The sequence below is a fragment of the Pseudomonas sp. AK-TSAG1-1 genome, from assembly GCF_056821665.1.
In genome coordinates, this window is record NZ_CM165965.1 from 113,361 (window position 1) to 228,703 (window position 115,343).

At 61.1% G+C, this 115,343-nt stretch carries 82 protein-coding genes, 2 tRNA genes and 4 rRNA genes (2 of these 88 cut by a window edge); 46 read left to right on the forward strand and 42 right to left on the reverse strand.

Features of this window, described 5'->3' with window-relative positions; translation table 11 throughout:
* On the reverse strand, window positions 1–1,663 hold the 5' portion of the coding sequence (locus AC1UK9_RS00540; RefSeq protein ID WP_482578975.1) for a GMC family oxidoreductase. 122 nt of this gene lie to the left of the window's left edge; the window shows 1,663 of its 1,785 coding nt (coding positions 1–1,663); its start codon is at window positions 1,661–1,663; its stop codon lies off the left edge, out of view.
* 2 nt (window positions 1,664–1,665) lie between these two features.
* Window positions 1,666–2,412: a gluconate 2-dehydrogenase subunit 3 family protein gene (locus AC1UK9_RS00545; RefSeq protein ID WP_482578977.1), complete on the reverse strand. Its 747-nt coding sequence runs from the start codon at window positions 2,410–2,412 to the stop codon at window positions 1,666–1,668.
* Between the two features lie 305 nt (window positions 2,413–2,717).
* On the opposite strand from AC1UK9_RS00545, the gene AC1UK9_RS00550 reads away from it, so the two are divergent.
* A complete protein-coding gene (locus AC1UK9_RS00550; protein ID WP_025112333.1) occupies window positions 2,718–3,362 on the forward strand; it encodes a dual specificity protein phosphatase family protein in 645 nt (214 codons plus the stop codon).
* Window positions 3,363–3,407: 45 nt separating this feature from the next.
* Here the strand turns inward: AC1UK9_RS00550 and AC1UK9_RS00555 are convergent, their stop codons facing one another.
* The gene (locus tag AC1UK9_RS00555; RefSeq protein WP_166222224.1) at window positions 3,408–3,692 is read right to left on the reverse strand and encodes a YheV family putative zinc ribbon protein; all 285 of its coding nucleotides are present in this window, start codon (window positions 3,690–3,692) and stop codon (window positions 3,408–3,410) included.
* On the reverse strand, window positions 3,689–5,767 hold the full coding sequence (gene prlC, locus AC1UK9_RS00560) for an oligopeptidase A (RefSeq protein WP_482578980.1): 2,079 nt from the start codon (window positions 5,765–5,767) through the stop codon (window positions 3,689–3,691). The genes AC1UK9_RS00555 and prlC overlap by 4 nt, the downstream gene beginning before the upstream one ends.
* A 62-nt stretch (window positions 5,768–5,829) precedes the next feature.
* Here prlC and AC1UK9_RS00565 point away from each other — a divergent pair, with 62 nt between their 5' ends.
* Both AC1UK9_RS00565 and AC1UK9_RS00570 read left to right on the forward strand, forming a co-directional pair.
* On the forward strand, window positions 5,830–6,375 hold the full coding sequence (locus AC1UK9_RS00565) for a gamma carbonic anhydrase family protein (RefSeq protein ID WP_025112336.1): 546 nt from the start codon (window positions 5,830–5,832) through the stop codon (window positions 6,373–6,375).
* A 28-nt stretch (window positions 6,376–6,403) separates the two neighbouring features.
* Entirely contained in the window at window positions 6,404–7,054 is a 651-nt protein-coding gene (locus AC1UK9_RS00570) for an HAD family hydrolase (RefSeq protein ID WP_025112337.1), read from the forward strand.
* Between the two features lie 93 nt (window positions 7,055–7,147).
* Here AC1UK9_RS00570 and AC1UK9_RS00575 read toward each other — a convergent pair whose 3' ends face one another.
* Window positions 7,148–8,230: an aminopeptidase gene (locus tag AC1UK9_RS00575; protein ID WP_473014073.1), complete on the reverse strand. Its 1,083-nt coding sequence runs from the start codon at window positions 8,228–8,230 to the stop codon at window positions 7,148–7,150.
* Between the two features lie 58 nt (window positions 8,231–8,288).
* On the opposite strand from AC1UK9_RS00575, the gene AC1UK9_RS00580 reads away from it, so the two are divergent.
* The gene (locus AC1UK9_RS00580) at window positions 8,289–8,711 is read left to right on the forward strand and encodes a PA0061/PA0062 family lipoprotein (RefSeq protein ID WP_025112339.1); all 423 of its coding nucleotides are present in this window, start codon (window positions 8,289–8,291) and stop codon (window positions 8,709–8,711) included.
* Between the two features lie 40 nt (window positions 8,712–8,751).
* Window positions 8,752–9,171, forward strand: a complete 420-nt coding sequence (locus AC1UK9_RS00585; protein WP_025112340.1) for a PA0061/PA0062 family lipoprotein — start codon at window positions 8,752–8,754, stop codon at window positions 9,169–9,171.
* Between the two features lie 6 nt (window positions 9,172–9,177).
* Here the strand turns inward: AC1UK9_RS00585 and AC1UK9_RS00590 are convergent, their stop codons facing one another.
* Both AC1UK9_RS00590 and AC1UK9_RS00595 read right to left on the reverse strand, forming a co-directional pair.
* The gene (locus AC1UK9_RS00590) at window positions 9,178–9,417 is read right to left on the reverse strand and encodes a DUF1161 domain-containing protein (RefSeq protein ID WP_025112341.1); all 240 of its coding nucleotides are present in this window, start codon (window positions 9,415–9,417) and stop codon (window positions 9,178–9,180) included.
* Window positions 9,418–9,642: 225 nt separating this feature from the next.
* The gene (locus AC1UK9_RS00595; RefSeq protein ID WP_473014075.1) at window positions 9,643–10,074 is read right to left on the reverse strand and encodes an OsmC family protein; all 432 of its coding nucleotides are present in this window, start codon (window positions 10,072–10,074) and stop codon (window positions 9,643–9,645) included.
* A gap of 240 nt (window positions 10,075–10,314) precedes the next feature.
* Between AC1UK9_RS00595 and AC1UK9_RS00600 the strand changes: the two genes are divergently transcribed.
* Window positions 10,315–11,316 (forward strand): LLM class flavin-dependent oxidoreductase, encoded by a 1,002-nt coding sequence (locus AC1UK9_RS00600; RefSeq protein WP_025112343.1) that lies wholly within the window; start codon window positions 10,315–10,317, stop codon window positions 11,314–11,316.
* 171 nt (window positions 11,317–11,487) lie between these two features.
* Here AC1UK9_RS00600 and AC1UK9_RS00605 read toward each other — a convergent pair whose 3' ends face one another.
* Window positions 11,488–11,712 carry a DUF1161 domain-containing protein gene (locus tag AC1UK9_RS00605; protein ID WP_482578984.1) on the reverse strand — a complete coding sequence of 75 codons (225 nt, stop codon included), beginning with the start codon at window positions 11,710–11,712 and terminating at the stop codon, window positions 11,488–11,490.
* Between the two features lie 124 nt (window positions 11,713–11,836).
* On the reverse strand, window positions 11,837–12,052 hold the full coding sequence (locus tag AC1UK9_RS00610) for a dodecin (RefSeq protein ID WP_007911688.1): 216 nt from the start codon (window positions 12,050–12,052) through the stop codon (window positions 11,837–11,839).
* A 170-nt stretch (window positions 12,053–12,222) separates the two neighbouring features.
* On the opposite strand from AC1UK9_RS00610, the gene AC1UK9_RS00615 reads away from it, so the two are divergent.
* The gene (locus AC1UK9_RS00615; protein WP_007953918.1) at window positions 12,223–12,549 is read left to right on the forward strand and encodes an ElaB/YgaM/YqjD family protein; all 327 of its coding nucleotides are present in this window, start codon (window positions 12,223–12,225) and stop codon (window positions 12,547–12,549) included.
* Here the strand turns inward: AC1UK9_RS00615 and AC1UK9_RS00620 are convergent.
* Window positions 12,522–13,439: a LysR family transcriptional regulator gene (locus AC1UK9_RS00620; protein ID WP_482578987.1), complete on the reverse strand. Its 918-nt coding sequence runs from the start codon at window positions 13,437–13,439 to the stop codon at window positions 12,522–12,524. The genes AC1UK9_RS00615 and AC1UK9_RS00620 overlap by 28 nt on opposite strands.
* Window positions 13,440–13,553: 114 nt before the next feature.
* Between AC1UK9_RS00620 and trpB the strand changes: the two genes are divergently transcribed.
* The 3 genes from trpB (at window position 13,554) to AC1UK9_RS00635 (ending at window position 16,176) form a co-directional block, all read left to right on the forward strand.
* Window positions 13,554–14,786, forward strand: coding sequence for a tryptophan synthase subunit beta (gene trpB / locus AC1UK9_RS00625; RefSeq protein ID WP_025112346.1), 1,233 nt, complete (start codon window positions 13,554–13,556; stop codon window positions 14,784–14,786).
* Window positions 14,786–15,598 carry a tryptophan synthase subunit alpha gene (trpA, locus tag AC1UK9_RS00630; RefSeq protein WP_025112347.1) on the forward strand — a complete coding sequence of 271 codons (813 nt, stop codon included), beginning with the start codon at window positions 14,786–14,788 and terminating at the stop codon, window positions 15,596–15,598. The genes trpB and trpA overlap by 1 nt, the downstream gene beginning before the upstream one ends.
* A gap of 122 nt (window positions 15,599–15,720) precedes the next feature.
* Complete coding sequence (locus AC1UK9_RS00635; protein WP_473014078.1) at window positions 15,721–16,176, forward strand: anti-virulence regulator CigR family protein; 456 nt, start codon at window positions 15,721–15,723, stop codon at window positions 16,174–16,176.
* Between the two features lie 48 nt (window positions 16,177–16,224).
* Here AC1UK9_RS00635 and AC1UK9_RS00640 read toward each other — a convergent pair whose 3' ends face one another.
* The 11 genes from AC1UK9_RS00640 to AC1UK9_RS00690 all read right to left on the reverse strand — a co-directional run bounded on the left by AC1UK9_RS00640 (window position 16,225) and on the right by AC1UK9_RS00690 (window position 26,349).
* On the reverse strand, window positions 16,225–18,186 hold the full coding sequence (locus AC1UK9_RS00640; protein WP_482578990.1) for a DUF7844 domain-containing protein: 1,962 nt from the start codon (window positions 18,184–18,186) through the stop codon (window positions 16,225–16,227).
* A complete protein-coding gene (locus tag AC1UK9_RS00645; RefSeq protein WP_007911662.1) occupies window positions 18,183–18,503 on the reverse strand; it encodes a DUF2388 domain-containing protein in 321 nt (106 codons plus the stop codon). Before AC1UK9_RS00645 ends, AC1UK9_RS00640 begins: the two co-directional genes overlap by 4 nt.
* Window positions 18,504–18,546: 43 nt before the next feature.
* Window positions 18,547–18,855: a DUF2388 domain-containing protein gene (locus AC1UK9_RS00650; protein ID WP_025112350.1), complete on the reverse strand. Its 309-nt coding sequence runs from the start codon at window positions 18,853–18,855 to the stop codon at window positions 18,547–18,549.
* A gap of 107 nt (window positions 18,856–18,962) precedes the next feature.
* The gene (locus AC1UK9_RS00655) at window positions 18,963–19,280 is read right to left on the reverse strand and encodes a DUF2388 domain-containing protein (protein WP_025112351.1); all 318 of its coding nucleotides are present in this window, start codon (window positions 19,278–19,280) and stop codon (window positions 18,963–18,965) included.
* A 134-nt stretch (window positions 19,281–19,414) separates the two neighbouring features.
* A complete protein-coding gene (locus tag AC1UK9_RS00660; protein WP_025112352.1) occupies window positions 19,415–19,624 on the reverse strand; it encodes a DUF1127 domain-containing protein in 210 nt (69 codons plus the stop codon).
* A 255-nt stretch (window positions 19,625–19,879) separates the two neighbouring features.
* Complete coding sequence (locus AC1UK9_RS00665) at window positions 19,880–20,095, reverse strand: DUF1127 domain-containing protein (protein WP_007962833.1); 216 nt, start codon at window positions 20,093–20,095, stop codon at window positions 19,880–19,882.
* A 321-nt stretch (window positions 20,096–20,416) separates the two neighbouring features.
* Entirely contained in the window at window positions 20,417–21,910 is a 1,494-nt protein-coding gene (locus AC1UK9_RS00670; protein WP_025112353.1) for an acetyl-CoA hydrolase/transferase family protein, read from the reverse strand.
* Between the two features lie 214 nt (window positions 21,911–22,124).
* Window positions 22,125–23,558 (reverse strand): NAD(P)(+) transhydrogenase (Re/Si-specific) subunit beta, encoded by a 1,434-nt coding sequence (locus tag AC1UK9_RS00675; RefSeq protein ID WP_025112354.1) that lies wholly within the window; start codon window positions 23,556–23,558, stop codon window positions 22,125–22,127.
* Entirely contained in the window at window positions 23,558–23,878 is a 321-nt protein-coding gene (locus AC1UK9_RS00680; RefSeq protein ID WP_003187417.1) for an NAD(P) transhydrogenase subunit alpha part 2, read from the reverse strand. The genes AC1UK9_RS00675 and AC1UK9_RS00680 overlap by 1 nt, the downstream gene beginning before the upstream one ends.
* Window positions 23,879–23,893: 15 nt before the next feature.
* Window positions 23,894–25,015 carry a Re/Si-specific NAD(P)(+) transhydrogenase subunit alpha gene (locus tag AC1UK9_RS00685; RefSeq protein ID WP_025112356.1) on the reverse strand — a complete coding sequence of 374 codons (1,122 nt, stop codon included), beginning with the start codon at window positions 25,013–25,015 and terminating at the stop codon, window positions 23,894–23,896.
* Window positions 25,016–25,449: 434 nt separating this feature from the next.
* Window positions 25,450–26,349, reverse strand: coding sequence for a LysR family transcriptional regulator (locus AC1UK9_RS00690; RefSeq protein WP_482578995.1), 900 nt, complete (start codon window positions 26,347–26,349; stop codon window positions 25,450–25,452).
* 157 nt (window positions 26,350–26,506) lie between these two features.
* Here AC1UK9_RS00690 and AC1UK9_RS00695 point away from each other — a divergent pair, with 157 nt between their 5' ends.
* The 8 genes from AC1UK9_RS00695 to rrf (AC1UK9_RS00730) all read left to right on the forward strand — a co-directional run bounded on the left by AC1UK9_RS00695 (window position 26,507) and on the right by rrf (AC1UK9_RS00730) (window position 34,988).
* Window positions 26,507–27,688 (forward strand): acyl-CoA dehydrogenase, encoded by a 1,182-nt coding sequence (locus AC1UK9_RS00695; RefSeq protein WP_003220420.1) that lies wholly within the window; start codon window positions 26,507–26,509, stop codon window positions 27,686–27,688.
* Between the two features lie 13 nt (window positions 27,689–27,701).
* Window positions 27,702–28,922, forward strand: a complete 1,221-nt coding sequence (locus tag AC1UK9_RS00700; RefSeq protein WP_473014083.1) for a CaiB/BaiF CoA transferase family protein — start codon at window positions 27,702–27,704, stop codon at window positions 28,920–28,922.
* 643 nt (window positions 28,923–29,565) lie between these two features.
* Window positions 29,566–31,102: ribosomal RNA gene (locus AC1UK9_RS00705) — 16S ribosomal RNA — on the forward strand.
* 81 nt (window positions 31,103–31,183) lie between these two features.
* Window positions 31,184–31,260: transfer RNA gene (locus AC1UK9_RS00710), tRNA-Ile, on the forward strand.
* 28 nt (window positions 31,261–31,288) lie between these two features.
* Window positions 31,289–31,364: transfer RNA gene (locus AC1UK9_RS00715), tRNA-Ala, on the forward strand.
* Window positions 31,365–31,600: 236 nt separating this feature from the next.
* Window positions 31,601–34,492, forward strand: a 23S ribosomal RNA gene (locus tag AC1UK9_RS00720).
* A 159-nt stretch (window positions 34,493–34,651) separates the two neighbouring features.
* Window positions 34,652–34,767 (forward strand): 5S ribosomal RNA (rrf, locus tag AC1UK9_RS00725).
* A gap of 105 nt (window positions 34,768–34,872) precedes the next feature.
* Window positions 34,873–34,988 (forward strand): 5S ribosomal RNA (gene rrf, locus AC1UK9_RS00730).
* Together the 16S, 23S and 5S rRNA genes with 2 tRNA genes alongside form the textbook arrangement of a ribosomal RNA operon.
* A 73-nt stretch (window positions 34,989–35,061) precedes the next feature.
* Here the strand turns inward: rrf (AC1UK9_RS00730) and AC1UK9_RS00735 are convergent.
* The 4 genes from AC1UK9_RS00735 to AC1UK9_RS00750 all read right to left on the reverse strand — a co-directional run bounded on the left by AC1UK9_RS00735 (window position 35,062) and on the right by AC1UK9_RS00750 (window position 40,409).
* On the reverse strand, window positions 35,062–36,240 hold the full coding sequence (locus AC1UK9_RS00735; RefSeq protein WP_482578998.1) for a PepSY-associated TM helix domain-containing protein: 1,179 nt from the start codon (window positions 36,238–36,240) through the stop codon (window positions 35,062–35,064).
* Between the two features lie 78 nt (window positions 36,241–36,318).
* Window positions 36,319–38,820, reverse strand: coding sequence for a TonB-dependent siderophore receptor (locus tag AC1UK9_RS00740; RefSeq protein WP_482579000.1), 2,502 nt, complete (start codon window positions 38,818–38,820; stop codon window positions 36,319–36,321).
* Window positions 38,821–38,907: 87 nt separating this feature from the next.
* A complete protein-coding gene (locus AC1UK9_RS00745; protein WP_482579002.1) occupies window positions 38,908–39,909 on the reverse strand; it encodes a FecR domain-containing protein in 1,002 nt (333 codons plus the stop codon).
* Window positions 39,909–40,409: a sigma-70 family RNA polymerase sigma factor gene (locus AC1UK9_RS00750; RefSeq protein ID WP_025113515.1), complete on the reverse strand. Its 501-nt coding sequence runs from the start codon at window positions 40,407–40,409 to the stop codon at window positions 39,909–39,911. The genes AC1UK9_RS00745 and AC1UK9_RS00750 overlap by 1 nt, the downstream gene beginning before the upstream one ends.
* 329 nt (window positions 40,410–40,738) lie before the next feature.
* On the opposite strand from AC1UK9_RS00750, the gene AC1UK9_RS00755 reads away from it, so the two are divergent.
* Window positions 40,739–42,619 carry a methyl-accepting chemotaxis protein gene (locus tag AC1UK9_RS00755; protein WP_025113514.1) on the forward strand — a complete coding sequence of 627 codons (1,881 nt, stop codon included), beginning with the start codon at window positions 40,739–40,741 and terminating at the stop codon, window positions 42,617–42,619.
* A 146-nt stretch (window positions 42,620–42,765) separates the two neighbouring features.
* On the opposite strand, the gene AC1UK9_RS00760 is transcribed toward AC1UK9_RS00755, so the two are convergent.
* The 5 genes from AC1UK9_RS00760 to AC1UK9_RS00780 all read right to left on the reverse strand — a co-directional run bounded on the left by AC1UK9_RS00760 (window position 42,766) and on the right by AC1UK9_RS00780 (window position 49,843).
* On the reverse strand, window positions 42,766–43,233 hold the full coding sequence (locus tag AC1UK9_RS00760) for an SRPBCC family protein (RefSeq protein WP_025113513.1): 468 nt from the start codon (window positions 43,231–43,233) through the stop codon (window positions 42,766–42,768).
* A 22-nt stretch (window positions 43,234–43,255) separates the two neighbouring features.
* The gene (locus AC1UK9_RS00765; RefSeq protein ID WP_482579005.1) at window positions 43,256–46,648 is read right to left on the reverse strand and encodes a non-ribosomal peptide synthetase; all 3,393 of its coding nucleotides are present in this window, start codon (window positions 46,646–46,648) and stop codon (window positions 43,256–43,258) included.
* 13 nt (window positions 46,649–46,661) lie between these two features.
* Window positions 46,662–47,591: a diiron oxygenase gene (locus tag AC1UK9_RS00770; RefSeq protein ID WP_025113511.1), complete on the reverse strand. Its 930-nt coding sequence runs from the start codon at window positions 47,589–47,591 to the stop codon at window positions 46,662–46,664.
* Window positions 47,588–48,364, reverse strand: a complete 777-nt coding sequence (locus AC1UK9_RS00775) for a DUF3050 domain-containing protein (RefSeq protein WP_025113510.1) — start codon at window positions 48,362–48,364, stop codon at window positions 47,588–47,590. The genes AC1UK9_RS00770 and AC1UK9_RS00775 overlap by 4 nt, the downstream gene beginning before the upstream one ends.
* Window positions 48,365–49,132: 768 nt before the next feature.
* Window positions 49,133–49,843 carry a GntR family transcriptional regulator gene (locus AC1UK9_RS00780; protein ID WP_473014089.1) on the reverse strand — a complete coding sequence of 237 codons (711 nt, stop codon included), beginning with the start codon at window positions 49,841–49,843 and terminating at the stop codon, window positions 49,133–49,135.
* A gap of 196 nt (window positions 49,844–50,039) precedes the next feature.
* Here AC1UK9_RS00780 and lapG point away from each other — a divergent pair, with 196 nt between their 5' ends.
* On the forward strand, window positions 50,040–50,732 hold the full coding sequence (gene lapG / locus AC1UK9_RS00785) for a cysteine protease LapG (protein ID WP_025113508.1): 693 nt from the start codon (window positions 50,040–50,042) through the stop codon (window positions 50,730–50,732).
* A 14-nt stretch (window positions 50,733–50,746) separates the two neighbouring features.
* Entirely contained in the window at window positions 50,747–52,693 is a 1,947-nt protein-coding gene (gene lapD, locus AC1UK9_RS00790; protein ID WP_025113507.1) for a cyclic di-GMP receptor LapD, read from the forward strand.
* A 125-nt stretch (window positions 52,694–52,818) separates the two neighbouring features.
* On the opposite strand, the gene AC1UK9_RS00795 is transcribed toward lapD, so the two are convergent.
* Window positions 52,819–53,157, reverse strand: a complete 339-nt coding sequence (locus tag AC1UK9_RS00795) for a hypothetical protein (RefSeq protein ID WP_025113506.1) — start codon at window positions 53,155–53,157, stop codon at window positions 52,819–52,821.
* 148 nt (window positions 53,158–53,305) lie between these two features.
* On the reverse strand, window positions 53,306–69,841 hold the full coding sequence (locus tag AC1UK9_RS00800; protein ID WP_482579009.1) for a LapA family giant adhesin: 16,536 nt from the start codon (window positions 69,839–69,841) through the stop codon (window positions 53,306–53,308).
* 358 nt (window positions 69,842–70,199) lie between these two features.
* Here AC1UK9_RS00800 and AC1UK9_RS00805 point away from each other — a divergent pair, with 358 nt between their 5' ends.
* The 15 genes from AC1UK9_RS00805 to AC1UK9_RS00875 all read left to right on the forward strand — a co-directional run bounded on the left by AC1UK9_RS00805 (window position 70,200) and on the right by AC1UK9_RS00875 (window position 89,774).
* Window positions 70,200–71,552, forward strand: coding sequence for a TolC family outer membrane protein (locus AC1UK9_RS00805; RefSeq protein WP_025113451.1), 1,353 nt, complete (start codon window positions 70,200–70,202; stop codon window positions 71,550–71,552).
* 42 nt (window positions 71,553–71,594) lie between these two features.
* Window positions 71,595–73,751: a type I secretion system permease/ATPase gene (locus AC1UK9_RS00810; RefSeq protein ID WP_025113450.1), complete on the forward strand. Its 2,157-nt coding sequence runs from the start codon at window positions 71,595–71,597 to the stop codon at window positions 73,749–73,751.
* Window positions 73,741–75,108, forward strand: a complete 1,368-nt coding sequence (locus AC1UK9_RS00815; RefSeq protein WP_025113449.1) for an HlyD family type I secretion periplasmic adaptor subunit — start codon at window positions 73,741–73,743, stop codon at window positions 75,106–75,108. The genes AC1UK9_RS00810 and AC1UK9_RS00815 overlap by 11 nt, the downstream gene beginning before the upstream one ends.
* A gap of 373 nt (window positions 75,109–75,481) precedes the next feature.
* Window positions 75,482–76,378: a TauD/TfdA dioxygenase family protein gene (locus AC1UK9_RS00820; protein WP_482579011.1), complete on the forward strand. Its 897-nt coding sequence runs from the start codon at window positions 75,482–75,484 to the stop codon at window positions 76,376–76,378.
* An 18-nt stretch (window positions 76,379–76,396) separates the two neighbouring features.
* Entirely contained in the window at window positions 76,397–77,422 is a 1,026-nt protein-coding gene (locus AC1UK9_RS00825) for an ABC transporter substrate-binding protein (protein WP_025113447.1), read from the forward strand.
* A gap of 5 nt (window positions 77,423–77,427) precedes the next feature.
* Window positions 77,428–78,288, forward strand: a complete 861-nt coding sequence (locus AC1UK9_RS00830; RefSeq protein WP_473014096.1) for an ABC transporter ATP-binding protein — start codon at window positions 77,428–77,430, stop codon at window positions 78,286–78,288.
* Window positions 78,289–78,308: 20 nt separating this feature from the next.
* Entirely contained in the window at window positions 78,309–79,175 is an 867-nt protein-coding gene (locus AC1UK9_RS00835; RefSeq protein WP_473014097.1) for an ABC transporter permease, read from the forward strand.
* 425 nt (window positions 79,176–79,600) lie between these two features.
* Entirely contained in the window at window positions 79,601–80,518 is a 918-nt protein-coding gene (locus AC1UK9_RS00840; RefSeq protein WP_025113444.1) for a LysR family transcriptional regulator, read from the forward strand.
* Window positions 80,519–80,739: 221 nt separating this feature from the next.
* Entirely contained in the window at window positions 80,740–82,278 is a 1,539-nt protein-coding gene (locus AC1UK9_RS00845; RefSeq protein WP_482579012.1) for an MFS transporter, read from the forward strand.
* Between the two features lie 26 nt (window positions 82,279–82,304).
* A complete protein-coding gene (locus AC1UK9_RS00850) occupies window positions 82,305–83,375 on the forward strand; it encodes an HlyD family secretion protein (protein WP_482579014.1) in 1,071 nt (356 codons plus the stop codon).
* Window positions 83,372–84,919, forward strand: a complete 1,548-nt coding sequence (locus AC1UK9_RS00855) for an efflux transporter outer membrane subunit (RefSeq protein ID WP_482579015.1) — start codon at window positions 83,372–83,374, stop codon at window positions 84,917–84,919. The genes AC1UK9_RS00850 and AC1UK9_RS00855 overlap by 4 nt, the downstream gene beginning before the upstream one ends.
* Before the next feature lie 153 nt (window positions 84,920–85,072).
* Window positions 85,073–85,852 carry an efflux RND transporter periplasmic adaptor subunit gene (locus AC1UK9_RS00860; protein ID WP_025113440.1) on the forward strand — a complete coding sequence of 260 codons (780 nt, stop codon included), beginning with the start codon at window positions 85,073–85,075 and terminating at the stop codon, window positions 85,850–85,852.
* On the forward strand, window positions 85,849–87,168 hold the full coding sequence (locus AC1UK9_RS00865) for an efflux RND transporter periplasmic adaptor subunit (protein ID WP_025113439.1): 1,320 nt from the start codon (window positions 85,849–85,851) through the stop codon (window positions 87,166–87,168). The genes AC1UK9_RS00860 and AC1UK9_RS00865 overlap by 4 nt, the downstream gene beginning before the upstream one ends.
* Entirely contained in the window at window positions 87,169–89,265 is a 2,097-nt protein-coding gene (locus tag AC1UK9_RS00870; RefSeq protein ID WP_482579016.1) for a site-2 protease family protein, read from the forward strand. It begins immediately after the preceding gene.
* An 11-nt stretch (window positions 89,266–89,276) separates the two neighbouring features.
* Window positions 89,277–89,774, forward strand: coding sequence for a GNAT family N-acetyltransferase (locus AC1UK9_RS00875; protein ID WP_025113437.1), 498 nt, complete (start codon window positions 89,277–89,279; stop codon window positions 89,772–89,774).
* Window positions 89,775–89,914: 140 nt separating this feature from the next.
* Here the strand turns inward: AC1UK9_RS00875 and AC1UK9_RS00880 are convergent, their stop codons facing one another.
* The 8 genes from AC1UK9_RS00880 to AC1UK9_RS00915 form a co-directional block, all read right to left on the reverse strand.
* Window positions 89,915–92,098, reverse strand: a complete 2,184-nt coding sequence (locus AC1UK9_RS00880) for a lipase family protein (RefSeq protein WP_482579018.1) — start codon at window positions 92,096–92,098, stop codon at window positions 89,915–89,917.
* A 12-nt stretch (window positions 92,099–92,110) separates the two neighbouring features.
* Window positions 92,111–92,836 carry a hypothetical protein gene (locus AC1UK9_RS00885; protein WP_482580440.1) on the reverse strand — a complete coding sequence of 242 codons (726 nt, stop codon included), beginning with the start codon at window positions 92,834–92,836 and terminating at the stop codon, window positions 92,111–92,113.
* A gap of 99 nt (window positions 92,837–92,935) precedes the next feature.
* A complete protein-coding gene (locus AC1UK9_RS00890; protein ID WP_482579020.1) occupies window positions 92,936–93,748 on the reverse strand; it encodes a hypothetical protein in 813 nt (270 codons plus the stop codon).
* 12 nt (window positions 93,749–93,760) lie between these two features.
* Window positions 93,761–94,495, reverse strand: coding sequence for a hypothetical protein (locus AC1UK9_RS00895; protein WP_482579022.1), 735 nt, complete (start codon window positions 94,493–94,495; stop codon window positions 93,761–93,763).
* A gap of 35 nt (window positions 94,496–94,530) precedes the next feature.
* Window positions 94,531–95,382 carry a DUF4123 domain-containing protein gene (locus AC1UK9_RS00900; protein WP_482579024.1) on the reverse strand — a complete coding sequence of 284 codons (852 nt, stop codon included), beginning with the start codon at window positions 95,380–95,382 and terminating at the stop codon, window positions 94,531–94,533.
* Window positions 95,379–97,445, reverse strand: a complete 2,067-nt coding sequence (locus AC1UK9_RS00905) for a type VI secretion system Vgr family protein (protein WP_482579026.1) — start codon at window positions 97,443–97,445, stop codon at window positions 95,379–95,381. The genes AC1UK9_RS00900 and AC1UK9_RS00905 overlap by 4 nt, the downstream gene beginning before the upstream one ends.
* 202 nt (window positions 97,446–97,647) lie before the next feature.
* Window positions 97,648–97,959: a hypothetical protein gene (locus AC1UK9_RS00910; RefSeq protein WP_025113432.1), complete on the reverse strand. Its 312-nt coding sequence runs from the start codon at window positions 97,957–97,959 to the stop codon at window positions 97,648–97,650.
* Window positions 97,960–98,012: 53 nt separating this feature from the next.
* A complete protein-coding gene (locus tag AC1UK9_RS00915; RefSeq protein ID WP_025113431.1) occupies window positions 98,013–98,600 on the reverse strand; it encodes a phage tail protein in 588 nt (195 codons plus the stop codon).
* Between the two features lie 226 nt (window positions 98,601–98,826).
* Between AC1UK9_RS00915 and AC1UK9_RS00920 the strand changes: the two genes are divergently transcribed.
* The 7 genes from AC1UK9_RS00920 to AC1UK9_RS00950 all read left to right on the forward strand — a co-directional run bounded on the left by AC1UK9_RS00920 (window position 98,827) and on the right by AC1UK9_RS00950 (window position 112,663).
* Window positions 98,827–100,422 (forward strand): glycosyltransferase family 39 protein, encoded by a 1,596-nt coding sequence (locus AC1UK9_RS00920; RefSeq protein ID WP_482579028.1) that lies wholly within the window; start codon window positions 98,827–98,829, stop codon window positions 100,420–100,422.
* A gap of 141 nt (window positions 100,423–100,563) precedes the next feature.
* On the forward strand, window positions 100,564–101,409 hold the full coding sequence (locus tag AC1UK9_RS00925) for a sulfotransferase family protein (RefSeq protein ID WP_025113429.1): 846 nt from the start codon (window positions 100,564–100,566) through the stop codon (window positions 101,407–101,409).
* Window positions 101,410–101,524: 115 nt separating this feature from the next.
* A complete protein-coding gene (locus AC1UK9_RS00930; protein WP_482580442.1) occupies window positions 101,525–108,766 on the forward strand; it encodes an Ig-like domain-containing protein in 7,242 nt (2,413 codons plus the stop codon).
* A 46-nt stretch (window positions 108,767–108,812) separates the two neighbouring features.
* A complete protein-coding gene (locus AC1UK9_RS00935) occupies window positions 108,813–110,330 on the forward strand; it encodes a TolC family protein (protein ID WP_482579030.1) in 1,518 nt (505 codons plus the stop codon).
* Window positions 110,314–110,919 carry an adenylyl-sulfate kinase gene (cysC, locus tag AC1UK9_RS00940; protein ID WP_482579032.1) on the forward strand — a complete coding sequence of 202 codons (606 nt, stop codon included), beginning with the start codon at window positions 110,314–110,316 and terminating at the stop codon, window positions 110,917–110,919. Before AC1UK9_RS00935 ends, cysC begins: the two co-directional genes overlap by 17 nt.
* Window positions 110,916–111,701, forward strand: coding sequence for an aspartyl/asparaginyl beta-hydroxylase domain-containing protein (locus tag AC1UK9_RS00945; protein ID WP_482579034.1), 786 nt, complete (start codon window positions 110,916–110,918; stop codon window positions 111,699–111,701). Before cysC ends, AC1UK9_RS00945 begins: the two co-directional genes overlap by 4 nt.
* Window positions 111,689–112,663: a sulfotransferase family protein gene (locus tag AC1UK9_RS00950; RefSeq protein WP_482579036.1), complete on the forward strand. Its 975-nt coding sequence runs from the start codon at window positions 111,689–111,691 to the stop codon at window positions 112,661–112,663. Before AC1UK9_RS00945 ends, AC1UK9_RS00950 begins: the two co-directional genes overlap by 13 nt.
* On the opposite strand, the gene AC1UK9_RS00955 is transcribed toward AC1UK9_RS00950, so the two are convergent.
* Both AC1UK9_RS00955 and AC1UK9_RS00960 read right to left on the reverse strand, forming a co-directional pair.
* Entirely contained in the window at window positions 112,629–113,387 is a 759-nt protein-coding gene (locus AC1UK9_RS00955) for a slipin family protein (RefSeq protein ID WP_003220464.1), read from the reverse strand. The two genes, AC1UK9_RS00950 and AC1UK9_RS00955, sit on opposite strands and share 35 nt — an antisense overlap.
* Window positions 113,388–113,389: 2 nt before the next feature.
* Window positions 113,390–113,920, reverse strand: coding sequence for an NfeD family protein (locus AC1UK9_RS00960; RefSeq protein WP_482579038.1), 531 nt, complete (start codon window positions 113,918–113,920; stop codon window positions 113,390–113,392).
* A 174-nt stretch (window positions 113,921–114,094) separates the two neighbouring features.
* Between AC1UK9_RS00960 and AC1UK9_RS00965 the strand changes: the two genes are divergently transcribed.
* The 3 genes from AC1UK9_RS00965 to AC1UK9_RS00975 all read left to right on the forward strand — a co-directional run.
* Window positions 114,095–114,556, forward strand: a complete 462-nt coding sequence (locus tag AC1UK9_RS00965; protein ID WP_025113422.1) for an aminoacyl-tRNA deacylase — start codon at window positions 114,095–114,097, stop codon at window positions 114,554–114,556.
* Between the two features lie 124 nt (window positions 114,557–114,680).
* Window positions 114,681–114,926, forward strand: coding sequence for a DUF2789 domain-containing protein (locus AC1UK9_RS00970; RefSeq protein ID WP_025113421.1), 246 nt, complete (start codon window positions 114,681–114,683; stop codon window positions 114,924–114,926).
* A gap of 130 nt (window positions 114,927–115,056) precedes the next feature.
* Window positions 115,057–115,343: the 5' portion of a MarR family winged helix-turn-helix transcriptional regulator gene (locus tag AC1UK9_RS00975; RefSeq protein WP_007961473.1), read on the forward strand. Its footprint extends 142 nt past the window's final position; 287 of the gene's 429 nt are visible here — the first part of the coding sequence; the start codon lies at window positions 115,057–115,059; its stop codon lies beyond the right edge, outside the window.

Genomic DNA, 115,343 nt, shown 5'->3' on the forward strand with positions numbered 1-115,343 from the left:
ACGCACCCGGTACGAACACGTTGTGCACGTCCCAGCTCTGCAGGTAGCGGTTCAGCGCGCTCTTCTTCGGGTCGGTGCCCATGATTGCGCCACCATTGAGGTGGGTGGTCTGGTAGGCCGCGGTGTTGAAGTGATCACCGACCTGCTTGCCGATCACCGCGATGGCTTTGGGGCCCATGGCTTGGGCGACCTTGCCCATTTTCTCGACCATGAAGCGGTTCATTTTGATGTCGTTTTCCTGCCAGTCGAAGGTCATCCGCAGCAGCGGCAAGCCGTAGGCGTCGCGGTACACCGGATCGAGATCGAGGTAGTTGCCACGGTAGGACTGATGTGCGCCGTGGGCGTCCATCGACACCTGGTGGGTGTAGTAATCGGCGGTCGCGCGTTTCCACGCGCTGCCCCAGGCCGGGGTGCCCGGCGGGTTCGAAGTGCCGGCAATCGGTCGGCTGCCGGCCTGGTTGACCCACATCGGCGAGCCACCGACGAAGCCGTGCGGGCCGTGGTCGAAGTTGTCGGCGTTGAAATCGTCCAGCGCCACGCCGTTGCCGCCGGCACCGATGAAGTTGTTGGTGTGGGTCTCCTTGTCGAAGAACGCCTTGATGGTCGCCATGTTCTGGTAGGCGAAGTTGCGCCCGACCACGCCTTCGCCGCTGATCGGGTCGTACGGCTTGCCGATTCCGGACAGCAGCATCAGGCGCACATTGTGCAGCTGGAAGGCGCCGAGAATTACCAGATCCGCCGGTTGCTCGATCTCGCGGCCCTGAGCATCGATGTAGGTGACGCCGGTGGCTTTGCTTTTCGTGCTGTCGAGGTTGATCCGCAGCACATGGGCGTTGGCGCGCAGCTCGAAATTCGGCAGCGGTTTGAGCGCCGGCAGGATGTTCACGTTCGGCGAAGCCTTGGAATACATGTAGCACACGTAGCCACTGCAGAATCCGCAGAAGTTGCACGGGCCCATCTGTGCGCCGTAGGGGTTGGTGTACGGGCCTGAAGTATTCGCGGAGGGCAGGTTGTAGGGTTTGTAACCGACCTCTGTCGCCGCTTTGCCGAACAACTGTGCGGAAACGGTGTTCTTCTGCGCCTCCAGCGGGAACGGATTCGAGCGATCCGGCGCGTACGGGTTGCCGCCCTTGCCCTGACCAACCAGTTGGCCTTTCACGGTCCAGGCCTGGCCGGAGGTGCCGAAGACTTTCTCGGCGAAATCGAAGAACGGCTCCAGTTCTTCATAGCTGACGCCGAAGTCCTGGATGGTCATGTCCTTGGGGATAAAGCTTTTGCCGTAGCGCTCTTCGTAATGGCTGCGCATGCGCAGCTCGATCGGATCGACACGAAAGTGCACGCCCGACCAGTGCAGTCCCGCACCGCCGACGCCATTGCCCGGCAGGAACGCACCTAACTGGCGGTTCGGCAGGGCGATGTCGTTGACGCTGTGGCGGATGGTGACGGTTTCTTTCGAGATGTCCTGGAAGAGTTTTTTGCGCACGCTGTAGGTGAGTTCGTCGATCACCTGCGGATAGTTGCCGTCGGGGTAGGTGTCCTGCATCGGCCCGCGCTCCAGCGCCAGCACGTTGAGCCCGGCTTCGGTCAGCTCTTTGGCCATGATCGCGCCGGTCCAGCCAAAACCGACGATCACGGCGTCGACCTTCTTCATTACCGTTGCCATGCTCAAGCCCTCTCGCCGCGAATCGACACTGCCGGGAAGGGGTATTGCTCGTTGCGTTCCACCCAATCCATGAAATCGGCGCGAGCGCCGGGGAAGCCGATCATGGTCCAGCCGACCATGCCTTTATTGCCGCCGTGGATCGGGTCGCAGAAGAACCCTTCCTTGGTGTTTTGCAGCAGCAGACTGAAGAAAATCTTTGCCGGAACAGCATCGAATTGCGGTTTTCCGGCTTCGAGTTGCTTGAGCAAATCGTCTCGGGTAGCGCTGTCTTGCTCAGCAAATACTTTACCGTTGAGCGATTTTGCCCACTGATCCGTGGCGGCGATGCCCAGGCGATAGATCTCTTTGGGCACCAGTTTGCTCTGCCAGCCCATCTCCGGTGCAGCGTCGGCGTTGAACGGACCCTGCATGTACCAAAGGGCACCGGCGGCATATGGGGTGTTCATCTGACGGTCGATGTATTCCGGCACGCCGGCTTCGAGGGCGCCCGGGCCTTGGGCGTCGTTGGGGATCAACTGCGCCACGGCGGCGTTGATGAAGGCCCATTCCTCGGCGGTGAAATAGCTCGGCTGGTAGGCGCCGGTATCGGACTTCGCCGGGGTTGCGGCTGGCGCCGCCGGGGTGGCTTCAGGCGCCGCTTGCAAGACGCTGCTGCCCAGACCGGTGCCGGCCAGGGTGACCACGGGAATCAGGGTCAGGGATTTGCGCAAGAACTCACGCCGCGGGTTGTCTCGATCTGCATCAGACATGGGGGTGCACCTCATCAGGCATTGATGGTTGTCCGTTTCTGCGAACGGCTTGAGCATTTTTTCGTCGCGGCGCGAGGCCCGTTTGACCGGGAAAAGGGGGACGCCTGCAACATCGTGTGACAAATGGTAGCAGGCTACACATCGGGGTGAACCGATTCAGCTGAAAAAGCCGCAGTTTTTTTACCCCGCGCTCAATGAAATCGTGCGGATTCACGATTCTTTGACAAGTGGCTCACAGGGCTTTGACTGGCAGACGTGGAAGCTGCGAGGCCTTTCATTGATGAATCCCGATACGGTCGACCAGCATGTCCCGAGTGCGCCTGTTTCCTGCTTTGTGTTTGTCGCTTGTTGCCCTGCTGCACTTGATGCCGGCCCAGGCTGACGCCGCTGTGCCATCGCGTCCCCCTGAGTGGGCGCAACCGGTGGAAGTGCAGTACAACCTGTTCCAGATGTCGCCAACGCTCTACCGCAGTGCCCTGCCGAACAGCGGCGCGGTGCCATTGCTGAAGAATCTCAAAGTGGCGACGGTGATCAACTTCCTGCCGGAAGCTGACAGCAGCTGGCTGTCCGAGCCGGGCATCAATCAAGTGCAACTGCCTTATCGCACCAACCACGTCGATGACGCCGATGTGCTCAAGACCTTGCGCGCAATTCAGAGCGCCGAAGCCAATGGTCCGGTGTTGATGCATTGCAAGCATGGTTCCGACCGCACTGGCCTGATGGCGGCGATGTACCGGATTGTGGTGCAGGGCTGGAGCAAGGAAGACGCGCTGAATGAAATGACTCAGGGTGGTTTTGGTGAGAGCGGCCATTTCAAGGATGGTGTGCGCTATGTGATGCAGGCTGACGTCGACAAACTGCGCACCGCCCTGGCCAATGGCGATTGCAGCACCAGTGCCTTTGCCACCTGCTCGATGAAGAGCTGGTTCCAGTCGGTCAACCTCAAATAAGCCATACCCTCCACGGCATTGCGCCGTGGAGGGTTATTCGCCGGCTCAGTCTTCGGACTTTTTCTTCAGTTTCGGATTCGGGAAGAACTGTACGGCCTGGACGGTCTTGTCCGGCGCCGGCTTGAGCGCGCTGGTATTGACCCGCGTGCCCAGTTCCTTGGGAACCGATAACCCCTGCTCGTTGAGCGTATCCGAGTAACCGCAGGCCACACATTCTCGGTGCGGCACGCTGTCCTCGTTCCACATCATCAGTTTGTCCGGCTCGCTGCACGCCGGGCAGACGGCCCCGGCGATAAAGCGTTTCTTGGTAATCACAGGCCCCTCACTCATGCTGCCGCGTCCTCACTCAGGCCGCTGTGGCGCAAGAGTGCGTCAATCGATGGCTCGCGGCCACGGAAGTCGACGAACAGCACCATCGGCGCCTGCGAACCGCCACGCGCCAGAATCGCTTCGCGGAAGGCGCGACCGGTCTCGGCGTTGAGCACGCCGTCTTCTTCGAACTTCGAGAAGGCATCGGCCGACAGCACTTCCGCCCACTTGTAGCTGTAGTAACCCGCTGCGTAACCGCCGGCAAAGATGTGCGCAAAGCTGTTGGGGAAGCGGTTGTACGCCGGTGGACGCATCACCGACACCTCGTCCCGCACGCCTTCCAGCACTTGGGCAACGCTGCGACCGTCGCCGTGGGTGGCGTGCAGCTCGAAGTCGAACAACGAGAATTCCAGCTGGCGGACCATCATCAGCCCGGACTGGAAGTTCTTCGCCGCGAGCATTTTTTCCAGCAGGTCCTGCGGCAGTGGCTCGCCGGTTTCGTAGTGACCGGAAATCAGCGCGAGGCCTTCCGGCTCCCAGCACCAGTTTTCCATGAACTGGCTTGGCAACTCGACCGCATCCCAGGCCACGCCATTGATCCCCGACACACCCGCGTGATCAACGCGGGTCAGCAGGTGATGCAGGCCATGACCGAATTCGTGGAACAGGGTGGTCACTTCATCGTGGGTCAGCAGCGCAGGCTTGCCGCTGTCGGCCGGGCTGAAGTTGCACACCAGGTTGGCCACCGGGCTTTGCAGCACGCCGTCGACGGTGCGACGACGGTCGCGGGCGCCGTCCATCCAGGCACCGCCACGCTTGTTGGCGCGGGCGTAGAGGTCGAAGAAGAAGCGGCCGACGTGCTGGCCGTTTTCCTTGATCTCGAACAGGCGCACGTCCGGGTGCCAGGTGTCGAAGCCTTTCAGTTCGGCGATTTCGATGCCGTAAAGACGCTGGACGATGGCGAACAGACCGCCGAGGACTTTATCAATCGGGAAGTAGGCGCGCAGGGTTTCCTGAGCGACGCTGTAACGCTGCTCGCGGAGTTTTTCCCCGTAGAAACCGCTGTCCCAGCTTTGCAGATCAGCGCAACCCTGCTCGGCGGCGTAGGCACGCAGCTGTTGCAGGTCCTGCGCGGCGAACGGCTTGCTGCGCTTGGCGAGGTCGCGCAGGAAACTCAGTACCTGATCGCTGGACTCGGCCATTTTGGTCGCCAGGCTCAGTTCGGAGAAGCTGGCGAAGCCCAGCAGTTTTGCCAGTTCCTGGCGCAGGTCGAGGATCTCTTCCATCACCGGGCCGTTGTCGTTCTGGCCGGCGTTCGGGCCCTGGTCCGAGGCGCGGGTGCAGTAGGCCGCGTAGACTTCTTCGCGCAGCGCGCGGTCCTGGGCGTAGGTCATCACCGCGTAGTAGCTCGGGAATTCCAGGGTGATCAGCCAGCCGTCGAGGCCTTTGGCCTGTGCGGCGGCGGCCATTTGCGCCTTGGCCGAATCGGTCAGGCCGGCGAGGGCGGCTTCGTCGCTGACGTGCTTGGTCCAGGCTTGGGTGGCGTCGAGCAATTGATTGGAGAAGCGGCTGCCCAGTTCGGACAGTTTGCTCTGCACTTCGGCGTAGCGCTTTTGTTCGGCTTCAGGCAGGTCGATACCCGACAGACGGAAGTCACGCAGAGCGTGTTCCAGAATAGTCTTTTGCGCCACGTCGAAGCCGGCGGCTTGCGGGCTATTGGCCAGGGCTTCATAGGCCTGGAACAGTTCGCGGTTCTGGCCCATTTCGGTGGAGTAGGCGCTCAGGGCCGGCAGGCACGACTCGTAGGCTTCGCGCAGCTCGGCGCTGTTGCACACGGCGTTGAGGTGGCTGACCGGGCTCCAGGCGGCGCCGAGGCGATCATTGAGCTCGTCCATGGCCAACACCAGGCCAGCCCAGGTCGGGTTCTGAACTTGGGTCTTGAGGATTTCGGCGATGGCGGCGCGGTTGTCGGCCAGGATCGTTTCAATGGCTGGCAGGACGTGTTCGGCACGGATCGTGGAGAACGGCGGCAGGTCGTAGGACTGCAGAAGAGGGTTGTTCACGCTCACGGTTGGCACCTTGGCTGGAAGAAACATGCGCCCATCTTAATTACAATCGACACTCACCGCAGCTATCGGCGACAGAGAGAGAAATTATCGTGCCCCTTCGCAAGTACCAGAATCACACCCCTCGCTTGAGCAAAGGCGCGTTTGTCGACGCCTCGGCGGTGGTGATCGGCGACGTCGAAATCGGCGATGACAGCTCCGTCTGGCCGCTGACCGTGATCCGCGGCGACATGCACCGCATCCGCATCGGCGCGCGCACCAGCGTGCAGGATGGCTGCGTGTTGCACATCACCCACGCCGGTCCGTTCAACCCGGACGGCTTCCCGTTGCTGATCGGCGATGACGTGACCATCGCCCACAAAGTCATGCTGCATGGCTGCACCGTCGGCAGCCGCGTGCTGATCGGCATGGGCAGCATCGTCATGGACGGCGCGGTGGTCGAGGATGACGTGATCATCGGCGCCGGCAGCCTGGTGCCGCCGGGCAAACGCCTGGAAAGCGGCTTCCTGTACGTGGGCAGCCCGGTGAAACAGATCCGCGCGCTGACCGACAAGGAGCGCGCCTTTTTCACCTACAGCGCGGCGAACTACGTGAAGCTCAAGGACCTGCATCTGGCCGAAGGCTACGACACACTCTGAATCGATTTGCGACTGCCCAGGAATTCCCATGCATTACCAGACCGTACTGTTCGACCTCGATGGCACCCTGACCGACCCGCGTGAGGGCATCACCCGTTCCATCCAGTTCGCCCTCGGCAAGCTTGGCATCGATGAGCCGGACCTGACGAAACTCGAGCATTTCATCGGCCCGCCGCTGCTGCAGGCGTTCATGCAGTTCTATGGCTTCGACGAGGCCAAGGCCTGGGACGCGGTGAACTTCTATCGCGAGCGCTTCAAGGTCACCGGCCTGTACGAGAACCGCGTGTTCGATGGCGTCACGCCATTGCTCGAGACGCTTGGCGGTCAGGGGCGGCAGCTGTATATCGCCACCTCGAAGCCATGGGAGTTTGCCCGCGAAATTGCCCGGCACTTCGACTTTGCCAAACACTTCAAGGTGATTTACGGCAGTGAGCTGGACGGTACGCGGACCAACAAGGTCGAGCTGATTGCGCACCTGATCGCCGAAGAAGGCCTGGACCCGGCCAACACCCTTATGATCGGTGACCGCAAGCATGACCTGATCGGTGCGCGCAGCAACGGGCTGGATGCGGCGGCGGTGGGTTATGGGTTTGGCAGTTTTGAAGAATTGAATGCCGAAGCGCCGGCTTATCACTTTGAAACGCTGGCCGAGTTGCATCAGGCGTTTTTGCAGCGCTGATCAGATGGCTATCGCGAGCAGGCTCACTCCTACATTTGGAACGCCTCCCCCTGCAGGAGTGAGCCTGCTCGCGATGACGTCCTCCCAATCAACTCAACTGTTTGTATCTGCCAATATTTTCAAAGCCGCCTTACGCTCGGCCGTCGGCAGTTCACCCAGCTTCTCGACCTGCGCATAAAACCGCACCCAATCCCCTCCAACCTGCCTGAACAACGCCGCAAACGCCGGCACCCACTGGTCATACAGCCCAAACGGCAACAACCGTGCATTGTTCAGCGGCATATTCACCCAGGCGTCATAACGCTTGTCCCCGGCCCATTGGCTGTCGCGCATCAATCGATATTCGCGACGAAACTGCTCGAACGCCGCCGCTTTGCGCTCGCGCATCTGTTCGGTCGGCAGTGGCTGGGCGTAAAGCTTTTCCAGCCGTGAGCGCGTTTCCAGCACCAGCTCGATGAATTGGTCGCGCTGCTTGAGCCGCGAGTCAGCGTCCGGCGGCAGACCACGAAACGCCCGCCACTGTCGGGTGCCTTCCTGTTCGACAAACGTGGCGAAGGACTCGTTGAACTCGGTGTCGTCCTTTACATAGAAGCGCTGATGCGCCAGTTCATGAAAGATCAGCGTGGCAAGGCGCTCGTCGCCCCAGCCCATCATCGTGTTGATGATCGGGTCATTGAACCAGCCGAGGGTCGAATAGGCCTCGACGCCGCCAATCGACACATCCATGCCTTGCAGACGCTGGATTGCCGCTTCGCCCCGGGCGGCGCTCTGGCTGTAGTAGCCGCGATAGGCCACGCAGCCGGCAATCGGGAAGCAATGGTTCTGCGGGGTCAGGGAAAACTCCGGGGTGGCGAATACGTTCCACACCACGTACGGCCGGCCGATGTCGGCGTACAGGCGATAGCTCTGGTTGTCCGGCAGATGCAGTTGTTCGCTGGCGAACGCGCGGGCCTTCTGCGACTGGATCAGGTGCGTGCGTAATGTTGCATCGCGGCCGGGGTCGGCGATCACCTTGGCCACCGGCTCGCGCGCCCGCAGCAGTTGCAGCTGACCGCTGGCCAGCTGGCTGTAATAGCTGACGCTGGAGCAACCGTTGAGCAACAAAAACATCGCACCCGGAAACAAAATCCGAAAAACGCGATCAAGTAACCCATGGCTTGGAAGCGGCCTGATCAAAATAAAAATCCTTTGGAAAGTCTGCCCGCAAGACTATCCCGCCATTTGGAGCTTCGCTATGCGCATGTTGTTGCTGACAGGAGGCCTGCTGACGCTGGCCGGTTGTGCCGGATTCGGAATGCCCGACCCTGACCCCTCGCAAGCCTGGATCGATCTCGATGCCCGGCAGCAGGACACGGCGCTGCAAGCGCTGCAGGTCGATAGCCGGACCACGGCCGACAAACGTTATTTCGAGGTGCAGCCCGGCAGCCATGAGCTGAAGGTGCGTTATCAGTTTGCGGTCGAAGCCACCAACATCGGCCCGGATGCCGAGCCGCTGTGGCGTGACTGCCAGTTGAATGTGAAATTCAACGACTTCAATGCCGGTCAGCGTTATCAGCTGCAGGCCGGCAGCATCGGTTTCCGGCCATGGGCGAAGCTCTACGACGAGCAACGCAAGGTGGTTGGCCAGGGCACACCGGCAGGCTGTCAGCGCACTTGATCGGCGCTATGCTTCAGGTCTGAATCCTTGGACGTCCATCATGCGCAAGTTGATGCTGTTGCTCGCGGTCGGCGCTATCGCCGGCTGCCAGACCCCGCTGCCCCCGGTCGATCCACAAATGGCCTGGGTCGATTTCTCGACCCCGACCCCCGGCGGCAAACTGCTCATGGCCGAGCGCCTGGATAACGTACGCCTGACGGATGGCAGGTTTTTCCAGGTCACGCCCGGCAGCCATGAGTTGCGGGTGCGTTTCGACTTCGAAGTGTTCGGCGGCGGTGGCAGTCTGATGACCGGCCCGGTCGAGCGTCTGTGTTACCTGTACATCCGCTACGACCATTTCGAAGCCGGCCAGCGTTATCTGCTGGAAGGGCGTTCGCTGGGGTTCACGCCGAGCGCGCGGCTGTACAACGCCAAACACGAAATCGTCGCCGAGGATCGTGACATGGACTGCCTTAGCTGAGGTGACTCAGTTGCTGTTCTTCTGATAGATGATCGCTTTGGTGCCGTTGTCGCAAGTGCCGACGACCATCGCCACGTCGTGTTTATCGGCCTCTTCCTTGCTGACGATTTCCAGCGTGTAGGAGGGCACGGCGTTGGCCTGGATCTTGACCTCGATCTCGTTCTTCAATTCTTCACAGTCTTTCGGTGCGGCAAGAACCGTTGTGGCCAATGCACTGCAAAGAATCGCCAAGCCAATACGTTTCATAGTTGAAGCTCCCTGGTGCAGCGCGCACGGGCGTGCGCTGAAGCTGCTGTCACTTATTCGACCATATTTTTGCAGAGTGGGTTCTGACTTCGCTCACATCTTCAGGTAGTGCGGTGCTTTTTTGGATCGCTTTCGCGAGCAGGCTCGCTCCCACCTTGGACGTGTTCACAACACACACACCCTGTGGGAGCGAGCCTGCTCGCGAATGGTTCAGTCAGCGCCGACTTAGCTGACCAGCGAAGCCTCGAGCGTAATCTTCGCATTCAACACCTTGGACACCGGGCAACCTTCCTTGGCCTTTTTGCTCAACTCGTCAAACTGCGCCTGGGTCGCCCCCGGGATTTTCGCCTTGAGAATCAGCTTCACCGCAGTGATGGCAAAGCCGCCGTCCACCTGGTCCAGGGTGACTTCGGCCTGAGTGTCGATGCTCTCGGCCTTAAGGCCTGCATCGCCGAGAATCATCGAAAACGCCATGGAAAAACAGCCGGCATGGGCGGCGCCGATCAGTTCTTCCGGGTTGGTGCCCTTGCCGCCTTCGAAGCGCGCCTTGAAACCGTAAGGGGCTTCTCTGAGGACGCCGGTTTCGGTAGAGATCGAGCCGATGCCGGTTTTCAGATCGCCTGCCCAATGCGCGGATGCTTTCTTCACGATAGCCATGTCTGCCTCCTCAAGATCTGGCGCGGAACGCCGCGCCGTCGTGGTTTTTGCTTGCAAGGCTTCTGAGGATAGACGCCGGGTCAAAGTTCAGCTCAGGTGAATCGTTGACTTTTTTAGTAGGATTTTTCCCTCAGCTATTGAAACTCGGGTATATGCCCTTATTGCACAGAACACGCTTATGAATTCGGCAGGTTTTCGTTCGCAAGAAAAAACCTGCAGACCACTCGGAGACGCAGGTTTATGAAGCAACTGTCCGACGTAAAGTTTTCCACCCTCGACCTGGTGCCGGTGCGCGAGAACGGCAGCCCGGCGCAATCGCTGCGCAACTCGCTGGACCTGGCGCAGCATGTCGAGAAATTCGGCTACACCCGCTTCTGGGTCGCCGAGCACCACAACATGGACGGTATCGCCAGCTCTGCCACCTCGGTGCTGCTGGGCTATCTGGCCGGTGGCACCTCGACGATTCGTGTCGGCTCAGGCGGGGTGATGTTGCCCAACCACGCGCCGCTGGTGATCGCCGAGCAGTTCGGCACCCTTGAGAGCCTGTATCCGGGGCGCATCGACCTTGGGCTGGGCCGTGCACCGGGCTCCGACCAGATGACCGCCCGCGCCCTGCGTCGCGAACGCTCCGGCAGTGCCGATGATTTCCCGGAAGACGTCGCCGAACTGGTACGCTTCCTCGGCCCGCGTACCCCGGATCAACGGGTGATCGCCATGCCCGGCACCGGCACCAATGTGCCGATCTGGTTGCTCGGCTCCAGTCTGTTCAGTGCGCAACTGGCCGGTGAGCGCGGTTTGCCTTACGCCTTCGCCTCGCACTTCGCCCCGCGCTTCATGCATGAGGCGATTCGCGTCTATCGCAACCACTTCAAGCCGTCAGCGGTGCTCGACAAGCCGTACGTGATGCTCGGTGTGCCGCTGGTTGCAGCGGACACCGATGAGCAGGCGGATTACCTGGCGACTTCGGTGTATCAGCGCATTCTCGCGCTGATGCGTGGACAGAGTCTGGTGCAGCGTCCACCGGTGAAAAGCATGGACGGCCTGTGGCTGCCCCATGAGCGTGAGGCGGTGGGGGACTTCCTCGGCCTGGCGATGGTCGGCAGCCCGCAGAAGATCCGCGCGAAGCTGGAGGTACTGGTTGAGCAGACCCAGGCTGATGAGCTGATCTTCACCTGTGATCTGTATGAGCATGCCGATCGTCTGCACTCCTATGAGCTGCTGGCGCAGGTGATGAAGGGCTGAGACCGTGCATAAACTCCTGTGGGAGCGGGCTTGCTCGCGAAGGCGGACTTTCAGGCGCGAGTGATGTTGGCTGATACGCCGCCATCGCGAGCAGGCTCACTCCTGCAGGGGGAATGTATCGTCCACAAAAAAGCCGACGCCTTCGCGTCGGCTTTTGCGTTTCAGTCGCGATCAACCGCGCTTGTAGACGATTTCCCTGGAGCCGCCTTCACATTTGCCGACGACCTTGCCGCCAGCGGCTGCACCCTTGTCGACAATCTCCAGCGAATACCCGGAAACGCCCTTGGCATCCAGCTTCGCGGCAATTTCGCTTTTCAACTCTTCACAAGGCTTGCCAGCAGCAAACGCGCCACCCGCAAGGCTCAACAAACCTACTGCCAATATGAACTTCTTCATCGGTCGCACTCCCTGGTCGGATTAAAAGAGGCGGGCATCGGGTATCCCGATGCGCTCACCTTGTAGCGCTTTGCCATTCCTATGGCACTCGGCCAGCGCGCAAGTTCAGAAGCGTAGCCCAAACTCAGCTGCTGGCAATCCGGAAGCCGACTTTGAGCGTTACCTGGAAATGCGCAGCCTTGCCGTCCTTGATGTGGCCACGGGTGTCGACCACTTCAAACCATTCCAGATGCTTGATGCTCTTGTTCGCTTCAGCCAGCGCGTTGTTGATGGCGTCCTCGATGCTGCTGGCAGACGAGCCGACCAGCTCGACTTTCTTGTAGGTGTGATGGTCACTCATGGCGATCTCCTTGGCGTTTGGATTTGACGTATGGAATTGAGACTAGCAGTGAATCTGCACTGTTGATTTCGGTGGCCCGGCGCAAGTGAAGTTCAGATTTTCTGCACTTTCTCAAACCGCTGAAGTCCCAAACAACACACGCCACTCATCACCAATGCAGGAGAGCCACCATGGCCAACACCTCTTTACGTAAAGCCTCGTTGCAAAGCATGGAAGCCGAGATCGAGAGTCTGCTCAAGTCGTTGGAAAGCCTGAAGGACGACGCTTCGGACGAGTCGCGCAAGACCCTCAAGGCGCTCAAGGGCAACGCTGAAAGTGCGCTGAAACATTCGCGCAGCCTGCTCAGCGATGCTTATGAAGAAGTCAAAGTGAAAACCCGCGAGACCGGGATCGCCACCCGTGATTACGCTCAGGAACACCCTTGGACCACCGCCGGTGTGGCGGTGGGTGCGCTGGGTTTGCTGGCCGCTTACTTGCTGTTCAAGCGCGGCGAGTGATCCGCCTGGCGCAGCTCGTTCTTGAGCCACTGCGCCAGTTGCCGGGCGCGCCCGTCTGCGGCGCGCTTGGGTAGCCACAACGCCAGTTGCGCAGGGGTTTCGCAGAAGCCCCATGGCGCAACCAGGCGACCGGCCTTCAAATCCTCCACTACCAGCGGCTGTGGCGCGATCGCCACGCCAAGTCCGGCGACTGCGGCTTCCAGCAAATAATACAAATGCTCAAAACCTTGCCCGAGCTTCAACGCCTTGGCGTCGAGGTGGTTTTGCTGTGCCCAGCTTGGCCAGGCTTGCGGGCGGGACGTGGTGTGCAGCAACGGTTCACTGAACAATGCTGAGGCCGGCGCGGTTTGCAGGCGCTGGAAACCGCTGAACAGCGGGCTCATCACTGGCCCGATGCGTTCTGCCGCCAGCTCGTAAACCTGCATGTCTGCCGGCCATGGCGGTTCGGCGAACAATAACAGGGCATCGAGTCCGGGGCGCCGTGGGTCGAGATCGCCTTCACCGGCGGACAAGTGCAGGCGCAAGTCTGGCAGGTCGGCATTCAAACGGCCCAAGCGTGGAATGAACCAGCGCGCCAGCAGACTGCCGGAGCAGCCGAGCACGAACGGTGCATCGGCGGTGTTTTGCGTCAGCTCGGCACACACACTGCGCAGCCGATCGAATGCCTCGCCGCTGGCGTCTCGCAGGCGAATCCCGGCATCTGTGAGTTTCAGGCCGCGCCCATCCTTGACGAACAGGCTCACGCCCAGATGCTCTTCGAGCACTTTGAGCTGACGACTGACCGCGCCGTGGGTGACGTGCAGCTGTTCGGCTGCCTGACTGACGCTGTCCAGTCGGGCGGTGGCTTCAAAGGCACGCAAGGCGTTCAGCGGGGGAAGGTCATGGCTCATGGTATCTGTGAGTTTTCCTGACAGGTTGTGGCGATCTTATCGGTTTTCAGCCTGGATCGTCAGGGGTAGAGTGGTCGTCATTGTCTTTTGACCCGAATTCACCTGGAGCGACTCATGACCCAGACTTCGAACACTTCCAATCTGCGCAACGGCCCGGACGATAACGGCCTGTTCGGTGCGTTCGGTGGCCGCTACGTAGCGGAAACCCTGATGCCGTTGATCCTCGATCTGGCCCGCGAATACGAAGCGGCCAAGGAAGATCCTGCATTCAAGGAAGAACTGGCCTACTTCCAGCGTGACTATGTCGGACGTCCGAGCCCGCTGTATTTTGCCGAGCGTCTGACCGAGTTCTGTGGTGGCGCCAAGATCTACCTCAAGCGCGAAGAGCTGAACCACACCGGCGCGCACAAGATTAATAACTGCATCGGCCAGATCCTGCTGGCGCGACGCATGGGCAAGAAACGCATCATCGCCGAGACCGGCGCCGGCATGCACGGCGTGGCCACCGCCACCGTTGCCGCGCGTTTCGGTCTGGACTGCGTGATCTACATGGGCACCACTGACATTGAGCGTCAGCAGGCCAACGTGTTCCGCATGAAGCTGCTGGGCGCTGAAGTGATTCCGGTGGTTGCCGGCACCGGCACTTTGAAAGATGCGATGAACGAAGCGCTGCGTGACTGGGTGACCAACGTCGACAGCACCTTCTACCTGATCGGCACCGTGGCCGGTCCGCACCCGTACCCGGCAATGGTTCGCGACTTCCAGGCCGTGATCGGCAAGGAAACCCGCGATCAGTTGCAGGCTCAGGAAGGTCGTCTGCCGGACAGCCTGGTGGCGTGCATCGGTGGCGGTTCCAACGCCATGGGCCTGTTCCACCCGTTCCTCGACGACAAGAGCGTCGAAATCATCGGGGTCGAAGCGGCCGGTTACGGCATCGAAACCGGCAAGCACGCGGCCAGCCTGAACGGCGGTGTACCGGGTGTGTTGCACGGCAACCGTACCTTCCTGCTGCAGGACGACGATGGTCAGATCATCGACGCCCACTCGATCTCCGCCGGCCTCGATTATCCAGGCATTGGTCCGGAACACGCCTGGTTGCATGACATCGGCCGCGTTCAATACACCTCGGTGACCGACGACGAAGCCCTCGACGCATTCCACAAATGCTGCCGCCTGGAAGGGATCATTCCAGCCCTGGAAAGCGCCCACGCGTTGGCTGAAGTATTCAAACGCGCGCCGAACCTGCCGAAGGAGCACCTGATGGTGGTCAACCTGTCGGGCCGTGGCGACAAAGACATGCAGACCGTCATGCACCATATGGAACAATCCAAGCAGGAGAAACACTGATGAGCCGCCTGCAAACCCGCTTTGCCGACCTCAAAGAACAGAACCGCGCCGCGCTGGTGACCTTCGTCACCGCCGGTGATCCGGATTACGCCACTTCGCTGGCGATCCTCAAAGGTTTGCCGGGCGCTGGCGCCGATGTGATCGAATTGGGCATGCCGTTCACCGACCCGATGGCCGACGGCCCGGCGATTCAACTGGCGAACATCCGTGCGTTGGGTGCCAAGCAGAACCTGGTGAAAACCCTGCAGATGGTCCGCGAGTTCCGCGAAGGCAACAGCGACACGCCGCTGGTGCTGATGGGCTACTTCAACCCGATCCACATGTATGGCGTGCCGCGCTTCATTGCCGATGCCAAGCAAGCCGGTGTCGATGGGCTGATCGTGGTCGACATGCCCCCGGAGCACAACGCCGAACTCTGCGATCCGGCGCAGGCTGCCGGCCTGGACTTCATCCGCCTGACCACCCCGACCACTGACGATGCGCGTCTGCCGAAAGTGCTCAATGGCAGCTCGGGTTTCGTGTACTACGTGTCGGTGGCCGGTGTGACCGGTGCTGGCGCGGCAACACTGGAGCACGTCGAAGAGGCGGTAACGCGTCTGCGTCGGCATACCGACCTGCCGATCAGCATCGGTTTCGGCATCCGCACCCCGGAGCAGGCGGCTTCAATTGCGCGTCTGGCGGACGGTGTGGTGGTGGGCTCGGCACTGATCGACCACATCGCCAATGCGACCACGCCGGAGCAGGCCATCGACGGCGTGCTGAGCCTGTGCTCGGCACTGTCCGAAGGCGTGCGTCAGGCCCGCGTCAGCTAAAGGTAAAGTTCCTGATACAGAGGAATTAGCGCCTCACAACGCAGCCTAATTGAGCAAGACCGAGGGATTCAGAACCACGTTCTGAATCCCTTTTTGCTGTTGGTGCAGTGAGGAAAGACCCGATGAAAATGCCGAAACGTCTGATTGCCGGATTGGGCGTACTGATGATCAGTGCGACACCGCTGCTGGCCAGCGCCGATCAGCGCGATGATCATGACCACGGTGGCCCGCAGCAGGGCCAGTACGACAACCATGGCAATGACCATCGCGACGATCATCGTGGCCCGCCAAACGATCATCGTGGCGGCCCGCCACCGCACGACTTCGGCCCGGTGCGCCAGACCATTCGCGATAACCACGGCTACTTCGTGCGCGGTGCACCACCGCCACCGGGTATCCATCTGGAGCGCGGCCGGCCGTTGCCGCACGGTTATTACGGCGAGCGGCTGGACGGTCGAGCGTTGAGCCGTTTGCCGGTGTATCCCGGTTATGAATGGCGCCGCACCGGGGGCGATATCGTGCTGATCGCGGTGGGCACCGGAATTGTTTACGAAATTCTGGATGGCGTTCTGAACTGATCAGCAGGCAATAAAAAAGATCGCAGCCCCAGGGCTGCGATCTTTTTTTCAGGGCAACTCAAGCCCGCCGGATGCCTTGTGCAGTTTGCGCAGATGTTCACCAATCTGCTTCACATTGGCTTCGCTGGCGGCAATCTCGGCCGCACGCTTGGGTTCCAGCAACTTGCGCACCTCCTTGTCCAGATCGCCGCTCAGCGCCAGCAGTTGTTTCTGGCGTTGGCTGCTTTCGTCTTGCAGGCGCTTGAACTCGCTCGGCTGCGGCAGGCCGTAGCCACGGCTGTCGAGCAGTTCTGCCGGACGGCTGAGGAAGCCGCTGTTGGCGAGAATTTCCTGCAGGGTCGCGTTGGCCTTGTCCATGCCACCGTTTTCCAGCTCCCGGGCGCCGAGGTAGCGCTGCTTGACCTCATCCTGGGCCAGCAGCAACTGGCGGCGATAGCTCGCCTGTTCCAGCAGCAGCAACGCGGCACTGGTGCGCAGGTCCGCACGCTCGAACCATTGTCGGCGTTCTTCGGCAGACAATGACAGCCAGTCCTCGACGGTGGTTTGTTTGATCGGCAACTGCTTCTTCAACACATCGAACATCGCCTGATAGCGATCGCGGAACGAGTCGAAGCGATAGCCCAGGCGCAGGGCTTCCTTGGGGTTGTCCAGTACGCTGGTGTCGGCCAGTCCGCGGCCTTTCATCACTTCCAGCAGGCCGTTGGGCATGATGCTGTCCAGGCCGATAAGCTGCTTGTTGTTGCTGCCGCTGCGCAACAGCTTGAGGCTTTCCACGGCACAGTTGTTGGACAGGAAGAAGTAGTTGCCGTCGTAGCTCCAGTGCATCTCGGCGGCGTGTTCGACCACCTCTTCAATCTCGGTGCGCGACAGGTTCAGCGGCACTGACGCGAGGCTGCGCAGTTCAGTCTTGGTGTACTCGTCGATCACCTGGGCCAGCGGTAGCACGAACAGCCGTGACGGGTATTTGCCCACCAGCCCGTCCCAGCTCGACAGCTGCACGTCACCGACAAAGGCGCGATAGGACAGCACCAGGTGCTGATCCAGGTCGAGCCGGCAATCCGGGCCGCGTGGTCGACCCGGAGCACAGATCACCAGGCGCAACATGCTGTGGCCCCAGCGGCTGACCCAGTTCTGGTTGGCCTCGGCCAGCAAGTAGTCGACGGCATACACCCGCTCCGGATCGACCTGCCCCAGTGGCTGTTTGGCGAAGTCGTTGCCGGCATTGAGAAAGGCGAAGGTGTTGCTGCAGGTGTCCTTGACCGGAGGAGCCCAGCCGAAGCGTTCCTTGTAGTAGCGATAGAGCGCCGGACGGCGGCAGGCGTAGCTCGAGTCGAGGAGGAAATACTCCATGTTGACCGCGACAAACTCTTTCGGGCTGGAGATTTCGTACAGGTCGGGGCTGCGGGCCACTTGGCGGTTGTGCTGTTCACGTTCGCCCCGGCGCCCGACGTATTGTTGCCAACCGGCGAGGTCGAGCAGGCGCGGGTCATCGCTGAGGGTGAAGCGCCGTTCGGTCTGTCCGCGACATTCATCGGGAATGCCGACCAGGCCGGCGCTGTTGCTGCGACGGGTGCAGCGCTGGATCATCGTGCGTTCGGCCGCGGGCCACAGACGTGCGCGGTCATAAATGTGGGTGAGTTCGTGTAGCACCGTTGCCAGCAGTTCCTGGCGGACCGTGCCGTGGGGGCGATTGGTTTGCTCTTTGGCCGCGCTGCCGTCGGTGAGGCTGGCGAGCAGTTTGCGGTTCAGGTCGAGTTCGGCGACCAGGGTCGCCTGGCCGTAAGCATTGCCGGGCATGTCGTCGGTCCAGCCGACATCGATGCGCCGGTCCAGCTGTTCGACAAAGCTGGGAGGCAGCTTCTGCATCGCTTCATCGAGCAACGCCTGGCTGGCTTGCTGTTGAGCGGGGCTCAGGCCGTCGGTCTTGAGCCGCAATTGCAAGCTGGCGTGGGCGCTGTTGCCAAGCAGCAACAATGCCCCGGCCAGCAGCCAGGCGCCGATTGACTTCACAGTGCGAGGATGGCTTCGGCGAGCACCTGATCACTCGCATCGCGGGCTTCGGGTACACGCGTGCGCAAGGTATTGAGGGCGGCTTCCAGGTGCGCACCACGGATATCGCCGTTGGTGGCAACGAAGCTGGCCGCATCGTCGTGAGCTTCGCGGATGATTTTCGAATCGCGAATCGACGTGGTGGTATCGGAGGTGAAATCGATGGTGCGCTGGGAGGCACGAACGATGATGTTACTGGTGGCTACCAGGGTGTGCGCCTGGGCCACGTCGGCCAACAAAAACAGGCCAAGGGCGGCAGCAATCAGCGGGCTACGCATGGAACGACTCCGGAGGGGCAATGATAACGAAGGACTGGGATAACTATTGGACGAGAATTGCCTGTGCCAGTTCAAGGTCGCTGACATGAAGTTTTGGTCGGGATTTGCGCAGGTAATGCAGTGCGGATTCGAGCTGCGCGCCGCGCAATTGACCGTCACTGGCAACAAACGCCGCCGCATCATCGTGAGCGGCGAGGATCAGTTTACGGTCGAATGGTGCGGAAGACACCATGCCGGTGGCCCAAAGGCTGACGACGGTGTTTTGTGTGGTGACATCAAAGGCATCGACCGACGTCGCCCAGCAGGCGCTGATCAAGGCGGAAGGAATAAGCAGATTGGTCAGAAAACGCATGGGACTCGATAACGGTTAACGAGTCCCAAGGCTAGCGTAATGCCCGGGCCAGAGCCAGTGGCGAAACATCGGGACACGACTGGCGTGCCCCTTCCAGCAGCGTTGGATCAGATCGCCAGGATGGCTTGCGCCAGCTGTGTGTCGGTTGCTTTCAGCTGCGGTGCCTGATGGCGGATGAGGTCTAGGGCACTTTCCAGTTTCACGCCACGGATCTGGCCTTCGCTGGCAACGAAGCTGGCAGCATCGTCACGGGCAGCGAGCACGACTTTGTTGTCACGCAGCGAAGAGCTGACGTCGGAAGTGGCGTCCGAAGAGGACTTCAGCGCGCCAACTACGGCGTCGGTGGTCACGATGAAACTGGAGGCACTGGCGTTGGCTGCCACGGCCAGCAAGGCGGCAGCGCTGAGCAGGCGAAGACGGGACATGGTGTATCTCCTGAAGGTAAACCGTATTGAGAGGTGGCTTGTGTCTGATGAATCAGACGCGGGTTACAGAAGATTCGCCACGTTCTGCCGTGGATATTAGGCCGGCGCGCGGTGTTCGGACAGTGGGCAGAGTGCTAGCGCCAGAAGGGTTTCTCCAGTTCGTTGAGCCGATCGGCATGGCTGAGGCCCAGATCCGCGAGGTCGCGCTGATCAAGCTGAGCCAGCAGGCGTCGTGTCCTGGCGCGCTCCAGTGCGTGCCACACGCCACGCAGCAGGCGCCGCAGCGGGTGCTGGCGAACGAGTGGCTGAATCGAAATTGCTGAAACATCCTGTAAGTCTTTCATGGCGTATTCCTTGAGCCGAGAGGGGTCAAGGACATGCTGCGCCGAATGCAATTTTGGAAGCAGATACACCGAGGGGAAATTGTACTGGTTCAGATTTGGTTATTCTAAAACTGTACCTGTTGTTCTGGCGAGTGGCTGTACGGGCCGTTTAGAACCCTGAAACGACAAGACCCGTCGCGGTTTCCCGCGACGGGTCTTGTGTGTTCAATTCGGGTTGCTGGCGGTGGGTCTGACGACCAGAGCCAGCGACGCTGCTTAGCGCCAGAACGGCTTGCTCAGCTCTTCGTAGCGTTGTGCTTCGCTGATACCAGCGTCAGCCAGCAGACGCGAATCCAGACGAGCCAGTTGGTGGCGGCTGGAGATGCGGCGCTGCCACAACATCAGGTTGGCGATAACGCGCAGAGGCAGGGAAGCCTGGTTTTTTGCAGCTTTGTCTTCGAAGAACAGTTCGGAACTGAGTGTACGTTCCATGGTTGACATCCTTCCGCTTGTGGCGGGATCAGGTAGTGGTTTAACTGGTGCCCATGATCCTCTCGTTTGCCTAGTCTCTCTAGATACAGTTCAACTGTATTGTGAGTGACCAGTTAACTGTTTATAGGGGGTGTACGGGTCAAAATTGAGCAAACTGTACCTGTCTGCACTTAACTGGTGCAGTTTTACTCAATCCGAGGGCAGGAGTAGGTAAATGCTGTAGGAAATGACCAGTACAGCAGTACAGTTTTTTCCAGGTGAGGCGTGTGAAAAAAACCGCTGACACAAACTGTGTTTGCATCAGCGGTTCGACTGTGCGAATTACACCGCGAGCATGCGCCCGGTTTCTTCCAGGTTCATGTGCCAGCTCAGGGCTTCCCGCAAGATGTGCGGGGTATGACCACCGATGGCGCAGGCGGCAGCGAAGTAGTCATTCAGCGCCTGGCGGTAGTCGGGATGCACGCAGTTGTCGATGATCACCCGGGCGCGCTCGCGCGGTGCCAGGCCGCGCAGGTCAGCCAGACCGACTTCGGTCACCAGAATGTCGACATCATGTTCGGTGTGGTCGACGTGGCTGACCATCGGCACCACGCTGGAAATCGCCCCGCCCTTGGCGATCGACTTGGTCACGAACACCGCCAGGTGCGCGTTGCGCGCGAAGTCGCCGGAACCACCAATGCCATTCATCATCCGCGTGCCACAGACGTGGGTGGAGTTGACGTTGCCGTAGATATCGAACTCCAGCGCGGTATTGATGCCGATGATGCCGAGACGGCGCACCACTTCCGGATGGTTGGAGATCTCCTGCGGACGCAGCACCAATTTGTCCTTGTACTTTTCCAGGTTGCCGAACACGTCGCTGTTGCGCCGCTCCGACAGGGTGATCGAACTGCCCGAGGCAAAGCTCAGCTTGCCCGCATCGATCAGGTCGAAGGTCGAGTCCTGCAGCACTTCGGAGTACATGGTCAGGTCTTCGAACGGCGAATCGATCAGACCGCACATCACCGCGTTGGCGATGTTGCCGATCCCGGCCTGCAACGGGCCGAGCTTGTTGGTCATGCGTCCGGCATCGACCTCCTGCTTGAAGAACGTGATCAGGTGCTCGGCAATGGCGTTGGTGTCGACATCCGGAGTCGACACCGTGGACGGCGAATCTGCCTGTTGCGTGATGACGATGGCCACGATCTTTTCAGGTGGAATCGGAATCGCGGTGCTGCCGATGCGGTCGTCGACCTTTACCAACGGGATCGGCGTGCGGGTCGGGCGGTAGGTCGGGATATAGATGTCATGCAGGCCTTCGAGGTTGGCGTTGTGCGCCAGATTGATCTCGACGATCACTTGCTTGGCGAAAATCGCGAAGCTTGCCGAGTTGCCCACCGAAGTGGTCGGCACGATATGGCCCTGTTCGGTGATGGCCACGGCTTCGATTACCGCGATGTCCGGCAGTTTCAATTGCTGGTTGCGCAATTGTTCGACGGTTTCCGACAGGTGCTGGTCGATAAACATCACTTCGCCGGCGTTGATCGCCTTGCGCAAGGTGCTGTCGACCTGGAACGGCATGCGGCGCGACAGCACGCCGGCCTCGGTCAGTTGCTTGTCGAGATCGTTGCCCAGGCTGGCGCCGGTCATCAGGCTGATTTTCAGCGGCGTGACCTTCGCTCGCTCGGCCAGTGCGTGAGGGACGGCCTTGGCTTCGCCGGCGCGGGTGAAGCCGCTCATGCCGACGGTCATGCCGTCTTCAATCAGCGCAGCAGCGTCGGCGGCGCTCATCACTTTATCCAACAACGAAGGCAGGCGAATACGGTCACGGTACATGGATTATTTTCTCGGGAAGCGAGTAGCAGGATGCGCAGTCTAGTGAATTTCGCGGGCGCCTGTCCCGCTACCAAGGTCGCAAACGAGGCGTCTATTTAGCGGGTTTCAAGTAAAACACCGTTACCGGTTCTGCAACAACGCGGCAAATTGTCCGACGCTCTGCACAAACAAAAACGCCCCGACAAGTCGGGGCGTCTGGTCCGGCTGCGATGGATTACTCGACAGCTTTGACCATGTCTTCGATGACTTTCTTCGCGTCGCCGAACACCATCATGGTCTTGTCCAGGTAGAACAGTTCGTTGTCCAGACCGGCATAGCCGCTGGCCATCGAGCGCTTGTTGACGATGATGGTCTTGGCCTTGAACGCTTCGAGAATTGGCATGCCGGCAATCGGCGATTTCGGATCGTTCTTCGCGGCCGGGTTGACCACGTCGTTCGCGCCGAGCACCAGCACCACGTCGGCCTGGCCGAACTCGGAGTTGATGTCTTCCATCTCGAACACCTGGTCGTAAGGCACTTCGGCCTCGGCGAGCAGGACGTTCATGTGCCCGGGCATACGACCGGCTACCGGGTGAATCGCGTACTTAACGGTCACGCCGCGGTGGGTCAGCTTCTCGGTCAGCTCTTTCAATGCATGCTGCGCGCGGGCCACTGCCAGGCCGTAACCCGGGACGATGATCACGGTGTCGGCGTTGGTCAGCAGGAAGGTCGCGTCGTCGGCCGAACCGGATTTCACCGGACGGGCTTCTTTCGCACCGGCCGGGCCAGCGTCGGCTGTGTTGCCGAAACCGCCGAGCAGTACATTAAAGAAGGAACGGTTCATCGCCTTGCACATGATGTACGAGAGGATTGCACCGCTCGAACCCACCAGCGAACCGGCAATGATGAGCATCGAGTTGTTCAGCGAGAAACCGATACCTGCTGCTGCCCAACCCGAATAGCTGTTGAGCATCGACACCACTACCGGCATGTCCGCACCGCCGATCGGGATGATGATCAGCACGCCCATCACGAACGCCAGCGCCAGCATCAGCGCGAAAGCGCTGAGGTTGCCGGTGAACATGAAGGTCAGGCCGAGAGCCAGCGTTGCCAGGCCCAGTACGGCGTTCAGCTTGTGCTGACCGGCGAACTGTACCGGCGCGCCCTGGAACAGACGGAACTTGTACTTGCCCGACAACTTGCCGAAGGCGATCACCGAACCGGAGAAGGTGATTGCACCGATAGCTGCACCGAGGAACAGCTCCAGACGGTTGCCCGTCGGGATCGAGTCGCCCAGTTGCTTGACGATACCCAGCGACTGCGGTTCAACCACGGCAGCGATGGCAATGAACACTGCCGCGAGGCCGATCATGCTGTGCATGAAGGCGACCAGTTCCGGCATCTTGGTCATTTCAACGCGCTTGGCCATGATCGAACCGGCGGTGCCGCCGACCAGCAGGCCGACGATCACGTAACCGATACCGGCAGTGGCAAGCTCAGCACCCAACTTATAGATGAGACCGACAGTGGTCAGGATGGCCAAGGCCATACCGAGCATGCCGAACAGGTTGCCGCGCCGCGATGTGGTCGGGTGCGACAGGCCTTTGAGGGCCTGGATGAAGCAGATCGACGCGATCAGGTAGAGCGTCGTGACGAGATTCATGCTCATTACTTCGGCGCCTCTTCTTTTACTTTCGGGGCTTTCTTCTTGAACATCTCAAGCATGCGGCGGGTGACCAGGAAGCCACCGAACACGTTGACCGCCGCAAGCGCCACCGCGAGGGTGCCCATGGTTTTGCCCAGCGGCGTGACGGTCAGTGCGGCCGCGAGCATGGCGCCGACGATCACGATCGCCGAGATGGCGTTGGTCACGGCCATCAATGGCGTGTGCAGCGCAGGTGTAACGTTCCAGACCACGTGATAACCGACATAAATCGCCAGCACGAAGATGATCAGGTTGTAGATACCGGGGGAGATAAGCTCTTCCATCGTCTGAATCCCTGCTTAGGCGTTTTTACGGATGACTTGGCCGTCACGGCACATCAGGCACGCGGCGACGATGTCGTCTTCGAGGTTGACGTCGAACTGGCCTTCTTTGGTGAACACCAGCTTGAGGAAGTCCAGCAGGTTGCGTGCGTACAGCGCCGAGGCGTCTGCAGCGACTTCACCGGCCAGGTTAGTCGGACCGACGATGGTCACGCCGTTCTCGACCACGACTTGATCGGCCACGGTCAGCGGGCAGTTGCCGCCCTGGGCCGCCGCGAGGTCAATGACCACCGAGCCTGGCTTCATCTGCGCCACGGTGTCCGCGCTCAGCAGCGTCGGTGCCTTGCGGCCCGGTATCAGCGCGGTGGTGATAACGATGTCGGCCTGCTTGGCGCGTTCGTGCACGGCCTGGGCCTGACGCTGCATCCAGCTTGCCGGCATTGGCCGCGCGTAACCGCCGACACCGACTGCGCATTCGCGTTCTTCGTCGGTCTCGTAAGGGACGTCGACGAACTTGGCGCCGAGGGACTCGATCTGCTCCTTCACCGCCGGGCGTACGTCAGACGCTTCGATCACCGCACCCAGACGTTTCGCCGTGGCAATCGCCTGCAACCCGGCCACACCTGCGCCGAGAATCAGCACGCGCGCCGCTTTCACGGTGCCCGCAGCGGTCATCAACATTGGCATGAAGCGCGGATAGTAGTGAGCGGCCAGCAACACAGCCTTGTAGCCGGCAATGTTCGCCTGTGACGACAACACATCGAGACTCTGCGCGCGCGAGGTGCGCGGCGCCGCTTCAAGGGCGAACGCGGTAATGCCGCACTCGGCCATCTTCGCGATGGTTTCGTTGTTGAACGGATTGAGCATGCCCACCAGCACCGTGCCGCGCTTGATCAGCGCCAGTTCGGCGTCGCTGGGGGCGACCACTTTGAGAATCAGCTCGGCGCCGAACGCATCGTTGGCACTGCCAATGGTTGCGCCCGCCGCTTCATAGGCACTGTCGACAACACTGGCTTTTACGCCGGCGCCGGTTTGCACAGTGACCTTATGGCCTTGGCTGATCAGCTTCTTAATGGTTTCCGGGGTTGCAGCAACCCGTGTTTCACCGGTCTGGGTTTCGAGAGGAACACCAATGTGCACGTCAAATCTCCTGCGTGATCTTATTGAGTAAACCCAGGCACTGCGGATGGTGCGACTGGGGCGGCCGATCAGCACGATCCCGCCAAATCAGGGCGGGGCGCGGCATTTTGCAGGCGAACTTTATGCCCTTCAAGGGATTATGACGGGTGACGGAAAATTAACTACAAGTCATCCCGTGACCGAATGTCGCAGATGGCCGGCTGAATCCCTTGCAGGCCGTGCCTTGTAAGGATTCTGGCCGAATTTGAAAAAAATTCTCATCGGTGACGTGAATAGGCAGTAATGAGTCGTTGATAGAGGCTCAAAGCCACGTCCGCAGGCGCTTGTGGGACGTCTGTACGACTTTCGGATACAGTCTGCGATTTTGCGACAAATACTTATATCTGTAGGGCTTTGGTTTTCCTGACTACCGGGTTAGTAATCTCTGAAAGCCTTTACCCTTCTAGGCTGTAGCTGTTTGCCTGATTGACCAGCCAATCGCGAAATGCCTTGAGTGATGCCGATTCGACCTTGCGCTCCGGAATCATCAGGTAATACGCCTTGATGCTGGAGAGCGCATTCGGGTTGGCGATCACCAGGCGTTTCTCGGCCAGTTCGCGCTGGATCAGGAACGGTGGAATCAGCGCAATGCCCATGTCGTGCATGGCCGCTTGGGCCAACATGGAGAATAGCTCGTAGCGCGGGCCTGTCATGTCGCGGGGGATGTTCAGATGCTGCGAGTTGAACCATTGGCGCCAGGCATAGGGGCGGGTGGTCTGTTGCAGCAGCGGCAGCTCGGCGATCTCGTTGGGTGTCAGATGCGTCCTGCTGCCGAGTAGGGCGGGGCTGCACACCGGCATCGGATTCTCGCCCATCAACCTGTGGGATTCGGTACCCGACCAATCGGCGTCGCCGAAGTAGATCGCCGCGTCGAAATCGGTGTCGGCAAACAGGAATGGGCGCGTGCGGTTGGTCAGGTTGACCGTGACCTCGGGGTGCTTGAACTGGAAATCCTTGAGTCTTGGCAGCAGCCATTGCGTGCCGAAGGTCGGCACCACCGCCAGTTCGATCACGTTGGTGCCCTGTTGGCCCATGACCGAGAGCGTGTCGCGCTCGACAGCATCCAGTTGCGTGGCGACCCGACGGCTGTAGGAAAGACCGGCCTCGGTCAGCTTCACCCCGCGTCGCGAGCGTCGGAACAGTTCCACACTGAGGAAGTCCTCAAGGCTGGCGATCTGTCGGCAAATCGCGCCTTGGGTGAGGGAAAGTTCTTCGGCGGCTCTGGTAAAGCTCTCGTGGCGAGCGGCGGCCTCGAAGCTGATCAGGGCGGTGGTGCTGGGGATTTTCCTGCGCATGTACGTCAACCTCACTAATGCGCCGCATAAAAGGCATTCGGCGACGTTTCGGAGTGAGAAATTAGCACAACAGGATGCGAAATCCTCGTTTGCCGCGATGGCGAACGCGGCCTAGGATCAATGCCACGTTAATTCACCGATTTGCGAGGACACACTCATGGGCGGTAAAGCTAGCTTCAACTGGATCGATCCCCTCCTGCTGGATCAGCAGCTCACCGAAGAGGAGCGCATGATCCGCGACACCGCCGCCCAGTTCGCCCAACAGAGCCTGGCGCCACGTGTCCTCGAAGCTTTCCGCCATGAGAAAACCGACCCGGCGATCTTCCGCGAAATGGGCGAAGTCGGCCTGCTGGGCGCGACCATCCCTGAGCAATACGGTGGCAGCGGCCTGAACTACGTCAGCTACGGTCTGATCGCCCGCGAGGTGGAGCGTGTCGACTCCGGCTACCGTTCGATGATGAGCGTGCAGTCCTCCCTGGTGATGGTGCCGATCAATGAATTTGGCACTGAAGCGCAGAAACAGAAATACCTGCCGAAACTCGCATCCGGCGAATGGATCGGTTGCTTCGGTCTGACCGAGCCGAACCATGGCTCTGATCCGGGTGCGATGATCACCCGTGCGCGCAAGGTCGATGGCGGCTACAGCCTGACCGGCGCCAAGATGTGGATCACCAACAGCCCGATCGCCGACGTGTTCGTGGTCTGGGCCAAGGACGATGCCGGCGACATCCGTGGTTTCGTTCTGGAGAAGGGCTGGAAGGGGCTGAGCGCTCCGGCGATTCACGGCAAGGTTGGCCTGCGGGCGTCGATCACCGGCGAAATCGTCATGGACAACGTATTCGTGCCGGAAGAAAACATCTTCCCTGACGTGCGTGGCCTGAAAGGTCCGTTCACCTGCCTTAATTCCGCACGTTATGGCATCTCTTGGGGCGCATTGGGCGCTGCCGAGTTCTGCTGGCACACCGCGCGCCAGTACACGCTGGATCGTCAACAGTTCGGCCGCCCATTGGCTGCCACGCAACTGATCCAGAAGAAGCTGGCCGACATGCAGACCGAGATCACTCTGGCCCTGCAAGGCTGCCTGCGCCTGGGGCGCATGAAGGATGAAGGTACCGCTGCAGTCGAGATCACCTCGATCATGAAGCGCAATTCCTGCGGCAAGTCGCTGGATATCGCCCGTATGGCCCGTGACATGCTGGGCGGCAACGGTATCTCCGATGAGTTCGGCGTGGCCCGTCATCTGGTTAACCTGGAGGTGGTGAATACCTATGAAGGTACCCATGACGTCCACGCGCTGATCCTGGGTCGCGCACAAACCGGTCTGCAGGCGTTCTATTAACAGGAGAGCGACCATGGGCGCGCTGTCGCATCTGCGGGTACTGGATTTATCGCGAGTATTGGCCGGGCCGTGGGCCGGGCAGATACTCGCCGACCTTGGCGCCGAGGTGATCAAGGTCGAGCGCCCGGGCAACGGTGACGACACTCGCGCCTGGGGGCCGCCGTTCCTTAAGGACGCTTATGGGGAGAACACCAGCGAGGCGGCTTACTACTTGTCGGCCAACCGCAACAAGCAATCGGTGACCATCGACTTCACGCGTCCCGAAGGGCAGAAACTTGTGCGGGAATTGGCGGCGAAGTCGGACATCCTCATCGAGAACTTCAAGGTCGGTGGCCTGGCGGCGTACGGGCTGGACTACGGGTCGCTGAAGGCGATCAATCCGGACCTGATCTACTGCTCGATTACCGGATTCGGCCAGACCGGGCCGTACGCCAAGCGTGCGGGTTATGACTTCATGATCCAGGGGCTGGGTGGGCTGATGAGCCTGACTGGGCGTCCCGAGGGTGATGAAGGCGCTGGCCCGGTAAAGGTGGGGGTGGCGCTGACGGATATCCTGACCGGTCTGTATTCGACGGTGGCGATCCTGGCGGCTCTGGCGCATCGGGATCACGATGGCGGCGGCCAGCACATCGATATGGCGCTGCTGGATGTACAGGTTGCATGCCTGGCGAACCAGGCGATGAACTACCTGACCACTGGCAATGCTCCCAAACGGCTGGGCAATGCCCACCCGAACATTGTGCCTTATCAGGACTTTCCTACGGCCGACGGCGACTTCATCCTCACCGTGGGTAATGACGGGCAGTTCCGCAAGTTCGCCGAGGTGGCGGGTCAGCCGCAGTGGGCAGATGATCCGCGCTTTGCCACGAACAAGCTGCGGGTGGCGAACCGTGCCGAGCTGATTCCGCTGATTCGCCAGGCAACGGTGTTCAAGACTACCGCACAATGGGTCGCTCAGTTGGAGCAGGCGGGCGTGCCGTGTGGGCCGATCAATGATCTGGCGCAGGTATTTGAGGATCCGCAAGTGAAAGCACGCGGGCTGGCGATTGAGCTGCCCCATGCGTTGGCGGGCATGGTGCCGCAAGTGGCCAGTCCGATACGCCTCTCGCAAACCCCAGTTGAGTATCGTCGTGCACCGCCGTTGCTGGGTGAGCATACGCTGGAGGTTTTGCAGCGAGTACTGGGTTTGGGTGCTGGGGCGGTGGCTGCGCTGAAAGACGATGGAGTGCTCTGATCGTTCCTTCTATATAGAAGCGCGCTGATTCCCTCTTCTATATAGAGGGAGTCGAGTGTTAATTAGCCTGTCCGCAAGTTATTGAAAGAAAACTGAAATTAACAGTTGACGGCAGATTCTGGAGGTCTATAATTCGCCCCACTTCCGGCGCAGTCGAAACGGAAAACTCCTTGAGATTCAAAGAGTTACGCAGTTTTCGACAGCGGCTTGCTTCAGTTCATCGAAGCCTGGAAGGAGTTGAAAATGTCGGCATGTCTGGCGCTTTTAACGGTTCGATCTTCTCGGTCGAAAGCGGTGAAAAAAGGGTGTTGACAACAGCGAGTAACGCTGTAGAATTCGCCTCCCGCTAACGAGAGATCGGAAGCGCAAGTGGTTGAAGTTGTTGAAGAAATCTTCGAAAACTTCTGAAAATAATCACTTGACAGCAAATGAGGCTGCTGTAGAATGCGCGCCTCGGTTGAGACGAAAGATCTTAACCAACCGCTCTTTAACAACTGAATCAAGCAATTCGTGTGGGTGCTTGTGGAGTCAGACTGATAGTCAACAAGATTATCAGCATCACAAGTTACTCCGCGAGAAATCAAAGATGTAACCAACGATTGCTGAGCCAAGTTTAGGGTTTCTTAAAAACCCAAAGATGTTTGAACTGAAGAGTTTGATCATGGCTCAGATTGAACGCTGGCGGCAGGCCTAACACATGCAAGTCGAGCGGATGACAGGAGCTTGCTCCTGAATTCAGCGGCGGACGGGTGAGTAATGCCTAGGAATCTGCCTGGTAGTGGGGGACAACGTTTCGAAAGGAACGCTAATACCGCATACGTCCTACGGGAGAAAGCAGGGGACCTTCGGGCCTTGCGCTATCAGATGAGCCTAGGTCGGATTAGCTAGTTGGTGAGGTAATGGCTCACCAAGGCGACGATCCGTAACTGGTCTGAGAGGATGATCAGTCACACTGGAACTGAGACACGGTCCAGACTCCTACGGGAGGCAGCAGTGGGGAATATTGGACAATGGGCGAAAGCCTGATCCAGCCATGCCGCGTGTGTGAAGAAGGTCTTCGGATTGTAAAGCACTTTAAGTTGGGAGGAAGGGCATTAACCTAATACGTTAGTGTTTTGACGTTACCGACAGAATAAGCACCGGCTAACTCTGTGCCAGCAGCCGCGGTAATACAGAGGGTGCAAGCGTTAATCGGAATTACTGGGCGTAAAGCGCGCGTAGGTGGTTCGTTAAGTTGAATGTGAAATCCCCGGGCTCAACCTGGGAACTGCATCCAAAACTGGCGAGCTAGAGTATGGTAGAGGGTGGTGGAATTTCCTGTGTAGCGGTGAAATGCGTAGATATAGGAAGGAACACCAGTGGCGAAGGCGACCACCTGGACTGATACTGACACTGAGGTGCGAAAGCGTGGGGAGCAAACAGGATTAGATACCCTGGTAGTCCACGCCGTAAACGATGTCAACTAGCCGTTGGGAGCCTTGAGCTCTTAGTGGCGCAGCTAACGCATTAAGTTGACCGCCTGGGGAGTACGGCCGCAAGGTTAAAACTCAAATGAATTGACGGGGGCCCGCACAAGCGGTGGAGCATGTGGTTTAATTCGAAGCAACGCGAAGAACCTTACCAGGCCTTGACATCCAATGAACTTTCCAGAGATGGATTGGTGCCTTCGGGAGCATTGAGACAGGTGCTGCATGGCTGTCGTCAGCTCGTGTCGTGAGATGTTGGGTTAAGTCCCGTAACGAGCGCAACCCTTGTCCTTAGTTACCAGCACGTGATGGTGGGCACTCTAAGGAGACTGCCGGTGACAAACCGGAGGAAGGTGGGGATGACGTCAAGTCATCATGGCCCTTACGGCCTGGGCTACACACGTGCTACAATGGTCGGTACAGAGGGTTGCCAAGCCGCGAGGTGGAGCTAATCCCACAAAACCGATCGTAGTCCGGATCGCAGTCTGCAACTCGACTGCGTGAAGTCGGAATCGCTAGTAATCGCGAATCAGAATGTCGCGGTGAATACGTTCCCGGGCCTTGTACACACCGCCCGTCACACCATGGGAGTGGGTTGCACCAGAAGTAGCTAGTCTAACCTTCGGGAGGACGGTTACCACGGTGTGATTCATGACTGGGGTGAAGTCGTAACAAGGTAGCCGTAGGGGAACCTGCGGCTGGATCACCTCCTTAATCGACGACATCAGCTGCTCCATAAGTTCCCACACGAATTGCTTGATTCATTGAAGAAGACGATAGAAGCAGCCCGAAATTGGGTCTGTAGCTCAGTTGGTTAGAGCGCACCCCTGATAAGGGTGAGGTCGGCAGTTCGAATCTGCCCAGACCCACCAATTTTGTGTGGGAAACCTGTAGAGATACGGGGCCATAGCTCAGCTGGGAGAGCGCCTGCCTTGCACGCAGGAGGTCAGCGGTTCGATCCCGCTTGGCTCCACCACCACTGCTTCTGAAGTTTGAAAGCTTAGAAATGAGCATTCCATTGTGATGATGGTGAATGTTGATTTCTAGTCTTTGACTGGATCGTTCTTTAAAAATTTGGGTATGTGATAGAAAGATAGACTGGATAGCACTTTCACTGGTGTTTATTCAGGCTAAGGTAAAATTTGTGAGTTTAATCGCGAATTTTCGGCGAATGTCGTCTTCACAGTATAACCAGATTGCTTGGGGTTATATGGTCAAGTGAAGAAGCGCATACGGTGGATGCCTTGGCAGTCAGAGGCGATGAAAGACGTGGTAGCCTGCGAAAAGCTTCGGGGAGTCGGCAAACAGACTTTGATCCGGAGATGTCTGAATGGGGGAACCCAACCATCATAAGATGGTTATCTTGTACTGAATACATAGGTGCAAGAAGCGAACCAGGGGAACTGAAACATCTAAGTACCCTGAGGAAAAGAAATCAACCGAGATTCCCTTAGTAGTGGCGAGCGAACGGGGACTAGCCCTTAAGTGGCTTTGAGATTAGCGGAACGCTCTGGAAAGTGCGGCCATAGTGGGTGATAGCCCTGTACGCGAAAATCTCTTGGTCATGAAATCGAGTAGGACGGAGCACGAGAAACTTTGTCTGAATATGGGGGGACCATCCTCCAAGGCTAAATACTACTGACTGACCGATAGTGAACTAGTACCGTGAGGGAAAGGCGAAAAGAACCCCGGAGAGGGGAGTGAAATAGATCCTGAAACCGTATGCGTACAAGCAGTGGGAGCAGACTTTGTTCTGTGACTGCGTACCTTTTGTATAATGGGTCAGCGACTTATTTTCAGTGGCGAGCTTAACCGAATAGGGGAGGCGTAGCGAAAGCGAGTCTTAATAGGGCGTCTAGTCGCTGGGAATAGACCCGAAACCGGGCGATCTATCCATGGGCAGGTTGAAGGTTAGGTAACACTGACTGGAGGACCGAACCGACTACCGTTGAAAAGTTAGCGGATGACCTGTGGATCGGAGTGAAAGGCTAATCAAGCTCGGAGATAGCTGGTTCTCCTCGAAAGCTATTTAGGTAGCGCCTCATGTATCACTGTAGGGGGTAGAGCACTGTTTCGGCTAGGGGGTCATCCCGACTTACCAAACCGATGCAAACTCCGAATACCTACAAGTGCCGAGCATGGGAGACACACGGCGGGTGCTAACGTCCGTCGTGAAAAGGGAAACAACCCAGACCGTCAGCTAAGGTCCCAAAGTTATGGTTAAGTGGGAAACGATGTGGGAAGGCTTAGACAGCTAGGAGGTTGGCTTAGAAGCAGCCACCCTTTAAAGAAAGCGTAATAGCTCACTAGTCGAGTCGGCCTGCGCGGAAGATGTAACGGGGCTCAAACCATACACCGAAGCTACGGGTATCACGCAAGTGATGCGGTAGAGGAGCGTTCTGTAAGCCTGTGAAGGTGAGTTGAGAAGCTTGCTGGAGGTATCAGAAGTGCGAATGCTGACATGAGTAACGACAATGGGTGTGAAAAACACCCACGCCGAAAGACCAAGGTTTCCTGCGCAACGTTAATCGACGCAGGGTTAGTCGGTCCCTAAGGCGAGGCTGAAAAGCGTAGTCGATGGAAAACAGGTTAATATTCCTGTACTTCTGGTTATTGCGATGGAGGGACGGAGAAGGCTAGGCCAGCTTGGCGTTGGTTGTCCAAGTTTAAGGTGGTAGGCTGAGATCTTAGGTAAATCCGGGATCTTAAGGCCGAGAGCTGATGACGAGTTACCCTTTGGGTGACGAAGTGGTTGATGCCATGCTTCCAAGAAAAGCTTCTAAGCTTCAGGTAACCAGGAACCGTACCCCAAACCGACACAGGTGGTTGGGTAGAGAATACCAAGGCGCTTGAGAGAACTCGGGTGAAGGAACTAGGCAAAATGGCACCGTAACTTCGGGAGAAGGTGCGCCGGTGAGGGTGAAGGACTTGCTCCGTAAGCTCATGCCGGTCGAAGATACCAGGCCGCTGCGACTGTTTATTAAAAACACAGCACTCTGCAAACACGAAAGTGGACGTATAGGGTGTGACGCCTGCCCGGTGCCGGAAGGTTAATTGATGGGGTTAGCTAACGCGAAGCTCTTGATCGAAGCCCCGGTAAACGGCGGCCGTAACTATAACGGTCCTAAGGTAGCGAAATTCCTTGTCGGGTAAGTTCCGACCTGCACGAATGGCGTAACGATGGCGGCGCTGTCTCCACCCGAGACTCAGTGAAATTGAAATCGCTGTGAAGATGCAGTGTATCCGCGGCTAGACGGAAAGACCCCGTGAACCTTTACTATAGCTTTGCACTGGACTTTGAATTTGCTTGTGTAGGATAGGTGGGAGGCTTTGAAGCGTGGACGCCAGTTCGCGTGGAGCCATCCTTGAAATACCACCCTGGCAACTTTGAGGTTCTAACTCAGGTCCGTTATCCGGATCGAGGACAGTGTATGGTGGGTAGTTTGACTGGGGCGGTCTCCTCCTAAAGAGTAACGGAGGAGTACGAAGGTGCGCTCAGACCGGTCGGAAATCGGTCGTAGAGTATAAAGGCAAAAGCGCGCTTGACTGCGAGACAGACACGTCGAGCAGGTACGAAAGTAGGTCTTAGTGATCCGGTGGTTCTGTATGGAAGGGCCATCGCTCAACGGATAAAAGGTACTCCGGGGATAACAGGCTGATACCGCCCAAGAGTTCATATCGACGGCGGTGTTTGGCACCTCGATGTCGGCTCATCACATCCTGGGGCTGAAGCCGGTCCCAAGGGTATGGCTGTTCGCCATTTAAAGTGGTACGCGAGCTGGGTTTAGAACGTCGTGAGACAGTTCGGTCCCTATCTGCCGTGGACGTTTGAGATTTGAGAGGGGCTGCTCCTAGTACGAGAGGACCGGAGTGGACGAACCTCTGGTGTTCCGGTTGTCACGCCAGTGGCATTGCCGGGTAGCTATGTTCGGGAAAGATAACCGCTGAAAGCATCTAAGCGGGAAACTTGCCTCAAGATGAGATCTCACTGGAACCTTGAGTTCCCTGAAGGGCCGTCGAAGACTACGACGTTGATAGGTTGGGTGTGTAAGCGCTGTGAGGCGTTGAGCTAACCAATACTAATTGCCCGTGAGGCTTGACCATATAACACCCAAGCAATTTGCAGGCTTTGAGCTGAAAAGCGAAAGGTCACCAGATTGCGGTGTGTGAAGACGAAACGAACCGAAAGTTCGAGAGAAACACACAAACTATCGCATACCCAATTTGCTGAAGCGTCGAAAGACGAGTCGGCACACCGAATTTCTTGACGACCATAGAGCGTTGGAACCACCTGATCCCATCCCGAACTCAGAAGTGAAACGATGCATCGCCGATGGTAGTGTGGGGTTTCCCCATGTGAGAGTAGGTCATCGTCAAGATTAAATTCCGAAACCCCAATTGCGAAAGCAGTTGGGGTTTTGTTTTAGTAGAAGTTCCCATTTTTGCTGGCACGTTACCGTGTTGACGGGCCAGATACAGAATTTCTTGACGACCATAGAGCGTTGGAACCACCTGATCCCATCCCGAACTCAGAAGTGAAACGATGCATCGCCGATGGTAGTGTGGGGTTTCCCCATGTGAGAGTAGGTCATCGTCAAGATTAAATTCCAAAACCCCTGTTTGCTAACGCAGACAGGGGTTTTGTCGTTTCGGGCGTCCCGGAAATCCAGATTTCAGACTGCTTTGCGAGCCTTGCTGATGCGCCGAGCCCGCCACTTGCGCCACCAGATATAGACGCCAGTCCCTGACAGTCCCGCAATCAGAACACCCAACACCGCGATCATCACCTGCCCGCTAAAGCCAATGATCCGGCCGCCATGTATCGGCAGCTGCAATCGATAAAAGCGCTCTCCAAACGTCCCTTTTCCAGCGATTTCCTGCCCTATTAATCGCCCGTCGGTACCGTGAAGGAACAACCAGGATTTGCCATGGGCTTGAGTGTCGTGTTGCCCAAATCCTGCACCGTAGAAGTTGTACTCAAAGCTGTAATACAACTCGCCGATGGCGGCGGTCAGCCCTAGTCTTTTCCCCTCCTGCAATGCTCTCTCGTACGCCTGTTGATAACTTAACTGCGTACCTCCCAACTCGGAAGGAGGCATTCGTCCGCGAGCCTCATACACGCTCGGTTCAATGGGCGAAAACAACGACACTGCCGGTTTGAATACCTGACTCGGCAGGTTCATCGCGACACTGCTGATTGCAATCGGCAGGAGCAACAACCACAGCCACAGTCCCCCTGCCCGATGCAGGTCGAAATTGAGCCGATAAGCGTGGCCACCCTTGATCTTCCAGGCTGTCGACCACTTCTGCCAGAACGGCTTGCCCCGTGGAAGCGTCAGCCACAGCGCGATGAAGCAATCGATCACCCAAGCGATGGCCACCAGGCCCATCAGCCACAATCCCCAGTTCCCAGGCAACGTCAGGTTGTAGTGAAACTCAAGAATGAACGGGATGAAGTTCTCCCGCGAAAAACAGCACTCGCCCCAGTAACGTTGGCCTTTCTGCTCGGCACTTACCGGATCCAGATAGAACACCTGATTGCGTTCATCAAACGGTTTGCCTGTCGCCGGATTATTGCGCGGGACAGCCGCCAATAACGCGGTATGCCCCGATTCGTCCGGATATTCCATGTACCAGACCTGCAGCCTCGGATGCGCCGTTTGCACAGCATCTACCAACGCCCCGGGAGGCAGTCGCTGACCCTCGGCAGAGGCTGCATAAAATTGCGGATTCAGCCACTCATCCAGCTCATGATTGAACGCCAGAATGCTTCCGGTGATTGCGGCCAGCAGCAAAAACACCGCTGTCGCCAGGCCGATATAGCGGTGCAATAAGACCAAAAGTGCGCGCATGAAAACTTCCCCACAGAGACGACAAAGCCAGCCCCCTGAACAATCAGGGGCTGGCTTTTTTATGCACAAGGCAAAGGCTTAGAACTGGTAGCTGACCGTGGCGGCGACGTTGCGCTCTTCACCCATGTAGCAGAAGTTCAGACTGGCGCAGGAGGCCACGTAAGACTCGTTGGTCAAGTTGTTCGCATTCAGGCGCACGTCGACGCCTTTCAAGCCGACCTTGCCCAGGTCATAGCCGATCGATGCGTCGAACAAAGTGTAGGACGGCACCTTCAGCGTGTTTTCCGCATCCGCCCAGCTGTAGCCGACATAGCGCACACCACCGCCCAGACGCAGGCCATCGAGTGCCGCGCTATCGAACTTGTAGTCCGCCCACAACGACGCCATGTGACGCGGCGCCTGAGTGGGCGAATTGCCTTTGTTCTGGATCACGTCGGTCGGTGTGCTCAGGGTGCTGACCATCGACTTCGAGTACTCGATATCGGTGAAGGTATAGCTGCCGAGTACTTTCAGGTTGTCGGTCAACTGCATGTGCGCTTCCAGCTCCAGACCCTGCGAACGGACAGCGCCTACAGCTCGGTAGAAGTTTTCCTGCGGCAGTTTGGTCGCCAGGTTCTCCTGATCGATGTGAAACAGCGAAGCGGTGAACAGGTTGTCGGTGCCCGGTGGCTGATACTTCAGGCCGACTTCCCACTGCGTACCATCGGTCGGCGGCAGCGGATTGCCGGCGCTGTCGGCATACGAGTTCGGGTTAAACGACTCGGAGTAGCTGATGTACGGTGCCAGGCCGTTATCGAACAGGTACAGCGCGCCCGCGCGGCCGGTCAGCTTGGTGCGTCGGTCATTGATTTGCGTGCCCAGCGGGCGGCCTGCTTCGGCGATGCGGTTTTCATCGGAGGTCTCGACCCAGTCCTGACGCAGGCCCAGCGAGAAGCGCCATTGGTCCATCTCGATCAGGTCTTGCAGGTACACCCCGGTTTGTTCCAGACGCCGCAGGTAGCTGGTCTCGCCGTACATGTTGATCGCCGAGTTGCCATAGATCGGATTGAACGCATTGATCGGCGCCAGGCCGCCACTGGTCCAGTCGACCACCGTCTTGCGCCGCTGATAGTCCGCGCCCATCAACACGGTGTGCTTGGTGGCACCGGTGAAAAATTCGGCCTGCAGCATGTTATCGATGATGAACGCATGCAGGCGTTCATCACCGCCTGTGTAGTAGCGGTTCAGTTCGTTGCTGGTCGGCGTCGTCCAGCCGTAGGCGTAGACCTGATCCATGTTCACTTTGGAGTCCAGGTAACGGAAGTTCTGTCTTGCGGTGAAGACATCATTGAAGCGATGTTCGAACTGATAGCCGAACGACTGCTGATCCCGCGAATAGCCGTCAATCCCCGGCTCGCCCTCGAAGAAGTGCGGTGAGATACGGTTGCCATTGCGCTGATGAATCGTGCCATCCGCCGGCACGCCACCGTGGTAGCCGCCATCCGGATCGTGCTGCAGATAAGCCTGCAGCGTCAGCGAAGTGTCTTCAGAGAAATCGATGCTCAAGGTGGGTGCGAGGGCGAAGCGTTTTTCCTTGTTGTGGTCGAACTGTGTGTCGGACTGGTCCGTCAAACCGGTCAGACGATAGGCAATGCGCTTGTCGTCATCGACCGGGCCGCTGAAGTCAAAACCAACCCCGCGCTGACCTTGGGTGCCGACCGTGGCCTGGACCTGATGATAGGCTTCGTACAATGGCTTCTTGCTGGTCAGCGCCACCAGGCCACCGGGCGAGCTACGGCCGTACAACACCGACGATGGACCTTTGAGAATGTCCACGCGCTCGAGGAAATACGGATCGACCTGCATGGTGCTGTAGGTGCCGCTGTCGCCCATCGACTTGAGGCCGTCGAGGTAGATGTTGTCCACCGACCCGTCGTTGAAGCCGCGCATTGCCACGTAGTCGTAGCGGTGGGTTGCGCCGTAAGGGTTGGTCAGCACCCCGGGGGTATAGCGCATCGCCTGGGAGACGGTCTGTGAGCCTTGGTCGTCCATTTGCTGGCGAGTGACCACGGATACGCTTTGCGAGGTTTCCAGCAACGCAGTACTGGTCTTGGTGGCGATCTGGCTGTGGGTGGCGTTGTAGCCTTCCATGCTGCCCAGTGCGTTGCCGAGGGCGAAGCCTTTGATATCAGTGGTCGGCAGCGCCAGTGCGGCGCTGTCGCTGACGGAGTGCAGGATGTAGGTGCTGCCGTCCTGGCTGACCGCTTCCAGACCCGAGCCCCCCAGCAAATGGCTCAGCGCCTGATCCGTTGAGTATTCACCCTGCACGCCCGGAGACTGCCGCCCCTGCGTTTGCTGTGGGGTCATCGACAAGGTGATGCCGGCCTGGCGCGCAAACTGGTTCAACGCTTCACCCAGCGGGCCAGCGGCGATGGTGTAGCGATGGCTGCTAGTCTCACTGGCATTGGCGGTGAGGCTCAGGCAGGGCAACACACCGGCGCCCAGAACAGTGGAGAGCAGGGCGGCGCGAATGGCGTGGCGCAGCAGGCCCGATTCGGCAGTGAAATTCAGAGGGTTCTTACAGGTGATGCGGACAGTCATTGTAGGTTTCCGTGGGAAGTCGCAAAGGCTGAGTTGAAGTGCTTACTGACCAAGCCGGACTTGTCGCGAAAACCCGCCAAAATAATTTCAGGCCACTGCTTCCAGCGTGACCCACCATCGGGTGCGATAACGCAATTGCACCGGCAGGGTCTGCGGCAGGATGGCCAGCAGCTTGTCGGTGTCCTCCAGGCGAAACACGCCGGACAGGCGCAAATCCGCCACGGCCGACGCACACGTCACGAAGCCCGGCCGATAACGTGCGACCTCGTTGAGAAAATCGCCCAGGCGCATATTGCGAGTCACGATCAATCCGTCGACCCACGCACCCGCGTCCATATCCGGTGGCGGCGCCAGGCGTACCCGGTGGTGATCGATCAGGTAAGTCTGGCCGGCGAGCGCCTCAACCGAGGTGCCACCGCTGTGGATGGCCACGCGCCCGGTGGTGACGCTCAGCCGCGTGCAATCGCTTTCCTGGCGGAGGATGAAGCGGGCATCAGTCGGTTCATAGGTACCGTGACGACTTTGTACGCGAAGCGTTCGGTTGAAGGCCGCGCCTTGATCGTTGCCGCCGCAAGTGACGATGATTTCGCCGCGAGTGAGTTTGATCAGCCGTTGCTGCGCGGTGTAATCCAGATCCACCGCGCTCGCGGTATTGAGCTCGATCCGCGTGCCGTCCGGCAACTGGAAGCCGCGGCGTTCGCCGGTCGCCGTGGCGTAGTCGGCGCTCCATTGCTGCCAGGCCGAGGTGTCCTTGGCTACCCAGGCGGCGGAGCCTGTCAGCAAGGCGCCGGACAACAGTTTCAAAGCCTGTCGCCGTCCGAGCCCCTGTGCACTGTTTTCCAGTGTATTGAATGCCACCTGAGTGCCAGGCACTGCGCGCAGGTTATGGCTCAACTCGGCCTGCAGCGACTGCACGCGCTGCCAGGCCAGTTCATGTTCATGATGTTCGGCGCGCCACGCTTCGCACTGGCTACTCAGGCGAGCATTGCCATGATTGTTGCGCAGCCGTAGCAGCCAGTGAATGGCTTGTTTGACCACCTGTTGCGGCGGTTCGGCGCGGCGCCCTGCCGAGAGGTTATCCACAGGCATCAGCTTGCGTACCGCAACACGTAGCAGTGATACAACGCATCGGCGACGTAACGTTCCACCGAGCGTAGCGACAAGCCCATTTGTTCGGCGATCTGCTTGTGGGTCAAACCTTCGCACTGCGCCAGCAGAAACGCCTGACGCACCTTCGGACGCAAGCCTTCAAGCATGCGCGCGATGCTTTCGAGCAATTCGATCACCAGGGCGCGGGCCTCGGCGCTCGGGATTTGCGCTTCGGGCAAATGGGCGATGGATTCGAGATAGGCACGTTCGATTTCTTCACGGCGCCAATGGTCGATCACCAGACCACGGGCGATGGTGCGCAAAAAAGCGCGCGGGGCCTTGAGCTCCAGGCGTTCGGTGCGTTGCAACAGGCGCACGAAAGTATCCTGCGCCAGATCCGCCGCATCCGCGGCATTGCCCAGCCGCGTCCGCAGCCACGCGTTGAGCCAGCCGTGATGACTACTGTAAAGCGCCTGCACTGCAAACTCAGGTGAGGACATGAACGCGACAGCCCGAACGTCACAAATGATAATTAGTCGCATTTTTATCAAGGGCTGTGAATTTTGCAACCTCCTCTCGCATAACGTTCTTCAAAAACCTGACAGCGAGCGCTCTGGGACGCCGTTCGGCGGGAATCTGCCAGAAATGCCGTGCATTTCCCACACAGCCCTAAGATTTCTGCAAATGGTGCCGACAGACTGGTGAGACATGCGTGCACCAAAGTAGAGCGGCCATCAGAACGCTGCCTGCCAGCTATTGGACATTTGGAGCTACATGGAATGTTGCATCCCGGAACGCATCCCCACTTTTGCATAAGAAGTCCCATGAAATGAATCTCAAGTTCAGCCATAAAATCCTGTTGGCCGCCTCGGGCGTCGTGGTCCTGGCTTTCGCTTTGTTCACCCTCTACAACGACTATCTGCAGCGAAACACCATTCGCCAGAACCTCCAGTCCTCCGTGCAGCAGGCCGGTGATCTGACCGCCAGCAGCGTGCAGAACTGGATGAGCGGGCGGATCCTGGTACTGGAAAACCTCGCGCAGAACGTTGCTCACCAGGGCAAGGACGCCGACTTCCCGGGGCTGGTCGATCAACCGGCCTTCACCTCGAACTTCCAGTTCACCTACGTCGGCCAGGCCAACGGTGTGTTCACCCAGCGCCCGGACGCGAAGATGCCGGACGGTTACGACCCACGTCAGCGCCCTTGGTACAAGCAAGCCGTTGCCGCCGATAAAACCATGCTGACTCCGCCGTACATGGCCGCAGTCGGTGGTCTGGTGGTGACCATCGCCATGCCGGTGAAAAAGAATGGTGAGCTGCTCGGTGTGGTCGGTGGTGACCTGAGCCTAGAAACCCTGGTGAAGATCATCAACTCGGTGGACTTCGGTGGCTTGGGTCATGCGTTCCTGGTCAGCGGCGACGGTCAGGTGATCGTCAGCCCGGACAAGGATCAGGTGATGAAGAACCTGAAGGACATCTACCCGAACTCCAGCGTGCGCATCGAGAAGGGCAACCAGAACGTGGTGCTCAACGGTCAGGAACGCATCCTGTCGTTCACCCCGGTCAGCGATTTGCCGAATGCCGAGTGGTACATCGGTCTGTCGATCGATCGCGACAAGGCCTACGCGGCGCTCAGCCAATTCCGTACCTCGGCGCTGATCGCCATGTTCGTGGCGGTCGCCGCCATCGCGCTGCTGCTGAGCCTGCTGATCAACGTCCTGATGCGTCCGCTGACCACCATGGGCCGTGCGATGCAGGACATCGCCCAGGGCGAAGGCGACCTGACCCGTCGCCTGGTCGTGGAAGGCAAGGATGAGTTCGCCGAACTGGGCAGCTCGTTCAACCAGTTCGTCGAGCGGATTCACGCGTCGATTTCCGAAGTGTCGTCGGCCACCCGTCACGTACATGATTTGTCGCAACGGGTGATGGCATCGTCCAACGCCTCGATCGTTGGCTCCGACGAGCAAAGTGCACGCACCAACAGCGTGGCTGCAGCGATCAATCAGTTGGGCGCCGCCACCCAGGAAATCGCCCGCAACGCCGCCGATGCTTCGCAACACGCCAGCGGCGCGAGCGAGCAGGCCGATGACGGCCGTCAGGTAGTTGAGCAAACCATCCAGGCGATGACCGAGCTGTCGCAGAAGATCAGCCTGTCGTGCACCCAGATCGAAACCCTGAATGCCAGCACTGACAACATCGGCCACATCCTCGACGTGATCAAAGGCATTTCGCAGCAGACCAATCTGCTGGCCCTCAACGCGGCCATTGAAGCGGCGCGTGCCGGGGAAGCCGGACGTGGTTTTGCGGTGGTGGCGGACGAAGTGCGCAACCTCGCCCATCGCACCCAGGAGTCGGCCGAAGAGATCCACAAGATGATCACCTCCTTGCAGGTCGGTTCGCGCGAAGCCGTGACCACCATGAACGCCAGTCAGGCGTCCAGCGAAGAGAGCGTTGAAGTGGCGAACCAGGCCGGCCTGCGACTGGTCAGCGTGACCCAGCGCATCGGCGAGATCGACGGCATGAACCAGTCGGTGGCTGCCGCGACCGAAGAGCAGACCGCCGTGGTGGAAACCCTCAACGTCGACGTCAACCAGATCAACCTGTTGAACCAGCAGAGCGTCGCCAACCTCAACGAGACGTTGAAGGATTGTGATGCGCTGTCGCAGCAGGCCAACCGGTTGAAGCAGTTGGTGGACAGCTTCAAGATCTGATCGTCGGATTGAAGACCGCGTTAGCGTTCTTCGCGAGCAAGCCCGCTCCCACAGGTTGACCGTGTTTCCCTTGAAGGAATGCGATCAAAATGTGGGAGCGGGCTTGCTCGCGAAGGCGGCGGTTCATTCACTAAAGAACTGAAGCCTTACACAAACAGCTTCAGCACATTCCCCATCGCATCATCGGCAAACCCCTGCACGAAATCCTTGAACCCCGGCAGTGCTTCTTCTCCACCTGAAGCCGGCTCGGCAATGATCGTCCAGGTCGCCCGCGACTTACCCGTCCCCAGCGATTCCACATTCATCGCCGCCCACAGATTGGCAACCCCTAACGTGTTGTAGATCGTGGTCCAGGTCATGGCCCGTGCCTGTTCATCGCGGGAGTTGAGCTGTTCAACCACCACGTTGCCGTCCTTGAAGAATTTCTTGCGCAGCGAAGACACGCCTTCGCCGGTCATCTCGATGTGTGACAGCGCCGGAATAAAGCGCTCGAAACCGCCAAAATTGCCGACCACCGCCCAGACCTGCGCCGCGTCCGCCGGCACCTCCACCGAAGACATAACGTGGCAGCCGTGCGGGTTTTTGATCAGGGTGTCAGGTTGCAGATTGCTCATGGTGTTGCTCCTTTTGATTGAACTAGATGAAGTTGATCTGTTTCAGGTAATCGCAGCCGCGACGCAGCAGTGCCGCGGATTTTTCCGGGTATTGCGCACCCATTTGCTGCACGCCGGCCTCGGCGTTGGCATGACCGATCAGGGAGATGTCGCCGATGTCCTCCTCGAAGCCGTTGAGGTAGAAACCGAGCACGCCGAACAGCGCGTTGTCAGCATCGACCCGGCCCAGTTGCTGCTGCCAGTCGGCCACGCTGACCAGTGCGAATTCGCTGCCGGTTTCGCGGAACGAGGCGACGTAGGCATCCCAACTCAGCGGCTCGGGGTTGTGCAGGTTGAACACCGCACGCCCGGTCGAGTAACGGCTGGCGTGGAAGGCGATGAAGCGGGCGAGAAAGTCCACCGGCATCAGGTCGAAATTCAGCGCAAAGGCGGGCACCTGACCGAGCTGGATCGACCCTTTGAGCATCAGCATCAAACGGTTCTTGTGCGGTTGGCAGACGCCGCTCAGGCTGTTGAAACTGATGTTGCCGGGGCGATACAGGTTGACCCACACCCCGCGCTCGCGGGCCCGTTCAAGGATGCGCTCGCCGACCCATTTCGACAGGTTGTAGCCGTTGCGGATGTAGATCGGCGGGGTCGCTGCAGCGGGCAATTCGAGTACGCGGCCTTCACCATCGACCGTGCTTGAAGCCGACAGCGTCGAGACGAAGTTGAAGACCTTTTTGCTGCGCCCTTCGCACAGGCGTAACAGCTCGAAGATCGGCTCGACGTTATCCGCTGCCAGCGACTCGTAATCGAGTACGTGATTGACGTTGGCAGCGTTGTGCACCAGTGCGCCGAACTCACGATCCAGGCGCTGATAATCGTCGTCGGCCAAGCCCAGTTGCGGGCGAGTGATGTCTGCCGAATAGATTCGCACCCGACTCAAGTCCAGATGCTCGAGACGGTTCTCGCGCAACGCCTGGGCAAAACGCTGCGCCGCCGTTTGCCCGCCACCGTCACGCACCAGACACGCCACTTCGCTGGCGCCCCAGCCGAGCAGCGCTTCGACGATGTGCACACCGACAAAGCTGTTGGCGCCGGTGACGATCACCTTGTGCACATCGCCCAGGCGGCTGATTGGCAGCGGTTCGATGTCCAGTGGGCGCTCGGCGTCGGCCATGGCCTGGGCGCTGAGCACCGCGCTGTCATCGGTACCGCGCACCAGCGTCGCGAGCTTGATGATGGTCGGTTGTTCGATGAAGCGGTTGATCGAGATGCTGCGCCCGAACTCCTCACGCAAACGCAGCAACATGCGCGACAGCAGAATCGAGTGACCACCGAGGTTGAAGAAGCTTTCGTCGGTGGAAATATCGCTGCCGGGCAGCTCCAGCAGCTCCGCCCAGATCTCCAGCAACAGTGCTTCGTCGGCATTCGCCGGCAGGCACTTCGGGCCGCTGTCCTGCACGCTCACCGGCAGCTCCAGCAAGGCCTTGCGATCGACCTTGCCGTTGCTGGCGAACGGCATGTGCGGCAGCTCGGTCCACGCCACTGGTTGCATATAGTCCGGCAGAAACTGCTGGGCATGGGCCTTCAGTGCCTCGCGGGCAGCGTCTGATTGCGGCTGGGCGAGGAACGCCAGAATCCGCCGCTGACTGTCGATCACCACCGCCACCTGACGGTACAACTGGCTCTCGCGCAGGCAGCGCTCGATCTCTTCCGGCTCAACCCGGAAACCACGGATCTTCACCTGATTGTCGCGCCGTCCGCACAGCTCGATACCGTGCGCGCCCCACTTGGCCATGTCGCCGCTGCGGTAGGCCCGCAATGTCTGGCCGTGCGGCAGTTGCAGGGTCAGGTAGCGCTCGGCGGTTTGCTGCGGATTGTTCAGATAGCCGAGGCAGACGCCGGGGCCGACGATGAACAATTCGCCGACGGTGTGTTCCGGCACCGGCTGCAGATCGTCGTCGAGAATCAGCACCTGACTGTTGGCAATCGGCGCGCCGAGGGTGCGGTTGCTGTCACCCGGCTTGAGTGGCCGGGCGGTGATCAGCACCGTGGCCTCGGTGGGGCCGTAGAGATTGTGCAGCTTGCCCTGACGGGTCAGTTGCTCGATGACAAAAGGCTCGCAGACGTCGCCGCCGGTCATCACTTCCACCCCTTGCAGTTGCTCCAGGGGCAGAATGCTCAGCAGCGCCGGCGGCAGGAACGCGTGGGTCAGTTGCCGACGGCGGATCAACGCCACCAGCTGCAGTGGATCGCGGCGTTGAGTGTCGTCGGGCACCACCAGTTCGGCGCCTTTGAGCAGCGTCGGAAAGATATCGATCAGCGAAGAATCGAAACTCAGCGACGAGAACTGCAAGACCCGACTTTCAGCGCGCAACTGCACGTAATCGGCGTACCACGCCGTGAAATGCGCGAGGTTCGCCTGGCTCAGCAGCACGCCCTTCGGATGGCCGGTGGTGCCAGAGGTGTAAAGCGCCATGCAAGGGGCGTCGAGTGGCGGGCGCTGGCGCATCAGCGGTTGGCTGAGATCCGCGTCCGCGCTGTCGATACGACTGACATCCAGCCCCGGCATCGACTCACCGAGCGGATGCTCACCGTCATGCAGCAACAACACCGCGCCGGCGTTGTGCAGGATGTATTGCTGGCGCTGCAATGGATGGCTCGGCTCCAGCGGCAGATACACCGCGCCACTGCCGAGCACGGCCAGAATCGAGGCGAACAGCGCCGGGCTTTTCGGCTGGCAAATGCCGACGACCCACGGCTGAGGATGTTGCTCGAGCAACGACTGCAGACGTTGCTGGATCGCACGGCTGTGCGCGTGCAACTGGCGATAGCTGAGCGACTGCTCGGCCAAGTGCAGCGCCGGTCGCTCGGCATGTTCGATCAGGCTGCGTTGCAGGCGTTCGATCAGCGGCGTCTGCGCCTGTTGCAACAGCGCCGGATGCGCTGTGGCGTTGAGGCGATGGACGTAGGCCAGGCTGTCGAGAAACAGCAGGTCTTCCACCTGTTCGAAGTCCGGCGCCGTGGCGGGCGTCGCCTGCTGGAAATACTCGGCATCGCGGGAGAAGCGGCTGACCAGCAACGCGACTTCGTCAACCACATGCGTCAGCACCCGCTGACGCAGTGCCTGACCGTTGCCGGACGGCTCATCGCCAATCGGCACGCGGCTGATCAGTGACGAGCCGAGGAAACACAGCAGGTCGAGCGTCGGCAAGCCGCCAATGCTCGGCGCACCGATACCCAGGCGCAAATGCAGATGCGGGATAGCGCAGAAATCGCCGGCGCCGATGAAGCCATCGTCGATGATCAGATCCACCGTCGATTGCGCCGCGCCGCTACGCAACAAAGAGTGACCGTGTTGTTCGAGTTCCTGCGCCAGGTCGGTCATGGCCTGGCTGGCACCAATCAGCAAAATGTCGAGACGTCTCATGTCGGCCTCCTCATCAAACCAGATAGTCACGCAAGGCGTGCTGCACGCAGGGCGTGTCGAGCAGCGAGCTGTTGTGGAAAAACCGCACGATGTTGCCCACCAGCGGATGGTGGCGATTGATCGGAAATGCCAGCCCGGTCATCTCGTCTTTGAGCGAACGACGCACCGCATCGCTGACCGGCAAGGCGTCGATCAAGCGCAGATCGAACGACTTCTGAATGTCGTTGGTCAGGTAATGGCCGATGAACACCGGCAGGATCTGCGCGATGGTTTCTCGGTCGGCGTCACTGGCGGTGTGCCAATAGATACGCACCATCCGCGCCCAGAAGCTGGAGTGCCGGCCCTCATCCAGCAGGTGATCGGCCATCAGGCCCTTGATTGACGGCTTGACCGTGTCGTCCCGGGCGAACGCCGCGACGTCGCCGGTCACGGTGTTCTCGGCGATGGCCACGCAGATCAGTTCCACCGCGCTGCGCAGGTGCTCTGGCGCCAGTGCCACTGCGGCAGGAATCGCCCGGCTGAGTTCGATTTCATTGGGCAGTTCGATCGGCTCGATGCCGGTCATGGCCACGGTCTGTTGCATGAAATCCATCGCCACCAGCGCGTGGTAATCCTCGTCCACCACCACGGTCATGGCGTCGTAGCGGCAGGCGAACGGGAACGCCACGGCGAAGCGATTCTTGGCGATGCTGCGCGCGGTCTTGTCGACGATCTCGGTTTCGAAAATCACCACATCGTTGATGAATTTGTACAGCGTCTGCACCAGCGCGAAATCCCGTTGTTGCGGGCATTCGCGCAGGAAGGTTTCGCTCAGCACCAGGGGCTGTCGGCTTAGCGGGTAGATCAGGCGTTCATCGTCTTCCAGCACGCGTCGTGGCCGGGTGCGGATGGTGGCGCGGCTTTCCCAGGCGTCGGCGAAGGATTGGTAATCGGCGGCATTCATTGGGCCACCTCCGCCAAGGGTTCGCGCATGCTCACGCGCAGGCCGTCCCACAGGGCGATTCGGCTTTCCACTGCAGCGATGGCGCTGGCGTAGACCTCGGCTTCACGCTGCGGATCACCATCGACCAGGCGCTCCAGCAGTTGCTCCGCCGCCGGACCATGATCCTCGGAGTCGACTTCGATGTGGCGTTCCAGGTAATAGCGAAAGGTCGGTGCCTGTTCGATGCCGATCCCCCAGTCATCGAGAATGCGCTGGAACATCGGCGGGATCACGCTCTCACGGCCATGCAGAAAGGCGGCGGCAACGCTGTGGCCCGGTGCGTGCAGTGCGGTGAGCAGGGTCTCGCGGACAAATTTCGCCGCGGCCGGGTCGACCTCGACGCTTTGCAGAGCGACGTCATAGCTCACGCCTTCCTGTTGCAGCGCGACAAACCGTTCGACCGCCGTGGTGCTCGCACCGACTTCACGCATGGCGTCCAGGTACAGTTCGAAATGGCTGTAATGGCCGTGGGCGGGACGGTCGTCGGACTCCTCGCCCAGCACGATTTCATTGATCAGGCGTGCGGCATGCGGATCGCGCGGTGGTAGCCATGGCAGCCGCGTGCAAGTCAGTTCCTGTTGCAGGCGCTTGGTCAGCGACATGAAGTCCCATACGGCGAAGACGTGGGATTCCATGAACCGGCGCAGTACCGATAGCGAATCGATCTCAGTGAAGATCGGGTGAACGCTCAATTGAGCTTTTTTCAGGGCGAGTTGTTCTTTAGTTGGCATCATGGCGAACCTCGGTGTTATTGGAATAGAGGGAGTTGCTCGTTCAGTGCATCAACGCGGATTCAATAAGTCTGAAACATTATCTATTGGCGAGCGCGGGCCTCAATCGGATGGATGAAAGTTTGAAAAGTGCTTGAAAGGCTCTGGGCCAAAGCCTGGCAATTATTTGCCGGTGTCGTAGCCTGACTGCTGAGCTGTGCCGTGTTTGCGGGGCTATCCCTGCTCGGCGAGGAAAAGCTAATACATCATTAAATAACTTAACAAGTTTATTTTTAATTATTTTTAGTTTGCTGTTTTTTAGATATGAGTCGGCCTGGTAAAACTTTTAATTTAAGTTTTACTTGGGCGTAGTTGCTCCTTTCGGCAAATAAAGGCCAAAATTGAATACAAGAGTGAATGCCTCACTCAAAGCAACTTTCAGATGCAGAGATTGAAGTGATGTATAGGAATGAAAGTTGGCCGGGAACGGCGCCGTAACTTCCTTTTTTCCCGTGGCAAGGCTCCTTCCGTAGGTTCCTGGTGCGGGGACTGCGCCGGCGGTGCGGTGCGTCGCCCGTTCTTCATGGGTTGGCCGTTAAAGAGTGCGGGTAAATTGGCGGGACGGCTATGACCGATTCGTCCGCGGCGAGGTGCACTGCCGGGTGAACCGGCGCAGGGAGGTTAGAGCGAACAGGGCGATCCGCCAGCCGGTTTGCGGCGCAGCGTCGAGAGGATTTGTAAGCGGGTTATTCGCCGGTCAGGCGCAAGGGCCCGAGACCGGCGTGGAGGGTGTCAGCGTATGGCCTTGCGGTTTTGTCCGGCAGGGCTGGCGAGGAAACGGGTGATCACGTCGACGCCACGGTTGAGGTGCTGCGTCAGCAGTTTCACCGACAGCTCGACATTGCGCTCGATCACGGCCTGGAGCATGGCGCGGTGATCTTCCTGGGACAGTTTGCCCAGGCCCATGGCCTCAAGGTTGAAACGCAGAAAGCGCTCCTCCTCGTTGAGCCCGTCTTCGACCAGGCGCAGCAGACGCTGGTTCGGCGCCTTGCTGTACAAGGCCATGTGGAACAGGCGATTGAGCCGACCGATTTCGGTGTAGTCGTGCTGGGTTTCGAGTTCTTCGATATAACTGGCGGCGCGCGCGTGATCGGCGCTGGTCAGTAGCGGGATCGACTGGCGCATGGCTTCGGATTCGAGGAGGATCCGCAACTCGTAGGTTTCGGTGGCGTCGCCCTGAATCAGCGGCGCAACCACGGCGCCCTTGTGGGTGGTGACGCTCAGCAGTTCCTGCGCTTCGAGTTGGCGCAGGGCCTCGCGCACCGGCATGCGACTGACCCCGAACAGGTCGGCCAGGTCCTGCTGACGCAGGGCAGTGCCGCACGGCAAGCGACCGTCAAGGATCGCCGAGCGCAGGGTTTCTTCAATGATCGAGCGGGCGAGGTGTGCGGGAATCGGCGCATCGACTTTGATGCTGTGCAGCGGTTTGGGCTTCTGTGTCACAACTACTCACCCTGAATGACCACGGAATTTGGATCCAAAGACACTAGTGATTGCTTTACAAGTTGTCAAACCATGTAAAGGATTGCTGTCCTGTGTGAAGTTTAGCGCGATGGCGATGATCTCAGGGTGCCATTGTTTTTTGCCGGGCTAAGCTTCACCATCAAACGCTTTCCCTCCTGCCCTCTGGAAACCTGCTGTGGCGGTACGTTTCGCGATCCCCCGGACTCTGCGCTGGCTAGGCTGCGCACTGCTGCTGGCCGGCGTCATGCTGGGCGGCCTGCATGCCGATTGGGATTTTTCCGCGATCAGCCGCAAGGCCACAGCGCTGTACGGGCCGCTGGGCGCCGGGCAGCAGCGGATCGATGCCTGGCAAAACCTGCTGGCCACGCAGAAACAGGTCAGCGAGATGGAAAAGCTCAAGGTGGTGAACCTGTTTTTCAACAAACAGATGCGCTATGTAGAGGATATCGATCTGTGGGGGCAGGTCGATTATTGGGAGACGCCCATCGAAGCGTTGTGGAAAGGCGCCGGCGATTGCGAAGACTACGCGATCGCCAAGTATTTCAGCCTGCGTCATCTCGGGGTCTCCAGTGACAAGCTGCGCATCACCTACGTCAAGGCACTGCGCCAGAATCGCGCGCACATGGTGCTGACTTACTACGCCACCCCCGATGCCATGCCGCTGGTGCTCGACAGCCTGATCGATCCGATCCAGCCGGCGTCCCAGCGGACCGACCTGCTGCCGGTCTACTCTTTCAATGCCGAAGGTCTGTACCTGCCGGGGGCCAAGGGCAACAAAAAGGTCAGTGACACCAAACGCCTGTCGCGCTGGCAGGATGTGCTGAAGAAAATGCAGGCCGAAGGTTTCCCGGTCGAAACGACTAACTAGGAGCACGCGCTCAGATGTCTTTGTTCAAACAGCTGTTGATCGCTATCTGTCTGTTCCTGGTGGTCGCCTTCACCGGCAGCTTCATGGTCAGTCTGGAGAGCTCGCGCACCCAGTACGTCAACCAGTTGCGTTCCCACGCCCAGGACGCCGCCACGGCGCTGGCGTTGTCGCTGACGCCGAATATCGATGACCCGGCAATGGTCGAGCTGCTGGTCAGTTCGATTTTCGACAGTGGTTATTACGCGAGCATCCGCGTGGTCGATCTGAAAACCGACAAGACCATCGTCGAGCGCAGTGGCATTCCCGCGGTGAGCAATGTGCCGGACTGGTTCGTCAAACTGATCGGCCTGGAACCGGCCGGTGGCGATGCCCTGGTCAGCCGTGGCTGGGAGCAGGCAGCGAGGGTCGAGGTGGTCAGCCACCCGATGTTCGCCGTGGCCAAGCTGTGGCAGAGCGCCTTGGGCAGTCTCGGCTGGCTGTTGCTGTGTGGTGCGGTCAGTGCGGTGCTGGGTGCGCTGCTGCTGCGCCGGCAATTGCGCCCGCTCGATTACATGGTCAAGCAGTCCCACGCCATCGCCCGGCGCGAATTCCTCAGCCTGCCGGAGCTGCCGCGCACCCCTGAACTGCGGCGCGTGGTGCAGGCGATGAACCAGATGGTCGAGAAGCTCAAGGCGCTGTTCCAGGAGCAGGCCGAGCGCAGTGAAAAACTGCGCGCCGAGTCGTATCAGGACAACCTCACCGGGCTTGCCAACCGACGCTATTTCGAGATGCAGCTGCACAACCGGGTGAGCAACCCCGAGCAGGCCAGCTCCGGTTACCTGCTGTTGTTGCGGGTCAAGGATCTGGCCGGGCTCAACCAGCGTCTGGGCGGGCAGCGCACCGATGAACTGTTGAAAGCGGTTGGCGAACAACTGTCCCGCGAATGCGCCAAATACCCGGAAACCCAGAACCTCGTCACCCGGATTCGCGGCGGTGAGTTCGCCGTACTGGCACCGGGGCTGGTGCGCGAAGAAGCGCTGCAACTGGCACAGAACCTCGACAGTGCGTTGAGCAGCCTGCATGCCACCGGTGCCACGGATGTGCCGGCCGTGGCCTCCATCGGCCTGGCGCCCTTCGCTCACGGTGACTCGCCGCAAGCGGTGTTGACCCTCGGCGATCAGGCGCTGGCGCAGGCCGAGGGGCAGGGCGAGCAGAACTGGGCGTGCATCGATCAGAGCCTGGTGGCGGATGTCGGCGACGATCATCATGCCTGGCATCGCTTGCTCGATCAGGCGCTGAATCAGCAGCGTTTCGAGCTTTACTTCCAACCGGTGGTGGCCGCCCAGGACACGCAACTGGTGCTGCATTACAAGGTGCTGTCGCGGCTGCTGGATGATCAGGGCCAGACCATTCCGGCCGGGCGTTTCCTGCCGTGGCTCGAGCGTTTCGGCTGGACGGCGCGGCTGGACCGCTTGATGCTCGAGCGCGTGCTGGAGCAGATGAAAGAGCATGAGGATTCGCTGGCGCTGAATCTGTCCTCGGCCACCCTGGCCGATCCGCAGGCGCTGAACAAAGTGTTCGAGATTTTGCGTACGCACTCCAACCTTGGTGAGCGCCTGACCCTGGAAATCGGTGAGGAGCAATTGCCGGAGCAAGCAGTGCTCGAGCAACTGACCCGGCGCCTGCGCGAGCTGGGCTTCTCACTGAGTCTGCAGCGCTTTGGCGGGCGCTTCAGCATGATCGGCAACCTGGCGCGGCTGGGGCTGGCGTACTTGAAGATCGATGGCAGCTACATTCGCGCGATTGATCAGGAGAGTGACAAGCGTCTGTTCATCGAAGCGATCCAGCGGGCGGCCCACAGCATTGACTTGCCGCTGATTGCCGAGCGGGTGGAGACCGAAGGGGAGTTGTCGGTGATTCGCGAGATGGGTTTGTACGGGGTGCAAGGGCAGTTGTTTGGTGAGCCCAAGCCCTGGAAGTAAAGCCTGGAGCGTTGGTCTCAGTGATGCCGTCTTCGCGAGCAGGCTCGCTCCCACATTTGAAATGAATCCAATGTGGGAGCGAGCCTGCTCGCGAAAGGGCCAGTTCAGTCGGTGAAGATCCGGGATCAGATCAGCCCGCTCTCATCTTCATCGATCAACTGGCTCAGCCCGCCCAGCGCTTCCCGCGCCTGGGTCCGATCCATCAACTTGGCCTGCGCCGCTGGCGGCAGGTCGGTGACCCGGATCACGCCTTTCTGGGTCAGCACCTGAATCAGGTCGTCGAGTACCCGAATCATTTCAAAGTCGCTCTGCTTGAGCTGTTTGAGGCTGTTTTCCACGGCCGCGTTGGCGAACCAGGCCTGGATTTCATGGTGGTCGGCCGGCAGCGTTTCCGTGGCCTCGGCGTAGGCCGCAGCTTCCACGCGAATCAACTGACCCTGCGCATCGCGTTGCACGTAAAACATTGAGCATCCCTCAGAAAGAACCAGCGTCATGCTGTCAGCAGCATAGGCCAACTGCACGCGAGTATGCGGTGCGGCGACGAAATCGTCACCGGTGCGATAGGCGCAAACGTGACGGCCGCCCCAGGGGGGCGGCCGTTTTGTTCACGCATCAGCTGTTGTTGTGGTCGACCTTGATGGTCGGGTCGCTGCCGGCAATCAGGTTGTGAATGTTGGCGCTTGACCAGTTGTTGCCTTCCAGTTTGATCGTCACGTCCGGGGTGGCGGCTGCCGCGTCGCCGGAGTTGAACTTGCCGCCGGAGCTGACTTGCAGCGACGACACGCCGTCGACCGTGGTGATCTTCAGGAAGTTGTCGATGGTGCTGCCGGTCTCGCCCTGCAACAGGTCGCGCAGATCGATGCGGTCGCCTTCGCTGGCGTTGAAGTCCTTGATCACATCGTTGCCGGTGTCGCCCGCCTTCCAGACGAAGGTGTCGGCACCGGAACCACCAATCAGGATATCGTTGCCCTGGCCGCCGATCAGCGTGTCGTTGCCGGTGCCGCCGAGCAGGATGTCATTGCCTTTGCCGCCATCAAGCAGGTCATTGCCGCCAGAGCCGAACAGGATGTCATTGCCCCCGCCGCCCAACAGGGTGTCGTTGCCATCGTGCGAACCGGACACATCGAACGCCTGATAGTGCTCGGTGATGTACTGGTGCACGTTGCTGGTGGTGACTTTGCTGACGTCGACGCCGGTCTGCTGCGCGACGAACGCCTGCATCGCCTGATAACCCTCGCCGGCAATGCCGTTGAAGCTCACCAGGTCGCCGAACAGGATGTCGTTGCCGTCGCCACCGCTGACGGTGTCATTGCCCGGCATCGTCGCTTCGGTGTGGCCGATGATCGAGTTCGCCAGGTCCTTCGGATCGATGTTGGTCTGTGGCGAGTGATCCGAGTCATACGGTTTCAGGTCGTTGAGGCTGACACCGCTGTTGATACCGATGGCTTCGACGTTCGACAGGCCGCTGAGCAACGCGAAGCTGCTGTTGGCGTTATCGGTGGTGGCCGATGTGGTGCTGCTGCCGCTGCCCGCCAGGCTCGACAGCTCGTAAGTGCCGTCGCCCTGAGCGTGGATGGTGCCAACGTTACTCCAGCTCCAGCTGCCGTTTTTCAACGTTTGCAGGACGACGGCCCCGGCGCTGCTGATGGTCAGGTAGTGGGTGCTGTCGATATAGGTGCTGAACGTGTCGCCCGGCTTGTAGTTGGAGGTGGTCACGACGCTGTCGAGCTTCACACTGCCATACAGCGTCGGGTTGGTCTGCTCGCCGCTCTGGTAGTAGGTCGGCTGGCCGTCGGTGATGAAGTACGTGAGGTTCTTCGCCCCGGTGTTGGCCACTGCTTCGGTGCTCTGGAAGAAGTTGGCCGTGGTCTTGAACACGTCCTCGTAGTTGGTACCGCCGCCGGAGGTCATCGAATCGAGTACGGCTTTGAGCTTGGTCAGCGCGTTCGCGTCGTTGAGGTTCACCGACACCGATTTGTTGACCTGGGTATCGAAGTCCACCAGGAAGATGTTCACCGTGCCCGAGTTGCTGCCGCCCAGGCTCTGCTTGAGGGTGTTGAACACCGACGTCAGCGAGTCCTTGGCCGCGTTGATCGAGGCGGTGCTCATGCTGCCCGAGCTGTCGACCATGAACGCGATGTTGTAGTTGGTGCCCGGCACTACGGTCAGACCGCCGATGTCGGCAACCATGATGTCGTTGCCATCGGTGCCGCTGAAGGTGTCATCGCCAGAAGTACCGACCACGGCGTTGTACACCGCCGGCACCACGGTGACCGGAATGGTCGCGGTGCTGCTGGCCGAGCCGCCGACCTGTTCGGTGGAGGTCGAGGTCACGGTCAGGTTGAACTGGCCGTTGTAGTAGGTTGGCGGGGTCACGGTCAGGCTGCCGAGGTTCCAGCCGGTGACGTTGGCTTCACCGTTGCTCGCGGTCACGGTGAAGGTATGACCGTTACCGTCGGAGAGTACCGAGCCGACCGGCGCGCCGCTGATCTTCACGCTCAGGGTTTCCGAGCCATCGGTGTCGGTCAGGGCGGTATTGATCGCCGACAGTTTCACTGTGGTGCCTTCGGCGCCGGTATTGAGTTTGTAGCCGTCGTAATACCCTTCGCCGTTAGTGCCGTGCAGGTCGGAGACGGTCACGCCAGAGTTCAGCAGATCCTGCACGCCGGTGTAGATCGGCACGCCGCCGCTGCTCAGGTCGATTGGCGTGCTGCCGTTGACCGACAGGTTCACGTCATAGCTGCCCGGGCCGCTCTGGTTGTGGTGGTAGATGTCCAGCGTGTAGTAGCCGCTGGTGGTCGGGGTGAACGAACCGCTGATCGCGCCGCCCGCGCCCCAGGTACCCGAAGCCACGCTCTTGCCGCCGATGGTGATCAGCAGACTGTCGTCGGCCACGCCGCTGAAGCTGTAAGTCTTGCCGGCTTCCAGATAGATCAGGCCCGAGGTTTTCGATGCCGTACCCGCTGCGACGCTGCCGTCGGACTGGACGTTGGTCACGGTGCCGCTGGAGTTAGGGGTGCCTGCGCCGTCGATCACGTTTTTCAGCGTGGTCGAGTCTGCGCCGTTACCGCTGGTGCCAAGGCCCGGCAAGCCGGTCCAGACTTCCTTGACCAGCCCAGTGGATTTCACGCTGTTGTCAGCCACGCTCACGGTCGGTGCATCCGCCACTGGCGTGATGTCGATCTTCACGGTACCGGTGTTGCCGAGCAGTTGGCCGTCGGTTGGCTGGAATTTGATCTGCGCGTAATCAGCCTGATTGTTGCCCACGCCGGTGCCGCCGTAACCGTTGACGCCCGACTCGTTGGCATCCGGCATGAAGCGCAATTTGCCGGCATCGATATCAGCCTTGCTGAAGGTCTGGTTGGTGGCGACGTCTTTCCAGGTCGAACCGTCCAGGTACTGCAGTTTGCCTTCGCCCGGCAGCTGGGTGATTTTCACGCCGAGGCTGCTGGCCGGGCTGTCGACATCGGTCACACCGAAGGTCGACCAGCCGAGGATCAGCGGGGTGTCTTCAGTACCCGTGACGTTGATCGGCGCGGCGACCGGCGCATCGTTGACCGCCACCACGTTGACCGTGGTGGTCGCGGTGTTGGAGTAGTTGCCGCCATCGGTCACTGTCACGGTGATGATCCGCGGCACGGTGCTCGGGTTTTCACTGCCATTGGTGAAGGTGATGTTCTTGATCGCCTGCATGTAGTCGGCCAGCGTCGCGTTACCCGACAGCGTCAGGGTCACGGTGCCGTTGGTGCTGTTGGCATTGATGGTGATGCCATTGACGCTGTTGCCCAGGTTCAGCGCATCGCCGTCCTGACGGTTGGTCAGCACGATGGTCGCGCCGGTCAGCATGGTGCTGTCCGGGTCGGTGATCGTCAGGTCAGTGTCGGCAATCGACACGCCGGCGCCCGGGGTGTTTTCGGTGAACGTCACCTTGTAGTCGGCACCGGTGGCGCCGCTGGAGTTGTTGGCGTCCAGGTCGATGACCGGTGGCGCATCGTTGTCGATGATCGAGGTGCTGACGCTGCCATTGGTGCTGCTGACGGCCAGGTTCTCGAAGTTGCCGCCGGTGGCCGAGTCGATCTTGACCACGAAGTTCTCGGTGCCTTCGGTGATCTTGTCATCGATGGTCGCGACGTTGAACTGCGCACTGCTGGCACCCGCCGGGATCTTCACGGTGTACACGCCGGTGAAGTCCGAACCGTCGGCAGCGGTGCCGCTGTAGACGATTTTCAGGGTCACGTCGGTTTGCGCAGGGTGCGTCAGGCTGACGGTGTAGCTGGCGGTCTGGCCTTCGGTCACCGAGCTGCTGCCGGTGATGCTGACAGTGGTGGTGTCGATGGTGTCGGTGACGCTGGTCACGGCTGGCGCGGTGTTGGTCACCAGGTTTTCGAAGCTGCCACCGCTGGCGTTGGTGATGGTGGCCTGTACGCTGCCGGCGTCTTTGTAGACGTCGTCGGCTGGCGCAGGAACGGTCACGGTACCGGTGGTTTTGCCGGCGTCGATGGTGATTACCGAGCCGTTGCTCAGGGTCACGGTCACCGGCGAGCCGGCGGCGTTGGTCAGGGTCGCGGTGTAGGTGATCTGACCGCCTTCGGCCACGGTGCCGGTCGCGGACAGCGACAGGTTGGTGGTGTCGATGGTGTCGGTGACGGTGGTGCTGACCGGGGTCTTGTCGGCGACGAGGTTTTCGTAGTTGCCGCCGGTCACGTTGCTGATCGAGTTGGTCAGTGGCGCATGACCGGTCAGCGCGTCGTTCGGCGCAGTGGTGGTCACGGTGCCGGTGGTTTTGCCGATGTCGATGGTGATGGTCTGGCCGTTGGACAGGGTCACGGTAACCGGTGAGCCGGTCACAGGCGCGCCGACAGTCGCGGTGTAGACGACGTTACCGCCTTCCGCTGCGGTGCCAGTGGCCGTCAACTTCACCGAGGTGGTATCGATGGTGTCGGTGACGTTGGTCACGGCCGGCGTGGTGCTTGGCACCAGGCTTTCGAAACTGCCGCCGGTGGCGGACTTGATCGTGGCCTGGACAGTGCCGGCATCTTTATAGACGTCGTCAGCCGGAGCCGGAACAGTCACGGTGCCGGTGGTTTTTCCGGCGTCGATGGTGATCACGGCGCCGTTCGACAGAGTAACGGTCACTGGCGAACCAGCGGCGTTGGTCAGCGTCGCGGTGTAAACGATAGAGCCACCTTCGGCCACGGTGCCGGTCGCGGACAGCGACAGGTTGGTGGTGTCGATAGTGTCGGTCACGGTGGTGCTGACCGGGGTCTTGTCGGCGACGAGGTTTTCGTAGTTGCCGCCGGTCACGTTGCTGATCGAGTTGGTCAGTGGCGCATGACCGGTCAGCGCATCGTTCGGCGCAGTGGTGGTCACGGTGCCGGTGGTTTTGCCGACTTCGATGGTGATGTTCTGACCATTCGCCAGGGTCACGACCACAGGCGAACCGGTCACTGGCGCGCCGACGGTCGCGGTGTAGGTGACAGTGCCACCTTCGGCAGCAGACTCGGTCGCGGTCAGTTTGACCGTGGTGGTATCGATGGTATCGGTAACGTTGGTCACCGCCGGCACAGTGCTCGGCACCAGGTTTTCGAAGTTGCCGCCGGTGGCGGACTTGATCGTGGCCTGGACAGTGCCGGCATCTTTATAGACGTCGTCAGCCGGAGCCGGAACAGTCACGGTGCCGGTGGTTTTGCCGGCGTCGATGGTGATCACGGCGCCGTTCGACAGAGTAACGGTCACTGGCGAACCAGCGGCGTTGGTCAGCGTCGCGGTGTAAACGATAGAGCCACCTTCGGCCACGGTGCCGGTCGCGGACAGCGACAGGTTGGTGGTGTCGATAGTGTCGGTCACGGTGGTGCTGACCGGGGTCTTGTCGGCGACGAGGTTTTCGTAGTTGCCGCCGGTCACGTTGCTGATCGAGTTGGTCAGTGGCGCATGACCGGTCAGCGCATCGTTCGGCGCAGTGGTGGTCACGGTGCCGGTGGTTTTGCCGACTTCGATGGTGATGGTCTGGCCGTTGGACAGGGTCACGGTGACAGGCGAACCGGTGACTGGCGCGCCGACAGTCGCGGTGTAGACGACGTTACCGCCTTCAGCCGCTGTACCGGTAGCGGTCAGCTTCACCGTGGTGGTGTCGATGGTGTCGGTGACGCTGGTCACGGCCGGCACGGTGCTCGGCACCAGGTTTTCGAAGTTGCCACCGGTGGCGGACTTGATCGTGGCCTGGACAGTGCCGGCATCTTTATAGACGTCGTCAGCCGGAGCCGGAACAGTCACGGTGCCGGTGGTTTTGCCGGCGTCGATGGTGATCACGGCGCCGTTCGACAGAGTCACGGTCACTGGCGAGCCAGCGGCGTTGGTCAGCGTCGCGGTGTAAACGATCGAGCCACCTTCGGCCACGGTGCCGGTCGCGGACAGCGACAGGTTGGTGGTGTCGATGGTGTCGGTCACGGTGGTGCTGACCGGGGTTTTGTCAGCAACCAGATTCTCGTAATTGCCACCGGTTACACCGGTGATCGAGTTGCTCAGTGGCGCATGACCAGTCAGCGCATCGTTCGGCGCGATGGTGGTCACGGTGCCGGTGGTTTTACCGACTTCGATGGTGATGTTCTGGCCGTTGGCCAAAGTCACCACGACCGGCGAACCGGTTACCGGTGCACCGACGGTCGCAGTGTAAGTGACGGTGCCACCTTCCGCAGCAGACTCGGTCGCGGTGAGCTTGACCGTGGTGGTGTCGATGGTGTCGGTGACGTTGGTCACGGCCGGCGTGGTGCTTGGCACCAGGCTTTCGAAACTGCCGCCGGTGGCGGACTTGATCGTGGCCTGGACAGTGCCGGCGTCCTTGTAGACGTCGTCAGCCGGAGCTGGAACGGTCACGGTGCCGGTGGTTTTGCCGGCGTCGATGGTGATCACAGCGCCGTTCGACAGAGTCACGGTCACTGGCGAACCCGCTGCGTTGGTCAGCGTCGCGGTGTAGATGATCGAGCCACCTTCGGCCACTGTGCCGGTCGCACTGAGCGACAGGTTGGTGGTGTCGATGGTGTCGGTCACGGTGGTGTTGACCGGTGTCTTGTCGGCAACGAGGTTCTCGTAGTTGCCGCCGCTGACATTGGTGATGGCGTTGGTCAACGGCGCGTGGCCGGTCAGTACGTCGTTTGGCGCGGTGGTGGTCACGGTGCCGGTGGTTTTGCCGACTTCGATGGTGATGTTCTGGCCGTTGGTCAGGGTCACGGTGACTGGCGAACCGGTTACCGGTGCACCAACAGTGGCGGTGTAGGTGACGGTGCCACCCTCGGCCGCTGTTTCGGAAGCCGTCAGCTTCACGGTGGTGGTATCGATGGTGTCGGTGACGTTGGTCACGGCCGGCGTGGTGCTTGGCACCAGGCTTTCGAAACTGCCGCCGGTGGCGGACTTGATCGTGGCCTGGACAGTGCCGGCATCTTTATAGACGTCGTCAGCCGGAGCCGGAACAGTCACGGTGCCGGTGGTTTTTCCGGCGTCGATGGTGATCACGGCGCCGTTCGACAGAGTAACGGTCACTGGCGAACCAGCGGCGTTGGTCAGCGTCGCGGTGTAAACGATAGAGCCACCTTCGGCCACGGTGCCGGTCGCGGACAGCGACAGGTTGGTGGTGTCGATGGTATCGGTCACGGTGGTGCTGACCGGGGTCTTGTCAGCGACGAGGTTTTCGTAGTTGCCGCCGGTCACGTTGCTGATCGAGTTGGTCAGTGGCGCATGACCGGTCAGCGCGTCGTTCGGCGCAGTGGTGGACACGGTGCCGGTGGTTTTGCCGATGTCGATGGTGATGGTCTGGCCGTTGGACAGGGTCACGGTGACAGGCGAACCGGTGACTGGCGCGCCGACAGTCGCGGTGTAGACGACGTTACCGCCTTCAGCCGCTGTACCGGTAGCGGTCAGCTTCACCGTGGTGGTGTCGATGGTGTCGGTGACGCTGGTCACGGCCGGCACGGTGCTCGGCACCAGGTTTTCGAAGTTGCCGCCGGTGGCGGACTTGATCGTGGCCTGGACAGTGCCGGCATCTTTATAGACGTCGTCAGCCGGAGCCGGAACGGTCACGGTGCCGGTGGTTTTGCCGGCGTCGATGGTGATCACGGCGCCGTTGCTGAGGGTCACGGTCACTGGCGAGCCAGCGGCGTTGGTCAGCGTCGCGGTGTAAACGATCGAGCCACCTTCGGCCACGGTGCCGGTCGCGGACAGCGACAGGTTGGTGGTGTCGATGGTATCGGTAACGGTGGTGCTGACCGGGGTCTTGTCGGCGACGAGGTTTTCGTAGTTGCCGCCGGTCACGTTGCTGATCGAGTTGGTCAGCGGCGCATGACCGGTCAACGCGTCGTTCGGCGCAGTGGTGGTCACGGTGCCGGTGGTTTTGCCGATGTCGATGGTGATGGTCTGGCCGTTGGACAGGGTCACGGTGACCGGTGAGCCGGTGACTGGCGCGCCGACAGTCGCGGTGTAGACGACGTTACCTCCTTCAGCCGCTGTACCGGTAGCGGTCAGCTTCACGGTGGTGGTATCGATGGTGTCGGTGACGCTGGTCACGGCTGGCGTGGTGCTCGGCACTAGGTTTTCGAAGTTGCCACCGCTGGCGTTGGTGATGGTGGCCTGTACGGTGCCGGCGTCCTTGTAGACGTCGTCGGCTGGCGCAGGAACGGTCACGGTGCCGGTGGTTTTGCCGGCATCGATGGTGATCACGGCACCGTTGCTCAGGGTCACGGTGACTGGCGAGCCAGCGGCGTTGGTCAATGTCGCGGTGTAGATGATCGAACCGCCCTCGGCGACCGTGTTGGTGGCGCTCAGGGACAAGTTGGTCGTATCGACAGTGTCGGTCACGGTGGTGCTGACCGGTGTCTTGTCGGCCACGAGGTTCTCGTAGTTGCCGCCGCTGACATTGGTGATGGCGTTGGTCAACGGCGCGTGGCCGGTCAGTACGTCGTTTGGCGCGGTGGTGGTCACGGTGCCGGTGGTTTTGCCGACTTCGATGGTGATGTTCTGGCCGTTGGTCAGGGTCACGGTGACTGGCGAACCGGTTACCGGTGCACCAACAGTGGCGGTGTAGGTGACGGTGCCACCCTCGGCCGCTGTTTCGGAAGCCGTCAGCTTCACGGTGGTGGTATCGATGGTGTCGGTGACGTTGGTCACCGCTGGCACAGTGCTCGGCACTAGGTTTTCGAAGTTGCCACCGGTAGCGGTGGAAATCGTCGCTTCGACTTTACCGGCATCTTTGTAGACGTCGTCGGCTGGCGCCGGGACAGTCACGGTGCCGCTGGTTTTGCCGGCCTCGATGGTGATCACTGCGCCGTTGGACAGTGTTACGGTCACTGGCGAACCCGCTGCGTTGGTCAGCGTCGCGGTGTAGATGATCGAACCGCCCTCGGCCACGGTGCCGGTCGCGCTGAGCGACAGATTCGTGGTGTCGACGGTGTCGGTGACAGTGGTATTGACCGGGGTTTTGTCAGCCACGAGGTTTTCGTAGTTACCGCCACTCACGTCGGTTATTGCGTTGGTCAGCGGAGCGTGGCCGGTCAGCGCATCGTTTGGCGCGGTGGTGGTCACGGTACCGGTGGTTTTACCGACTTCGATGGTGATGTTCTGACCATTCGCCAGGGTCACGGTGACTGGCGAACCGGTTACCGGTGCACCGACGGTCGCGGTGTAGGTGACGGTGCCACCTTCCGCAGCAGACTCGGTCGCGGTCAGTTTGACCGTGGTGGTATCGATGGTATCGGTAACGTTGGTCACCGCCGGCACAGTGCTCGGCACCAGGTTTTCGAAGTTGCCACCCGTGGCGGTCGAAATGGTTGCTTCGACTTTGCCCGCGTCTTTGTACACGTCATCGGCCGGTGCCGGAACGGTCACGGTGCCGCTGGTTTTGCCGGCGTCGATGGTGATCACGGCGCCGTTGCTGAGGGTCACGGTCACTGGCGAGCCAGCGGCGTTGGTCAGCGTTGCGGTGTAAACAATCGAACCGCCCTCAGCGACCGAGTTGGTAGCGCTCAGCGACAGGTTGGTGGTGTCGACGGTGTCGGTCACGGTGGTGCTGACCGGGGTTTTGTCGGCAACCAGGTTTTCGTAGTTGCCGCCGCTCACGTTGGTGATGGCGTTGGTCAACGGCGCATGACCGGTCAGCGCATCGTTCGGTGCGGTGGTGGTCACGGTGCCGGTGGTCTTGCCCACTTCGATGGTGATGTTCTGACCGTTGGCCAGGGTCACGGTGACTGGCGAACCGGTTACCGGTGCACCGACGGTCGCTGTGTAAGTGACGGTGCCACCTTCAGCGGCGGACTCGGTCGCGGTCAGTTTGACCGTGGTGGTGTCGATGGTGTCGGTGACGTTGGTCACGGCCGGCGTGGTGCTTGGCACCAGGTTTTCGAAGTTGCCACCCGTGGCGGTCGAAATGGTTGCTTCGACTTTGCCCGCGTCTTTGTACACGTCATCGGCCGGTGCCGGGACAGTCACGGTGCCGGTGGTTTTACCGGCTTCGATAGTGATGACCGCGCCGTTGGACAGAGTCACGGTGACGGGCGAGCCAGCGGCGTTGGTCAATGTTGCGGTGTAAACGATCGAGCCACCTTCGGCCACGGTGCCGGTCGCGCTGAGCGACAGATTCGTGGTGTCGACGGTGTCGGTGACGGTGGTCGAGACCGGGGTTTTGTCAGCGACCAGATTCTCGTAGTTGCCACCGGTCACACCGCTGATCGCGTTGGTCAACGGCGCATGACCGGTCAGCGCGTCGTTCGGCGCGGTGGTGGTCACGGTACCGGTGGTTTTACCGACTTCGATGGTGATGTTCTGACCATTCGCCAGGGTTACGACCACAGGCGAACCGGTCACTGGCGCGCCGACGGTCGCTGTGTAAGTGACGGTGCCACCTTCCGCAGCAGACTCGGTCGCGGTCAGCTTGACCGTGGTGGTATCGATGGTATCGGTAACGTTGGTGAGCGCAGGAACAGTGCTCGGCACCAGGTTTTCGAAGTTGCCACCGGTGGCAGTCGAAATGGTTGCTTCGACTTTGCCTGCGTCTTTGTACACGTCATCGGCAGGCGCTGGGACAGTCACGGTGCCGGTGGTTTTACCGGCCTCGATGGTGATCACCGCGCCGTTGGACAGGGTCACGGTCACTGGCGTGCCGGCCGGGTTGGTCAGGGTCGCGGTGTAGACAATCGAACCACCTTCAGCCACCGAGTCGCTGGCGGTCAGGTTCAGGTTGGTGGTGTCGACGGTGTCAGAAACCGAGGTGTTCGCCGGTTTGCTGTCGGTCACCAGGTTTTCATAGTTGCCGCCAGTGGCCTTGTCGATGGTCACGCTCAGCGAGCTGCCGCCCGCCAGCGGGCTGTTCGGTGCAACGAAATTCACGCTGCCGGTGGTTTCTCCGACGGCGATGGTGATGGTCTGGCCGTTGGACAGGGTAACCACGACTGGCGCGCCGGTTACCGGCGCGGTCACGGTCGCGGTGTAGACCACGGTCTCGCCTTCGGCGACGTTGGCGGTGGCAGTCAGCGACACAGTGGAGGTGTCGATGGTGTCGTTGACGGTGGTCACGGCCGGTGTCGTGTTCGGCACCAGGTTTTCGAAGTCGCCACCGGTCGCGCCCTTGATGGTCGCCTCAACGGTGCCGGCGTCCTTGTAGACGTCGTCCTTCGGTGCATCGACGGTCACGGTGCCGGTGGTCTTGCCGGCCTCGATGGTGATCACTGCGCCATTGCTCAACGTCACGGTCACCGGGGTGCCGGCCGCGTTGGTCAGGGTAGCGGTGTAAGTGATCTGGCCGCCTTCGTTCACCGTCGGGGTCGCGCTCAGCGACAGGTTGGTGGTGTCGACAGTGTCGGTCACGGTGGTGCTGACCGGGGTCTTGTCGGCGACGAGGTTTTCGTAGTTGCCGCCGCTGACGTTGGTGATCGAGTTGTTCAGCGGTTCGTGACCGTTCAACGCATCGTTCGGTGCGGTGGTGGTCACGGTGCCGGTGGTCTTGCCGACTTCGATGGTGATGGTCTGGCCGTTGGCCAGAGTCACGACCACAGGCGAACCGGTCACAGGCGCGCCGACAGTGGCGGTGTAGGTGACAGTGCCGCCTTCAGCCGCGGTTTCGGTTGCGGTCAGTTTGACCGTGGTGGTGTCGATGGTATCGGTGACGTCGGTGACGGCTGGAACGGTGCTTGGCACCAGGTTCTCGAAATTGCCGCCCGCCGCATCCTTGATCGTGACTTCAACCTTGCCGGCGTCCTTGTAGACGTCATCGGCAGGCGCTGGAACCGTTACGGTGCCAGTGGTTTTGCCAGCCTCGATAGTGATCACCGAGCCGTTGCTCAGGGTCACGGTCACCGGGGTGCCGGCCGGGTTGGTCAGGGTCGCGGTGTAGACGATCGAACCGCCCTCGGCGACGGTGCCGGTCGCACTCAGCGACAGGTTGGTGGTGTCGACGGTGTCGGTCACGGTGGTGCTGACCGGTGTCTTGTCAGCCACGAGGTTTTCGTAGTTACCGCCGCTGACGTTGGTGATCGAGTTGTTCAGCGGCTCATGACCGGTCAGCGCATCGTTCGGTGCAGTGGTGGTCACGGTGCCGGTGGTCTTGCCGACTTCAATGGTTATGTTCTGACCGTTGGCCAGAGTCACGACCACAGGCGAACCGGTCACGGGTGCACCGACGGTCGCGGTGTAGGTGACGGTGCCACCCTCGGCGGCCGATTCGGTTGCAGTCAGTTTGACCGAGGTGGTGTCGATTGTGTCGGTGACTTCGGTGACGGCCGGAACAGTGCTTGGCACCAGGTTCTCGAAGTTGCCGCCGGCTGCGTCCTTGATGGTCACTTCGACTTTACCGGCGTCTTTGTAGACGTCATCGGCAGGCGCTGGGACAGTCACGGTGCCGGTGGTCTTGCCGGCTTCGATGGTGATCACCGAACCGTTGGACAGAGTCACGGTGACTGGCGAGCCAGCAGCGTTGGTCAATGTCGCGGTGTAGGTGATCGAACCGCCCTCGGCGACCGAGTTGGTGGCGCTGAGCGACAGATTTGTCGTGTCCACGGTGTCCGTGACGGTGGTGCTGACCGGCGTCTTGTCGGCCACGAGGTTTTCGTAATTGCCGCCCGCCGTATTGGTAATGCTGACTTCAACCTTGCCGGCATCTTTGTAGACGTCATCGGCTGGCGCAGGGACAGTCACGGTGCCAGTGGTTTTGCCCGCTTCAATGGTAATGACCGAGCCGTTGCTCAGGGTCACGGTCACCGGGGTGCCGGCCGGATTGGTCAGGGTCGCGGTGTAGACGATCGAACCGCCCTCGGCGACGGTGCCGGTCGCGGTCAGCGACAGGTTGGTGGTGTCGACGGTATCGGTCACGGTGGTGCTGACCGGGGTCTTGTCGGCCACCAGATTTTCGTAGTTGCCACCGGTCACGCCGGTGATCGAGTTGCTCAGCGGCTCATGACCGTTCAACGCATCGTTCGGTGCGGTGGTGGTCACGGTGCCGGTGGTCTTGCCGACTTCGATGGTGATGGTCTGGCCGCTGGCCAGAGTCACGACCACAGGCGAACCGGTCACAGGCGCGCCGACAGTGGCGGTGTAAGTGACAGTGCCGCCTTCAGCCACCGATGTATCGGCGCTGAGCTTCACGGTGGTGGTATCGATGGTGTCGGTGACGTCAGTCACGGCCGGAACGGTGCTCGGCACCAGGTTCTCGAAATTGCCGCCGGAAGCATCCTTGATGGTCACTTCAACCTTGCCGGCGTCCTTGTAGACGTCATCGGCAGGCGCTGGAACCGTTACGGTGCCAGTGGTTTTGCCAGCCTCGATAGTGATCACCGAGCCGTTGCTCAGGGTCACGGTCACCGGGGTGCCGGCCGGGTTGGTCAGGGTCGCGGTGTAGACGATCGAACCGCCCTCGGCGACGGTGCCGGTCGCACTCAGCGACAGGTTGGTGGTGTCGACGGTGTCGGTCACGGTGGTGCTGACCGGTGTCTTGTCAGCCACGAGGTTTTCGTAGTTACCGCCGCTGACGTTGGTGATCGAGTTGTTCAGCGGCTCATGACCGGTCAGCGCATCGTTCGGTGCAGTGGTGGTCACGGTGCCGGTGGTCTTGCCGACTTCGATGGTGATCGTCTGGCCGTTGGCCAGAGTCACGACCACAGGCGAACCGGTCACGGGTGCGCCCACAGTGGCGGTGTAGGTGACGGTGCCACCTTCAGCCGCGGTTTCGGTTGCGGTCAGTTTGACCGAGGTGGTGTCGATGGTATCGGTGACGTCGGTGACGGCTGGAACGGTGCTTGGCACCAGGTTCTCGAAATTGCCGCCCGCTGCGTCCTTGATGGTCACTTCGACTTTGCCGGCATCCTTGTAAACGTCATCAGCCGGGGCCGGGACAGTCACGGTGCCGGTGGTTTTACCTGCTTCGATGGTGATGACGGAGCCGTTGCTCAACGTCACGGTCACCGGGGTGCCGGCCGGATTGGTCAGGGTTGCGGTGTAGGTGATCGAGCCGCCTTCGGCGACCGAGTTGGTGGCGCTGAGCGACAGATTTGTCGTGTCCACGGTGTCCGTGACGGTGGTGCTGACCGGGGTTTTGTCGGCAACGAGGTTTTCGTAGTTGCCGCCAGTTACACCGGTGATCGAGTTGTTCAGCGGCTCATGACCGGTCAACGCATCGTTCGGTGCAGTGGTGGTGACGGTGCCGGTGGTCTTGCCGACTTCGATGGTGATGGTCTGGCCGTTGGCCAGAGTCACGACCACAGGCGAACCGGTCACAGGCGCGCCGACAGTGGCGGTGTAAGTGACAGTGCCGCCTTCAGCCACCGATGTATCGGCGCTGAGCTTCACGGTGGTGGTATCGATGGTGTCGGTGACGTCGGTCACGGCTGGAACGGTGCTCGGCACCAGGTTCTCGAAATTGCCGCCGGTGGTGCCGGTGATGCTGACTTCGACCTTACCGGCGTCCTTGTAAACGTCGTCAGCGGGGGCAGGAACGGTCACGGTGCCAGTGGTTTTGCCGGCCTCGATGGTGATCACCGCGCCATTGCTCAGGGTCACGGTGACAGGCGAGCCCGCCGCGTTGGTCAGCGTTGCGGTGTAAACGATCGAACCACCCTCGGCCACGGTGCCGGTCGCACTCAGCGACAGGTTGGTGGTGTCGACGGTATCGGTAACAGTTGTGGAAACCGGTGTTTTGTCGGCAACGAGGTTCTCGTAGTTACCGCCACTGACGTTGGTGATGGCGTTGGTCAGCGGTGGATTGCCGGTCAATGCATCGTTCGGCGCCGTGGTGGTGACGGTGCCGGTGGTTTTGCCGACTTCGATGGTGATCGTCTGACCGTTGGTCAATGTGACGGTGACTGGCGAGCCAGTCACCGGTGCACCGACGGTGGCGGTGTAAGTGACGGTACCGCCTTCTGCCACCGAAGTATCGGCGGTCAGTTTGACGGTCGAGGTGTCGATGGTATCGGTGACTTGGGTAACGGCTGGCACGGTGCTCGGCACCAGGTTCTCGAAATTGCCGCCGGTGGTGCCGGTGATGCTGACTTCGACTTTGCCGGCGTCTTTATAGACGTCATCGGCAGGCGCCGGAACAGTCACGGTGCCGGTGGTTTTACCCGCCTCGATGGTGATGACGGAGCCGTTGCTCAACGTCACGGTCACCGGGGTGCCGGCCGGATTGGTCAGGGTCGCGGTGTAGACGATCGAGCCGCCTTCAGCCACGGTACCGGTGGCACTCAGCGACAGGTTGGTGGTGTCGATGGAGTCGGTGACGGTGGTGGTCGCTGGCGTCGTGTTCGGCACCAGGTTCTCGAAGTTGCCGCCGGTTGCACCGGTAATCGTGGTGCTGACGGTACCGCCGTTGTTGTAGACGTCGTTCGGCGCGGTTGGCACGTTGACGCTGCCGCTGGTCTTGCCGGCTTCGATGGTGATGGTCGAGCCGTTGGACAGGGTGACGGTCACCGGCGTCTGCGCCGGGTTGGTCAGGGTCGCGGTATAGGTGATCTGGCCACCTTCGACCACGGTGCCGGTGGCGGTCAGGGTCAGGCCGGTGGTGTCGCGCGAATCGACGATGTTCGTTACGGCTGGCGTCGTGTTCGGCACCAGGTTTTCGAAGTTGCCGCCAGTGGCACCGGTGATGGTGGTGCTGACAGTGCTGCCGTTGTTGTAGACGTCATTCGGCGCGGTCGGCACGTTGACGGTGCCCGTGGTCTGGCCGGCTTCGATGGTGATGGTCGAGCCATTGGACAGGGTGACGGTCACCGGCGTCTGGGCCGGGTTGGTCAGGGTCGCGGTATAGATGATCTGGCCGCCTTCGGTGACGCTGGTGCCAGCGGTCAGGGTGACGGTGGTGGTGTCGATGGTGTCGGTGACCTGGGTCGTCGCCGGCGTGGTCGGCGGGATCACGGTGATGCCGTTGCCGCCGGTGGTACCGGTGACGGTCACGTCGATCTGGGTCGGGTCGTTGTAGACGGTGTCGTTCGGAGCCAGCGGCACGTTGACAGTGCCGGTGGTGGAGCCGGCCGGAATCACGATCACCGAGCCATTGGACAGGGTGATGGTCAGGTCAGTCAGCGGCGCCTGGGTCAGGGTCGCGGTGTACACCAGCACGCCGCCGGCTTCGGTGATGGTCGGCGTGGCGCTGAGGCTCAGGGTCGACTCACGCAGGGCATTGGTGGTGGTGTCAGTGGTCTGGCCGCCGGTGATGTTCTGCGCCGCTTGTGCGCCGGAGTTGATGCCTGCGGTCGGGAAGCCGATGGTCGGATCGACGCGGCCAGCGGTGGCGTCGAGCATCACGAAACTGTGGCCGCCGCCCGCCGCGCCGCCAGTCCCTGCGGCGGTGGCGCCGGCAGCGGTGGCTTCGAGGTCGGTGGTCGGGTCGGCACCGGCGGCGATGGCTTGCTGCAGCTCGGCTACAGACGGTGCGGCCTGCGCGGTGGCCTCGGCCAGGTCAGTGCTGGAGTCGGGCGCGTTGGCGCTCCACTGGGTTTCGCGGCCCAGGTCCAGAGTGCGGCCATCCGCCAGTTCCAGCGACACGGCGCCCGAGAGGCCGGTGTCGATCTGGTCGCCGACAAACAGGCGATCGCCTTCAACGAGTACGCGACGTACGCCCTCTGGGGACACCACGAATACCTGACCGACAATGCTTTTGACGATGGCAACAACACTGCTCATTGAAGACTCTCCGGGTGTCACGTTCAGTTGACTTCCATAGACCTGACGGCATCAGCGCCTATTCAGTCTGGACGTACTTTTAAAAATGGTTGAACAAAGTTTGACGCTGCTTTCGTCAATAATTTGGCTAGATTCTTTCGCTATTAACTTTATGCCAAACTATTGACCTTCTGGGTGCCATCCTAAACAATCGCCCCACTAATGTCACATTGATATTTCCGCGGCGACCTGTCCCTCAGCGTGTGATCCAGTTCCTATTTTGAACTTTCCGACATACGGTCATTCCGGTTGCCAATCATCCGACGCAGCAGCACGTTTAGCTGTGATTCAAGACAAGAAGTCCTGGGAAATCTTTACCATGCGTTTGTACCTGTTCAAGGCTCTACCGTTCGCTCTCGCCGCCTCTTTCGTCCAAGCACAATCCTTGCCGGAAGCCATGCAACAGGCATTGGATGTCCATCCGGAAATCCAGGCAGGGGTCAACAGTCGTTTGGCGGCGGATTATCAGTTAAAGGCTGCCAAAGGTGGATACCTGCCCAAGGTCGACCTGCTGGGCGGTTATGGCCGTGAAGGCACCGACAGCGTGACCACCCGCGCCAGTGGTGGGAGCAACCACTACGAAACCCTGAACCGTGGCGAGTCAAGTTTACGTCTCTCGCAAATGGTTTTTGACGGTTTTGCCACGTCCAGCGAGGTCGGGCGTCAACAAGCCACCGTCAACTCCCGCGCCTACTCGTTGTTGGGGACTTCCGAGCGCACCGCGCTGACTGTCGCTCAGGTCTATCTGGACGTGCTGACCCGCCGCGAATTCGTGCGTCTGGCCGAAGAAAACCTCAAGAGCCACCAGCGCATCTATGACCAGATCCAGCTGCGCACCCAGCGCGGCGTCGGCAGCGGTGCCGACCTCGATCAGGCCGAAGCGCGGATGGCCCAGGCCCGTAACAACCTGATCACCGAGCAGACCAACCTCGCCGACTCCGAGACCAACTTCCTCAGCGCCGTCGGCCAGATGCCTGACCAGCTGGAGCGTCCGGCACCGTTCATGGCGATGATGCCGGCCAACCTCAATGAAGCCCGTACGCAGATGCTGGAAAACAGCCCGATCCTGCGTTCGGCCGAGTCCGACATCGCCGCTGCCGAGAAGCAGTACGAGACCGCCAAGTCGACCTTCTACCCGCGTTTCGACGCCGAGCTGGGCCGCACTGCCGATAACGATCTGGACGGCCAGAACGGTCACAACAACGAATGGCAGGCCATGTTGCGCATGCGCTTCAACCTGTATTCGGGTGGCAGCAACAAGGCCGATCTGGAATCCAAGTCGTACCTGTCGAACCAGGCACTGGACATCCGCAACAACGCCCTGCGTCAGTTGAACGAAGAACTGGGCCTGGCCTGGAACGCCTTGAACAACGCCAATGCCCAAGTGCCGATCGCTCAGCAGTATGTTGATCACAGCACCGCGGTGCGTACTGCTTATCAGCGTCAGTTCAGCCTTGGCGAGCGGACCCTGCTCGATTTGCTCGACAGTGAAAACGAGTTGTTCACCGCTTCGCGCCGTTTGGCTGAAATCAAGAACATTCAGTTATTTACTCAGTATCGAATCAAGGCGACCATGGGCGAGTTGCTCAGAAGCCAGGGAGTGGTCGCACCATTGGCATCCGTCGTGCAGAACGATGTGAAGCCGAAGGTCCAACTGCCCGGTATGAATTGAGCAGAACCTTCATTGTTCAATTGTTAGCCAAGAGTGCCGAGCGTGGAATCAGAAGTCAGTCGAGTTCAACTCATTCATGATCCGCGCGCGATGCACGACGATCCGTTGCTGGATGGTCTGCTCGCTCTGTGCATGCTGCACCAGAAACCCGCCAGCGCGGCGATGCTGACCACTGGTCTGCCGCTGCCCAAGCAACGCCTGAGTGTCGAGTTGCTGCCCCGCGCAGCGGCTCGCGCCGGGCTGCAGGGCCGGGTGTTGCAACGCAAGCTGGAAGAGATTCCGGCGATTGCCATGCCGGCGCTGTTGCTGCTCAAGGATGGCCGCAGTGCCGTCCTGCTCGGCTGGCAAGGCGAGAACGAAGCCCGGGTGTTGCTCAGCGAAAGCGACGGCGGCGAATCGGTGGTCAGCCGTGAGCTGCTGGCCGACGACTACACCGGCAAAGTGTTCTTCGCCCAGCCGCAGCACAAATTCGACGTCAACCACGGCACGCTGATCCCGCGTGCGCGCTCGTGGTTTCGCGACACCCTCAAGCGTTCGCGCTGGCTGTATGCCGATGCGATCGCCGCCAGTTTCCTGATCAACATCATCGCCATGGCCGCGCCGCTGTTCGTGATGAACGTCTACGACCGCGTGGTGCCGAACCAGGCCGAAGCGACCCTGTGGGTGCTGGCGCTGGGCATCACTGGCGCTTACCTGTTCGACCTGATCCTCAAGAGCCTGCGCAGCCTGTGCCTGGATCTGGCCGGCAAGAAAACCGATCTGATCATTTCGGCGACGCTGTTTGAGCGCATCGTCGGCATGGCCATGAAGTACCGCCCCGCGCGGGTCGGCAGCTTTGCGCAGAACATCCATGAGTTCCAGAGTCTGCGCGACTTCCTCGCCTCGCTGACCCTGACCAGCCTGATCGACCTGCCGTTCACCCTCCTGATCTTCATCGTCATCGCCATTCTCGGCGGGCATCTGGTGTGGATTCCGGTGCTGGCATTCCCGATTGCGCTGTTGATCGGCTATGCGCTGCAGAAGCCGCTGGTAGCGACCATGGAACGCACCATGGCGCTGGGCGCCGAGCGTCAGTCGAGCCTGATCGAAACCCTCGCCGGCCTCGATGCGGTCAAGGTCAACAACGCCGAAAGTGAACGCCAGTATCAGTGGGAACAGACCATCGGCACCCTTAGCCGCCTCGAGCTGCGGGTGAAAATGCTCTCCGGCCTGGCGATGAACATCACCCTGCTGATCCAGCAACTGGCCGGGGTGATCATGATCGTCTTCGGCGTGTACCAGATCATCGCCGGCAACCTGAGCATGGGCGGCCTGATTGCCTGCTACATGCTCAGTGGCCGCGCGCTCAGCCCGCTGGCCTCGCTCTCGGGTCTGTTGACCCGCTACCAGCAGGCGCGGGTGACCATGACCTCGGTCGACCAGATGATGGAGCTGCCGCAGGAGCGCAATTTCGAAGAGCGTCCGCTGAGCCGCAAGGTGCTGCAGGGCGCAATCGAATGCCGTCAGCTGAACTTCACCTACCCGGAACAACAGAACCCGGCGCTGAAAAACATCAACCTGGTGATCCGTCCCGGCGAGAAGATCGGCATCATCGGCCGCAGCGGTTCGGGCAAGAGTTCGCTGGCGAAGTTGCTGGTGGGCCTGTATCAGCCGGACGACGGCGCGCTGTTGGTGGACGGTGTGGATATTCGCCAGATCGACGTCAGCGAGCTGCGCTACAACATCGGCTACGTGCCGCAGGACATCCAGCTGCTGGCCGGCACCCTGCGTGACAACCTGGTCTCCGGCGCGCGTTATGTCGAAGACGAGTTGGTGCTGCAAGCCGCGGAACTGGCCGGCGTCCACGAATTCGCCCGTCTGCACCCGCAAGGTTACGAGCTGCAAGTCGGCGAACGCGGGCAGAACCTCTCTGGCGGTCAACGCCAGAACGTCGCGCTGGCAAGGGCGCTGCTGCTCAACCCGCCGATCCTGCTGCTCGACGAGCCGACCAGCGCGATGGACAACACCGGCGAAGAACGCCTCAAGCAGCGTCTGGCCGCCGTCGTTGAAAACAAGACCGTGGTGCTGGTGACGCACCGGGCCTCGCTGCTGTCGCTGGTCGACCGTCTGCTGGTGGTCGACCGTGGACAGATTCTCGCCGATGGCCCGAAAGCCGCCGTGATGGAAGCGTTGAAGAAGGGGCAGATCAGTGTTGCTTAAGTCGGGTGTCAAAGAGTCGATCCGTCGCTACTTCAAGGGCTCTGCGTCGCTGCAGGGCCAGCCGCTGCCGGAGGTCAACAAGGCACTGATCGAGGACGCCCCGCGCGTCGTGCGCCTGACCATCTGGGCGATCATCGGTTTCTTCGTGTTCCTGATGCTGTGGGCGAATTTCGCCGTGATCGACGAAGTGACCAAGGGCGACGGCAAGGCGATTCCGTCGTCCAAGATCCAGAAAATCCAGAACCTCGAGGGCGGGATCGTCTCCGAACTGTTCGTCAAGGAAGGCCAGATCGTCGAGGCCGGCGCACCGTTGATCCGCCTGGACGACACGCGATTTGCTTCCAACGTCGGCGAAACCGAGGCCGATCGACTGTCGATGCTGCTGCGTGTCGAGCGTCTGAGCGCCGAGGTCGATGACCGCCCGCTGAACTTCCCTGAGGACGTGCTCAAAGCCGTGCCGGGCCAGGCAAAAAGTGAAGAGTCGCTGTACATCAGTCGCCGCCAGCAACTGCACGACGAGATCGGTGGTTTGCAGGAACAGTTGATCCAGCGTCAGCAAGAGCTGCGCGAGTTCAGCTCCAAGCAGGCGCAGTACCGCCAGCAACTGGGCTTGCAGCGCCAGGAAATCAACATGTCCGAGCCGCTGGTCGCCCAGGGTGCGGTATCACCGGTGGAAGTGCTGCGGCTTAAACGTGCCGAAGTCGAAACCCGCGGCCAGCTCGACGCCACCACCCTGGCGATCCCGCGCGCCGAATCGGCAATCAAGGAAGTGCAGCGCAAGATCGACGAGACTCGCGGCAAATTCCGCAGCGATGCGCTGACCCAGCTCAACGAAGCCCGCACCGACCTGAACAAGGCCCAGGCCACCGGCAAGGCGCTGGAAGACCGAGTCAGCCGTACGCTGGTCACCTCGCCCGTGCGCGGCATCGTCAACAAGTTGCTGGTCAACACCATTGGCGGGGTGATCCAGCCCGGCAGCGACATGGTGGAAATCGTGCCGCTGGATGACACCTTGCTGGTCGAAGCCAAGATCCGTCCCCAGGACATTGCGTTCCTGCATCCGGGGCAGGAAGCGATCGTGAAGTTCACCGCGTATGACTACACCATTTACGGTGGGCTCAAAGCCAAGCTGGAGCAGATCGGTGCCGACACCATCACCGACGAAGACAAGAAAACCACCTACTACATCATCAAGGTGCGCACCGAGCGCAGCCACCTGGGCACCGATGACAAGCCGTTGCTGATCATTCCGGGGATGGTCGCGTCGGTGGATATCATCACCGGCAAGAAGTCGGTGTTGAGTTATCTGCTCAAGCCGATCATCCGGGCGCGGGCCGAGGCGTTGCACGAGCGGTAGGTCTTCGGCGCTGCTGACGGCCTCTTCGCGAGCAGGCTCGCTCCCACATTGGATCTTCAGTGGACACAAGTTCTGTGTTCGACCGAAATCTCCTGTGGGAGCGAGCCTGCTCGCGAAGGGGCCAGCAAAATCACCACATCCCTGTCAGTAAGTGACATAAATCGTCACTCACCACTCAGTCCATTCCTCACCATCCGCCATATCGTTATTCAATAACGGTATTTAATTTCAGATTCTTATAGCGATAAAGTCATTCTCCTGCGTACCTGCCGATCAATCGGCGCGCCGCACGACCTGAACCAACACGCAATCCAGCGTGAGTTTCTGATCGACGTGCGCGCCCTTGAGCGCGCCGTGCGTGGGAGATTGAAAGATGTCCGCAGCTACTGCCACCCCAAGCGCCGCGACTGCCGCGCCGCAAACCTTTGAAATCCGCCCGTTCAGCGGTGCCGTCGGCGCCGAAATCATTGGCCTGGACCTGACCCGCCCGGTCAACGACCAGGACTTCGCCCGCATCCACCGCGCGCATCTGGATCACCACGTCGTGGTCTTCCGCGACCAGCGCATAACTCCGCAACAGCAGATCGATTTCAGCCGCCGCTTCGGCGTGTTGCAGATCCACGTGCTCAAACAATTCCTGCTGGCCAATCACCCGGAAATCCTCATCGTTTCCAACATCGTCGAGAACGGCCAGAACATCGGCCTCGGCGATGCCGGCAAATTCTGGCACTCCGACCTCTCCTATAAAGAGCTACCGAGCCTTGGCTCGATGCTGCATGCGCAGGAGTTGCCGTCCGAAGGTGGCGACACGCTGTTCGCCGACATGCACAAAGCGTGGGACAACCTGCCCGAAGCGTTGCGCAAAGCCGTCGAAGGCCGCTCGGCCGCGCATTCCTACACAGCGCGCTATAGCGAAACCAAGTTCGAAGGCAACTGGCGCCCGACCCTGACCCCGGAGCAACTGGCGCAGGTCGCCGAAGTGGTGCACCCGATCGTCCGTACCCATCCGGAAAACGGCCGCCAGGCGTTGTTCGTCAGCGAAGGCTTCACCACGCGCATCGTTGGTTTGCCGGAGGACGAGAGCAAACAACTGCTCGCCGAGCTCTACGCCCACAGCGTGCTGCCGCAAAACATCTACCGCCACCCGTGGCAGCCCCACGACATGGTGTTCTGGGACAACCGTTCGCTGATCCACCTCGCCGCCGGCTGCCCCGCGCACCTGCGCCGCAAGCTGTATCGCACAACCATTCAGGGCGACGCGCCTTTCTGATTTGCCGGAGATTCGATCATGTCCAAACGTCTTCCATTCGCGCCGCTGGCCGCTGCCATCGGTCTGGGTTTCAGCCTGATTGCCGGCAGCCTGGTGGCGCCGACCGTGGCCCACGCCGAAGGTGAAATCCGCATCGCCGAACAGTTCGGGATTGTCTATTTATTGCTCAACGTGGTGCGCGATCAGGGCCTGATCGAGAAATACGGCAAGCAGGAAGGCCTCGACATCAAGGTCGACTGGACGCAGCTCTCGGGCGGCGCGGCGGTCAACGATGCGCTACTGTCCGGTTCCATCGACATTGCCGGTGCCGGGGTCGGCCCGTTGCTGACCATCTGGGATCGCACCCACGGCAAGCAGAACGTCAAGGCTGTGGCCTCGCTGGGCAACTTCCCGTACTACCTGGTGAGCAACAATCCCAAGGTCAAAACCATCGCCGACTTCACCGAGAAGGACCGCATTGCGGTGCCAGCGGTGGGCGTGTCCGTGCAGTCGCGCTTCCTGCAATACGCGGCGGCCAAGCAGTGGGGTGACAAGGAATTCAATCGCCTCGACAAATACACCATCGCCGTACCGCACCCGGACGCCACCGCCGCGTTGCTCGCCGGCGGCACCGAGCTGACCGGACACTTCTCCAACCCGCCATTCCAGGATCAGGCGCTGCAGAATCCGAACGTGCACGTGGTGCTCAACTCCTACGACATCCTCGGCCCGAACTCGCCGACGGTGCTGTTCGCCACCGAAAAATTCCGCAATGAGAATCCGAAGACCTACAAAGCCTTCGTCGAAGCACTGACCGAAGCTGCGCAATTCGCCCAGAACGATAAAGGCGCGGCGGCGGACACTTACATTCGCGTGACCAAGGCCAAAATCGATCGCGCCGAGCTGCTGAAAATCATCGACAACCCACAGTTCGAATTCAGCGTCACGCCGAAAAATACCTATCCACTGGCCGAATTCCTCTACCGCGTCGGCGCGATCAAGAACAAACCTGAATCGTGGAAGGACTACTTCTTCCAGGACGCCAAACCGCTGCAGGGGAGCTGATCGAGATGAACGCCCCCTTGCAAGGCCACGCGGCCAGCAACCCGATCGCCCGTACGCAAGCGCTGCTGGCGGTGGATAACGTCAGCCTCGAATACCGCACCCCGCAACGGGTGGTGCGGGCCACGCATCAGGTCAGTTTCGAAATCGATCCTGCGGACCGCTTCGTGCTGCTCGGCCCGTCCGGCTGCGGCAAGTCGACCTTGCTCAAGGCGGCCGCCGGGTTCATTGCACCGAGCGAAGGCGAGATTCGCCTGCAGGGTCAGCGTGTCGACGGACCGGGCCCGGACCGGATCGTGGTGTTTCAGGAGTTCGATCAGCTGCCGCCGTGGAAAACCGTCAAACAGAACGTGATGTTTCCGCTGCTCGCCTCGCGAACCTTGAACAACAAAGACGCCGAAGGGCGAGCGCTGCACTATCTCGAAAAGGTCGGGCTGGCAGCGTTCGCCGACGCTTATCCACACACCTTGTCCGGCGGCATGAAGGCGCGGGTGGCGATTGCCCGGGCGCTGGCGATGCAGCCGAAAATCCTGCTGATGGACGAGCCGTTCGCTGCGCTGGACGCGCTGACCCGCCGCAAGATGCAGGAAGAGTTGCTGCGGCTTTGGGAAGAAGTGCGCTTCACCCTGCTGTTTGTCACGCACTCGATCGAAGAGGCACTGGTGGTCGGCAATCGCATCCTGCTGTTGTCGCCACACCCGGGGCGGGTACGCGCCGAAGTGCACAGCCATCAATACGATCTGCAAAGCCTCGGTGGCGTGGCGTTTCAAGAGTCGGCGCGGCGCATTCACCGTTTGCTGTTCGATGAAGGCCAGTCGCCGGAAACCGAGCGAGACCATGACTTCAACGACATTCGCATCGCTTATTGAGCGTTCTGGAGGATTGCCCGATGAGCCAACCATCGTCCCTGCGACAAGAGTTTGAAACCGTCCTTGAACCGCTGACCAGCGTGCCGCTCGAGCGCGAATTGCCGCTGGGCCAACGTCTGTGGCAACAGGGCTGGCTGCGTAAAAGCCTGATCCTGATTCTGCTGGCGATCCTCTGGGAAGTGATCGCCCGGGTGCAGAACAACGACTTGCTGCTGCCCGGCTTCCTGCAGACCAGCCATGCGTTGTACGACGGTCTGCTCAGCGGCGAGCTGCTGGGCAAGGTGTGGATATCTCTGGTGGTGCTGATCAAGGGCTATCTGATCGGCATCGTGCTGGCGTTTGCCCTGACCACGCTGGCGGTCTCGACCCAGTTTGGCCGGGATCTGCTGAGCACCCTGACCTCGATGTTCAACCCGTTGCCGGCAATTGCTTTGCTGCCACTCGCCTTGCTCTGGTTCGGGCTGGGGCAGAACAGCCTGATCTTCGTGCTGGTGCATTCGGTGCTGTGGGCGCTGGCGTTGAATACCTACGCCGGGTTTCTCGGCGTCTCGGAAACCCTGCGCATGGCCGGGCGCAACTATGGGCTGAAGGGCATGCGTTTTGTGCTGTTCATCCTGATTCCGGCGGCGCTGCCATCGATTCTCGCCGGGCTGAAAATCGGCTGGGCGTTTGCCTGGCGCACGCTGATCGCCGCCGAGTTGGTGTTTGGTGCGACCAGCGGCAAGGGCGGGCTGGGTTGGTACATCTTCCAGAACCGTAATGAGCTGTACACCGACAAGGTGTTTGCCGGGTTGGCGGTGGTGATCCTGATTGGTTTGCTGGTGGAGAACCTGGTGTTCGACACGCTGGAGCGGGTAACGGTGAAGCGCTGGGGCATGCAGCGCTGAGATGTGTGCGGGCACGGCTGGCCCCTTCGCGAGCAAGCCCGCTCCCACATTTGAAATGCATTCCCCCTGTGGGAGCGGGCTTGCTCGCGAAGACGTCGGTTCATGCGCCACCGATTCCAAGGATGTTTGCTAGCAGCACCCGAATCAATCCAGATCAGCCATGAGTGCTCCCACATTTGAAATGCATTTCCCTGTGGGAGCGGGCTTGCTCGCGAAGACGTCGGTTCATGCGCCACCGATTCCAAGGATGTTTGCTAGCAGCACCCGAATCAATCCAGATCAGCCATGAGTGCTCCCACATTTGAAATGCATTTCCATGTGGGAGCGGGCTTGCTCGCGAAGACGTCGGTTCATGCGCCACCGATTTCACGGATGTTTGCTAGCATTGCACCCGGATCAATCCAGATCAGCCACGAGTGCTCTACATGCAACTCCCGGACATGAATCTTCTGGTCGCCCTCGACGCCTTGCTCGACGAGGGCAGTGTGGTCGGTGCTGCGCGGCGCATGAACCTCAGCCCCGCCGCCATGAGCCGCACTCTGACGCGCATCCGTGAAGCCATCGGCGATCCGATCCTGGTGCGCGCCGGCCGTGGCCTGGTGCCCACCCCCAAAGCCCTCGAGCTGCGCGAACAAGTGCGTGATGTGGTTGAGCAAGCGGCGCTGTTGTTCCGGTCGGCCGACACCGTGGAACTGGGCACTTTGCGCCGGCGTTTCAGCATCCGCGCCAACGACTTTTTCATCGGCGTGTACGGCGGCAAGCTGTTCGATACCCTCGACCAGCTGGCGCCGCACTGCGAGTTGCGCTTCGTCCCGGAGGGCGATGGCGACGATGAAGCGTTGCGCGAAGGGCGCATCGATCTGAGCGTCAGCAACACCCGCCCGGTGACCCCTGAAGTCAAAGTGCAAAACCTGTTTTCCACGCATTTCGTGGGTCTGGTGCGTGAGGATCATCCGTTGCTCGACGGCGAAATCACCGCCGAGCGTTACGCCGGGTTCTCCCATATCAGCATGTCGCGCCGTGGCATTGCCCGTGGCCCCATCGACACCGCGTTGAACGCCTTGGGTCTGGAGCGGCGGGTGGCGGTGATCGCGCCGAGCTTCCACGCGGCGATGTTCGCCTTGCCCGATTCCGATCTGATTCTGCCGGTGCCCAAGGAAGCCTTGCTCAGCGTGCGCCGACTGGGTCTGAAATTGCGCTCGTTCGACCTGCCGATCCCGTTGCCGACGCTGATGCTGACCCAGGCCTGGCACCCGCGCTTCGACAAGGACCCGGCGCACCGTTGGCTGCGTGAAACGCTCAAGGCGTGTTGCGATGAGACTTGGCTGGCCGCGCAACCCTGACTCCACAAACCACACAAACCCCTGTAGGAGTGAGCCTGCTCGCGATGGCGGTGTGTCAGTCGCCGAAAATATCGACTGAAAAGGCGCCATCGCGAGCAGGCTCACTCCTACAAGAGAAATAATTGTGTCTGGCGCACTTATAACCTGCCGATAAGTCAATTTTCGTCAGCAGTAAGCCCGACTAAGATGCTCCGGTATTTTTCCCTCCGGAGTGTGCATTCATGACATCCCTGACGGTTCCGGCGCCCATCGCTGTGGTCAGTCCGGCGACGGCGGTCACGCCACCGGTATTCGGGGCGCGGATCATCACCGGCCTGGTCGGTGTGCTGTTGGCGGTGCTGGTCTCGGGCCTCAACGAGATGGTGACCAAGGTCGCGCTTGCCGACATCCGGGGCGCGTTGAACATCGGGTACGACGAAGGCACCTGGCTGGTCGCCTGCTATGCCGCGACCTCGGTGGCGGCGATGGCTTTCGCGCCGTGGTGCTCGGTGACCTTCTCGCTGCGCCGTTTCACCCTCTGCGCGATCAGCCTGTTCACGCTGCTCGGGGTGCTGTGCCCGTTTGCCCCGAACTACGAAAGCCTGTTGCTGATGCGCACCCTGCAAGGGCTGGCCGGCGGCGCATTGCCGCCGATGCTGATGACCGTTGCGCTGCGCTTTCTGCCGGCCAATTTCAAACTCTTTGGCCTGGCGGGTTACGCGCTGACCGCGACGTTCGGCCCCGGCCTCGGCACGCCACTGGCCGGCTTGTGGAGTGAATACGTCGGCTGGCAATGGACGTTCTGGCAAATCATCGTGCCGTGCCTGATTGCCATGGCAATGGTCGCCTGGGGCATTCCGCAGGACCCGCTGCGCCTGGAACGCCTCAAAACCTTCAACTGGAAGGGGCTGCTGCTGGGCTTTCCGGCGATTTGCATGCTGGTGATCGGTTTGCTGCAGGGCAACCGGCTGGATTGGTTCGAGTCGGACTTGATTTGCGCTCTGCTCGGTGCCGGCTCGCTGTTGCTGCTGGCGTTCCTGATCAACGAATGGTCGCAGCCGATCCCGTTTTTCAAGCTGCAGATGCTCGGCATCCGCAACCTGTCGTTCGCGCTGATGACCCTCGCCGGGGTGCTGGTGGTGTTGCAGGCAGTGGTGTTGATTCCGTCGAGCTATCTGGCGCAGGTCCAGGGTTATCGGCCGGTACAGACCGCGCCGATCATGCTGATCGCCGCATTGCCGCAGTTGATTGCGCTACCGCTGGTGGCGGCGCTGTGCAACTTGCGCTGGGTCGATTGCCGCTGGGTGCTGGGCATCGGCTTGAGCATGTTGACGCTGTCCTGCCTGGGCGGCTCGCTGCTGACCTCGGAGTGGATTCGCGACAATTTCTACGTCCTGCAATGGCTGCAGATCTTCGGTCAGCCGATGTCGGTGCTGCCGCTGCTGATGTTGTCCACCGGCAGTATCCAGCCGCAGGACGGGCCGTTCGCCTCCGCCTGGTTCAACACGGTGAAAGGCCTGGCGGCAGTGGTCGCCACCGGGGTGATCGAAGCGCTGACCACCGCGCGCCTGCATTTCCACTCGAGCATGTTGATCGACAACCTTGGTAATTCACCGTTGGCCGATCGCAGCGATCCGGGCCTCGCCCATCGCCTGCACGAACAGGCCGTGGTGCTGACGTCTTCCGATCTTTATGTGTGCATGGCCGGCGTCGCGGTAACGCTGATCCTGCTGATTTTCTGGCTGCCGACGCGGATCTTTCCGCCGCGCGCGCCGACCTGATGGCTGTACTGAAACAGAAGGTTTTTATGACGACTCAAGCAAAGCAGAAACTCGCGGTGGCCGTGGCCGCCGCACTGGCGGTCGGTGTGCTGGTGTACCTGGCGATGCCCGGCCTGTTCGGCAAACGGACTCAGCAAACCACCAACGATGCGTTCGTCTCGGCCGACTACACCTTGGTGGTGCCGCGCGTGGCCGGGTTCATCAAGGAGGTGCTGGTGGAAGACAACCAGCAAGTGAAGGCCGGGCAGTTGCTGGCATTGATCGATGACCGTGACTTGCGCGCTGCGGCGCAAGCCGCCGATGCACAAACCCTGGTCGCCCGCGCGCAGCTGCAAAACGCCAGGGCGACGTTGGAGCGGCAGACGTCGGTGATCGCTCAGGCCCAGGCTACCGTCGTGTCGGCCAAGGCGGAAATGGCCTTCGCCCAGCAGGAATTGAATCGCTACAACCATTTGGCCGGCGTCGGTGCCGGCACTGTGCAGAACGCGCAGCAGGCGCGTACCCGCATTGATCAGGCGAGCGCACGGCTGGATACCGCCAGTGCGAAACTGGCGGCCGAGCGCAAGCAGGTGGAGATTCTGACGGCGCAGCGCGATGCCGCCGAAGGCAGTTTGAAGCATGCGCAGGCGGCGCTGGAAATCGCCAGTTTCGAGCTGTCCTATACGCGCATCACCGCGCCGCAGGATGGCATGGTCGGCGAGCGTGCGGTGCGCGTCGGCGCCTATGTCACGCCGGGCAGCAAACTGCTGGCGGTGGTGCCGTTGCGCCAGGCGTATGTGGTCGCCAACTTTCAGGAAACCCAACTGACCGATGTGCAGCCGGGGCAGGAGGTTGAAGTGCGGGTCGACAGCCTCGGCGGCGAGGCCTTGAGCGGTCGCGTCGAAAGCATCGCGCCGGCGACGGGGGTGACCTTTGCCGCCGTGAAACCGGACAACGCCACCGGCAACTTCACCAAGGTCGTGCAGCGGATTCCGGTGAAGATCCTGCTTGAGCCGGGTCAGCCATTGGCCGAGCGGCTGCGCGTCGGTATGTCGGTTGAGACGCGCATTGATACCCGCCGTTCGGCGCCGGCGGTGCGTGAGGTGACTCAGCGATGATCAAGGTTGAATCGGCTGGCGCCTTCGCGAGCAAGCCCGCTCCCACAGGAGGAACGCGTTCCAACGTGTGGGAGCGAGCCTGCTCGCGAAGAGGCCAGTGGCAGCAACTCACCCTCAGTGCCTTGCTCGCCCTTGGCCTCAGCGCCTGCACCGTCGGCCCGGATTTCCACAAACCCCAGGCCACGCAAATCGCCGACTGGGCCAAACCCGCCAGGTCCGCCCCAAGCCAGGCGGTCAGTCAGCCGCTGAACGAACGCTGGTGGGAGGTTTTCCATGATGCCCAGCTCTCGACGCTCACCCAGCGTGCCATGCAGAGCAACCTCGATTTGCAACTGGCCAGCAGCCGCTTGCAACAAAGCCGCGCCGCACGCCAGGTGATCAGCGCGGAGCGCTACCCGAACACCGCCGCGACCGGCAGCTACGCGCGCCAACGCAATAGCGGCAAAGGTTTGAGCGACCCGTCCGGGCACAACGGCGATTCGGCCTTCAACCTGTGGGACGGCGGTTTCTCCGCCTCCTGGGAACTGGATTTCTGGGGCCGCGTGCGCCGGGAAACCGAAGCTGCCGACGCCAAACTCGAAGTCGCCGAAAACGATCGTCGCGCGGTGTTGCTGGCGGTCCTTGCCGACACCGCGCAGAACTACATTCAGCTGCGCGGCGTGCAAAACACGCGTGCGGTCACCGAGCAGAACCTCGACGTCGCCCGGCACAGCCTCAAACTGTCGCAACTGCGCCTCAACGATGGTGTGGCGACCGATCTGGACGTCGCCGAAGCCGCCGCGCAGGTCGCCGCCATCGAATCGCGCCTGCCAGCGCTTGAGCAGCGTCAGTCGCAGCTGATCAACGCGATCAGCCTGTTGCTGGGCGAGCCGCCACAAGCCTTGGCCAAAGTGTTATCCACAGACGCCGCGGTGCCGCAGTCGCCGCTGCAAGTCGCCATTGGATTGCCGTCGCAACTGGCCGAACGCCGCCCGGACATCCGTCAGGCCGAGGCGCAGCTGCACGCGGCCACCGCCAACATCGGTGTGGCCAAGGGCGATTTCTATCCGCGCATCACTCTGTCCGGCAGCCTCGGCTCGCAGGCGATGCAACTGAGTGATTTCGGCTCTTGGGGTTCACGCGCGTTCGGCATCGGCCCGCAATTCAGCCTGCCGTTGTTCGACGGCGGGCGCCTGCGCGGCATGTTGCAACTGCGCGAAGCCCAGCAACAGGAAGCCGCCATCGCCTACCAGCAAACCGTGCTGCGCGCCTGGCATGAAATCGACGATCAACTGACGGCCTACAACGCCAGCCAACGCCGCCGCGACAGCCTCGCCGAAGCCGTGCGCCAGAACCAGATCGCCCTGCGCACTGCGCAACAGCAATACGTCGAAGGTGTGGTCGATTTCGTCAACGTCCTCACCGTGCAGAGCGCGCTGCTCTCTACGCAGGAGCAGTGGGTGGAGAGTTCGACCGGGGTGTCACTGGCGATGGTCGGGTTGTACAAGGCGCTGGGTGGGGGATGGGAGTCGGTGTATCCGGTGGGGGAGATGGCGCAACGCTGAAACCTCGTGAACGTGAGCAAGTCAGCGAATTCGACGGGTTGACCATAGCGCTTCGGTCGGATTACAGAACGGGCAGCGAAGCAATGCTGGCCTTTCGCTTGACGCTAACCCCCGCTGTCGTAGACTCCGCTCATCCGTCAGGGAGTAGCGGTTATGCAGCGTTTTCGTGGTTGGGTTATTGGATTGACCTTTGTAACGTGTGCAGTTCAGGCGCAAACGCCCGGGCCAGACGATCCGCTGCTGGATAACGCAGCCCCTGCGGCAGCCACCGCCAGCAGTGAGGCGCGCGGGGTGTTGCGGGCGCGGGATCAGGCGGTGCTGGCCAGTGAGTTGTCGGGGCGCATTGTCGAGTTGCCGTTCAGCGAGGGCGAGTCGTTCAAGAAGGGCGATGTGCTGGCGAAGTTCGATTGCTCGGCGTATCAGGCTCAGCTCAATGCGGCGCAGGCCGCCAGTCGCGGTGCCGGTGAGGAGCTGGCACACAACAGGCAGTTGGCGGCACTCAATTCCGTCGGGCGTTTCGAAGTGGCACGGGCCGAGGCCAAGGTCAGCGAAACCCAGGCGCAATCCCAGGTGTATCAGGTTCAGGTCAAACGCTGCAGTGTGGTCGCGCCGTTCGACGGGCAAGTGGTCGAGCGCAAGGTGCAGCGCTTTGAAAGCGTGGCGGCCGGTGCGCCGCTGCTTGATGTGGTGGATAACCGCACCCTGGAAATCCATCTGTTGGTGCCGTCGCGCTGGATGGCCAGGCTCAAACCCGGGCAGACCTTCAGCTTTATCCCCGATGAAACCGGCCAGCCGATTGACGCTACGGTCAAACGGCTTGGTGCGCGTATTGATGAAGGCAGCCAGACGCTGTTGCTGGTCGCCACACTTCCCGAAGCCAAAGGCTTGCTCGCGGGCATGAGCGGTACGGCGCATTTCGCGGAGCTCAAATGAACGCCCCGGTGGCCGGCGGCGCCGAGCAGGTGTTCGCGCGGTTTCTTGACCTCGAACGCCAGACCCGCGCCGCCCGCGATGCCTCGCAACTGGCCTACAGCCTGGTCAACGACGGTCAGGCGCTATTCGGCTTTCGCCATGCGGCGCTGTTGATCGCCGGCAAGGTGCAGGCGGTGACCGGAGTCAGTGCGGTGGAGCCGAATGCGCCGTTCGTGGCGTTCGTCGAGCAGGCCGTGGCGCAGTTGTTCAAACAGAATGTGCTGAAGCAGGCGCGAGTGATCACCGCGGATCTGCTGGCCGAGTCGATTCAGGCCGACTGGCGCTCGCTGTCGGCGGCGCAGGTGTTCTGGCTGCCGTTGATTGATCGCAAGGGCGAGGTGTTCGGCGGTCTGTGGCTGGCCCGCGACGTCCCGTGGAATCCTTCCGAACAAGTGCTGCTGGCGCAACTGGGCGACACCTACAGCCACGCCTGGCTGGCGCTGCAACCGCGCAAACCGTGGCGCCTGCGCTGGACGCGCAAACGTCAGGTGGCGCTGGTCGCTGTATTGTTGCTCGGGCTGTTGATCCCGGTGCGTCAATCGGTGCTGGCGCCGGCGGAAGTGGTGCCCCAGGGCGGACGCGTGGTGGCGGCGCCGCTGGACGGGGTGATCGCCGAGTTTTTGGTCAAACCCAATCAGTTGGTGAAGACCGGCGACCTGCTGCTGCGTTTTGAGAGCACCACGCTCAAGGCCCAGGCCGATGTCGCCGAACGCGCCTTGGGTGTGGCCGAAGCAGAACTGAAATCCAACTCGCAACGTTCGTTTGCCGATGCCGAGTCCAGCGCCAAGGTCGATTTGCTCGCCGCCCGTGCCGAGCAAAAACGCGCCGAGCGCGATTACGCCCGTGAGTTGCTGGCGCGCAGCGAAGTGCGCGCCGAACGTGACGGGATCGCAGTGTTCGCCGACGCCGAGCGCCTGACCGGCAAACCGGTGCAGACCGGTGAACGGCTGATGGAAATCGCTGACCCGAATCAGGCCGAACTGCGCATCGAACTGGCGGTGGGCGACGCGATTGCCCTGGCGCCGGGGGCCGAAGTCGCGTTGTTTCTCGACAGCGATCCGTTGCAGCGTCACCTCGCCACGCTGGAGCGTTCGGCCTACGAGGCGCAACCGACGGCGGGCGGGCAATTGGCGTATCGGCTGGACGCCAATTTCAGCGAGGCGCCGCCGCGCATCGGCCTGCGCGGCACGGCAAAAATCTTTGGTGAGCGCGCCCCGCTGGCCTTGTACCTGCTGCGTCGGCCACTGGCCGGCCTGCGTCAGAGCGTGGGCCTGTAAATGAACCTGCCGAGCCTGCGTGCCGACCTGCAACTGTCGCCCGCGGCGCCGGCTTTGGACGGTTCACCGCGCTGGACCTTGGCCGATCCGGTGCGCGGTCGCTATTTCAAGCTTGGAACGGCGGCGATGCGTCTGTTGCGGCACTGGTCGCTGGGCGATGCCGAGCAGGTGTTGCGCGCCGCCAATCGCGAGCCGGGTCTGGCGCTGGACAGCCGCGAGCTTGAGCAGTTGCTGGAGTTTCTGCGCGGTCATGATCTGATCAGCGCGATGGATGATCAACAGCGCGCCAGTTACCGGCTCAAGGCTCTGGCGCAGAAGCAGAGCCTGTGGAAAGTCCTGCTGCACCAATACCTGTTTTTCCGCATTCCATTGTGGCGCCCGGATGCCTTTCTCAACCGTGCCTGGCCGTGGCTGGAACGCTGCGGCCCACGCGTGCTGCGCTATGGTTTGCCGGCGACTCTGGGCCTCGGAGTGTTTCTGGTGTCGCGGGACTGGCAGCGCTTTGTCGGCACCTTCCCGCACCTGTTCAGCCTCGGCGGCGCGCTGGCGTTCGGCGTGGCATTGTTCTTCGCCAAGCTCTGTCACGAGTTCGGCCATGCGTTCATGGCCAAGCGGGCCGGGTGTCGGGTGCAGAGCATGGGTGTAGCGTTCATGGTGCTGCTGCCGATGTTCTACACCGATGTCAGCGATGCCTGGCGGGTCAATGATCGTCGCGCGCGCCTGCTGATCGGCGCCGGCGGGGTGTTGGCGGAATTGCTGCTGGCGTGCATCGCACTGCTGGCCTGGTCGCTGTTGCCCGACGGCCCGGGGCGCACGGCGGCGTTCATGCTCGCCAGCGCCACGTGGATCACCACGCTGGTGGTCAATCTCAATCCGTTCATGCGTTTCGATGGCTATTTTCTGCTCAGCGATCTGTGGGAGGTCGACAACCTGCAGGGCCGGGCCTTTGCCTTGTGCCGCTGGCGGTTGCGTGAATTTTTGTTCGGTTATGGCGCCCCGGCGCCGGAGCCGTGGTCGCCGAAGATGCAACGGCGTTTGCTGATCTGGGGGTATGGCTCGTGGTTGTGGCGTGCGGCGTTGTTTTTCGGGATCGCGTTGGCGGTCTATCACCTGTTCTTCAAGGTGTTGGGGATTTTCCTGATGCTGGTGGAGCTGGTGTGGTTCATCTTTTTGCCGATCATGAATGAGTGGCGCCAGTGGTGGAGCCGCCGCGAACAGGCCCACGGTCCGCGCGTGCTGCTGAGCAGTCTCGCGGTGCTCGGGCTGCTGCTGGTGCTGATCGTGCCGTGGCGCAGTGCGGTGGAATTGCCGACGATGTTCGAAGCCGGACGCGCCAGCGCCCTGCATGCGCCAGCGTCAGCACGGGTGAAAACGGTGAAGGTCACCGACGGGCAAACGGTTGCCCAAGGCGATGTGCTGATCGAACTGGAGTCCCCGGATCTTGACTCGAAACTGGCCATCGTCCGCCGGGAAATCCAGATCCAGCAATTGCTCATGCGCCGTCAGGCCGGACGCAGCGAAACCGCCGCCGACGCCAGTATCATCGAGCAGAAGCTGGCCGAAGCGGTGGCGCAATACCGTGGCCTGAGCGCGCAGCGTGAACGTCTGTTGTTGCGCGCCCCGCATGCCGGTCGCGTGCGTGATCTGCTGCCGAACCTGACGCCCGGGCGCTGGCTGTCGACCCATGATGCGCTGGTGCGAGTGGTCGAGGACGGCGCGCGGTTGCGCGGGTATCTGGCCGAGTCCGAATTGTGGCGAGTCAAACCGGGGGCCAGTGGGCGCTTTATCGCGGACGATCCGATGCACCCGGCGCTCGCCGTGCAACTCAATGAAATCGACAGCAACGGCGTGGCTTATGTCGATCAGGAGGCGCTGACCTCCGATCACCACGGGCCGATCGCCGTGCGCCGCGATCAACAGCAACGGGCAGAACCGGTGCAGGCACAGTACGGCGTGCGGCTGAGCACGGTCGATGCGGCGGCGACGCCGGTGCAGCCATTGCGCGGCGTGGTGGTGGTGCAGGGCAGCGGTGAGTCGGTGCTCGGTGTGGCCTGGCGCCGGTTGGCGGCGCTGGGGGTCAGGGAAAGCGGTTTCTAGGGGAGAGCACAATGGCGGACAGCGCAGCGATGGCGGCAGACGGATTGGTGGTGCGACCTTCGCGGGCCACCGACGGCCCGTTCCTGCAAAGCCTGTATCAGACGGCGCGGCCGGATCTGCAATGGATCGATGGCGAGCAGGAACAGGTGCAGCAAGTGGTCGCCCAGCAGTTTCAGGTGCAGGAGCAGGGCATGGGCGATAACTATCCCAATGCGATGCACTACGTGGTGGAGAAACTCGGCACGGCGATCGGCGCCCTGAGCACTGATTTCGGCCCCAACGAGATTCGCGTGCTGTATCTGGCGTTCATTCCCCAGGCACGCGGCCAGGGCTATGGCCGCGCGGTGCTGCAAGGGGTGCAAAAAGCCGCGCAACAGGTGCGCTGCCCGGTGGCGACGGTGGTCTGGACCAGCAATCCGCATGCGCGCCGGCATTATCTGGCGCTGGGGTTTGCGGTGGAGCAGAGCAATCCGGCGGCGGAGCGGCTGGTCTGGTATCCACAGGGTTAGCCCTGCAGAAAAAACCTGTGGGAGCGAGCCTGCTCGCGAAGGCGGTGATTCATCCTGCATCGTTGTTGGCTGACAGGACGCTTTCGCGAGCAGGCTCGCTCCCACAGGGCGGGTGTACAGCAGTTGAAGATGAGGTTGCGCTAGATGATCGAGTCGATATCGAGCGTATGCGGCGCGCCGATCGTGTGCCCGTAAAGTGAGGCCAGCAACGCATCGTTGCTGGCGTTGTCCGGCGCCTGCGCCAGTTGTTCTTCCTTGAGGTTTTCCGGGTGCGCGCGCCAGCGTTGCAGGCTTTCGGCGAGCAGCTCCGGCTGTTCGGCGAGCAGGCCGTAGACGTCGCAGGCCCGGACCCGCTTATGCCGCAGAGCGCTCAGGCGCGCATGGGTGGTCTCGATGCCGCTGACTTCGTGGTTGATTGCCTCGATCGTGCGCTCCTGGGTGCGCACATAGGCCTCTGGCCGGGCCAGCAGGTCCTGGCGGGCGGCGCGCAATTGCCGGGTAATGCGCACCAGCGCTTGCTCCACCCATTCGAACTCGCTGTCAGTGACCCGTGTGCGACTCGTCTCATGGGCCTGCTGCCAACGGCGCAGGGCTGCCCAGCATGCCGGGACATAGCCGCCGACCACCGAGTGATGCCCGACATTGAAGAGCTGCCGCAACAAGACCGGACGATCCGGCAGGCCATTTTTCTGCTGCAGCGCGACGGTGCACGCGGCGTGCTGGGTGATGGTGTCGCAGCCCGGCTCCCACAGGATCGAAGACACCCGCTGACGCCCGAACTCCACCGGCATGGCGTGATGCAGGGTGCCATGGTGGTCGTAGGCTTCCCCCGTCCAGTTGGTAATGCCCGCGACGAACACCGACAGCCCGACCGGCACATTGGTAAACATCAACGCCGCGCCAGGCCCGTAAACCCCGATCTTGGTGTTCATCCAGCTACCCGGCACGCTGGGCACCGGGTCGTTGTGGTTGACCATGCGGTAATGCACCAGCGGGGCAGCGGCTTTGGTGAAGACCGTGTCGCCGGCGCGGGGGGCGCCGTAGGTGTAGAGCTGGATGTTGTAGCCTTCGGGGTTGCGACGAAGCATTTCCGAAAGCAACAAAGTGATTGCTCCACCCAAGCTGTGTCCACAGATCAGTAGTTTTTGACCTGCGTAGAATCGGTCCAGATAGCTCGCTACAAAAGCTTCTGCTTTTTTTGCAGCGTCATAAAATCCCCGATGAACCTGGCCTTCTCCCTCCTCGAACGGCACTTGCAGAGCGTCAGCATCCCGTAATCCGTCGGGAATAATCTCAAAGGTGCCACGCACGGCGATCAGGATCAGTTCGTCATTGTGGGTGATAAAGGCCTGGGTGTCGGTCGCGTCTTTCCCGAGGTGTCTGTCGTCGAGAAAGTGGACTTTCTCAGGGTGCTCCTGCTCCGCACCCAGAGCCGGGTTATTGACCTCATACAGTGCCGGATCGAACGGCACGATTTCCAGCCTTCTGGAATACGCCACGTCTTCATACAAGGGGTAATAGGCTTTGCTTTGCGCGGCGTCGACGCGCCACAACTCCTCTGATTTGGCCAAGGCATCGGCGAACCAGTTGCCCACACTGGGTTGCTCGGGGAAGGTCACCCGGTTTTCCCTGATCGGCGCGGTGGCGGGTTTCTGGCCAAAAGGGCAGTAACTCAGGGTGGCCATCAATGCCAGCTGGTAGAGGTTGAGTGCGCAGAACTCCGGCGCCGTCGACAGCATCGGGCGCAAGGCCCGTAACGCACGCACTTCCAGCACCGTGTGTTTGCGTGAGGCCAGGGCGACACCGACCTGTGCATGCTTGCCCATGATCGCGGACAGGCCGCTGTTGGCGGGGTAGTGGCGATAGACCTCGGGTGGCAGATGGGCGACATGCCTGACCAGGTGGCGCACCTCCACCTGTATGTATTCGTCGCCGTCCGGAACGGGTTGTTCGCGGTTACGGGTGGCGCCCGGATTGCGATAACGGGTTTGTTCGGCGCGAACCTGGAGTTCGGTGATTTTCAGGGGGTAGTGGGGTCTGTTGATCAAACCTTTATAGGGTTCATCAGATCCTTCGTAGGTGTGATCGAATGAAAGTGCAATGGGGCCAGCACAATAATTGGTCACCCGGCCGAAACCCTTTGTGTCCAGGTATCCGCTGTAAGTCTGCCCTTCGGAATCAACTGCATCGTAGGCCAGCCCTGCATAGGCTTCTGCCATTCCGAATTCATCAACTAACTGAAAACTGCTCCAGTTCCCTTGTGTGGGGCAATTCAGTATCCGGCTGTTCAATGGTGATTGCAGTTCGTTTTCCAGTAACGTCATGTGGAACACTCCTTATTCCGTGCAGCCGGGGTAGATGGTGCAGATGCGTCCATCGACCATTTGGAAAGTGCTGAAATCGGTGTAATTGCCGTTGCAGTAAGCACGCTGGTCTTCAAAGCCGTTACCCATGCAGCGCTTCCAGCCGTTGGGTACCTTGACCCAGGTGTCTCCCCAACCAGGCCTTTCTTCCGCTGCCAAATCGATCTTCATCCGCACGGTTTTTCCCGGCAGTTGGTCGAGGGTGTAGGCGGCAAAAGGGCGACCTTGCGCTAGCGCGCCAAGCTCATCGGTTTTTTTGCAGTCGAGGAGTTTTCGCAGGATGCGTGGCTTGCCAATGGTGCGAAACAGCCATTGGCATTGGCCATAGAAAGTGCTTTCGCCAGAGCGGTCAAAAACCCCCTTGTACTTCGCCTCCAGGTTATCGCGAAGGGCAATAACAGCACTGTCACCACTGGAGTCTCTTCGGCTTTTGCCGTATGCAGCCCTAATCTCAATATCAATCTTCCAGATCACCAACGGGCAACCCTTGACCGTCCGGTGGATCGCAATTTCTGAAACTGGCTCGTAGTGTTCGCGCCACTTCAAGTTGTAGCCAACCGCAGTATTTCGCCCGTCCGGAACGGTGCAGGTTTCTCCTTTGGCGGGCACGTATTTGGCGATGGCTTCATAGGCGAACCCTGGCGGCAGATCAGCCGTAAAGGTAAAGCTGTTGGGCGGACTGCTCTTGCAGCCAGCCATAAAGGCGAAGCAACTCCCCAGCACCGCCGTGCATCGCAAACGAGGCCCGGTGAGGACGCTGTGCAACCCCTTTTCAAGTGACGTCATGTGGAACACTCCTTATTCCGTGCAGCCGGGGTAGATGGTGCAGATGCGCCCGTCGACCATTTGGAAGGTGCTGAAATCGGTGTGGTTGCCGAAGCAGAAGGCATCCTGGTCTTCGAAGTTGTCGCCCATGCAGCGTTTCCAGCCGTCAGGAAATTTGACCCAGGTCTTGCCGATGGCCGGCCTTTCTTCCGCCGCCAAATCGATCTTCATCCGCACGGTTTTTCCCGGCAGTTGGTCGAGGGTGTAGGCGGCAAAAGGGCGACCTTGCGCTAGCGCGCCAAGCTCATCGGTTTTTTTGCAGTCGAGGAGTTTTACGATGCGACGGTAAGGTCCCATCGTGCGAAACAGCCACTGACACTGGCCGTAAAAGCGGCTTTCAGCCTCAGCGTTGAAGACACCCTTGTAACGAGCCTCCAGCTCTTCGCGTACAACGACCGCTGCGAAGTCTCCACTCTTGTCCCCCCAGTCTTTTCCGTAGGCAGCCCGGATAACCAGATCAATCTTCGAGATCACTAATGGGCAACCCTTAACCGTTCGGTGGATCGCAATTTCTGAAACTGGCTCGTAGTGTTCGCGCCACTTCAAGTTGTAGCCAACCGCAGTATTTCGCCCGTCCGGGACGGTGCAGCTTTCTCCTTTGGCGGGCACGTATTTGGCGATGGCTTCATAGGCGAACCCCGGCGGCAGATCAGCCGTAAAGGTAAAGCTGTTGGGCGGACTGCTCTTGCAGCCAGCCATAAGGGCGAAGCAACTCCCCAGCACCGCCGTACATCGCAAACGAGGCCCGGTGAGGACGCTGTGCAACCCCTTTTCAAGTGACGTCATGTGGAACACTCCTTATTCCGTGCAGCCGGGATAAATGGTGCAGATGCGGCCATCAACCATCTGGAAGGTGCTGAAATCGGTGTGGTTGCCGAAGCAGAAGGCGTACTGGTCTTCGAAGTTGTCGCCCATGCAGCGTTTCCAGCCGTCAGGGACTTTGACCCAGGTCTTGCCGATGGCAGGCCTTTCTTCCGCTGCCAAATCGATCTTCATCCGCACGGTTTTTCCCGGCAGTTGGTCGAGGGTGTAGGCGGCAAAAGGGCGACCTTGCGCTAGCGCGCCAAGCTCATCGGTTTTTTTGCAGTCGAGGAGTTTTCGCAGGATGCGTGGCTTGCCAATGGTGCGAAACAGCCATTGGCATTGGCCATAGAAAGTGCTTTCGCCAGAGCGGTCAAAAACACCCTTGTACTTCGCCTCCAAGTTATCGCGAAGGGCAATAACGGCATTGTCACCACTGGAGTCTCTTCGGCTTTTACCGTATGCAGCCCTAATCTCAATATCAATCTTCCAGATCACTAATGGGCAACCCTTAACCGTTCGGTGGATCGCAACTTCTGAAACTGGCTCGTAGTGTTCGCGCCACTTCAAGTTGTAGCCAACCGCAGTATTTCGCCCGTCCGGAACGGTGCAGGTTTCTCCTTTTGCAGGCACGTATTTGGCGACCGCTTCATAAGCAAACCCTGGCGGCAGATCCGCAGTGAACGTGAAACTGTTGGGCGGACTCGCCACACACCCCAACAACATCCCCATGCAGCCCACCCCTGCGGCCTGTCGAAAAAATCGCTTCACTGCGCGGCGTCTCCACCCATCGTTTTCACCCAATGGCTCACCCGTTCGAAGTGTTCCTGCGGCGTTTCACCCGGACGCACTTGCCAGTGCGTATCGATGCCATGAGCGGGTGTTCGCAAGCTGTGGATCAGCAGAAACTCCAGCTGCTGCGCTGTCTGCCAACCCCACGCATCCGCCTGATCGAGACGTTCACGCAGCCAGACTTCCGGTGGCTGTGTTCGCGCGAGGTCGGCGTAGGACTGTTCGTGTTCGGCCAGCAGGTAGCGGTGAGCGTTGAGCTGGCGAATCTCGCGGGTTTGCTCAGCAGGCACGGGTGTTTGCAGCCACAGCGGCGACTCCGGCAATGAGTAGCTGCCGGGCGCGGGGTTGTCGTTGCTTTCCCATTGCGAGCCCTGCCAGTAACACACGCTGAGCGTCGGGCCGAGGTAGCCCGGTATGGCTTCGGTGGGCAGATGTGCGAGTGTCCGGGTCAGCACGCGGTTGTCGTGAAAGCGGTACAGCGCCTGATGCGGACGGGCGCCGACGATCAGCCGTTGCTGCCAGTGTTCGACCCACGCGGACAGGGCGGTTTGGGGCAGGCTGAACAGCCAGCCCCAGTTGTCTTGCGGACAGGCGAGCAACGGCGCGATGCGTTTGTCGTCATACCGCTCAAGGGCGAAAACAAACGGCCCGTTGTCCGCCAGGTCGGCGGCGGGTGTGTCTTTGTAGAGGATGCGGTAATGCTCGAAGTCGCTGGTTTGCAGCAACAGCCGGCGAACTGCCTGTTGTTGCGAGTCGAGTAGCAGATACAGGTCATGCCCCGAAGCGAATTGGCGGTTCATCCAGTGGCGCGGGAATGCGTCGTTCATGCGGCGTTCTCCCGTGGCAGGCAGACGCCATCGCGGCAGGCTTCGCAAAGCGCGCAGAAAGTCGCTCCCATTGCGTTGTTGTCAGCCAGCAGCGCGAGTTGCGTGGACGCCAGCACGGCGGGCAATGGTGCTGGCGCGGTCAGGTCGTCGACGCCATCGGGCATCGCGGCCCGCGCTGACGCAACCGCTTTGGGATTGCCGCCGACCTGGATGGCACTGCTGCTGAAAATACCGCCGTGACCGATCACCAGGTGCTCGCCGCCGGCCGTGATGCTGATACTGTTGCCGGCGTTGAGTACCAGATGATCGCCGGCGTTGAGATGGATTTGCCGACCGGCCTCGATCGCCTGCAGTTGATCGACACGGCTATGGCTGTCTCCGCTGACGTGCAAGTGGTCGCTGGCATGCAGCCGGGTCTTGCGGTCGCCGTGCACGGTGCGCTGGTCTTCTGCCTGCAACACGCTGATGCTGTGGCCCTTGATGGTTTCGTGACGCTGGTTGCCGACGTCCAGGCGGCTGTCGTTTTCCACCTTGTGTTCGAGGTCGCGCTGGGCGCGCAGGTAGATCAGTTCGCGACCGGCGCGATCTTCCACGTGCAGTTCGTTGAAGCCGCCGTTGTCCGGTGAACTGCGTGAGCGAAACACGCTGCGGGTCTTGTGCTCCGGCAGTTCATAGGGGGCCGGGTTGGCGCTGTTGATCAGGCAACCGCTGATGACCGGTTGGTCCGGGTCGCCCTCGAGAAAACTGACCAGCACTTCCATGCCGACCCGGGGCAGCGTCACGCTGCCATGTGCGCTCCCGGCCCAGTTCGAGGCCAGTCGCAGCCAGCAACTGCTGTGGTCGTCGTGGTTGCCTTCGCGATCCCAGTAGAACTGGACCTTGACCCGACCGAACGCGTCGCAATGAATCTCTTCGTTGACCGGACCGGTGACCACAGCGCTCTGGCTGCCGAAGATTCTCGGCTTCACGAATGAGTGTGGTGGGCGGTAGATCACCTCCCATGGCGTGGCGACAAACTCGTTCCGGTAGCCTTCAACGAAGCCGTCGTCAGTGGCGGCGCTCATCCCGCCCAGCGTCTCCTCCAGTGCTGCGGGCTGTTTGCCGCTGTGGATGACGTCGGTCAGCAGCCACAGCCCGTTGTTTTCCTCGCAGGGATGCTCGCTGATCGACAGGAAGTGACCGGCCACCAGGCTTGGCTGATCGCTGTGGCCGCGGGCCTGCAGGTAGTCGGCGCGATGACTTTCGAGGGCGCGGTGGGTCAGTTGCTTGCCCCGCGCGCCGTCGGTGAAGCGCCCCGGATAGCGATAATCCTCAAGCGCCGGCCGGGCCGCGTCGCTGTTGGGCCGATGAGTCGCCTCGAGCAGAAAGCGGGTCTTGCGAAAGTCGTGATCGCGGCGCGCGGTCGCGGTGGGGCGGGTTTCCACCCGTACCTGCCATTGTTGGATCGTGGGTGTTTCGGCAACCATGCCGCTGTTTCGTCGATAGGGTGTCGGGCGATCCAGACGAGGGAACACCGTCTGATTGTCGCCCAGCACCAGCAGGTGTTTTTCCCGGCTGTGCTGGAAGTGGTAGTGAATGCCTTCCTCCTGACACAGGCGCTGGATGAAGTGCAGATCCGACTCCGACTGGACGCAGTAGTCGCGCGGCGGATAGTCGGCACCGAGATGAAACTGGTGCAGGTCACGATGAATGCCGTTGTCCGCGAGAATCCGGGTGATGATCTGTGGCACGTTCATCTGCTGGAAAATCCGCTGATTGAAGCGATGCTGCAGATATGACAGGCGCGGGACCAGTGTCAGGCTGTAGCGCGTCAGGCGTTTGCCGCTATCGCCACGGGCGACGCGATCGACCACGCCGTGGATGCCATGGCCGTCGAGATCGAAGGCCAGGAACGCCTGCTGGTGCATGAGGCTTTCAAGGCGCAGGTTCGCGCGTTCGCTGACCAGCTCAACCTCGAACGTGTAGGGCTGGCTGATGGATTCGTGGCCGGTGAAGGAGAGGACTTGCAGATCGTGTTTAACGTCGGTGAGCGAAAGGCTGAAGCGGGCACGGGTGGTCGACATCCTTTATTCCTTGTCCTGTGACGGGGCACAGGCTCTCGGACGTCGATGCACGGCTTGCGCGCAGACCTTCCCTGGTCTTGCGCGCAACAAACGTCTCGGAGCCAGTTTCGTGCAACGCTAACAAGGCCGCCGAAGAAATGATGTCAGACGCTTCCCAAATTGCAGTCACACATTAACCGGGGCGTGGAAACGCAGGATTTTTTCAGTTGAAGGTAATGTGAAAGTAAGCCAGCGCCGGGTCCCGACCCAGCGGTGGTACCCGCGATACGAAGATACCGTCCACTCGTCCCAGCTCCGGCAGCTCCAGTGCACATAATCCGTCGATGAATTCAGTCGGCTCCAGACTGCTCAACTCGACACTGAACGGTATGCGCTCGCTGTAGCGCATTTTCGCCAGGGGTTTTTCTTCGAACGCCCCGATGTGGATCTGCAGGGCACTGCCATCGGGCAGGTGCAGGGTGCCGATTCGGCCCTCAAGTGCCTGGAAATGTTGGCTTTTCACCGCTTGCAGCATGGTTACACTCCAGCCAGGTGGTGACCGGGGGAGAGAGCTCCCCCGGTGGTTGTTCAGTTGCGCGAAGGATACAAACCCTGCAGGGCGATGCTGAAGTTGAGTACCAGATAGGGGTTCATGATCGCCATCGGCAAGCCGTTGCCGGTGGGGCTGATCGTGCCGCTGATGGTAGTGGCTGCGCCTTTGAGGGGTACGGCCGAGGCGCCTTGGGCATCGGAAAAGATGTTCGCCAGACCGGGGCCGGTGCCCGAGGCGCCGAGGTAGGAATTGGTGGCGGTCGGGGCACCCACCGGGTTGCTGGCCGGGTTGGCCAGTTGCACGGTGGTGGTGGCGGTTACGCCGGCCAGCGTGTGCGTGTGGTTAGGCAGGTTGTTGAGGGTGGCGGTGACTTGTTCGGAGCCGGAGTTTTCACCCATGACGCGGGTTGTCAGGCCCGGCCCGCTACCCTGACAGATCGGCAGGCGGCTCTGCAGATTGGGCAGTCCGAACGTCTGGACGCCATTGCCGCCATAGGTGGTGCCGAGCAATGAAAACAGCGCCTGATACTGTGAAAGGTTCATCATCTGACCATTGCACAAAGCCCAGCCGCTGGGCGCATAGTTGAAGGCAAACGTCAGAACCGTACCCATGTAAACGTCCATAAAGTCCTCATCCTTTCTGATTGGTTGTCGGCGGGCCATTAAGGTGCGATGTCTCTTCCCGTTACGGCCAGGTCTCGCCAAGCCAGAGCGTAGACCCGGATTGACCGGGTTGCCGGATGTCGTGAAACCGCACACCGGCATCGACGGCTCTGCGGTGGCTGACCTAAAGTGACGGGCAGGTTCGGGGCCCTCCGTTCGCGATATTCCGGTACAGCAAGAGGATGCAATGGCGGCACACAGAGAAACGCCGGTTGGCGACACGCAGGATCCGCGCGCGGTCCCGGGGGCATGGCTGGTGGCCTTGCGCCTGATTCGCTGGGCCCGGGAGCATTGGCTGTTGCCGATCATGCTGCTGGCAGCCGTGGTGCGTTTTTACGACCTGACGGCGGCGGCGATCTGGTTCGATGAAGGTTCCAGCGTCCTGCTGAGCCAGTTTTCGCTGACTGAGATCTGGGGGCGTGCGGCCCATGACGTGCACCCGCCGCTGTATTTCCTGTTGCTGCACGGCTGGATCGGCCTGTTCGGTGACGGCATCCTGTCCATTCGCCTGATGAGTGCGTTGCCGGGGATCGTCACCGTCGGGCTCGGTGTGTGGCTGGTGGATCTGCTCGCCACCCGCCGCGCCGCGCTGCTGGCCGGGCTGCTGCTGGCACTGCTGCCCACGGCCGTGCGCTACAGCCAGGAAGTGCGCATGTATTCGCTGCTCGGCATGTGGCTGATCGGCGCGACGATAGCGCTGGTCTACTGGGTGCGCCAGCCGCGCCGGCATCGCTACCTGGTGGCCTATGCGTTGCTGATGACGGCGGCGTTCTACACCCATTACTTCACTGTACTCTGCGTGATCAGCCATTGGCTGTACCTGGCGGCGGTGCGGGTGCAGCCGGGGTATCGGCTGCGGCATATCCAGCGCCCGGCCTGGTGGCTGGCCAACCTGAGCATCGCGCTGCTGTACCTGCCGTGGGTGCCCAATCTGCTTGATCTGCTGCAGCACGTCCCGGAACTCAAGGCCAGTAACGATATCGGTTGGGAAGATCCGGTGACCCTCGTTTCGTTGCCGTCGATGGTCTGGTCGTTGCTGATTCAGGACGACGGTTCGACCCTGCCGGCATGGCTGTTCTGGCCTTTGCCATTGGCGCTGGTGGCAGTGATCGCCGTTGGCCTGCATCGCGATCGCAGTGTGTTTCGCGGCAGTCTGTTGCTGCTGTCTTACAGCGTGGTGCCGATTCTGCTGGTGTTTGGCGTGTCGTTCATCTCGCCGGTGTTCATCGAGCGTTATGTCACGGCCTACGCGCTGGGGCTGCCGATGCTGGTGGCGCTGGCGGTCGATCGCTTGTACACAGGCTCTCGCGTGCTGGCGCTGGCGATCCTGGTGTTGTTTGTCGGTGTCGAACTGGTGGGCGTGAAGAACAACGCCACGGTCGACAGCAATGATCAGTTCAGCGTGGTGGTCGACTACGTCAACCGCCACTTCACCGAGGGTGACCGGATCGTCACCAGCGACATGATGTGGTACCTGAGTTACATCTACTACAACCGCACCGACGCGCAAATTCGCCTGTACACGCCACCTGCAGCGGACGGGCACTCCACGCGCCCCAACGCTTACGGGTTCGGCACGCTGGTCAGCGAGGAGGTTTACCTTGATCGGCTCGCCGATTTGCCCAAGGGCAGCCATCGGGTATGGCTGATCGGCACACTGGATGAACCGAATGACTTCGCGGCGTTGCCCGAGGGCTGGCAGCGGCAGGGCGAAGTTCATGCGGGGGGCGCCTTTGCACGCTGGTATGGGGTGGCGCCAGGCGCCGATAAAACGGGGGGATGAGCGCTAAATCGATTCATCAGGCGAGTCATTCGATATTCCGAATTTTTCCACCTGAATAGTTTCGATTTGATATCAAAACACCACTAGTCGGATGGTCATTGTTCGACTAGGCTCTGTTGGACAAAAGGACTTCCGACTACGGTGAAGGGATTGCAGCAATTCCACTTTATCTCCGGCTTGCCGCGCTCAGGTTCGACCCTGCTTTCTGCGATTCTTTTGCAGAACCCGCGTTTTCATGCCGGGATGACCAGCCCGGTCGGCTCGCTGTTTTCCAGTGTCCTCGATCAATGCAGTGCCGGCAGCGAGTTCGGCGCGGTGATCGACACCGACATGCGCCGCCGTCTGCTGCGCGGCCTGTTTGAGTCCTTCTATGCCGACAAGGCCGACAAGCCGGTGGTGTTCGACACCAATCGGCAGTGGAGCTCACGGCTGCCGGCGCTCAGCGACCTGTTTCCCAAAGCCAGAGTCATCGCCTGCGTGCGCAACGTCGCCTGGGTGATGGACAGCCTTGAACGGCTGTACCGCGCCAATCCTTATGAAAACACCAAGCTGTTCGGCGATGCCGTCGAGCGCAACACCGTCTACAGCCGCTGCGAAACCCTGGCCCAGCGCAACCGCCTGGTGGGTTTTGCCTGGGCGGCGCTCAAGGAAGCCTATTACGGCGAACACGCCGATTCGCTGCTGATCGTCGACTACGACCTGCTGACCCAGGCCCCGGAACGGGTGCTGCGGCTGGTCTACGACTTTATCGGCGAACCGTGGTTCGAGCACGACTTCGATCACCTCGCCTACGACGCCCCGGAATTCGATCAAGGCCTTGGCGTGGCCGGCCTGCACAAGGTCAAACCCAAGGTCGCCTTGCAGTCGCGGCGCACCATTTTGCCGCCGGATCTGTTCAAGCAATACGCCGATTTGTCGTTTTGGCTCGATGGCTCAGCCAGCGCCGCCAATGTCATTCGTATGAAGTCCGACGCCGCGATCAGTTGATCGCGGCGTTTTTCATTGATGCGTCAACAACTGTGTTCGATTCCGGGTGAGCAGCATGTGGTGGAGCAAGAAACAAGCGCGGGTAACTGACGGTGCACGGTCGCTGGCCGCCCCCATGATCATGCCGCTGGAACCGCGCATGCTGTTCGACGGCGCGGTCGCTGCCACCGTGGCCGACACGGCCGCCCAGGCTGACAGCCATCCCGTTGCCGACGCCGCCAAGGCGCCGAACGCCGATCACCCGGTCGCCAGCAAGGACACCCACGGTCAGGCCGATGCCACGCCGGCTGCCAGCCCGGTCGCGGTGCCGGGGCAGAGCGTGGTGTTCGTCGATGCCCGGGTCAAGGATGCCGACAGCCTGCTCAAGGGCGTCGCCCCCGGCACCCAGGTGGTCAAGCTCGATGCGAGCAAGGATGGCTTGCAGCAGATCGCCGATTACCTCAATCAACATTCAAACGTCAGCACCGTGGAAATCATTGCCCACGGCAATGCCGGTGACCTGTGGCTGGGCGACAGCTATCTGTCTGCCGACAACGTCGCAGCCCGCAGTGCGGTGCTGGCGCAAATCGGCAAGGACATGAACATTGGCGGCGACATCCTGATCTACGGCTGCTACACCGCCGAAGGTGATCGCGGGCTGAGCTTCGTCGACTCGCTGGCCAAAATGACCGGCCGCGACATTGCCGCCTCCAGCAACCGCACCGGCGTGGGCGGCGACTGGAATCTGGAAATCGCCACCGGCACCATCGAAAGCGCCAACGTGCTCTCGAGCAAAGCCATGAGCGAGTACCAGTGGGGCCTCGCCACCTGGACGGCGACCAATAACCTCAACACCGGCGTCGGCTCGTTGCGCGCGGCGCTGGCATCGGCGCAGAACGGCGACATTGTCACCTTCAGTTCCGGCATGACCGTGCAACTGACCTCTGAACTGCTGATCAACAAGAACATCACCGTTGACGGCGACCTGAACAACGACGGCATCGCCGACGTGACCCTCGACGGTCAATACAAGACGCGCGTGGTGGAAATCACCTCTACCAGCACCGTCACCCTCGATGGTCTGGTGATTACCCGGGGGCTGGTCGCCGGCAATGGCGGTAACGGTGGCGCCGCAGCGGCGGGCGCCATGGGCGGCGGGATTTTCAACGCCGGCATTCTTACCCTGAACAACGTGACAGTCACGGCCAACGCAGCCTCCGGTGGCGGCGGTGGTGGTGGTGTGACCGGCGGTTACGTGGGCGGTGGCGGCGGCGGCGGTGGCGGTATCGGCGGCCAGGTTGGCGGTCATGGTGGTTCGTCCGGCCCGGCCACCGGCACTTATGCCGGCTCGGCAGGCAGCGCCAACGCTGGCGGCTATGGCGGTGGTTACAGCGCAACCGACATGGGCGGCCGGGGCGGCACCAGCACCGGCGGCGTGGGCGGCAACGGCGCCGCCGGTTACAGCCATGGCGGCAACGGAGGCTCGGCGACCAACGGCACGCTGTCGATTGGCGGCGGCGGGGGTGGTTCGGGCTGGGACAAAGTCGGCGGCGTCGGCGGCAATGCGGCGGGCGGTATCTACAACGCTTCGACCGGTACGCTGAAAGTCATCGGCACCTCGGTGATCAGCAACAACATCGCGGCCGGTGGCGGCGGTGGCGGTGGCGGCGGTGTGGGCAGCAACGGCGCCAATGGTGGCGACGCGGGTCGTGGCGTCGGGGCGATCTGGAACAACGGCGGCGTGGTGCTGATGACCGCGAGCAACTTTGCGGCGATCAGCGGCAACGCCGCCGCCAGTGGCACCGGCGGTCTTTCCAGCGGTGGTTCGACGGGCACGACACCGAGTGCGCTGGTGGGAATCTACAACAACGGCGGCACGATCAACACGGCGTACGTGGAGCCACCCACTGCCACCATCGTGGTCGCTGACCCGGCCCTGAGCATCGGCGAAACGTCGCTGGTGACCATCACGTTCAGCCGCGCCGTGAGCGGCTTCACCAACGCTGACCTGACGATTGCCAACGGCACGTTGACCGCCGTTTCCAGTGCCGACGGCGGCATCACCTGGACGGCGACCTTCACCCCGACCAACAACCTGACCGACACCACCAACCTGATTACCCTGGACAACACCGGGGTGACGGCGGTTTCGGACGGCGCCGCCGGCGTGGGCACCACCAACTCGAACAATTACACGATCGATACCCAGCGTCCGACCGCGACCATCGCGATGACCGACTCGGCGCTCAAGATCGGTGACACCTCAACGGTGACCATCACCTTCAGCGAAGCAGTGAGCGGGTTTACCAACGCCGACCTGACCGTTGCCAACGGCACACTGACGGCGGTCAGCAGCAGCGATGGCGGCATCACCTGGACGGCGACCTTTACGCCGACGAGCAATATCACTGACGCGACCAACCTGATCACCCTGGACAACAGTGGTATTGCCGACCTGGCTGGCAACGCCGGCACCGGCACCACCAATTCGACCAATTACGCCATCGATACCCAGCGTCCCACCGCGACCATTGTGGTTGCCGACAATAACCTGGCCATCGGCGAAACCTCGTTGGTGACGATCACCTTCAGCGAAGCGGTGAGCGGTTTCACCAACGCCGACCTGAGCATTGCCAACGGCACATTGAGCGCCGTCAGCAGTGCGGATGGCGGGATCACCTGGACGGCGACCTTCACCCCGAACAGCAGCGTCAACGACGCCACCAACCTGATCACCCTGAACAACACCGGGGTGACTGACCTGGCCGGCAATGCCGGTACGGGCACCACCGACTCCAACAATTATGTGATCGATACGTTGCGGCCGACGGCGACCATCGTGGTGGCCGACAATGCGCTGAAAGTCGGTGAGACCTCGCTGGTGACCATCACCTTCAGCGAAGCGGTGAGCGGTTTCACCAACGCTGATCTGACCATCGCCAACGGTACGCTGACGGCAGTGAGCAGTGCCGATGGCGGCATCACCTGGACGGCAACGTTCACCCCGACCAACAACATCACCGACACCACCAACCTGATCACCCTGGACAACACCGGTGTCGCCGATCTTTCCGGTAACGCCGGCACCGGCACCACCGACTCGAACAATTACGCCATCGACACTCAACGCCCGACTGCAACCATCGTGTTCGCCCAAAGCGCCCTGAAAATCGGCGACACCTCGCTGGTGACCATCACCTTCAGCGAAGCAGTGACCGGTTTCACCAACGCCGATCTGACGATTGCCAACGGCGCCCTCACGGCGGTGAGCAGCAGCGACGGCGGCGTCACCTGGACGGCGACGTTTACCCCGAGCGCGAGCATCACCGACGCGACCAACGTGGTCAGCCTGAACAACACCGGGATTGCCGACCTCGCGGGTAACGCCGGCAGTGGCACCACCGACTCGAACAACTACACCATCGACACCCAGCGCCCGACCGCAACCATCGTGCTGGCCGACACCAGCCTGAGCGCTGGTGAAACGTCACTGGTGACCATCACTTTCTCGGAAGCCGTGAGCGGTTTTACCAACGCCGACCTGAGCATTCCCAACGGCACGCTGAGCGCGGTGAGCAGCAGCGACGGGGGCATTACCTGGACGGCGACGTACACGCCGAGCGTCGGTATCAATGACACCAGCAATGTGATCGCCCTGAGCAATGCCGGGGTTTCCGACCTGGCGGGCAACGCCGGCACCGGGGTCACCAACTCCGGCAACTTTGTGATCAACACCGTGTTGCCGACCGCGACCATCATCGTCGCCGACAACGCCCTGAACATCGGCGAGACCACCACGGTCACCATCACCTTCAGCGAGGCGGTCACCGGCTTCACCAATGCCGACCTGACGATTGCCAACGGTACGCTGAGCGCGGTGAGCAGCAGTGATGGCGGCATCACCTGGACGGCGACCTTCACCCCGGCCAACAATCTTGCCGACGCGACCAACCTGATCACCCTGGACAACAGCGGTGTACAGAACGCTGCCGGCAACGCGGGCAGTGGCACTACCAATTCGAACAACTACGCGATCGATACCCAGCGTCCGACCGCGACCATTGTGCTTGCCGATACAGCGCTGGGCGTCGGGCAGACCACCACCGTGACCATCACCTTCAGCGAGGCCGTGAACGGGTTGACCCTGGCTGACCTGACCGTGGACAACGGCACGCTCTCCGGGCTGAGCACCTCGGACAACATCACCTACACCGCGACTTTCACTCCGGCGGCCGGGATCACCGACACCAGCAACCTGATCGTTCTGGACAATACCGGTATCGTCGATACGGCGGGTAATGCCGGCAGCGGGACCACCAGTTCCGGCAACTACGTCATCGACAGTCAGCGCCCGACGGCGACCATCGTCCTGGCCGACACCAGCCTGAGCGCGGGGCAAACCTCGCTGGTGACCATCACCTTCAGCGAAGCCGTTACCGGTTTCGACAACAGCGACCTGTCGATCCCCAACGGCACATTGACTGCCGTGAGCAGCAGCGATGGCGGCATCACCTGGACGGCGACGTTCACGCCGAACACCGGGATCAACGACGCGACCAACCTGATCACCCTGAACAACACCGGCATCGCCGATCTTGCCGGCAACACGGGGACCGGCACGACCAACTCCGGCAACTTCACCATCGACACCGTATTGCCGACGGCAACCATCGTGGTGGCTGATCCGAGCCTTCGTGTGGGTGAAACTTCCCTGGTGACCATTACGTTCTCCGAGGCAGTTACCGGATTCAGCAACGCCGATCTGAGCATCGCCAACGGCACGTTGACTGCCGTGAGCAGCAGCGACGGCGGTATTACCTGGACGGCCACGTTCACACCGACGGCCAACATCACCGACGCCACCAATCTGATTACCCTCGATAACAGCGGCGTGCAGAATGCGGCCGGCAACGCGGGCAGCGGCACCACCGATTCCAACAACTTTGCCATCGACACCCAGCGTCCGACCGCGACCATTGTCGTCGCCGATCCGGCGCTGGGCGTCGGGCAGACCACGCAGGTGACCATCACGTTCAGCGAGGCGGTGAGCGGTTTCACCAACGCCGATCTGAGCATTGCCAACGGTACGTTGACGGCGGTGAGCAGCGTCGATGGCGGCATCACCTGGACGGCGACGTTTACCCCGACCGCAGGTATCACCGACACCAGCAATGTCATTACGCTGGACAACACGGGGGTCGCTGACCTGGCGGGCAATACCGGTAGCGGCAGCACGGACTCCAACAACTATGTGATCGACAGCCAACGCCCGACGGCGACCATTGTCATGTCCGACACGGATCTGCGCCCCGGCGAAACCGCGCAGGTGACCATCACCTTCAGCGAAGCGGTCACAGGCTTTGACAACGCCGACCTGAGCGTCGCCAACGGCACGCTGAGCAACGTTTCGTCGAGCGACGGCGGGATCACCTGGACGGCCACGTTCACCCCGACCATCGGCGTCAGCGACGCCACCAACCTGATCGTGCTGAACAACAATGGCATCAGCGATCTGGCCGGCAACGCCGGCACAGGCACGACCACCTCGGTCAACTACGCCGTGCAGACCGACGTGCCGACCGCCACCATTGTCGTCGCCGATACCGCGCTCAAGGCCGGTGAAACCACCACGGTGACCATCACCTTCAGCGAAGCGGTCAGCGGTTTTGACAATGCCGACCTGAGCATCGCCAACGGTACGCTGAGCAACGTCGCCAGCAGCGATGGCGGCATCACCTGGACGGCGACGTTTACCCCGACGGCGAATGTCACCGACACCAGCAACCTGATCGTCCTCAACAACGCCGGCGTGACCAACGCCTCGGGCAACAGCGGGGTCGGCACCACTGACTCCAACAACTTCGCCATCGACACCGCGTTGCCGACCGCCACCATTGTGGTCGCCGACAATCGTCTGGGCATCGGCGAAACCACCACGGTGACCATCACCTTCAGCGAGCAGGTCAGCGGCTTCGATCTGTCGGACCTCAGTGTCGCCAACGGCACGTTGTCGAACCTGCTCAGCAACGATGGCGGCAAGACCTGGACCGCCACCCTGACGCCAACGGCCGGGATCAACGACACCACCAACCTGATCGTACTCGACACCGGTAACGTGCAGGACTTGGCGGGCAACACCGGCGCGAGCATTGCGATCTCCAACAACTACGCGCTTGATGCGACCCGGCCGACGGTCACTATCGTAGTCGCCAACCCGCATCTGGGCATCGGCCAGACCACCCAGGTGACGTTTACCTTCAGCGAGGCGGTCAGCAACTTCGACCTCTCGGACCTCAGCGTCACCAACGGTGACTTGAGCCACTTGAGCAGCGCCGACGGCGGCAAGACCTGGACCGCGACATTCACCCCGACGGCCAATGTCACCGACCCGAGCAACTTCATCGCGCTGGACACCGGTAACGTTACCGATCTGGCGGGCAACACCGGCAGCACGGTGGCGGTGTCGAACAACTATGCGCTCGACAGTGAACGGCCAACCGCGACGGTGGTGGTGGCCAATCCGAATCTGGGCGTGGGCCAGACCTCGCAGGTGACCATCAGCTTCAATGAAGCGGTGACCGGGTTTGATCTCAGTGACATCAATGTCGGCAATGGCAGCCTGTCCAACCTGAGCAGCAGCGACGGCGGCAAGACCTGGACCGCGACGCTGACCCCGGGGGCCAATATCAATAGTGCGAACAACGCGATCAGCGTCAACAGTGCCGGGGTCAACGATCTGTCCGGCAACAGCGGCAGCGGTATCAGCAGTTCGAACAATTACGCGATCAACACCGCGCCGCCGGTGACGCCGGTGACGCCGACCACGCCGACCAACGCGGTCATCCCGGACCCGCTGTTCCGCAGCAGCGATCCGGTCGTGCCGCCTTCGGCCCCAACCGTACCGCTGCAGCCGTTCGTCTTCACGGCGCCGACCGGCAATCTCGGTTCACCGCTGACTTTCGCGCCGCTGTTCGAACAGCGCGTACTCGGCGACGGCATCCGGCCGCTGGGCGACATTTTCATCAATCACGGCGCCCTCAGCCCAAGCTTCATTGCTCAGGTGTTCGGCAGCAGCGACAGCGGCGGCGATGGTTCCGGCCATGGCTTCCTCGGTTTTGGTGGCGGTGACGGCGGGGTCTTCGCCAGCAGCACGCTGTCGAGCCTGTTCCACCAGAACAGCGGCGCCGAGCGGGATGCACTGAATGCCTTCGGCAGTCATTCGCTCAAGGCTGGTGACATTTCCCAGGGGCTGCGCGGGGTATTTGGCGCGCCGACCCTGGGGCAGCAACTGCAACAACTCAAGGACAGCGAGCAGCACCGGGTCGACGACCTGGCAGCGGCTTTGCGACAGGTCGGCGTCAGCGAAATGCAGGCCTGAACACCCAACTACTCAATACGGTGCGGCATCTAGGGGCGATCCAGGGATGAAGAAAAGTCAGAAGTTGTTCGGCGCCAGCCTGCTGGCGCTGGCGATCAGCGGATGTGCAGTAACCAGTGAACCGATCGAGCGCAGCGTCAGTGAACAGCGGGCCAAAAGCGACCTGCAAAGCATGTACAAGGATCAGGAGCCGCTGCGTGGCCCGCTGACCCTGCATCAGGCCATGGCCCGCGCGGTTAAGTACAACCTCGAAGGCCGGTTGAAGATCATGGAGGAAGCGCTGGCCAAGCGGCAGCTCGACCTCGCCAGTTTCGACATGCTGCCGCGCATGGCGCTGGATGCCGGATACGTCGGGCGCAACAACGTCAACGCCTCCAGCAGCCAGAGCGTACGCACCGGCACCCAGTCCCTGGAACCGTCGACCTCGCAGGACCGTGACCGTGATGTCGCCGACCTGACCATGGTCTGGAACGTCCTCGACTTCGGCGTCAGCTACATCAGCGCCAAGCAGCAGGGCGACCAGCGCCTGATCGTGCAGGAGCGCCGGCGCAAGGTGATCAACACCATCGTCCAGGACGTGCGCTCGGCCTATTGGCGAGCGATGGCGGCCGAGCGGCTGCTCAAGCAGATCGACAGCCTGATGGCGCGGGTCGATACCGCCCGGCGCGACAGTCAGAGCCTGAGTGATCAGCGCATCGGTGATCCGGTGCAGGCGCTGGGTTACCAGCGTTCGCTGATCGAAGCCACCCGGCAACTGGAAGAACAGCGGCGCGCCTTGTCACTGGCGAAAACCGAGCTGGCAACGCTGATCAACCTGCCGCTGGGCACCAACCTGACCCTGGCAACCGACGACGGTTATCAGATTCCCGAGCTCAAGGTCGCCATGGCCAGGCTCGAGCAGGAAGCGCTGACCAGCCGTCCGGAGCTGCGCGAGCAGGACTACCAGAGCCGCATCAGCGCCGCCGAAACCCGCAAGGCCATGCTGCGCCTGCTGCCGGGCCTGGAGTTTTCCGCCGGCGGGCATTACGACAGCAACTCGTTCCTCGTCGAACAGGGCTGGGCCGATTACGGGGTGAAAGTCACCTGGAACCTGTTCAACGTGATCTCTGCTCCGGCGGCGATCGATGTCGCCAAGGCCGGTGAAGAAGTCGCCACCGCGCGGCGTCAGGCGATGTCGATTGCGGTGCTGGCGCAGCTGTATGTGGCCAACGCCAACTATCAAGAGGCGCTGCGTCAGTTCAAGACCAACCAGCAATTGTCTGACATCGACGGGCAAATCGTCGGTCAGCTGCGCAACCGGCATCAAGCCGCCGGCATTGGCGAACTTGAATTGATTCAGGGCGAACTGAACAATCTCCAGGCGGACTTGCGCCGTGACTTGTCGTACGCCGATTTGCGTAACGCCTACGGCCAGATCTTCGCCAGCGCCGGCCTCGATCCGTTGCCTGATCAGGTGCAGTCAACCGAGGTGCAGTCGATCGCCACGGCACTGGCCAACCGCGAGTCGGCGTGGGCCTCGGGGGATATCTCGGTACCCGTGGTGGCGCATGCCACTGCCAAATAACCTGCTGGCGCCGGTCGCCAGCATCAGCCGCACGCAGCGCGAGGCCCGCAATGGCCATCGCGGTGCGGCGATTTTGCTGACCGGCCTGCCGGCGGCAGGCAAATCCACCCTGGCGCAAGCGCTGCAAGCCGAGTTGTTCGCACGTGGTCTGCAGAGTGTGGTGCTTGATGGTGACGGCCTGCGGGTCGGGCTCAACCGCGACCTGGGTTTTACCGATGCCGATCGGCTGGAGAACATCCGCCGCGCCAGCGAACTGGCGGCGTTGCTGGTGGAAAACGGGCAGATCGTGATTCTGGCGCTGATCGCGCCGCTGGTGGAGTTGCGTGAGGTATTGGCCCGGCGCTTGGGCGAGGACTATCGCGAGGTCTGGTGCAGCGCGTCGCTGGCGGTGTGCGAGCAGCGTGATCCGAAAGGTCATTACGCCCGTGCCCGGCGTGGCGAACTGGCTGCATTCACCGGGGTGTCGGCGCCCTACGAGCCGCCGCTGCAGGCTTCGCTGGTGCTCGACACTGGCGGGCAATCGGTCGAGGCGTGTCTGGACCGCTTGCTGACCTGGCTCGGTGAGTGTTCGGTGTTGCCCAGGGCATGAGCCGGCCACTTGCTTCGCGCCTGCCGGTGACGGTCGATCTGCCGCTGTTGTTGCAGGCGTTGGAGGCGATTGCCGAGGACGCCTGGCAAGGTCATTTCAATCGCGAGTATTTTTCCGGGGACTGGAGCGGCGTGGCGCTGATTTCGGCCGCGGATGCGTTGACCGAGTTGTCACCCGGGCGCGGGCAACCGCTGCCTCGTCTGCCTTGGCTGCGCGACGCACGCTGGCAGGGCGGGTTGCGCGATCTGTCGCTGGATATCGTCAGCGCGCGGTTGCTGCGGCTGGGGCCGGGCGGGCGGATTCATGAACACTGTGATTACGATCTCGACGGCCCGGACGCGGATCTGCGCCTGCACATTCCGCTGCTCAGTCCGCCCGCCGTGGACTTCTGGCTTGAGGGGCAGCGCATGCCGATGGCGGCGGGGGAGTGCTGGTTTCTCGACCTTGCCCGTGCGCATCGGGTGGATAACTTCGATACGTCGGCACGGGTGCATCTGGTGCTCGATTGCCGCCCCGGCAGCTGGCTGATGCAGATGATCGCTGATGGCTTGCCGGGCACGCCTGCACCCGGGTGGGCGGATACGGCGTTGCAGCGTTTTCAGCACCTGGTGACGACCGATGCTGAGTTGGCCGCGACGTTGAAGGCTTTGGTTGATCCTGAAGTGTTCATCAGCCGCACGCTTGAGCTGGCCGCAGCGCACGGCCTGCCGTTCTCTCGCGAAGAACTGCGCACCGCCATGCGCCACGGTCGTCGACAATGGAACGAGCAATGGCGCGGCTGAATTTCGACGGCTGGTTACCGATTCGGGTCTGGTCGGTGGCGGGGCTGTGGCAGGTCGATTGGTGCTGGTTCGGCGATACGCCCTTGCATCAGCCGTTTTTCCGCGATGCGGTCGAGGAGGCGCTGCGCCTGCCTTTCAATCAGGCTTTTCGGCGACTGACGCCGCTGTCGACGTTGACCGAGTGGCAGGTGCAAAGCCCCGGTCTGATCCCGAGCGCTTTCATCCTGCACGCCTCGCGTTGCGGTTCGACGCTGATCAGCCAGATGCTCGCCCGACTTGAAGATCACATCGTGGTGTCGGAGCCACCGGCGCTGGATGCGTTGTTACGCAGTGATTTGCCGGCGGCTGAGCGCCAGGCAGCCATTGCCGGTCTGCTCTCGGCCTATGGGCAACGCCGACGTGGTGTCGAGCAGCGGCTGGTGATCAAACTCGATGCGTGGAACATCGGCGAATGGCCGCTGTTGCGGGAATGTTTTCCCGACACGCCATGGCTGTTTGTGTATCGCGATCCGCTGGAAATCGCCGTATCGCACGTGCGCCGTCCGGGGATGCATATGGTGCCGGGGATGCTCGGTGATTGTGTGCTGGAAGATGGATTGCCGTTTGCAAGCAGCGAAGACTTCATCGCGCGACGGTTGGGACGATTGCTTGAGGCCGGGTGCATCCATTGCCGCGAGGGGGGTGGTCTGGCGGTGAACTACAGCGAATTGCCCGGAGCCATGACGGGGCGGCTGGCCGGATTTTTCCGGTTGAACGTCGAGCAGCGTCAGCAGGTGTTGGCGGCGACTGCGCAGCACGCCAAGCAGCCGTCGCAACGCTTTGTCGCTGATGGCGAAGACAAGCGTCGCGAGGCTTCGCCGCAGTTGCAGGCGCGGGTGCGAAGCTGCGCGGCTGCGCCCTATGCGGCCCTGGAGCGCTGGCGCGCGCTCAAGACTTGCCCGACAGATCCGCCATCCCCTTAAGCAGCTCGATCGGCAGCGGAAAGACAATGGTCGAGCTCTTGTCGCCAGCAATCGAACTCAAGGTCTGCATATAGCGCAGTTGCATCGCACCGGGCTGGCGGCCGAGCATTTCGGCAGCTTGCATGAGTTTTTCCGAGGCCTGCAATTCACCTTCGGCGTGGATCACCTTGGCCCGGCGCTCGCGTTCGGCTTCAGCCTGTTTGGCAATGGCACGCACCATCGACTCGTTGAGGTCGACGTGCTTGATCTCGACATTGGCGACCTTGATGCCCCACGCGTCGGTCTGGGCGTCGAGCACCTGCTGGATATCGATGTTCAACTGCTCACGCTCGGCCAGCAGTTCATCCAGTTCATGTTTGCCGAGCACCGCGCGCAGGGTGGTCTGTGCCAGTTGGCTGGTGGCCGAGAGAAAATCTTCGACCTGAATGATCGCCTTCTGCGGGTCGAGTACACGGAAATACAGCACCGCGTTGACCTTCACCGAGACGTTGTCGCGGGTGATCACATCCTGCGGCGGCACATCGAGGACGACGGTGCGCAGGTCGACCCGGACCATTTGCTGCACCACCGGAATCAGCAGGATCAGCCCCGGCCCCTTGACCTGCCAGAAGCGTCCGAGCTGGAACACCACGCCGCGCTCGTACTCACGCAGGATGCGGAACGTCGACCCGGCCAGGGCGATGACCAACAGCAGCAGTGCAACAAAACCGATTTGCAGACCCATGATCACTCTCCGTGTCGCACCGCGTCAGTCGCGGCGACTTTCAGCAATAAGCCATTACGCCCGACCACGCGCACTGCTTGTCCGGTGTGCAGCGGTGTCGCGCTGTGCACTTGCCAGTGTTCACCCTGCAATTGCACCCAGCCGTTGTGGGCGTTTTCCGCTTGCACGGTGGTCACTGCCGTCACGCTGCCGACCAGCCCGGCATCGCCGCTGACGGCATGGCGTGGCCGGGTCTTCAAGGCGCGCAGGATCAATGCGATCAGCAGCAAGGCGCTGATCAGGCCGAGGCCGATGATCATCGGCACCGGCAATTCGGCATTGCCCAGAATCAGTGCGCCGATCACGAACATGATGATCCCGCCGAGGCCGATTACCCCGTAGTTGGGCAGCGCGGCTTCGGCGATCAGAAAGGCAATGCCGAGCGTGATCAGCCACAGGCCGACCGGATTGACCGCGGTCAGCGGGACATCCGCCGCGAGGGTCGAGCCGCTGAGCAGCAGTAACAAGGCAAACGCACAACATCGGCTGTTCACGTGACCCTCCGGGAGAGTCTGGGGGTGGTTCTTTAAGTCTAGTTGAGCCTGGCGCTGGATGAATCTTGATCAATGAGCGGATGTGTCCAGTGAGCGGATTTCCCGTCGCCAGCGGCGTGCCGAACTAGACTCAGCAGAACAGCAACAACGTTCAGCGTGACACCGAGGTGCATCATGCGTATGGCAAAAAAGGTACAGAGCAGCCTGAACCGGGCGCACTGCGAATATGACGTCGTGGCCCACCGGCACTCGGCCAGCAGCCTGGAAACCGCACGGGTCAGCGGGGTACCCGCCGAACGGGTAGCCAAATCGGTGATCCTCGACGACCACCACGGGCATTACCTGATGGCCGTGCTACCGGCCAGCCGGCATCTGGACTTGAGTAAAGTGCGCAACAGCGGCGAGTGGCAGGTCACCCGGGAAAGCAATCTGGCGCACATCTTCGACGACTGCGAACGCGGCGCGGTGCCGCCGCTGGGTGATTCCTATGGCCTGGACATGGTCATTGACCCGCTGCTGACACGGCAGAAAGACATCTATCTGGAAGCCGGCAACCACAACTATCTGCTGCACATGAGCATGCCCGAGTTCCTGAGAATGGTGCCGCATGCGCAGGTGCGGGAGTTGAGTCAATAGGGGGGTGGTGTTGTCACTGACGCCTTCGCGAGCAAGCCCGCTCCCACAGGTTCACCGCAATCCCCTGTGGGAGCGGGCTTGCTGGCGAATCTTCCTCGCACCGATTTTTTGAAGGAGTCCTCCAATGGAGCAGCCAAGCCATAGCCTGCCGTCCCTGTTCGACCAACTCGGCCTGAGCAGCGACCCGACCAGCATCGAGCAATTCATCGCCACCCACTCGCCACTCAAACCCGAACTGCACCTGGCGGACGCGTTCTTCTGGACCCAAAGCCAGGCGGATTTTTTGCGCAGCGAGATTCTTGATGATGCAGATTGGGCGGAGGTGGTGGATCAGTTGAATGTGCTGCTGCGTAAGGGGCGCGATGCGTAAAAAGGTGCTGAAACGCCTGAATGAAGATTTGTTTCAAAACTTGACTGAAATTCCCCGCCAATGCGATATTGATAGTTAGCAAACTAACAGTGTGCATTTCCCCGTGCCGAATTCCCTCGACGCTCTCCAGATGAACATCAGCAGTGCCATGGTGGTGGCCGCCAGGCATTGGCGCAAGATCTGCCAGACCACGCTGGTCAACTACGGCATCTCCGAAGCCTGCGCCGTGCCGTTGTTGATGATCGGGCGGTTGGGTGAGGGTGTGCGGCAGGTGCAGGTGGCGCAGGCGGCGGGCATGGAGAGTCCGTCGCTGGTGCGCCTGCTCGATCAGTTGTGTCATGCCGGGTATGTCTGTCGCACCGAAGATGCGCAGGATCGCCGGGCCAAATGCCTGAGCCTGACCGACACCGGCCGCGA

Coding starts and splice junctions, on each gene's coding strand:
- AC1UK9_RS00830 (WP_473014096.1), top strand. CDS start 77,428: ATGAACGCCCCCTTGCAAGGCCACGCGGCCAGCAACCCGATCGCCCGT.
- AC1UK9_RS00920 (WP_482579028.1), top strand. CDS start 98,827: ATGGCGGCACACAGAGAAACGCCGGTTGGCGACACGCAGGATCCGCGC.
- trpB (WP_025112346.1), top strand. CDS start 13,554: ATGACCCAGACTTCGAACACTTCCAATCTGCGCAACGGCCCGGACGAT.
- prlC (WP_482578980.1), bottom strand. CDS start 5,767: ATGTTTCTTCCAGCCAAGGTGCCAACCGTGAGCGTGAACAACCCTCTT.
- AC1UK9_RS00555 (WP_166222224.1), bottom strand. CDS start 3,692: ATGAGTGAGGGGCCTGTGATTACCAAGAAACGCTTTATCGCCGGGGCC.
- AC1UK9_RS00600 (WP_025112343.1), top strand. CDS start 10,315: ATGAAGCAACTGTCCGACGTAAAGTTTTCCACCCTCGACCTGGTGCCG.
- AC1UK9_RS00745 (WP_482579002.1), bottom strand. CDS start 39,909: ATGCCTGTGGATAACCTCTCGGCAGGGCGCCGCGCCGAACCGCCGCAA.
- AC1UK9_RS00660 (WP_025112352.1), bottom strand. CDS start 19,624: ATGAAAGACTTACAGGATGTTTCAGCAATTTCGATTCAGCCACTCGTT.
- AC1UK9_RS00695 (WP_003220420.1), top strand. CDS start 26,507: ATGGGCGGTAAAGCTAGCTTCAACTGGATCGATCCCCTCCTGCTGGAT.
- AC1UK9_RS00650 (WP_025112350.1), bottom strand. CDS start 18,855: ATGCGTTTTCTGACCAATCTGCTTATTCCTTCCGCCTTGATCAGCGCC.
- AC1UK9_RS00550 (WP_025112333.1), top strand. CDS start 2,718: ATGTCCCGAGTGCGCCTGTTTCCTGCTTTGTGTTTGTCGCTTGTTGCC.
- AC1UK9_RS00545 (WP_482578977.1), bottom strand. CDS start 2,412: ATGTCTGATGCAGATCGAGACAACCCGCGGCGTGAGTTCTTGCGCAAA.
- AC1UK9_RS00900 (WP_482579024.1), bottom strand. CDS start 95,382: ATGAACGACGCATTCCCGCGCCACTGGATGAACCGCCAATTCGCTTCG.
- AC1UK9_RS00930 (WP_482580442.1), top strand. CDS start 101,525: ATGATCATGCCGCTGGAACCGCGCATGCTGTTCGACGGCGCGGTCGCT.
- AC1UK9_RS00645 (WP_007911662.1), bottom strand. CDS start 18,503: ATGCGTAGCCCGCTGATTGCTGCCGCCCTTGGCCTGTTTTTGTTGGCC.
- AC1UK9_RS00805 (WP_025113451.1), top strand. CDS start 70,200: ATGCGTTTGTACCTGTTCAAGGCTCTACCGTTCGCTCTCGCCGCCTCT.
- AC1UK9_RS00870 (WP_482579016.1), top strand. CDS start 87,169: ATGAACCTGCCGAGCCTGCGTGCCGACCTGCAACTGTCGCCCGCGGCG.
- AC1UK9_RS00610 (WP_007911688.1), bottom strand. CDS start 12,052: ATGAGTGACCATCACACCTACAAGAAAGTCGAGCTGGTCGGCTCGTCT.
- AC1UK9_RS00820 (WP_482579011.1), top strand. CDS start 75,482: ATGTCCGCAGCTACTGCCACCCCAAGCGCCGCGACTGCCGCGCCGCAA.
- AC1UK9_RS00885 (WP_482580440.1), bottom strand. CDS start 92,836: ATGGCTGGCTGCAAGAGCAGTCCGCCCAACAGCTTTACCTTTACGGCT.
- AC1UK9_RS00880 (WP_482579018.1), bottom strand. CDS start 92,098: ATGACGTTACTGGAAAACGAACTGCAATCACCATTGAACAGCCGGATA.
- AC1UK9_RS00580 (WP_025112339.1), top strand. CDS start 8,289: ATGCGCATGTTGTTGCTGACAGGAGGCCTGCTGACGCTGGCCGGTTGT.
- lapD (WP_025113507.1), top strand. CDS start 50,747: ATGTCTTTGTTCAAACAGCTGTTGATCGCTATCTGTCTGTTCCTGGTG.
- AC1UK9_RS00735 (WP_482578998.1), bottom strand. CDS start 36,240: ATGCGCGCACTTTTGGTCTTATTGCACCGCTATATCGGCCTGGCGACA.
- AC1UK9_RS00765 (WP_482579005.1), bottom strand. CDS start 46,648: ATGAGACGTCTCGACATTTTGCTGATTGGTGCCAGCCAGGCCATGACC.
- AC1UK9_RS00675 (WP_025112354.1), bottom strand. CDS start 23,558: ATGAGCATGAATCTCGTCACGACGCTCTACCTGATCGCGTCGATCTGC.
- AC1UK9_RS00890 (WP_482579020.1), bottom strand. CDS start 93,748: ATGACGTCACTTGAAAAGGGGTTGCACAGCGTCCTCACCGGGCCTCGT.
- AC1UK9_RS00835 (WP_473014097.1), top strand. CDS start 78,309: ATGAGCCAACCATCGTCCCTGCGACAAGAGTTTGAAACCGTCCTTGAA.
- AC1UK9_RS00865 (WP_025113439.1), top strand. CDS start 85,849: ATGAACGCCCCGGTGGCCGGCGGCGCCGAGCAGGTGTTCGCGCGGTTT.
- AC1UK9_RS00770 (WP_025113511.1), bottom strand. CDS start 47,591: ATGAATGCCGCCGATTACCAATCCTTCGCCGACGCCTGGGAAAGCCGC.
- AC1UK9_RS00860 (WP_025113440.1), top strand. CDS start 85,073: ATGCAGCGTTTTCGTGGTTGGGTTATTGGATTGACCTTTGTAACGTGT.
- AC1UK9_RS00915 (WP_025113431.1), bottom strand. CDS start 98,600: ATGGACGTTTACATGGGTACGGTTCTGACGTTTGCCTTCAACTATGCG.
- AC1UK9_RS00620 (WP_482578987.1), bottom strand. CDS start 13,439: ATGAGCCATGACCTTCCCCCGCTGAACGCCTTGCGTGCCTTTGAAGCC.
- AC1UK9_RS00850 (WP_482579014.1), top strand. CDS start 82,305: ATGACGACTCAAGCAAAGCAGAAACTCGCGGTGGCCGTGGCCGCCGCA.
- AC1UK9_RS00700 (WP_473014083.1), top strand. CDS start 27,702: ATGGGCGCGCTGTCGCATCTGCGGGTACTGGATTTATCGCGAGTATTG.
- AC1UK9_RS00800 (WP_482579009.1), bottom strand. CDS start 69,841: ATGAGCAGTGTTGTTGCCATCGTCAAAAGCATTGTCGGTCAGGTATTC.
- AC1UK9_RS00895 (WP_482579022.1), bottom strand. CDS start 94,495: ATGGGGATGTTGTTGGGGTGTGTGGCGAGTCCGCCCAACAGTTTCACG.
- AC1UK9_RS00845 (WP_482579012.1), top strand. CDS start 80,740: ATGACATCCCTGACGGTTCCGGCGCCCATCGCTGTGGTCAGTCCGGCG.
- AC1UK9_RS00590 (WP_025112341.1), bottom strand. CDS start 9,417: ATGAAACGTATTGGCTTGGCGATTCTTTGCAGTGCATTGGCCACAACG.
- AC1UK9_RS00945 (WP_482579034.1), top strand. CDS start 110,916: ATGAGCCGGCCACTTGCTTCGCGCCTGCCGGTGACGGTCGATCTGCCG.
- AC1UK9_RS00635 (WP_473014078.1), top strand. CDS start 15,721: ATGAAAATGCCGAAACGTCTGATTGCCGGATTGGGCGTACTGATGATC.
- cysC (WP_482579032.1), top strand. CDS start 110,314: ATGCCACTGCCAAATAACCTGCTGGCGCCGGTCGCCAGCATCAGCCGC.
- AC1UK9_RS00750 (WP_025113515.1), bottom strand. CDS start 40,409: ATGTCCTCACCTGAGTTTGCAGTGCAGGCGCTTTACAGTAGTCATCAC.
- AC1UK9_RS00840 (WP_025113444.1), top strand. CDS start 79,601: ATGCAACTCCCGGACATGAATCTTCTGGTCGCCCTCGACGCCTTGCTC.
- AC1UK9_RS00655 (WP_025112351.1), bottom strand. CDS start 19,280: ATGTCCCGTCTTCGCCTGCTCAGCGCTGCCGCCTTGCTGGCCGTGGCA.
- AC1UK9_RS00740 (WP_482579000.1), bottom strand. CDS start 38,820: ATGACTGTCCGCATCACCTGTAAGAACCCTCTGAATTTCACTGCCGAA.
- AC1UK9_RS00795 (WP_025113506.1), bottom strand. CDS start 53,157: ATGTTTTACGTGCAACGCGATGCGCAGGGTCAGTTGATTCGCGTGGAA.
- AC1UK9_RS00595 (WP_473014075.1), bottom strand. CDS start 10,074: ATGGCTATCGTGAAGAAAGCATCCGCGCATTGGGCAGGCGATCTGAAA.
- AC1UK9_RS00970 (WP_025113421.1), top strand. CDS start 114,681: ATGGAGCAGCCAAGCCATAGCCTGCCGTCCCTGTTCGACCAACTCGGC.
- AC1UK9_RS00605 (WP_482578984.1), bottom strand. CDS start 11,712: ATGAAGAAGTTCATATTGGCAGTAGGTTTGTTGAGCCTTGCGGGTGGC.
- AC1UK9_RS00910 (WP_025113432.1), bottom strand. CDS start 97,959: ATGCTGCAAGCGGTGAAAAGCCAACATTTCCAGGCACTTGAGGGCCGA.
- AC1UK9_RS00690 (WP_482578995.1), bottom strand. CDS start 26,349: ATGCGCAGGAAAATCCCCAGCACCACCGCCCTGATCAGCTTCGAGGCC.
- AC1UK9_RS00665 (WP_007962833.1), bottom strand. CDS start 20,095: ATGGAACGTACACTCAGTTCCGAACTGTTCTTCGAAGACAAAGCTGCA.
- AC1UK9_RS00680 (WP_003187417.1), bottom strand. CDS start 23,878: ATGGAAGAGCTTATCTCCCCCGGTATCTACAACCTGATCATCTTCGTG.
- AC1UK9_RS00935 (WP_482579030.1), top strand. CDS start 108,813: ATGAAGAAAAGTCAGAAGTTGTTCGGCGCCAGCCTGCTGGCGCTGGCG.
- AC1UK9_RS00965 (WP_025113422.1), top strand. CDS start 114,095: ATGCGTATGGCAAAAAAGGTACAGAGCAGCCTGAACCGGGCGCACTGC.
- AC1UK9_RS00615 (WP_007953918.1), top strand. CDS start 12,223: ATGGCCAACACCTCTTTACGTAAAGCCTCGTTGCAAAGCATGGAAGCC.
- AC1UK9_RS00875 (WP_025113437.1), top strand. CDS start 89,277: ATGGCGGACAGCGCAGCGATGGCGGCAGACGGATTGGTGGTGCGACCT.
- trpA (WP_025112347.1), top strand. CDS start 14,786: ATGAGCCGCCTGCAAACCCGCTTTGCCGACCTCAAAGAACAGAACCGC.
- AC1UK9_RS00755 (WP_025113514.1), top strand. CDS start 40,739: ATGAATCTCAAGTTCAGCCATAAAATCCTGTTGGCCGCCTCGGGCGTC.
- AC1UK9_RS00905 (WP_482579026.1), bottom strand. CDS start 97,445: ATGTCGACCACCCGTGCCCGCTTCAGCCTTTCGCTCACCGACGTTAAA.
- AC1UK9_RS00955 (WP_003220464.1), bottom strand. CDS start 113,387: ATGGGTCTGCAAATCGGTTTTGTTGCACTGCTGCTGTTGGTCATCGCC.
- AC1UK9_RS00775 (WP_025113510.1), bottom strand. CDS start 48,364: ATGATGCCAACTAAAGAACAACTCGCCCTGAAAAAAGCTCAATTGAGC.
- AC1UK9_RS00825 (WP_025113447.1), top strand. CDS start 76,397: ATGTCCAAACGTCTTCCATTCGCGCCGCTGGCCGCTGCCATCGGTCTG.
- AC1UK9_RS00760 (WP_025113513.1), bottom strand. CDS start 43,233: ATGAGCAATCTGCAACCTGACACCCTGATCAAAAACCCGCACGGCTGC.
- AC1UK9_RS00570 (WP_025112337.1), top strand. CDS start 6,404: ATGCATTACCAGACCGTACTGTTCGACCTCGATGGCACCCTGACCGAC.
- AC1UK9_RS00855 (WP_482579015.1), top strand. CDS start 83,372: ATGATCAAGGTTGAATCGGCTGGCGCCTTCGCGAGCAAGCCCGCTCCC.
- AC1UK9_RS00950 (WP_482579036.1), top strand. CDS start 111,689: ATGGCGCGGCTGAATTTCGACGGCTGGTTACCGATTCGGGTCTGGTCG.
- AC1UK9_RS00670 (WP_025112353.1), bottom strand. CDS start 21,910: ATGTACCGTGACCGTATTCGCCTGCCTTCGTTGTTGGATAAAGTGATG.
- AC1UK9_RS00585 (WP_025112340.1), top strand. CDS start 8,752: ATGCGCAAGTTGATGCTGTTGCTCGCGGTCGGCGCTATCGCCGGCTGC.